This is a genomic window from Amycolatopsis sp. NPDC043885, assembly GCF_056435685.1.
Genome location: NZ_JBWKEA010000015.1, coordinates 116,014 through 218,463 on the forward strand (window position 1 = coordinate 116,014; position 102,450 = coordinate 218,463).

The window sequence follows — 102,450 nt, forward strand, 5'->3', positions numbered from 1 at the left end:
TCGGGTTTTTGGGTGGGTCCCAGGGGGGGGGGTTTTGGGGGGGGGGGGGGGGGGGTTTTGGGGGCGAAACCCAAAACCCCCCCCCACGACCCTCTCATTGAACCGTGCAAATCACCCAAGTCGGACTGAGGTGCCCCGCGCTTTCCGGACAGTCGGCCCACTAAGGTGGGAGAGACTGGATCGGAGAATTGAGTGTCTCAGCGTCGGCGGAAGTTTTCGCCTGAGTTCAAGGACGAGGCCGTGAAGATGGTTCTGGACGGGTCCAGGCCAATTGCCCAGGTCGCCCGGGATTTGGGCATTGTCGAGCAGACTCTCCGAAATTGGGTGAACTCCTATCGTGAGGCTCATCCTCAGGAGGAAGAGCCTCTGACGCTGAGTGAGCGGGCGCGACTGCGGGAGCTCGAACGCGAAAACCGGGACTTGCGGATGCAGACGGAATTCCTGAAAAAAGCGGCGGCGTACTTCGCCCAGGATCATCGATAGCCGATGTCTACGAGTTCATCGATGGGGAGAAGTGCGCCTACCCCGTGGTGCGCATGTGTGCCTGGCTGGGCGTGTCCAGGTCCGGCTTTTACGAGTGGCGATCCCGGCCGGCCTCGGCGACAGCCGAACGGCGCACAGAATTAAAGAGGCACATCGTGGAAATCTTCACCGATTCGGACGAGACCTACGGCTACCGGCGGGTCCACGCCGCCCTGGCCCGCCAGGGCGGCGCCGCAGCCTCGGAGTTGGTACGAGCCTTGATGCGGGAGCTAGGCCTCGTGCCGTGCCAGCCTCGACCGTGGCGAGTCACCACGGTCGCCGACCCCGCAGCGGCGGACACTCCTGATCTAGTCCGCCGGAACTTCACCGCCACCGCGCCGGGCGAGAAAATGGTTGGAGATATCACCTATATTCACACATGGGAAGGATGGCTTTATCTCGCAACAGTCATCGACTGCCATACCAAGAAAATCATCGGCTGGTCGATGGCCGATCACATGAAGGCCTCACTCGTCTGCAACGCCATGATGATGGCCACCGGGAACATCGCCATACCTGCCGACGCCATCTTCCACTCTGACCGCGGCGTCCAATATACTTCCAGCGAATACCGCGAGATTCTCCGCGAACTCGGCATTCAATCCTCAGTCGGGCGAACCGGCGTCTGCTGGGACAACGCCCTCGCCGAATCGGTAAACGCAAGCATCAAGAACGAACTCGTACACCGCACCATATTTCCCACCCGAGAACAGGCCCGTCAAGCTATTGTCAAATATATCGAAGGCTTCTACAATCAGCGACGTCTTCACTCAGGACTCGACTACAAGACACCCCACGAAGTCCACACCGAGTACCTGAAGCACGACGTCGCAGCATGAGAAACCACTAAGCGACTGTCCGGAAGACGCGGGGCAGCTCAGACACTGTCACCGCGGAAAAAGTCCGTTATGAACAGTTGGAAAGGTGCCTGGTCGGCGAGTCCCGCTCCTGTCGCCAACTCCGGAACGCCACGTTTGCCTTACCGCTCTATGGTAGTAGTTCGCGGCCGAAGCCGTGCCCGAGCCGGTGATCGAGAGGCCTGCCGCCGGCAATACCGCGGCCGCCATCGTGACCAGCCTGCGCGGTAATGTTTTTCCGGTTCCGCCCATGATGTCCTCGCTTTCCGAGCGATCAAGGCCCTGTCGTCGGCAGGGCGCCCCTGACTGAACAGGCGTGCCACGGCTCGGACAATGGTTCGTTCAGGGCTTGCGCGAAGGCGGCGAAAGGGTTGCTCCACGGGCGGCGACCACTCTATGTCCTCTGTGGATAGACGTGGTCCGTCGCTCGCGTCACCGGCGGCCGGCGGCCAGGATGACGAGGAACTGGCCTCCACCCGGCTCGACGCCCGCGGTCACCGGCAATCCGGGTACCAGGCGGGAAAACCGGTCTTCGAGCCATTCCGCCGCCTTTTTGGCGTCTTGCTCGGTCGGGCAGCGGGCCACCAGTTCGCGGCCTCCCTTGCGCTCCAGCCGTCCGGCGACCGTGATCAGCGGCGCGGGTTCGGCCACGTGCAGACGGTCCGGCCAGGCGATGGCAACCTTGACCGCGCCCTTGCGGGTGTTGCACCCGCGATGCGCGAGCCGCTCGGGGATCTTGGCCTTCCGGTCGGCGGTCCGGCTGTCGACACTGGGCCCGCGCGGGTCGTTCACCGACATGTCCGGGTCGACCGGCTCGTCGCACACCCAGCAGCGCCAGCCGTCGCGCTCGGCCACGTCATCGAGAAGACTCATCCGGTCAACCTAGCCTGCCGCTCCGCGCGTTCGTGCGACGAGTCGTGATCGCCCGGTGTCACGTAGCTTAAGTTGATCTTGGGTGAGGTTGACGGGTGGGGTGAAGGCTCCCTTCGCTGCGTCTGATGCGACGAAGGGGGCGCCTTCGGCCTGGTCGTGGGTCGGGTTGGTCGTGAGTGGCGTTTCGGGTTCTAACCCGAAACGCCACTCACGACCCCCATTCGGGCCTCAACCAGTCATTGAGTCGGCGAAAAGTGTCCTTTATGGACACTCAGGGGCGCGGTCGGCTCCTGTCGGCCAGGGCAACCGAGCGCGTGACCTGCGGCAATCCTCATCGCTTACGATCAAGACTCCCCATCCAAGATCAACTTAAGCTACGTGGCATTGCGCGATCGCCCGGTAAGTCGCGAAAGCCACTTTCGCGACGTCAGGTGTCCCGAAAGTGGCTTTCGCGGCATCGCCTACTTCGTGCAGTGGATCCCGGCTTCACCCCGGTACATCACGAAGCTGATCTTCACCGAGTACAGGTGGATGGTCACACACTGATCGGGCGTGTACCCGTAGGCGGAGGCCTGGTCGTAGGCCTGCTGCAACGCCGTCCGCTTCGCCGACGCCGCCGTCTTCTCCACGGTGGTCCCGAGGAACGCCCGGGTCTCTTGGGCGCTCGCCACCCCCGGTGCGAGCGTCATGAGTCCCGCGAGGACTACGGCGGCCCCTGTCGCGCGGGTGATCGTTCTGTTCATCGTTTCCCCTCCTGGTGTCAGCGCTGGCAGTAGAGCCAGACGGTGGCGCTGTAGTAGTGCGTCTGCGACCGGACGTCGGAGGCTCGGACGTAGCACTGCGAGTCCAGCCAGCCCGTATTGCGGGCGAAGGTGCGGGCGACCTTTTCCGCCGAGGTGATGGCGTCCGACGGACCCGGGCCGATGCCGCTGGCGTAGAAATCTCCGGTCTCCACGGCGAGAGCCGGGGTCGCCGACACGGTCATGGCGGCCACCGCCAGTGCCGCCGCGGTCAACAACTTCTTCATGGGAGCTCCCCCTCCAGGGTGTCAGCCAGAATTGACCGACTCCCTTCAGTCATTCATCTCAGCTAACGTGATGACCGTAAGGGGCCGCCGGATCGGCTGTCAACTCACATGAACGACAATCTCGCTGAGATTCATCTCAGCTTAAGGAGGTGAAGATGGCCGAACCACGGGCGACCACGCTCACCGACCGGATCGACCGCCTCTTCCAGGTGGTCCGGCGGCCCAACGGCGAGCAGTACAGCCACGAGGAAGTGGCGCGGGCCTGCCGGGAGAGCACCGGCGAGTCGTTTTCCGCCGCCTACCTCTGGCAACTGCGGACGGGCCGCCGGGACAACCCGACCAAACGGCATCTCGAAGCGCTCGCGGCGTTCTTCCAGGTGCCGCCCGCGTACTTCTTCGACGACGAACAGGGAAGGGCTCTTGCCGAAGAGGTCGAGTTACTGGGAGCGTTGCGCAACACCGCGGTGCGCAACCTGGCGTTGCGCGCGGTGACGCTGTCCGAGGAGGGGCTCGGCACCGTGACCGACATCGTCGAGGCGATCAGGCGGCGCGAGTCCAAGCGTGACCAGGGGGAGTAGCCATGTTCGGCAGGAAGAGCGCGCTCTGGCGCAGATGTGAGCGGATCGCGTCCGCCGTGCGGCTACCGGAACCGTTCGACGTCACCACGTTGTTCGGCGAGGTCGCGGCGATGCGCGGGCGCCCCATCGAACTGGTGGCGCTCGAGGCGCGGCCTGGGGCGCCGTGCGGGGTGCTCGCGGCCACCGACCGGGCGGACTACGTGTTCTACACGCGGGACACGTCTCCGTTGCACCAGCGGCACATCCTGCTGCATGAACTCGGCCATCTGCTGTGCGGGCACGTCGAAGGCGAGGTGCGGCCGGAGGCGATCGCCGCGATGGTCGCGCCCTCGCTTTCGGCGGATCTGGTCCGCCGGGTCCTCGGCCGCACGACGTACGCGCAGGAGCAGGAGAAGGAAGCCGAACTCTTCGCGTCGTTGCTCATGCGCCGAGCCGTGAACGCCGGGCCGGAATCCGATCGGCTGCGCCACGCCCTCGGTTCGTGATCAGCTATCTGTCCGCCACGATGCTGGCGTTGATCGGCGTCACCCGGCTGATGACGGTGCGTGCCGGGCCGAGGCATCTGGCCACGTTCTTCCTCAGCATGGCGGCAGGCCTCGCCGTCTCCGCCGACGCCACGGTCCGGCTCCTCGGCGACGACCTGCTCCCGCGGCTGGTCACCAACGCGCTGCAACTGCTCGCGATGCGCGCGCTGGTCCAGGTGGTCCGCAGTACCCGGTCACCGGAAAAGCCGACGCCGTTCTGGCCCATCGTGCTGTGCTGGGCGTTGATGGTCCTGTGCTACCTGGACATCGTTCCGCATCGGCTCGAAGTGGGCACGCCCGCGTTCCAGTGGCGCTGGAGCGTCGTCGCGTACCAAGTGGTCCTCACGGCGTACGGGGTCACCTGCCTGGTGCTGTTCACGCGCACGCTGGCCCGCAGTGCCGCGGGCCGTCCACAAGGGACGTTCCGGACCGGCCTGCGGATCCTGGTCTGCGCCGCCGTCACGACCATCGCGTGGGTGCTGTTCTCCGGGCTTCCCTCGCTGTGGCTGGAGATCACCGACCTCGCGGACCTCGATTTCCTGCCACGCGCCCGCCTGGTCGGCCTCGGCGCGATGGTGCTGTGGGTCCTCGGCGGACTGTTCACCACCTGGGACGGCGCGCTCCGGCTGGCGCGCGCGTGGCGAGGGATCCGGGCGGTGACACCGCTGTGGAAGGCACTCGTCGCCGCGCATCCGCAGATCGCGCTGCCCGTGCGCCACGACCTCGAATTCACGTTGTACCGCAGGGTGATCGAGATCCGTGACGGTCTACTCGCGTTGCGGGCACACGTTCCGCCGCAGCTCGGGGACTGGCTGCGCACCCCGGTCGACGAGCCCACGCGCGCCGCCGCCGAACTCGCGGCGGCGCTGGTGATGCGTGCGGCGGGGCGCAGCTGGCCGCACCCTCCGGCCGGGCCGGAGGGCGCGCATCCCGGCGTGCGGGAGGAAAGCGCCTGGCTGAGCGCCGTGTCGTCCGCCTTCACGAACTCCCGCGTCGTGCGGGAGGTACGGGAACGCGCGCTGGCCGAGGCCGGGCACCTTTCCTGACGGTCAAGGCCTGCCGAGTTCCAGTGTGGCGTTGTGCAGCGACGAGTACATCGGGTCGGAAGTGAAGTCCGGCCCGGTCTCCTCGCCGAGGTAGACGTCGATGTGCCGGTCGCCGCCGAGACCGGGCGTGAACTCGTCCATGATCCGCCAGGAGGCGACCACCGGACGCTGGTGGTCTACGACGCGGGTGAGCGGGACGCGCCGAATCCGCCCGCCGGCGCGGACGAGGCCGGAATGGCCGAGGCGCACGCGATGCAGACCGCGAACCTGGTCTCGCGGGCGGGCAGCTGGACGATGCGGGCCGCGGCCGATTACCGGGCCGGTGAGATCGGCGGATACCAGGCGCTGGTCTACGTCGGCGCGATCAGCGAGGCCGCACTCCCGGCCGCGTTTCTCGCGGACGTGGCGGCCGCGAAGGTGCCCGTCGTCTGGATGGGCGAGAACATCCACCGCCTGGCGGAACAAGACCCCGGTATCACCGCGCGGTGGGGATGGACGCCGGTCGGCCGCACCCCGACCTCGCCGACCGAGGTCCGCTACAAGAACGTGCCGCTCGAACGCAATCCCGAGGTTGGCTCAATTCCGTTGATACGGCGGGAAAACCCGGCGGTCAACGAAGTGCTCGCGGACGGGGTCGCCGTCGGGGAGCACACGCCGTGGGCGGTGCGCTCCGGGACCTTCACCTACCTCGCGGAGGCGCCGTTCTCCTACGTCAACGAGGGGGACCGGTACCTCGCCGCCGCCGACATCCTGCTCGGCACGCTCGCCCCGAAGACCGCGGAACGGCACCGCGCGCTCGTGCGGATCGAAGACATCGGGCCGCGTACCGATCCCGGCCAGATCCGCCGGATCGCCGATCTGCTCGGCGGGCAAGGGATCCCGTTCTCGCTGGCGGTCTATCCGTACTACGCGGACCCGCACGGCGTCGCCAACGGCGGCAGGCCGACCTTCGCCCGGCTCGTCGACAGCCCGGCCTTGGTCGACGCGCTGCACCACGCCATCCGGCGCGGCGCGACGATGATCATGCACGGCTACAGTCACCAATTCGAGGAGATGGCGAACCCTTACGGCGGGGCGAGCTCCGCGGACTACGAGTTCTACACGGCGATCGTGGACAAGAACAACCACGTCGTGGAGACCGGCCCGGTCCCCGGTGATTCCGCGGAATGGTTCCGCGGGCGGATCGCCACCGGGCTCGGCGAGTTCCGCCGGGTCGGGCTGCCGGAGCCGGAAGTGTTCGAGTTCCCGCATTACGGCGGTTCCGCGGTGGACTACAAAGAGGTCAGTTCGCATTTCGCGGCGCGCTACGACCAGGGCAGCTATTTCGCGGGATACTGCCCCCGCGGCGCCTGCGGCTCCACCGCGACCGTGTCCTATCAGACCAAATACGGTCAGTACTTTCCCTACCCGGTAAGGGATGTCTATGGCGCGGTGGTGATCCCGGAGAATCTTGACCATATCGCGCCGGAGCCGTTCAACCAGCACCCGGCCCGGCTGCCCGCGGATCTGCTCGCCGACGGCGCGAAGTCCAAAGTGGTCCGTGACAACGTGGCGAGCTTCTTCTTCCACCCGTTCCTGCCGCTGGAGCACCTGAGCACGGTCGTCCTCGGCCTGCGGGCGCAGGGATACGAGTTCACCACCGCCAGCGAGGTCGCCAGGGGCTGACCTCGGCGGCAAACGTATCGGTTGCGATGGCCGTTCGCGACACATGCCCGGCCCGTGGGGCTCACCGCCACCTGGGCCGGGCACTCGTCCTGCCTCCGCTGACGTTGCGAAAGCCACTCGGGGTGACCCCGCACTTCGGTCCCGGCCGTCGCCGTCGTGTGTGCGTGGTTTTCGCTCACCGCCGCTCAGATATCGGTGGTGGACACCAAGATCTGGGCGAGTCTCCCGTCCCCCCACACCAAGCCGAGCTGATGCCCGGCGAAGTCGTAGTTGACCCAGGTCTCGCCGGTGGCGCGGTTCTGCCAGCTGTCGTGCGCAACGGCCCCGTGCGCCAGCACGAAGGCGTCGACCGACCCACGATGCCCGCCGAGGTCGAGCCCGGAGATCACGCGGTCCGCGTTCGGGCAGCGCGCGACATCGACACTGACCCTCTTCACCAGCCCGTCGAGCACCGTGATGTCGACGCCGTCGACACTCGGTTCCTTGCGGCCCACCAAAAACCGCCGGACGGCCGAGTCCGGGAAGAGCCCGCGCAGGTCCGCGTACGCCGCGGAGTCCTCGGGCGCACCCAGCGCCGCGCATATCGTCACGATGACGCCGGTCAGCGGCGTCCCGGGGGCAGGGGGCGGATCGGCCGCGGGCTTCTCGGTCTTCCTGGGTGCCGGCCGCGGGTCCCGGCCGCCGAAGCCTGCCACGCGGTCCCAGATCCAGTCGGCCATCGAGTCGGCGACGGGCTCGTCGGGCTGTCCTGGCCGGCGCCGGACCAGCGCCCCGAACGCGACGACGACCAGGTACGCCCCGGCGTCGTCGGTCATCACCTGTTCCCAGAGTTCGTTCTCGGGCCAGTCGGGGTGCGCCGCCCGGTCGGCCTCGATCTCGGCGTCCATGGCGACGATCTCGGCCGCGGACATCAGGCGGAACGGCTCTGCCTGCCCCCAGGCGGCACCCGAGCCGGGCTGCTGGCCGTCGTGCCAGGCCACAAGCAGCTTCGCGACCATCGAGCCGACCTTCTTGTCCGCCAGATCGGCGGCCGTGGCGCCCGGCCGAAGGGTGGCACGCAGGTCGGCGGGCAGCACGGCGTCCAGCGCCGCCAGCGCGGAAGGCAGGTCGGTGCCGAGCCGCTGGTCGCGGATCTGCTGCCAAGCCATCTCGAGCGCGCCAGTGCCCTGGAGGTCCGACAGGGTGATGTCGTCGCCGCTCGCTTTCTCGAGGATCCGCAGCATCGCCCGAGCGGCACCCACCAGGCTCTGCAGCAGGTCGTCGGTCGGATCCTCACGCAGCAGCCGAAGACCGAGTTGTTCGGCGTCATCGAACCGGTACTGCGCCAGGTAGGCGTAGCCGAGCAGCATGGCGACCCAGGAGTCCGCCGCGTTGGCCCGGATGGCCTCCTCGGCCGCGGGAGCGAACCGTTCGGGGGGTGCGAAGCTCTCCAGCAGGTACTCCGCGCGTTTCGCCAGCGCCTTGGGGAGGTCATCCGGCGCCGTCCGCGCGCACAGTGCCACCGCCTCGTCGAGTTGCCGCCACCCTTCCTCGTGCGCCCCGGAGAGTGCCTGGGCGGAGCCCAGCTTCATCCAGTCGTCCCAGTCCTCGTGGCTCTCGCCCAGCACGGTGCGCGCCCATCGCAGCGCCTCGTCATGGTTGTGCTCCGCCGATTCCAGATGCCGAAGCGCACGAGCCGCCATCGTGAACCAAGTGTCGCGCCGGCCGGCCACCCGGAGGAACAGCCGCCGCGCCTCGTCGACTTCGCCGCACACCTGGCGGTGATCGCCGAGCAGCATCAACGCGCTGCTCCGCTCCGGCTGGGCCGCGAGCACCCGCAGCGCCAGCTCGGCGATCCGGGGATGCGTCGGCTGTGCCCCGATGAGTTCCCAGGCCAGGTCGAGGTCGCGCTCCACGTCGTCGCTCATCGCATGCCCCGCTTCACCCGGTATGCCCGCAGTTGGTCGAAAGTCCCGTCGTCGACGCCGTACTCCAGTACCGGCGCGACCTGGTCGAACCAGGACGTCGTCGACGGGGTGATGCCGCCGACCGCGGCCAGCAGCGCGTCGGTGGTGACGGGCACCAGCTCACCCCTGCTCATCGACTCGACCATCGCCTTTTGCAGCACGGTGGTCGTCAGGTGGCTGAGGTCGGCACCGGAGAACCCTTCGGTCGCCGCCGCGACGGCCACGACGTCGACATCGTCGGCGGGTTTGCCCGCCAGCGCGCCCTGGACGATCGCCGCCCTGGCGACCGCGTCCGGTGGCAGCACCAGCACCGTCTTGTCGATCCGGCCCGGACGGCGCAGGGCGGAGTCGATGTCCCACGGCCGGTTCGTCGCGGCAAGGAAGTAGACCCCGTCGTTCTTGCCCGCCATGCCGTCTAGCTCTTCGAGCAGCTGAGTGACGAGCATCCGCATCGCGTGCGATCCGCCGCCACCGGAGGTACGCCGTCCACCGAGCGCGTCGAACTCGTCGAAGAAGATCACGCACGGCGTCGCCGCGCGGGCGTGGCGGAACACGCTCTGGATCGCCTTCTCGCTCTCCCCGATCCACTTGCTGAGCAGGTCCGCGAGGGTCACGTGGAGGAAGGAGGCGCCGAGATCGCCGGCGATCGCCCTGGCGATGAAGGTCTTGCCGCACCCGGGCGGGCCGTACATCAGCAGCGACCCGCCGGGCGTCTGCCCGAACGCCGCCGCCAGCTCGGGATTGCGCAGCGGAGCGAGGAACGCGGTGTCCAGGTGCTGCTTGACCTCGGCGAGACCCGCGACGTCGGCCAGCGTCACCGCCGGGCGCTCGGCGTCCCACAGCGACGCCGACACGGCGGCGCCGCTTTCCTGACGGTCTTCGTCGGCCGGGGCCGGAACCGGGTTCGAGGTGCGCAACCGCGCCGCCATCAGCCGGGCGCGCAGCAGCCGGACCCGCGCCGGATCACCGCCGTGGGCCTCGAACGCCGCCAGCTCGATGGCGGCGCGGGCCGGCTCCCGCTCCAGCAGAAGCGTCACGAAGTCTTCGCGCAGCGCCAGATTGCCCGGGTCGGCCTCCACCTCGCGCGCGATCACCTCGACGAAGCCGTCGTCCGGATCTGCGTCGTTCACCGCGCGGCTCCTTCGCTCCTCGCCTCGCCGAGGCGGTCGAGTACGGCGACCAGCTCGGGGCTGTTGTCTCTGGTCATTCGGTTCTCTCTCGTCTGAGCCGCGTTCGTGTCGGTTTCGCGACCAGGAAAGCATCCCTTCGATCATCGGGGTGCCCAGGGTGGGGTCGTGGACGGCCCGGCGCCTTTCGACCCGCCCGATCATGATCCCTGTCAGGGGTGAATAGGGGACGGTCCCTGATGTGCGCCGGCCTCGCCGGATGGATCGTGGCGTGGTGACAGCATGGACAACCGGGTCATCCCGGCCCGCGACCACCGAAACTCTCGATCGAGCGATGTTCTTCGGCGGCAACGCGCCGATGGAAGGCGTGCTGAATTCGCTGGCGATGGAGCCTTTCATCACCGGGTCGCAGCCGCACTCGAGGGCCGCCGACATCACCGAGGTCTCGCCGGACGCGACATTGCTGCCGCCGGGGGTCGGCGCGGACCTGACGTATGAGCTCGACGGGCGGCATTCGCACCTCGCCTTCGGACCGGAATGGACACTCGTCGCGTTGCGGCGACGCGCCGGTGCCGCGACCGTATGCGTGTCCGCCACCTCCGGCGCCCTGGCGGACGAGGTGCTCGCGGCCGCGGTCCGAACGGCACGGACGGGGACGCCGGGGGAGTCGGCCGTACCCGTCGGTTTCTGGCACGTGCAAGGGTGTGGTGGCGCCGGGGTGCGTGCGCCCAGGACCATGGACTTGCCGCCGTGGCAGGAGATCCGCGGCAACTACCCGCGGTCGGCGGTGACCGCGCTCGACACGCTCATGACGGTGCGGCCGCAGGACATCACCGGCAGGCTGGTGCTCCTCCATGGCCCCGCGGGCACCGGCAAGACGACCGCCGTGCGCGCACTCGCGCACGAATGGCGGGACTGGTGCCAGGTCGACAACGTCCTCGATCCCGAGGTCCTGTTCGCCGATCCGGGCTACCTGACGTCGGTGGTGCTCGGTGAGGAGCGAGCGGACAAGCGGAAATGGCGGCTGCTCATCCTCGAGGACTGCGACGAACTGGTCGGCGCCGACGCGAAACGCGACTCCGGACAGGCCCTGTCCCGGCTGCTCAATCTGACGGATGGCCTGCTCGGTCAAGGCCTGGACATCCTCGTCTGCCTGACCACCAACGAGAACGTCGCGCGGTTGCACCCAGCGGTGGTCCGGCCGGGCCGTTGCCTCGCCGAGATCGAGATCCCTCGGCTGCCCCAAGAGGAGGCGGCCACCTGGCTGGGCACAGGCGCGGAGATCGGCGCGGAGGGCGCCACCCTGGCCGAGCTGTATCGCCTGCGAACCGCGACCTAGTCGCGTCGGATGACCTGACCGGCTTCGCCGTTCGCCGGATCCGCGGGGGCCGGACTGTTAGGGTCCGGCCATGCGGGTGTGGTGGTGTGGCCTGGTCATAGGCGCGGTCGCGCTGCTCGGCGCGTGTGCCGGGGGCGGGGCGGGCCGGGGTCAGGTGGTGCCTTCGACCACGGCGACGATCCCGACGACAGGCGTCGTGGAGACGACGACGCGGCCGCCGGCGACCACCACGACCCGGAGTACGACGACGGACACGACCCGCACGACGACGACCCATCGCACCACGACTCAGCGTAAGACGACGACCGCGAAGCGCCCGACGACCCCGCGCCGCACTCCACCCCGGACACGTTGACGGCTCACATGGCTGGTGCCAATGGGATCCTGGGCGGGTGATGGAGAGCGCGCGGCGTGAGCTGGAGCGGATGCGGGGATCGTCCGGTGCGTGGCGGGAGTTGCGTCATGAGCGTGCGACGGATGCCGATGGCGAAGCCCGCGACGGGAACGCGGTGCGGCGGGCGAAGGTGTTGTGGGCGCTGCAATACGACCGCCGTCCCGAAGACCTCCCGCTGGTGCGGTGGTTGGCCGGGCAGGAGGCGTCGTGCCGTCACGAGGCGCCGTTCCAGGGACTGAGCGAGGAGACCGAGCTCGCCGGTTTCCTGCTCGCCGAATACCGGCAGGTGGAGGACGTGTGGCTGCATTGGGAAATCAAGGTGGCGAATTTCGACACCTGGTGTGGTTACGACCTTGAACACCTGTTCGCCGCTGGAGTAGGGGCCACCACCGCCTTTGTCCGCGGCAGCGGCCATGCCGACCGTGACGCCGTGCTCGAGCGGCTGCTCGACGAGGCGGGCAGACCCTGCGTATCCGAGGAGGGCCTGGCGAAGTGGTCGCAGCGCAAGCGCTCTCACTTCCCCGCGGATCCAGCCGCGGAGGACCCGGTCACCTGGGTCGAGCGCGCCCACCTGACCGGCGACCGTGAACTGACCCGCCGGGAGCTCGACCGGTGGGCGGCCGGTCGCGATCGGGACAAGGAAACACTGGGACGGCTCCGTTACTACCTGGCCGGCTTGGGGGCGTTCGCCGAGGCGGCTCGAGCGCAGCGCGAGAGCCTGGCGTTCGCCGGCGACGACCGGGATTCGGCGTCGGCCTGGCAGACCCTTGCCGGGCTGGAACGCCAGGCCGGCGACCACCCCGCCGCCTGGGAAGCGCTGCGCGAGTGCCGCCGAGCCCTGGAAGGCGTGTCCGGATGGTCGGAGGTGGGGCTGGGCCGGATGTACGTGGAGGAACTGTTCCTGCTGGCCGGCTCCGCGGAGGGCGAGTTCGCCGAGGCTGTGTTCGCCGAGGCGGACCGTCAGGCTCGCGACGTGCCCGGCCTTCCCCTGCTGGTGTTGCAAAGCGCCGCCGAAGCGGCCGACAAAGTCGGCGACCGGACCAAAGCCGGGTACTACCGGAAGCTCCGCGATGCCGAGCGACAGCGCATCGACACCGCGATGGGCCGAGCCCACCATTGAGGCCGCCCAGGCTCGAGCCGGATCTTGTCGACGGAAGCCGATGTAGTAGTGGCCCCTTTGCTGGCCGCTTGTGCGACCGTGAAAGTGGGAACAGTCTGGTATTGGAAGTCGATTTTCGTGCAATGAGGTGGTGGCGATGGTCTCTGTGTGTCGACTATTCGCCGCAGTGTCGTCTGTGGGTCCCGATTAGTATCCAGGTGCCTATGGTTTGGGTGTCGCACCATGCTTCCTGGTGTCGTCTATTGCACTGGCCCAGCTAGTGAATGAATCTGACTGCGCTACATTTCGACAGGTCGACGCCATCGGTGGAGTGCAGTTGATCGCCTTTGCTGCGATAAGGAGAATCTGTGCGTTTCAGGAAGAGTCTGTCGATAGTCATTGCAACGCTTGCCTCGACGCTATCAGGTTTGAGCTTTTCGTCTCATTCGGCCCATGCTGATTCGCCTTCTGTTGTTGAGGTCGGAACACGCGCTGTGCAGAACGACTACGTCGTATGGAGGCCTGGCAACGGGGTTTGGTATGTGAGCAACTCTGCGACAGGATCGGTCACCACGAGGCAGTGGGGTATCTCCGGAGACATCCCGGTCGGGGGCGACTACACGGGGGACGGCCGAAGCGACTTCGTGGTTTGGCGGCCAAGCAATGGCGTTTGGCACGTCAATGATCGGATCACCGGAGCGGTCGTCATCAGGCAGTGGGGTACCGCGGGGGACGTCCCGGTTGGCGGTGACTACACCGGCGACAGCGCCTTCGACTTCGTGGTTTGGCGGCCGAGCAATGGATTCTGGTACGTCAATAACCGGATCAGTGGAGGGGTGACGACCCAGCAGTGGGGCACGGCAGGCGATGTCCCGGTGAGTGCCGATTTCACCGGGGACGGTCGTAAAGACTTCGTGGTCTGGCGGCCGAGCAACGGGGTCTGGTACGTCAACGACAGCGCAACCGGTGCGGTGACTACCAGGCAGTGGGGCACCGCCGGAGATGTCCCGGTCGGTGGTGACATGACCGGGGACGCCCGTGCTGACTACACCATCTGGCGGCCGAGCAATGGCGTTTGGTACGTCGTCGATTCCGCCACCGGAGCCGTGAGGAATCAGCAGTGGGGCACGGCAGGCGATGTCCCGGTGAGTGCCGATTTCACCGGGGACGGTCGTAATGATTTCGTGGTCTGGCGGCCAGGCAACGGGGTCTGGTATGTCATGGACAGCGCAACCGGTGCGGTGACGACCAGGCAGTGGGGCACCGCCGGAGATGTCCCGGTAGCATCCTTCCGCTGACGCTGTTGCTGCTCTCACCCGGTCACCAGCCGGCGGACGCGGTCGCGCGAAAGCCCGAGCCGGTCAGCCGTTTCCTGAAGCGTCTGCGGACGGTTGTCGTGCAGCCTGTATCGCACCGTGATGACCAGCATCCGCGTGCACGCTGAAGAACGTGCACGCTGAAGAACGGAAAGGGCCAAAGTCGTTTCCCGCGCACAAGCGTTGCCACCGAAGACTTTGTGCCCTAGCGGACGGCAGTTGTGCCTGGGTGCACTGGGGAAATGCTGGTCACAGGTACTTCCCTCGTCGGCGGCCGCTACCGTTTGCTGAACCGGCGTGGCGCCACCCGGGACGGGGCTGTGGAGTTCTGGCGGGGCCGCGACGAACGGGACGCGCGGGATGTCGCGATGACCGTGCTGACCGCCGATACCCGCGGGCGGCACCTCTTCGGAGGCAGTGCCCGCGTGCTCGAGCACGCGCGGCTGACCGCCACGGCCCCCGAAGCGGCCGTGGCACCGGTGCTCGACGCCGTGCGACAGACTTCGGTACCGCCCGAACGTGCCTGCCGGATGCTACGGCCCCTCGCCGCCGCTGTCGACCACGTCCACCATCGCGGCCTCCTCGCCGGGATCGACTGTCCACAACGGATCCGGCTCGGCCAGGACGACGCCCTCATCCTGGCGTTCCCAGGCCCGGCGCCGAATGGAACGCGGCGCGAGGACATCTATGGCCTCGGCGCCCTGCTGTATGCGCTGATCGTCGGGGAGTGGCCTGCCCCCGATGCGCCCCAGAGCCTGCCCGACGTCGTGCCGGAGCAGCTGCAGCTTGTGGTGCAGCTCAGCCTCGGGTGCCCCATGCTGGGGGAGATCCACACGGTCACCCCGCTGGCGGAGGCGATGACGCGCTTCGACACCGGTGCTGTCGTCGCCGAACCGCCGGTGCCCCGCCCCGCTTCGGAGCCGGTGGTGGAGCCGCCGTCCCGGTCCATGCGCCCTCGCGACCGGGACGCGCGCTCGGTGACCACCGCGATCCTGGCGATCGCGGTGGTGTTGCTCATCGCCGGCGGGGTGACGCAGGTGAGCGGGCAGTCCGGCCGCGCACCGGCCGAGGCCCCGAGGCCAGCGTCTTCGTCGGCGCCGACGGCGGTGTTGCCTCATCCCGCACCTCCGTCGCCGACCCCGTCTTCGACGACGCCTGCCGTTCCCGTTCCGGTCCGTCCCGACAGCGTGACCGTGTACAACGTGACCGGGAGCCCCGATCACCCGCGTGCGGCCGCGCTGGCCACCGACGGTGATCCGATGACCGCGTGGTCCACCGACCAGTACCGGCAGCAGTTCCCCGAGTTCGCACGGGGAGCCGGGCTTTTGGCCGCGTTCGGCCGTACGCTTCGGGTGCGCGAAGTGGACGTCACCTCGCCCAGCGCCGGGTCGGTGGTCGAGATCCGGACGGCGGCCTCGGCCCGTCCCACCTTCGTCGAGACGGTGCCGCTGGTGACCGCGACCTTGACGCCGGGCACGACCAGGATTTCCGTGCCGCCCGGTGCGGCGAGTGCGGTCGTGCTGGTCTGGCTCGTCCGTCTCACTCCCGGCCCGCGGGGCTACCAGAGCACGATCCAGGAGATCACCTTCCTGGGCGACGCCGACTGATTCATCGCTGACCCGTTCGACAGGGACCTTGGTCTCTTCTGATTGGTGACAGGACGGGAGCACGCTACGAGTTCCGGGAAGAACACGATCCGACAGGAGGTCATGATGACGACCGCACAGGACATCATGCATGCGGGCGTAACGTGTATCGGAGAGCATGACACCTTGGCATCCGCCGCACGGCGGATGCGGGAACTCGATGTCGGCGCGCTGCCGGTCTGTGGTGATGACGATCGGCTTCACGGCATCGTCACCGACCGCGACATCGTGATCAAATGTGTCGCCACGGGCGGTGACCCCGGCGTCATGACCGCCGGTGAACTGGCCGAAGGGGTGCCTCATCTCGTGCGTGCCGACGCCGAAGTGGAGGACGTGCTCGACGTGATGGAACGATATCGAGTCCGGCGGGTGCCGGTCCTCGAAGAGCACCGGCTGGTCGGGATGATCAGCGAGGCCGACCTGGCCCGTCATCTCCCCGAGGCCACGGTTGGCCGCTTCGTCGAGGCCATTTGCGCGGCTCGCTGAATACCGATCCGGGAACGGAGGCGAGAATCGTGGCGCTGTGCGAGGTGTGCGGTAACGACTACGACAAAGCGTTCGAAATCGTGGTGGACGATGAGTCCCACGTCTTCGACAGCTTCGAATGCGCGATACACCGGTTGGCGCCCACGTGTGGTCACTGCGGATGCCGGGTGGTCGGGCACGGTGTCGAAGGAGGTAATGCGGTCTACTGCTGTGCCCGATGCGCCACGACCGCGGGCGTGGCCGGGATGCGGGATCGCGTTTAGGTCGTGTTCGACGCGGCCGCGCTGTCCGGTGTGGATCCGAGGTGGTGGATGAACCAGTCCCGGGCCAGTGTGGCGGCCCAGTCGAGTGTGCCGGGTTCTTCGAACAAGTGGGTGGCGCCGGGCACGATCACGATCTCGCAGTCACATGGCATGGCCGCCTGCGCGACCTGGTTGAGGCCGAGCACGGCTTTGTCGTGCCCGCCCACGATGAGCAATGTCGGTACGTGGACGGAACTCAGCCGCTGTGCGGCGAGGTCGGGTCTGCCGCCGCGCGAGACGACGGCTCGGACGGTGTTTCCGGAGTCGGCCGCGGCCCACAGGGCCGCGCCGGCTCCGGTGCTGGCCCCGAAGTAGCCCACCGGCAGGTGTGCGGTGTCCGGCTGGGCCCTCAGCCAGTGCGTGACCTCGATCAGGCGATGCGCGAGCAGTTCGATGTCGAAGACGCGGGCGCGGTCGAGTTCTTCGAGCGGGGTCAGCAGGTCGAACAGCAAGGTGCCCAAGCCCGCGTCATTGAGGGTCGCGGCCACATGGCGGTTGCGCGGACTGTGCCGGCTGCTGCCGCTGCCATGGGCGAACACGACGACGCCGATGGGGTTTTCGGGAATGGTGAGGTGCCCGGCCAGCGTGACCTGTCCCGTACGCACTTCGACGTCCTCGTCGCGCACGGGCGGATCCGCCGGGCCCATCGCGTCGGCGGCGAGTTGCCGGGCCGGCAGGCCGGCGCGACTGAGGAAATCGGCGACTTCCTCGTCGGAGGTTTGCCGGAATTCGCGGTACCAGCGGCCCACGGCGACGAACCAGGTGGGCGTCTCGAGGCAGATCACATCGTCGGCGACTCGGCGCAGTGAAAGGATCGCGGCCGCGGCGCCCACCGGCACGGCCAACACGACCCTTGCCGCGCCTTGTGCACGCGCGACTTGGCACGCGGCGCGGGCCGTGGAGCCGGTCGCCACCCCATCATCGATGATCAGTGCGGTACGCCCGGCCAACGGGATTCGTTCTCGTCCGGCGCGGAACCTCGCGACCCGGCGCCGCAGCTCGGCCTGCTCGGCACGCTCGACCGCGGCGAGTTCTTCCTTGGTCACACGCGCACAGCGCGCGACCTCGTCGTCCACCACCCGCACGTTGTCTTCGCCGATGGCACCCACCGCGAGCTCTGGCTGGTAGGGCACGCCGAGCTTGCGCACCATGATCACGTCGAGTGGGGCGGAAAGCGCCCGCGCCACTTCGAACGCGACCGGTACACCCCCGCGCGGTAACCCGAGTACCACGATGTCTTCACCACTGAATGCCTCCAGGCGCCGAGCCAGGCGCCGTCCCGCATCTGTGCGATCGGCGAACATCATCGGCGAACCTCCGGTTTCCCTGTGCACGGACCTGTCGCGGGAAGGCCACGACCAAGGCTGGCGCTCACGGAGAGGTCAGCGGCAGAGCCCACTGTCGCTTCAAGGGAGGCCATTGGGCCTTCCGTTCCGGCAGCCTGCGCGGCAGGCCCGCTCACCCTGGGCGGACGGTCAGGTACCCGGTGCCGTCGGCCTCACCGACCCGGGTTCCGAAACGCCTGCTGGTGCGGTCGAGGGTGGACCGCAGCCATTCCGTGTCGTCACGTGTGACGTGACGCAGCCGCAGGTTCTTTGTTTCCAAGGGCACCATGTGCAGGATTGTGAGGGTGCCACTGGCCGGGTCGACGGACGGGAAATACAGCAGCCGAAGCCTCGCCCCCTACACGTCGATGGTCGCGGAGCACCACCACTGGTGACCATGATCTTCACACCGCAAGTCCTGTAACGACACGGCTTTGGGCACCGCGCCGACCGCGACGAGTCTGTCCTTCCTGACCGTGGAGAAGTGCAAGCGCAGACCGGTGGCGATCGCCCGTACCCTGGTCTCGACCGGGACCTGGCCCGCGGTTTCCAGGTGGTAGATGACTTCGTTCAGCGTGGCCGCGAGCAGGTCCGTGTCGTCGGCGCCGGTGACCTCGCAGTCCACCGAACCGGACGGTGCCGGCATGTCACGGCCGAGAAGGCTTTCGGTCACGGCGCTCACCGCGTGTGCGATGCATTGTTCACGGGTCGGCGCCCACGCCTCGATCCGCAGGTCGGCGGTGTGCGACACCGTCCGATGCCCTCCGATCACAATGCCTCGCCCGCGGGGGTGATGAGCCCGTAGTGGCCGTCGTAGCGGTGGTACAGCACGGATCCGCGACCACGTTCACCATCCAGGAAGAACAGGAACGGCGAGTTCAGAATCTCCAGCCGCGCCACAGCCTCGTCGGTGGTCAGGATCGGTGCCGGCTGAGTGCTGACGGTCAACGGAAGCCGGAACGCCGCCAGCTCGTGCGGCCCTGGCGGCGTCACCAGCGCCAGGCGATATCCGGTCGCCCCGGCACGGTAGAGCACCGCGTCGTCACCGGTACCGGCCTCGGTGAACAAGTGGAAGTCGTAGCCGAGCATCCCCATCTCTCGGGCAGCGTCGTCGATCGTGCAGCGGTGCAACGTGAACGTCTTGTGCCGGACGATCTCACGCTCCTCCGGTGGGCGCGGATACCAACGGTGACGACGAGCCCCTTCCGACTGATGCCGCCATTCATGCGGCCAGGCCGAGGGAATCCGGCCGCGCCGGGCCTCCCAGTGCTGGGCTATGCGTTCCAGCCGATGCCGAAGGCGAGCTTCCAGCCGGTCGATCGCCTCCCACGAGTTCTCGCCCTCCGCCTGAGCCCGCACCAGCCGGCCGTTGACGTCGAGGTTGGCCTGCGCCACCGCGGGGTGCGGCACCGCCGGATCACCGTGCCGCGTCACCCGTATTCGGGCGGACAACACCGGACGATGCGCCAGATGCAGCAAAGCGCCGATCTTCTCCCGGGCGTAGTCCGCCGTGCCTGGCAGCACATGCCCGTCCGTCGTAACGCGGATCTCAACAGTGGCAGAGCGCATGCTGCCGTTTTACGAGGGTTTAGAGGCGGCTACCAGGGCCGAACGGCACCTATTTCGTTCGCCCGGCGAAACGGGGACTTTCGTCCCGATGCGGAGAGGACGCGGACCCTGGCCACGAGATCGCGGATACGCCAGATTGGTAGGCCTGAATTCGCGAGAGGAAGGGACCGGTAATGGCATCCTTGCTGCCCAAGGCTTCGCGCTTGCCTGAAGTTTTTCATTGGCTCAAACCGCGTAGCGGCGACCGCCTTTCCATTCCGCTGGAGGACTTCGTCGCCGACGACCGGTACGTGCTTCGCGCCGAGCTGCCCGGACTGGATCCTCAACAGGACATCAAGGTCTCGGTGACCGGCCGGGAGATCAGCATCGCCGCCGACCGTCCCAAGGAGGAAAAGGCCGAAGGAGCCAGCGAGTTTCGTCATGGCGAGCTGGCCCGCACCGTCGAACTGCCGGCGGAGGCCGATCTCGCAGGGATCGAGGCCCGCTACCACGCCGGGATCCTGGAGATCAGGATGCCGATGGTCGGCGTCGGGGAGACGCACACCATCCCCGTGAAGGCCGGCTGATGTCGGTTCCGGCCACTTCGTCGAACAGGGTCCGGAGGTAGTGCTCCGGCATTCGATCCGGCGCGCCGATGTCCACTATGGACTTTTGGCGGGAAATCCCGTGAGCATGTGACATGCACATGTCAAACAGGTGCTTCCACCGGTACCGCGCTCACCACGTTCCGCAGCCGGACGAGAAGGGCACGATGGTCCTTACCGGAAAGACTTCCGCCCCTATCGAGAGCGCAACGCGTCCATGGAGACTGAACGTCCGACGTGACCCGGAAGATGGGAGACGTGTGATGCACGCGTTCGGAATGCTCGCCATGCTCGGTCTCGGGCTCGTGGCGGTATCGGCGGTCGCCGCCCGGTGGCTGGCCCTGGCCAAGGAGTTCTGGGCGATCACCAACCTGGTGATCGGGATCGCGGCGGCCTGGATCGTGGACTTCGACCTGTTCGCGGCCTGGGCATTGACCGTGCGCAGCCACTGGCTCGGTATCGTGTTCACCGGGATCGCCATCGTCGGCGCCGGTCATTTCTGGCGGGTGATCCTACTGTTCTTCGAGGCCCTTGCGCGTAAGTACAGTGATGAGGCGCAAGTGCTGGAGAAGGCTCAGAATCTCCACCGCGCGGAGTGACCGGGAGGATCGGTGAGCAACGCATACGTTTCCCCCGCTGATCGGCGTAAGCAGGCGGAACAGAATATCGCCGAACTCGGCGCGCACCGCGACAGTCGCCTGCTGTTGCGGGTGCGCTGCTCGGCCAACCACCACGTCGCCACGGTTTACGACACCGCGCACGGCCCGGTCCTCGTCGTCCTGACCGGGCCGCACGCACACGGCTCACGCGATTTCGCCGATGTTCCGCACGGCGCCCATCGCCGGGGCAAGGAGTACATCGACATGCTTGAGGGGAACGGCGGTGACCTGGTCCCAGCCTGGTGTGAATGCGGGACCAGGAGGATCTCCCGGTCCATTCTGCTCCAGACGATCGCTCGCCGGGAAAAGACCATGATCCTCGCTTGAAACACCCCTTGGTTGCCCTGCTCGACGAGGACCTGTCCGGAATCGAAACCGCGGGCGACCCCACGAACATTCGCCAGGCTCCGCGACCCAAGCCCCCTTCAGGTGCTGAGCGATGAGCATCGTGCACGACTTTCAGTTCCGGTACTCCAGGCCATAGCCGTAGGGAAAAAGGGCGGGCTTTCCGTCACCGACGTTGATCGGCTGCTGGCCGGCGCTGAGCATCCAGGTCATCGGCAGCGTGCCAGTCGGGTTGTAGTCGCCGAACAGGACATCGGCGACCCCGCCGCCTTCGGTGCCGGGTAGCCATGATGCGAGCAGAGAGTTCCAGCCGGGCAGTTCGGTGGCGATGTCCCATGGCCGGCCGGACACGAGCACGACGGAACCCCGGATGCTTTGAGCCGTTGCAAGGCCGCCAGGTCCTCGGCATCCAGTCTCATGCCGTCCGGCCGGTCACCCATGAACTCGGCATAGGGGGTTTCGCCGATCACCACTACCGCTGCGCGGTAGCTACCGTCGATTCCGGTGCCGTCCTTGTTGTAGGTGACCGTCGTCGAGGGCGCGACCTTCTGTCGGATTCCTTGCAGGATAGTGGTTCCCGGAGTGATGTCGCCGCTGCTGCCCTGCCAGGTGATGGTCCACCCGCCGCTCTGATTGCCGATGTCGTCCGCGTTCTCGCCGGCCACGAAGATCTTGCCGCCGCCCTTGGCCAGCGGCAGCGTGCCGTCATTCTTCAGAAGCACCTGGGATTCCCGAACGGCTTGGCGGGCGAGTTCGCGATGCTGTTCGCTGCCGATCGTGCCGGTGTAGCGGCGATCGGTGAACGGCCTCTCGAAGAGACCGAGCTCGAAATATTTGCCGACCTCGCACGGTGCGGCGGCCGTGGGCATCTCCAGGGGAGCAGGCCACAGCAAGGGCTGCGGCGCCGAGGACCGGCAGCGCTTTCGATGAAATTCCTCGATACACGAAACCTTCTCAGAAACGCCCATTGGTGTGTTCAAGACCGCGTCGGGCGTCCGGTCGAGCTGTTGATGGCCGGCGCCTGCGTAATTCTTTTCCGCAATGGTCAGCGTAGATTCAGTAGACGCCGGGAGTGCATCTCGCCACGACCCAGTCTCTCGCATTGTCGCCGGTGAAATGGACCCGCTTGAGGCAAAGCCCGTCATGAGGGCGAGGTGCGGGCGACCCGTTCGGAAGCACGGCTCGCGCTGTCGTAACGGTATCCACGGCGTTTCCCTGGCGAGTCACGAGTGTCATGGTGAACACTTCCGGAATGTCGTCCACGATACTGAAGATCTGGTCGGGCGCGGGACCTCCCGCGAACCGCGTACTCGCGAGCAGGTAGACCGCGCCCGGTCGCAACAGGACGCCGTCCGGGATGTGGGCGAGTTCCACGGCGTGGGAATGAAGTGCCACCAGCAACCGAGAGCCCCCGAGGGGCAGCGTACGGGATCCGCGGTTGGCGATCTCGACGAATTCAGCCCGAGAGTCCTGTGCACCGCGAGTGCCGATCTCGTGCATAGTGGCCTCGAGAGTCCGCTGATGTCCCTGGGCTTGTCCATCGGCTCCGGCCGCACCGCACGCGCCGACCGTCAGTACGGCCACCGTGGTAGCGGCGGCCACCGCGCACGCTCTTCTCATGACTGAACCTCCCTGGATCCTGGGGCCATCGCTTGCTCACCCCAGTGCAGTAGCCTGCGGACGGCACCGGCTGGCCAGTACCGCCGCAGTGGACGTGGGCATCGTGAATCCTCCTGCCAAAGCGAGGTTCCTGGGTCAATGTTCGCCCGTCTCGTGCGGTCTCGTTAGGGACGAACGTCCCACTCCGGGTCTGCCAAGGGCCCTCCGTGTCTGGTCACGAGACTCCGACTGGGACGGCCTGTCCCGGAGAGGCCGGACACCCCACGCGCCACACGGCCGTTTCGCGCTGGGAAGCGCGGGGCACGTCCGTCCGGTCAGTGAGCTGTCGCAACGTCCGGAGGACCGTCGCCGGGCGCGATCGTGGCCTCTTGGCAGGGCAGGCTCGCGGTGGAAGGCTGAGCACGTTGGAGGCGACAGAGGCTGTCATCGAGATTGTCGGGGAAAGGAACCCTCGATGTCGTCCGAACCGGAAGCGAGCGGGGTTGATCCGCAGCCGAGTGCGGCCGTTCTGACCGGGTTGCGGCTCGACGAGTTGCTGCGCGAGGTTCAGGAGCGGCTATCGGAGATCGTCAAGACCCGCGACAGGTTGCAAGGGCTGCTTGACGCGGTTGTCGCGGTGGCGACCGGCTTGGAGCTCGACGCCACCTTGCAACGCATCGTCCAGGCCGCGGCGAAGCTGGTCGACGCCCGATACGGCGCCCTCGGTGTCGTTGGTGACGAGGATGGCCTTTCCGAGTTCGTCTATGTGGGTATCGACCCGGAGACCCGCGCGATGATGGGGCACCTCCCTGAGGGACGTGGCCTGCTGGGTTTGCTGATCGAGGAGCCGTATCCGGTGCGGGTCCCGGATCTGTCGGCGCATCCGGCGTCGGTCGGCTTCCCCGCGAACCATCCGCCGATGCGCAGTTTCCTCGGTGTACCCGTCCGGGTCCGGGACGAGGTCTTCGGCAACCTGTATCTGACAGAGAAGCGGAACGCGGCCGAGTTCACCGCCGATGACGAGGTCGTGATCCAGGCGTTGGCCGCCGCGGCGGGGGTGGCGATCGACAACGCTCGCCTGTTCGAGCGGTCCCGGATGCGGGAGCGGTGGCTGGGGGCGGTCGCCGAGGTCACCGGTGGGCTGCTCGGCGGGGCTTCGGTGACCGACACGCTTGACCTGATCGGCGAGTGTGTCCGGGAGCTGGCCGAAGCCGACGGGGTGACGATTCTTCTGGCAAAGGCGGGCGAGGCGCGGTCACTGACGGTGAGTTCGACGGTGGGTGACCGGATCGGCCCGCTGCTGAACACCTCGACACCCCGCGCCCATCCGGTGCTCGACGAGGTCTTTTCCGAGGGGCGGGTGAGTCTCATCCCGGATCTTGGCGCCGTCTTCCCGGCGGAGGATGAGCCCTCTCTCACCGGCCCTGGCGTGGTCGTGCCATTGGCCAGCACGGCAGGGGACGGCGGGGTGCTGCTCGCCGGGCGTGGGAAAGGTGCCGCGCAGTTCGACTGGGAGCAGATCCCCCTGCTGTTCTCGTTCGCCGGCCAGGCGGCCGTCGCCCTTGAATTCGACGAGAAGCAGCGTAACCGGCGTTTGCTGGACGTTTTCGCCGATCGGGACCGGATCGCGCAGGATCTGCATGATCACGTCATCCAGCGGATGTTCGCCATCGGGATGAGCCTGCAGAGCATTTTATCGAGTGTGCCGGACGAGTTCGCCCGGGACCGGATCGCGAATGGGGTGGAGCAACTGGATCGGACGGCCCGGAAGATCAGGACGTCCATCTTCGATCTGCACACGTCCGGCTCGGGCGAGCCGCAAACCCTGCGGCGGCGTTTGCTGGACGTGGTCACCGAGTTGACCGGTGAAGACACGGTGACCACGTCGGTCCGTATCGACGGCGCCGTCGATACGCGCGTTTCGCCGGCGTTGTACGAACACGCGGAGGCGGTGGTGCGCGAAGCACTCAGCAACGCGGTCCGTCACTCCGGGGGCGACGAGATCGGCATCGGCGTCGAGGCGGATCGTGAACTGGTCATCGAGGTCACAGACAACGGGGTCGGTATTTCCGGAGCAGGGCGGCGCAGCGGACTGGCCAACCTCGTGCAGCGGGCGGAACGCTGCGGCGGCAGCGCGGGATTCGCGGCCCGGCCGGGTGGCGGGACCAGAGTGACCTGGCGTGTCCCGTTGCCCTGAATCGGGCTCTCCGCCGCCGAACATCGGGCCTGGGCTGCTTCGCGTGGTGGAAGTGCGGGGGACTCGCCACCCATGGCGATAAGAGCGTTCACCGCGTCGAGCGGTTGTCCTGCGGTCCCTGCGAACGAGCTTCAGCTTGATCATCTTGTTCTCTGCTCCAGGAAATTGGTGTGAGAGGGCCTGGTGGCGGCAGCCATGGGTGGTAGCTGTCGTGTGGACGTGTCATCTCTTCGCCGGCGTACTCCGTTCCAGAGCCGGCGAACCATCTTGCACCCTCGGAGTTGCCCCGGTGAACTCCTTGTCGGCGGTGTCCGCTCATACCGATGAACTTCGTCGTCGCATTTGCCTGACACTCGGCGGCAAGTGGGTCAGGTTGGCTGGACGGCGCGTGATTCTGTCCTACGCCGCCGTTGGCGACGTATCGGGATCGGTGTGATCGCCTGGCCGGATGACCCAGCGCGCGTGCCGCCCTGGTGAACGGGTTCCATTGTGGACAAGGTGGGGTTGACCCCACCCCGAAAGGGCAGCAGGTGCCATCGCCTCACACCGTCGGACGGCTTAAGGTTCAGCTATCCGGACTGGAGCCGGTACACGCGGCAGGAAATCGATCCACGCGTCAGAAAGTTCACCATTTCGGGGCGCCGTGAACGGCGCCCGAACAAGGAGGAAACGATGCGTTCGTCAGCTCGAACACGACGGCGTGGGATCGTGGCCGCATTGACAGGTGTCTGTCTTCTGCTGCCGGCGTCGGCGCACGCCGACGATCGCACGACCTCGCTCCAAGCCTCGGAGATGAGCACTGTTCTGGACCGGCTGACCATCCCGGATCTCCAGCGGGCCATGGACGGCCGGCTGCTGAGTTCCGAGCGGCTCACCCGCGGCTACCTCGATCGCATCAACGCTGTGAACCCACGATTGAAGGCGGTGGTGCAGACGAACCCGGACGCGCTCGCTCTCGCGCGCCAGAGCGACAGCCGCCGCCGAGCGCACCAGGCGCGGGGGCCGCTGGAAGGTATCCCGATCCTGCTGAAGGAGAACGTCGACACCGCGGACCGGCAGACCACCACGGCGGGTTCGACGGCGTTGCTTACGGCGAAGCCTGCCAAGGACGCGTTCCTGGTCCAGCGTCTGCGTGAGGCGGGCGCGGTCATTCTCGGCAAGGCGAACATGTCCGAGTGGGCCAACTTCTACGGCTCCAGGCAGATCCCGGGTTGGAGCGCCGTCGGTGGGCAGACCCGCAACCCCTACGTCCTCGACCGGAGCCCGTGCGGTTCGTCTAGTGGCTCCGCGGCCGCGGCGGCGGCCGGGCTGGCGACGGTGACGATCGGTACGGAGACCGACTCGTCGATCGTGTGCCCGGCCGCGGCGGCGTCGACGGTCGGTGTGAAGTCCACGCTGGGGGTGGTCAGCCGCAGTGGTGTCGTGCCGATCACGAACCAGCACGACACTCCTGGGCCCATCGCCCGGACGGTGACCGACGCTGCGCTGACCCTCGCGGTGATGGCGGGAGCCGACGCGGGGGATCCGGCCACGGCACCGGTCGCGGGCACCGTGCCGGCCGATTACCGCACCATGCTCGACCGCGATTCGTTGCGCGGCAAGCGGATCGGTGTGTGGCGTAAGGGACACGAGGGAATCGACCGCGACGTCGACCGGGTCTTCGAGTCCACTGTTCAGCGGCTCCGCGCCCTGGGCGCCATCGTCGTCGAAGGGGCGGATGTCCGCGACGTCTTCGGCATGGTCCAGCCGCATTTGCTGCCCGCCGTGCTGACCGAGTTCAAGCACGACCTCAACGGCTATCTCGCGGCGACCCCGGGCGGGCACCCCAAGAACCTCACCGACCTCGTCGCCTACAACAAGAAGCACGCCGCGATCGAATTGCCGGGCTTCGAGCAGGACATGCTCGAGATGGCCGACAAGACCGACGGAAATCTGAACGACCCGGCATATCGTGCTCACCGGGCCGCGGCGACAGGACAGGCCCGGGACTCCATCGACGCCGTGGTGAAGAAGTATCGCCTCGACGCGATCGTGACGGCCACCGACCTGCCCGCTGGGCCGATCTTCGAGGGTGGCGGTAGCCCCTTCGTCAGCAGCACCCGCAGCACCTCGGCAGCCGGGTACCCCCACATCACCGTCCCGGCGGGCTTCGCCCGGACTGGGCTGCCGATCGGCATCTCGTTCCTCGGCACCCGGCTGACCGACGCTTCCCTGCTCGGTTACGCCTACGCCTTCGAGCAGGCCACCCACGCCCGGAAGGCACCGCACTACCTGCCCACCGCACGCTGACATCTCAGGCCTTCGCGCGGGACTCCGGCACGGCGAGGGACCGCAAGGGTACCGAGGACCCTGATTCCCAGCTCGGGCATGATCTCCCAACCTGTTCACCTTTCCGGAAATAGCTCACGAAATGACCTTCCACCAGGTGCTGGAGCGTGCCGGCCGACCCCCGCCCGTGTCCTGGCGACGACTCCCCTCGGGGGTGAAGTCGCGGTGTAGCCGAGCTGAAGCCGGATGGACGCACGATCCCACCGTCGCGGGGCCTGCGGATCTGCGCTCCGTACCTGGTGGGAGGAACAATGCGGCTACGTCGCACAGTGATCGCCACGGCGGTCACCGCTCTGGTGGGTTCGATGGTGGTCGTCGTCGCGGGGAGCAGCCCGGTCATACCCGCACGACCGGCATCCGTCGCGGAAGCGCCCGACGCGGTTTCGGCGATGGCCGCCGCGCGGGCGCAGGGGACAAGGGTCGAGGTGGCGGGCGAGCGCACCGCGAACCGGGAGGTCTTCGCCAACCCACAGGGAACGCTGACCGCCGAACTGACCCCGGTCCCGGTCCGGACCAAGGTCGCGGGCAAGTGGGTGCCGATCGACACCGCGGTGGTGCGCCGCGCCGACGGTTCGTTCGGCCCCAAGGCGGCCGAGGGTGAACTGTCGCTGTCCGGCGGCGGGAAGACCGCGCCACTGGCCACGCTCCGCCGGGACGGCAAGTCGCTTTCGCTGTACTGGCCGGGCGATCTGCCCGCGCCGGTGGTCGCGGGCGACAAGGTGACCTATCCCGAAGTGTTCCCTGGCGCCGACCTGGTGATGTACGCCGACCGCGATGGTTTCCGGCAGCACCTCACGCTGAAGGACGAGCCGGCCGCGAAGAACCCGGCGCTCAAGTCGATCCGGATGACGATCCGGGCCGACGGCCTGAAGGTGACCGCCGGGAAGGACGGCGCGCTGCGGGTGCTCGACGAGGCGGGCGCCGAGCTGTTCAGCGCCCCGCCGTCGGTCATGTGGGACGCGGCGGGGAAGCGGGCGCCGATCGCGGTGTCCGTTGTGGACGGTGCGCTGGAACTGGTGCCGGACGCTAAATTCCTGGCTGACCCGGCGCGGACGTTCCCGGTCGTCGTCGACCCGACGCTTCGGACGCACGAGAAGACCGCTTGGGCCACTGTGCTTTCCGGCAAGCCTGAGGACGAGTACTGGGGCACCAGCGGCGATGGCACCTACGCGCAGGTGGGTCAATGCCCGCGTGACTACCCGGACAGCTACTGCAACAACATCGGCGAAGCATGGGCGTACTTCCAATACGACACAAGTTTCCTGTGGGACAAGGATGTTCTCGGTATCACGATGTCCGGGGTCGTGGTGTCCGGTCCCGAATGCAACGAGCCCTGGCACGACGTCTACCACATCGGCGACGACCGGCTCCTGTGGAGCGGGATGAACTGGAACAACCGCCTCGGCGGCAACCGGGCCGCTTCCAGCAAGGTGCCCGGCGTGCACACGAACTGCACGGGCTGGAAGAACGCCGGGTTCAGTGTGCCCACCGAGCACATCAAGAAGGCGCGTTCGTCGGTGTACTTCCTCAAGGCCTTCGACTCGGGTGCCCAGTCCGCGTGGCGGAAGTACAACCCGCCGGACATGAAACTGAAGGTGACCTGGAACCGCACGCCGCACGTGCCGGGCAACCTCACCACCGATCCGCCGCTGAAGGCCCCGTGCCACCACTGTGGCGGGATCCCCTACGTCGGCGACGACTGGATCACGCTGAAGGCCCAGGTGTCCGATCCGGACGGTGACGACGTCCGCGCGCAGTGGCGGATCCACGACGGGGTGGAGACCGCGTGGGACGCCAACATGCTGACCAGCGGTTCGATCCACAGTGCCGGTATCGATCTCAGCAAGCGGCACGGGAAGACCATGAACTGGTGGCTGCACGCCTCGGACGGTGCGGCGTCCAGTGGTGCGGCGAGCGGCACGCGGTTCGCCATCGACCGGGAGCCACCCACCGTAGAGCCGACGGTGGCCAGCGAACTGTACACAGAGGACAATCGCTGGCACGGCGGACCCGGCGTGTTCAGTGAGTTCGTCTTCGGTTCCCAGGGAGTCGACGACGTCGACCACTATCTGTACGACTGGTGGGATGAGCCGGGCACCCCGATCGTCGCCGAGACGCGCGGCGGCGCCGCGCGGGTCCGCCTGGCACCGCCCGGCGACGGGCCGCAGACCCTTTACGTCCGCAGTGTGGATCGTGCGGGACACAAGGGCCCGATCCGGAAGTACCGCACGTACGTCCGTGCCGGCAACGGGCCCTTGGCGCACTGGGCGCTGAACGGCAACCCGAACGACTCGGCCTTCCTCGGTGACCGGCACGGCTCGCTCAACGGCGGCGCGACCTTCACCGGACAGGGCGCGGTCGGTGCCGCGGTGCGGCTCGACGGCGTCGACGACCACGTGAGCGCGCCGAACGCGATCCGCAACAGCGCGGCGTTCACGGTCTCGGCCTGGGTGAACCTGAACCGCAAGGACCACGCCAGGGCGGTGGTCAGCCAGGACGGCGCGATGTTCCCCGGATTCGTGCTGTGGCACCGGGCCGAGGCCGACGGGAGCAATTCCCGCTGGGTCTTCGGTGTGCCCAACTCGACGTCCTCGGACAAGGGCGTGCCGATGGCCACCTCGGCGATCGGCATGCCGGAGCTGAACACCTGGACCCATCTCGCCGGTGTCTACGATCCCGAGGCCAAGCACATCAAGCTGTACGTCAACGGGACGCTCGCCGCGACGACACCGCACACGGCGAAACCCGACTGGGCCTCCGGTCAGGTGCGTATCGGCCGCACGGTCTGGGGCACCAACACCGGCGTCGACCATTGGGCGGGCGGGGTCGACGACGTGCAGATCCACGACCGGGCGCTGACCGCTGCCGAGGTCTCGGCGCTGGTCGGGGCGGGCGACGTCCAGGTGGCGCACTGGAGGTTCGACGAGACCTCGGGTACGACGGCGCGGAACTCCGTCGAGGGCGGCGCCGACGCGGTGCTGCAGAACGGCGCGGCCTTCACCACGACGGGCGCGGTGAAGGGCGGGGTCCGGCTGGACGGGATCGACGACGTCGTCTCGACCAACAGCCCGCTGCTGCGCACCGACCAGAGCTTCACGGTCGCCGCGCAGGTCAAACTCGACCGGGCCGACGACGGTACGTACACCGTGCTCAGCCAGGACGGCGACCGGATCTGCTCGTTCTGCCTGCAGTACCAGAACCGCAAGTGGACCTTCGTCTTTCCGCAGTCCGATTCGGACAGTCCGGCCGGGTACAACTGGGTCGGTACGTCGACCCAGCCGCCGGAGGGAGTGTGGACCCAGCTGACCGGTACCTACGACGCCGGTGAGAACAAGATCCGGCTGTATGTGGACGGCGAGCTGATCGGGGAGTCCACCCGTGTCACGCCGTGGCAGGCGAAGAACGCGTTCCGGATCGGGCAGGCGGTCCTCAAGGGGGTTCCGGAGCAGCGGTTCCCCGGCACGATCGACGAGGTCCGCGCCTACAACCGGGCGATCTCGCAGGACGAGGTCCGTGGGCTCGTGAGCCGCGACAACGTCACCGCCGGTACCTGGAAATTCGACGGCAATCCCGACGACGCCAACGGAAAGGTGAACGCCACGGTCAACGGCACCGGGGACTGGACCGCCGGGCAGACCAGCATGCCCGACCCGGCGGACCTCGCGCTGCGGCTCAACGGCGGTCACGCCGCCACCACACAGAGCGTGGTGGACACGGACAAGAGCTTCACCGTGACGGCGTGGGCCAAACTGGACAAGATCGACGGGCACCACACCGTGGTCTCCCAGCAGGGCCAGACGGCCAGCGGGTTCGACCTCGGCCTGCTGCCCGACGGCCGGTGGGACTTCACGGTTTCGAAGGTCGACGCGCCGGACGCCCTCATCGACCACGTGGCGGGCGGCGCCGCGCAGCCCGGGGTCTGGACTCATCTCGCGGGGGTGTACAGCAAGAGCAGGCAGCGGATCGAGCTCTACGTGAACGGTGTGCTGGCCGGTTCGGAGATCCATCTCGACGGCGCGGACTTCAACGGGCCCTTGCAGATCGGCCGGTCGAAGTGGGGCGGGAACGAGAATCTCGAGCTCTTCCCGGGCGCCATCGACGATGTCTCGGTCTACAGCCGGGCCTTGCCGGCGGGCGAGATCCTGACGATGGCCGGGCGGGATCTGAGCCTGGCGCACAACTGGACCCTCGACGACGGCTCCGGGGTCACCAGCGGTGACGCCGTGGGCGCACGGCAGGCGACGTTGTCGGGCGGGGCGACCTTCGCACCGGGGCGGGTCGGCAACGCCGTCCAGTTGGACGGCGTCGACGACGTCGCCTCGACGAGTGGCGTCGACGTCCGCACCGACACGAGCTTCAGTGTGTCGGCGTGGGTTCGCATGACCGGTAAGGAATGCGATCTCGACGTCACCTCGCGCTGCATGTTCAGCGCGGTCTCGCAGGATGGCGGCGTCGCCCCCGACGGCAGCACCAGGCCCGCCAGCAAGTTCCGGCTCGGTCACCTCGAAGACGACAACGGGCATCCCGGGAACTGGGTGTTCGAGATGCCGGAGGCGAACGGCACGATCACCAAGGCCTCGGTGGACGTCATTCCCAGCGACCTGACGGGGTGGGTACACCTGACGGGCACCTACAACGCCACGGCGAAGTCGATCCACCTGTATGTCGACGGAACCCGCAAGGGCGAGGGCACCTTGCTCACCGCCTGGCAGGCCACAGGTGGGCTGCAGATCGGCCGCGGCCGTGAGGGCGGTGAAGCGAAGGGGTTCTGGAAGGGGTCCGTCGACGACGTCCGGATGTACGGTGGCTCGTTGACCGCCGAGCGGGTTTCCGCGCTGTACCGCGGCTATCCGGCGGCGGAGGGTTCGACGACCCTGCCCGCCGCGGACAAAGGACACTGGAAGTTCAACGAGAGCACCGGAACCACGGCGGCCGATTCCGGCGGCCGCGGCCTGACCGCGACGCTGCGGGGCGGCGCGGGCTGGAACCCTGGGCGAGACGGCTACACCGGGTGGTTCGACGGTGGTGCCGGATACGCGGAGACCGCCGTGCCGGTGGTCGAAGACACCGGCCGGGACTTCTCAGTCGCCGCGTGGGCGTACCTGAAGGCGGGCACGCATTACGCGACCGTGTTCGGGCAGGACGCGGGCCAGGTGAGTGCGTTCCACGTGCAGTACGACCACGGCTCGAAGACGTGGGGCGTGGTGGTACCGAAGGCCGACCAGAACAACCCGGAGCTGCGAACCGTGCTTTCCAGCGAACCGGCGAACGTGGGCGGCTGGTCGCATCTGGTGATGACGTACGTCGCCGCGCAGAAGCAGGTACGGCTGTACGTCAACGGCGTGCTGTCGGGAATGCAGTCGGATATCACGATCCCGGCGGCACCCGGGAAGTTCTCCATCGGCAGGTGCCGGTGGAACGGCGGTGACGGCTGCTACTTCCCCGGCGGCATCGAGGAGGTCAGGGCGTACGGGAAGGCGTTGTCCGACGGCGAGGTCCGGCGGGTCCACGACGACATCCCGCCCGCGTCGCACGGCTACTGGAGGTTCGACGACGGCACCCCGCGCGACTACTCGTGGGCGCAGAACCACATGGCCGTGACCGGGACCGCCACCTACCCCGACGGCATCACCGGGAAGGCGCTGCAGCTCGACGGCAACTCCTACGCGCAGGGCACCAAGCCGGGCGTGAGCATGCGGGACAGCTTCACCGTCGCCGCGTGGGCACGCCTCACGAGGGGCGACAAGGTCGCCACGGTGCTCGGCCAGGACGGCGCCACCCACAGCGGTTTCGTCCTCCAGTACCGGCCGGAGGTGAACCGGTGGATCTTCGGCGCGGCGACGGAGGATTCGGAAGGGGCGAACCACACGCCGCTGGTCTACGCGAACTCGTTGCAGCCGCCCGCGTTGAACACGTGGACACATCTCGCCGGGGTGTACGACTACCCGGCGCGGCAGCTGCGGCTGTACGTCAACGGGGAACACGTCGGCACCAAGGAAAACGTCCTGCTGTGGACGGCGTGGGGCAGCTTCACCATCGGCAGGGGCAAGGCCAACCGGGTCGCGGACGGGTTCTTCCCCGGTGCGATCGACGAGGTGACCACGGACCTGGGCGTGGTCTCCCCGGACGAGCTCCGGAAGCGGGCGGGCTGGCCCGAGCCGGCGGGTGGCCAGCTCGGCCGGTTCATCCGGACCGGCGGTGACCACCGGACGGTGCTCCTCGGCGGTGACCTCTACGGCAAGGCGGGCGAACTGCCGCCGGGCTACCGGTTCGAGAAGTCGCTCGGCATGATGCTCACCGCCGAACGGCCCGGAACGCGCCGGGTGTACAGCTGCCTGCTCGGGGAGACCGACGCGTTCACCTCGACCGATCCGGCCTGCGAGGGCAAGACGAAACTCGCGGATCTCGGCTGGGTGTACTCGGCGAAACCCGCCGGGGCCGCGACGGTTCCGCTCTACCGGTGCCTGCACAACGGAGAACGGTTCGACGCCTACCTGGCCGACTGTGAAGGCCAGCAGGTGGACGTCCTGATCGGATATCTCCTGGCGTACGCGCCGCTGACCCGGTACTACCACCCGCGGATCGGCGAGCACGACGTCTCGACGCGGGGTACGCCACCAGGGTACCGCCACGAGGGCACGTACGGCCTGCTCGCGATGTCGAACGAGCCGGGCACCCAGCTGGTGAAGTCCTGTGTGGACGGTACGGACCGGTTCCTGTCTCTCGACGCCGCCTGTGAAGGGAAGACGGTCTACCGCGACGTGGGCTACATCTGGACACAGCCTCCCGCCGGGTTGCCGAGTATCCCGCTCTACCAGTGCGCGCTCAATTTCGGCGCGTCAGCGGGCGAGCTGTTCGTCTCCGGTGAGGCGAACTGTGAAGGACAGACCGTACGCGGACAGCTGGGCTACGTGGTCCGCGCGGCACCGGCCGCGGTCTGACAGGCGGGACCGATTCGGGGTCGTGAACCGCTCTTGCTCGCTTGAAGTACATGAAGGCCCCCTTCCTTGCGCCAGGCGCAAGGAAGGGGGCCTTCATGTACTTGGGAAGGTGTGAAGGTCGAGTTTCCTCGGCTGAGCCGCGTGAAAGGGTCCTTCACGCGCCGCGGCTGTGACTGCTGGGGCTGGTGGTGTTGCTGAGGCTGCGGATGGCGATCGCGTAGTCCGTGAAGGCCTCCTTCCCTACCTTCAAGGTCGGGGTCTCGGCAAAGTCGTATAACTGCGCTCTTGGTGATTCGAGCTGGATCTCCGAACGGGGTAGGTGGCGATGCCGCGCCCAATGTGGCATTGGGGACGCTGAGCGTCTCCGATGTCACATTGGGCGCACCGAATGAGTCGCCGGCGCATCCGAATCGGGCGCTTTCACCCCGAAGTGTCCCCTGTGGACAGTCGAGAAGGAGTCAGGCCACCGTGACGAGCCCTCCGTCTCCCGCTCGACCAGCGCGGAGTCTCATAACGGCTGGTCAGATGCGACATTGGGGACATCGCAATCGGGTCCCTCGCCACCAGCGCCCGAATCGCCGCACGTAACGCAGGAGGCCTTCACGGACCTGCGACCAACTGCTGCCACATTCAGTACGTACCTGAAACACCTTTGGTTCTATCGCCACTCACTCGGACTCCGGAACGCCCAGCTCCCGGAGTATCGCCAGCGCGGATGTCCGGTTCTCCCGCGCCGCGGCCGCTTCTCCGTTGATGTCGCGAATCTTTTCGGCAACCAGGAGCGCGCGGGCCTGGCTCAGGCGCTGGCCGTCTTCCTGCGCGATCTTCAGCGCGCGTTCGACCTGGCGGTTCGCCGCGTCGAGGTCGCCCAAGCCCAGCTGGGCGGCGGCCAGTTCGGTCAGCGCCGCGCATTCGAGGACCCGCATTCCGGTCTCGTTCATCTTCGTCAGCGCGAGTTCCGCGTGCGCGACGGCGCCGGTGGGATCGCCGGTGGCGCGATGCGCGGCGGCGAGGCCGATGAGAATCGACACCTCGCCGTACCGGAAATTGATCGCCCGGGACAGTCCCAGCGCCACCGTGTAGCCTTCGATGCTTTCCGCGAACCGCCCGCGGCGCCGGGCGGCGGTGGCGAGGATTTCCAGCGCACCGGCTTCAAGGCGGCGTTCGCCGACCTCCTGGCCCTGTACCAGTGCCTCCCTGGCCACGTCGTCGGCTTCGGCGTACCGGCCGAGATCGCAAAGGGTCTCGGCCAGGCACACCAGTGCCGCGTTGCCGTAGTGCCGCAGGCCCCATTGTTTACAGAGCCGGACGCTTTCCTCGTGGTATTCGGCGGCTTCGGGGAGCCGTCCGGCGGTCCAGTGAGCGAGGCCGAGCCCGTTCAGGGCGATCAGCGAGATGTGGTGGTTGTCGATTCGTGAGCTGAGTTCGACCGCTTTTGTGTGACAAGCGATCGCGGAGTCGATCCGCCCGAGAGACAGGAGGGCGACGCCGACGTAGTTGATCTCCCTGGCCTCGGTCCGCTCATCGCCGATCCGCCGTGCGACGGCGAGCGCGCGCTCGTGGTGGCGCTTCGCCTCATGCGGCTTCCCGAGCTGCGCGTACACCCGGCCGAGGAAATGCCGGCATTCCACCTCCGCCACCTGGTCCTGGCCGCAGAGCCTCAGCGCGCTGGTGACCTGGACCACGGCGTCGTCGTAGTCGCTGACGTTGTAGGCGATCATCCCACGCAAGGCGAGCGCCACGACCTTGGCTCGCGTGTCGGCGGCCGCGTCCGCCGCCTTGAGCGCGGCGTTCGCCAGCGCCAAGCCGTCCGCGGCGTATCCGCAGCCGGAGAAATAGCCGCGCAACGCGTCGGCCAGCTCCCGGCAGTAGCCGCGGAGCCCGCAAGAGATGGCCGCGCGCTCGGCGGCGGCGACCAGGTTCGGCCGCTCCTCATCGAGCCAGCGCATCGCCGCTTCGTCACCGTCGAACACGTCCCTGGCCACTGGATCCGTCGGCAGCAGCCTGCGGACCAGCGGAAACAGACGTTCGTGCGCGGCGGCCGCTGTGCCGGCGTAGTGGTCGTACAACCGGATATCGGCCGCGGCCAGCTCGCCCGATGGCTCGTCGTCCCGGGCACACGCGGCCGCGAACTCCCGGAGCAGATCGTGGAACTGGTAGCGGTCGGCGCTGCGCCGGGCCAGGAGATTGGCCGAGACCAGCCGGTCGAGCCACCGGCGTGTCCGTTCGGCCGGGCCGAGGAGCGCGACGGCCGCCGCGAACGTGAAGGACGGGCCGGGTATCCGCCCGAGCAGCCGGAACGCCCGCCGGGCGGGTTCGTCCAGCGCCTGGTAGGAGAGCTGGAACGTGGCCTGTACCGCGATGTCCGGGTCGCCTTCGATGGCCAGTTCGGCGAGGCGGTCGGCCCGCAACGTCGCCACATAGCTCCCGACGGACGCGTGTTTCCCGCCGACCAGGTTCGCCGCCGCGATCCGCAGCGCCAGCGGCAGATGCCCGCAGAGATCGGCGAACTGGTCGACGGCTCCGGGCTCGGCGCCGACGACGTCCTCGCCGAGCAGCTGGGTGAGCAGCGCTCGCGTGTCCGGGGGTGTCAGCACGTCGAGGCTCAGCACCTGGGCGTCGTTGAGGACGGTCAGGCCACGCAGGTCGCCACGGCTGGTCACCAGCGCGACGCAACCCGAGTTCGGCGGCAGCAGCGGGCGGACGTGATCGGCGTCGGCGGCGTTGTCGAGCACCACGAGTACCCGGCGTCCGGCCAGCAGCGACCGGTAGAGCACGACCTGTTCGTCGAGCGTCACCGGCACCTGCCCGCCCGACACACCGAGGCCGCGCAGGCAAAGCGTGAGGGCCTGGGTCTTCGACACCGGTGAGGTCGACGCGTAACCGCGCAGATCGACGAACAGCTGACCGTCGGGAAACCGGTCGCGGACGCGGTGAGCCCACTGGACGGCCAGCGCGGTCTTGCCGATGCCACCGGGACCGACGATCGCCATGGTCCGGTGCGCCGAAGCCAGGAACCCGTCCAACGTCTCCAGGTCCGACGTCCGCCCGGAGAAACTGGGCAGGTCGGCCGGTAGCTGGCAGCCCGCCTGGGGAGTGACGGGCAGGTCGTCCGGCTGGGTGAGGACCTCCTGATGGGCCGCGCGCAGCTGCGTGCCCGGCTCGACGCCCAGCTCGTCGGTGAGCATCCGGTGCACGGTCCGGTAGGTCTCCAGCGCGTCCGCTCTACGCCCTGATCGGTGCAGCGCGAGGATCAGCAGCGCCCACAACGATTCCCGCCAGGGATTCTCGCGGGTGAGGGCGCCGAGATCGGCGATGATCTCGACGTGTTTGCCCAGCTCGAGGCTGACTTCGAGATAACGCTCGCGAGCCCGCAGCCGTTCCTGGCCGAGCTGGACGGCCGCTTCGCGCTGAAACGACTCGGCCGGGACGTCCGACAGCGCGTCGCCACGCCAGCAGGCCAGCGCCTCGGCCAGGAGCTCCCGTTCCCTTTCGGGTTCCGCGGTCTTCGCCCGGCCGACGAGCTGCCGGAACCGGAGCAGGTCGAGCCGCGCCGGTTCGAGGCGCATCAGGTAGCCGTCGGGGCGGGTTTCGATCATGGCGTTGTCGCCGAGCACCCGGCGCAGGCGCAACGCGTGGAGCTGGGCGGCCTTGCGCGCGGTCGGAGGCTGGTGTTCGCCCCAGAGATCCTCGGCGAGCTCGTCCAAGGACACGGTCGCGTTCGCCCGGAGCAGCAGCGCCGCGAGGACGACGCGCAGCTTCGGTCCGCCGACCGCCACCGGCAGACCGTCGCGTGTCACCTCGAGCGGGCCGAGGATTCCGAAACCGAGACCGGATCCTTCCACTGCTTCTCCCCTTCCACGGGCACATCACTCACGGATCGAGCAACGTGCCCGTGGTCGGAAGAGTACGTCCGGATCGCCCGGGATGGGAGGTTCGCCGGTTGTCAGCCGGTACAGCGGTAGTCGGGCGCGGACCGCAGCCAGGAACATTCGAACCCGGCGGTGAGTGACCAACCGATCTTTTTGCCTTTCCAGTTCATATCCAACTGGGGCGCATTGCGGCGATTCCATTCGAGCGCGGCCGCGCCACCTCCGAATGTGTACTTGTCCGTCATCTTCGCCCAGGTCCGGTCGGCCCCTTGGGGACAGTCTTCAGTCATCCCGAAGCAGATCCATTGCTTGCGGTCGTCCCAGGTGTAGTCCTCGACGCTGCGCGACACGGACCCGTCCAAGGCGAAGAGGCTGCCTTCCACGAACAGCGCCGGTCCGGCCGCTTCGCCCATGGATTTCTGATCGACCGCGTACTTGAGCGAGTTCGAGATCGCGACACCGGTGGTGAAGCCGAAGCCGATCTTCCAGCCGTCCGTGATGTCGCCACTGGAGTCGATGCAGGTCTCGACACCGAGGACGATGCCCTGACCGGCGGATCCGGACACGCAAGAGAACAGCAGTCCTCCACCCGGGGTGTACGGCGGCGGCGCGATGCCCGTCTTCTCGGACGCCTCCTTGACTCGCTGCTTCCTGATGTCCTCCTTCACGATGGCCCTGGTGACGTTGTTCTCGCGCCACGCGTTGGCGGCCATGCATTCGAGGTTGCCCGCCGCGACCGCTTTGGGCGGACTTCCGCCACAGACCGTGTCGATCACGTACGACTCGATAGGGATCTGCCAGAACGTGACGTCCTCCTGGTCCTTGCGGGACACCACTCCCGACTTGTACGGCGTCGTCCGCCGAGCCGGTGCGGGCGCTCCCCAAGGAGTGACGGGCTGCGCCTGCGCGGGCGGCGCGGGCGTGGACTTCGCCGGTGCTCGCGACCCGCTCTTACCGTTCCGGCAGTCGCCGTCGGGGCAGGACAGCAGACCGGACGGGTCACTCCTCGTGATCGGGCTGTTGTTGCTGTAGGCGTACCCGTTGAGCTGCTGCGGATCCCCCGCGTCCAGCACGGGGTCGACCGAGATGAACCGGCCGGTGTCCGGGTCGTACTCCCGGGCGCCGAGGTGGGTCAGGCCGGTACTCGCGTCCTTGGTCCCGCCGACGAACCCGCGTTCCCCCGGGAAGGCCGACGCCTCGCCACGCGGGCCGCCGAACGGCAGCTGACGTCGGTTGGTGACCGCCAGCGTGCCGGAGTCCACAGCCGTCCGCGCGGTGCTCTGGTGATCCGATGCCAGCCACGTCAGTGCTCCGCGACCCTGGCGCATCGCGATCGCCTGGCCGCCGTGGCCGTAGTACCGGGTGACCGTGGGGTTGCCACCCGACGCCGAGAGCCGCAGTTCCTGATCGCCCAGGTACAAGGTCGTCCCGGTCGGGTCGCGTCGGATCAGCCTGTCGCCGGACGGGCCGTACACGAACGAGGTCGCCTTGTCTCCCTTCGCCACCGACGCGAGCTTGCCCGTCTCATTCCACTTGAACGTCTCCGCGACGTCACCTGACGTCCGCGAAGCGAGTTGCCCGGCGGCGTCGTAGGCGTACGAGGTGACACCGCCTGGCCCGGTCACCGAGCCGAGGGCGTGGGCGTGCCCGGGAACCTGACCGGTGTAGGTCCGGACGACGTCGCCCGCGGCGGCGTGCTGTGTCTCCGTTGCCCGGTTGCCGGCCTTGTCGTAGGTGAACGACTGCCAGTACGGCGCCGGGCCCCGCAGACCCGCCACGGACGGATCGGCGTCGCATGCCGAAGCGGGCGTCCACGCCTCCGTGAGCCGCTGCAGGCCGTCCATGCGGAAACACTGGACATCGCCGTTGAACTTGTCCGCGATCGACGTGATGGAACCGGCCGGGTCGTAGCGGTAGTGCAGGTCGGACAGCATCGGCGACGGCGTTTCGGCGTCCACGATGGACCGGGTCAGCCGCCGGTCGCTGTCGTCGTAGTACCGCGACAGCCAGACCCGCTTCGTCCCGCTCCCCAGGGTGACCCGCTGCACCTCGCTGTAGCGGGTGAAGTCGGTCGCCGACACCAGTTCGACGGTCGAGCCTTCGTAACCGCCCCAGCTGGTGGCCAACGGCCCGAGTTCGTGATATCCGAAGCTGACGGTCTCCGCGGGCAGCTCACCGGCCGCCGGGTACGACTGGCTGGACAGGCCCCCGTCCGGGTTGTACCCGGTGTAGGAGTTGTATGTTCCCGCGAGCAGGCCTTCCTCGGCCGGGATGATCACGGACGTCCCGGTGGGCCGGTAGGCGGGATCGTAGCTGAGCACCTTCGAGGTGTACGCCCTTCCGTCCACGAACGAGGTCGACGACGCGGGTTTTCCCTTGCCCTTCGTCACCGTGTCGTACGTCCATTCCGTCAGCTTCTTCCCGCCGACGGAGCCCGAGAACTTCGCCGTCGGGCGACCGAGGGCGTCGTAGCTGTAGGCCAGCACCTCACCCCGCGCGTCCCGCGCGGTGAGGATCTGCCCGGCGTCGTCGTAGGTCTTCGTGATCGTGCCGCTGTCCGGATCCTCACTGGTGGTCTGACGGCCGAGGAAGTCGTACCCGAATCGCCAGACCGCGCCCGAAGGGTCGGTCATCGTCGCGGTCCGGCCCGCCTTGTCGTAGGTGTACCGGGTCGAGTCGTACCCGCCTTGCCCGTCGTGCTGGCGCAGCTCGACCGCCTGGCCGCGCGCGTTCGTGTAGGTCGAGGTCGGCGTGCCCCCGGCGGGCGGGGTGACGTCCACGTGGTCGCCGAAGTACGCGGTGGTGGTCCGCCGCTTTTCGAACGCGCCCGCGAAGTAGATCGACGCGTCGGCACGTCCGGCTCCGTCGAAGTGCGACCGGGTGTGTCCCGGGACGTCCACATCGGACGCCACCCACAGGGCGTCGTCGACGGGTTTGTCGTTGTAGTACGGCTGGGTGGTCTTCCATGCGCGGCCCTGTGAGTCGTGCCGCGTGTCGGTGAGCAGCCGGCCGCCGCCGATCGCGGGCAGCTGCACCTGCCGCGCGCGCAGCAGCCCGTCGTAGATCGTGGTCCAGGAATGCTCGGCGCCGGTCGGGCCGATCCTGGTCGAGGTGACCACGGTCGGTTTGTCCCCGCGCACCAGGTACGCGGTACGGACGGCCGGTACCTCGGGGTGAGCCGCCCTGGTCCAGGTCGGCGTCCACACCGCGATCGGGCGGCCGAGCGGGTCGTACTGGGTCTCCTTCCTTCTCGAGTTCGGGTCACTGATCAGGGTCGCGACGCCCCAGGCCGGATCGAACGTCGTGGTCGTCACCAGCCCGCCCGGGACGGCGGTCGTGCCGGGACCGGTGACCACGGTCTTGGTGACCGGGCCGCCCAACGCCGGGGTGTAAGCCGTCGTCGTGGTGCGGCCGAGCGCGTCCGTGGTCGATTCGACGCGGCCGTGCACGTCGTAGGTCGTCGTCCCGATCGTGAAGTACACCGGATCGGCTGCCGGACGCTCCTTCGCGATCTCCGTCTTCACCGCGTTGCCGAACGGGTCGAACGTCGTCTTGGTGTCCGACAACGCGTCCCGCGGATACTCCACGTTCGCTCCACAGTGGACGGAGTCCGACCACGTGTGGCCTGCCAGGTTCATCAGCCAGGCGGCGTCCTTGCGCGTGTACTCGGTATGGGTGCACCGGTCGTCGTCGGCCGTGCCGACATCGCCGAGGTCGTTCACCTTGGTCGGGAGACCCAGTTCGTCGTAGGTGGTCTCGGTGCGCGTCTGCCGCCATCCGGAGCCCACCGCCGTGTACGCGCGCTCGACGCCGGTGCGCACGAGGTACGCCTTGTACGAACCGCGTGTCGCCGTCGGGCCCTGGACCGAAGGCTCGGTGATCGTTTTGCTCACCCTAGGCGGATCCGGCTGGTTCGAAGGACCTTCCCGCTCGAACGTCGCGGTCTCGAATTCGGAGCCCGCCAGCCAGTCGGAGTCGGCGCGCACGCCACCTTCGGTGTCGGACACCGAGACCTGCCGCTTGCCGGAAGGCAGGTGATCGCCGTCCATGCCGCGGTGGAACCGCTGTTCGGTCATGGTGATCGGACCCGCCGGATCGTCCGCCGTGCCCGCCCGCACGCGGACCCGGCCGAACCCGCGGAACTCGTTCCAGGTCCGCTTGTCGTCCTTGGTGAACTCCGAGGTGTCCCAATGCCAGGCCGCGCCGTCGAGGTACTCGTACCGTGTGGTCTCCTCGGGGAAGGTCGAGGTCGGCTGGCCGTCCACCTGCAGCCGGTCCGTCCGCGTCACCGAGGAGACCACGTACTTGTGGAAGTAGTCGGTCCGCTCGGCCATGTACTTCTTCGCCCAGCGCACTGGGAAGCACCGCTTGTCATTGGTTTCCGGATTCGCGGGAAGGTTGTCGGACCTGCACTCCGACTCGTACCTGATCGAGGTGACCCCGCCGGTCTCGGACACGATCCCGCTGACCCGGTAGCGGATCAGCTCCGACACGCCGTCCCCCGGCTTCTCGACCCGGTTGTACAGCGGGGTGCCGTGGAACGTCACCGACGGCATCTCCGCGGTTCCGCCCGCCAGGCCGATGTGCTTGATGCCCTTGAGCCACAGCGCGGCCTTCTCGCCGTCACCGGGGTCGGGGTACTGCTGGTCCAGTTCCCAGCGGTCGACGTCGCCGAAGTCGTTGCCACGCCACACCTTCGTGGTCACCGACGCCAGGCGCTGCGTGGTCCAGAACGTCGGCGAGTGCGCGTCCGGGCAGGTGGCCTTGTCGCATTTGGCTTCCCACGGCACATCCGGCCAGTTGCCGGGCGCTTCCGGACGGCAGTCGCTGCCCGGCACGCACCGGTTCGCCGTCGTGAAGACGACTCGACCGGACGGCTGGGTGACACCCTCGCGCAGGCCGTAGTCGATGTGGTCGAGGTGCCCGCCGCGGGTGTAGGAGACCGCGGCGTCCTTGCCGTTGAAGCCGTAGGAGTTCGACTCGGTGGTGTAATGGAACCGCATCTCGTTGCCGTTGCGGTCCACCACGCGGTCCAGGTTCCACCGCCATGGCTGCGCGCACGACGAGGCGTCGAAGGTCGCGCCGTGGCAGGGCTCGCCGGAGTCGTCGCCGAACACCGGCACCGTCCAGGTCGATTCCTTGCCGGTACCGAAGAAGTACTGCGTCCCGTCGACGGTCGTGATCTTCCAGTGCTCACCGTCGTTGTCGCCGTTGTCCGCACCGGTGAACCGCTCGATCCGCGAGCCGTCGTCGGAGCGCGGCCGCCACTTCCCGGTCGCGTCGTCGCGGATCAGCGTTCCGCCGGCGCCGCCGTAGGACGCGGTGGCGTTGTCACTGCGCCAGCACAGGTCCGCCGCCTGCGGCTTCGCGTCGCCCTCGGTGTCGGCCGAACAACCCCCGTACATGCGCTCGATGAATCCCGAGGACAACGACCAGCCGTCACCGACCCACGATGGCTGGTTGTTGGTCACCGTCGTCCGGCCGTCCACGGCGGACGATCGGTACGACAGCGCGAGACCCGGCGTCAGCCCGCCCGCCGCGGGCGGCACCCGCAGCGGGTATGACCAGGTGAAGTCGCCGGTCTGCGGCGAAACCGACCAGTTCGCCGACGGTGACAGTGGCGTCGCCGTCGCCGTGCCCGCGCCTTCCTGCGCGGGTTTGAGGGCCTGGTTGCCGGTCAGCGCGTTCGCCGAGGCGTGGTCGGTGCCGATGGTCCGCCACGACGGGCTCGTCACCGGTACGGAAGGGACGTTCGTGAGATTCGTCGATGGTCCGGCGGCCAGCGCCGCGGGCGCGGCCATGGCCAGCAACAGGGACGCGCCCAGTTGCGCGGCGACCGCGAGGGTCAGGCAACGTCTCGTTCTCGAGCGCATCCGTTCACGCATCGTCGTTCCTCCCGTGTCCCCCCAGTGGACAGATAGGCGGAATCGTGCGTAGCTCCGGCTTCAATCCGGTTTCAGCGGGGCTTCGCGGGAAACCAGGCGAACTTGACGAACCAGACGGTGAGCGATTCGCCGGTTTCGGGTTGCCGACGGCCGAAAATATCCGACGGTTCGCCGCGGGGGGCAGGATCGCCGAACCGGTCCCGAGCCCTGCCGATAGTCCTCTATGGACATACGTGCCGGGTGTCGTCATCCGGCAGTGCACCTGAGATCGCGTTACCGCCGTTCCTCGCCAGGTCGCTGTGCCGGCATCTGGAGACGCATCCGTACGAGTTCGTGTTCACAAACGCCTCCAGTATGGCCGTCGCGACGGCCACAGTGTGGAACCTGTCGCCGTGGCCGCCGCACGAGGTCCGAGCTTCCACCGGACGATCCTGTCGACCGATCGCGACGATCCCGACGTCGCAGCCATCCGTTTCCGCCCGGCTTCAGCCGTCTCCCGGCCGGAGACGCTCTGGACTCGGCCTCTCCGGCCGGGGTGTACAGCGTACGAAGGAAGAACACAGGGAATCCGTGCTCGACCCCTGCGGTCTCTGGTGGCGGCCGACGGCCTCGACAACGCCGGACCGCCGGAGAGGGGCAGCATGGGAACTGGTCTGAGCCTGCTGACCTGCGACTGAGGTCTCGACCGGATGCGGGGTGCACCGAATCCCCGCACACTCGTCGGTCGCCAAGGCAACCATAGCGACCAGTCGTGCGTGATCTCGTAGACAGCTTCCCGCGTTCCAAGGGGTATTCCATGCGTAAAGCCGTACTAAGCGCCGTACTCGGCGCGGCGCTCGCGTTCGCCGTCACCACCGCCCTCCCCGCCACCGCGGCTGCCACACCCTCGGTGGCGCCCTGCACCTGGGTCGCCTCCGACCTGCCGGTCCCCGTCGGAGCCAGCGGTGGCTCGGTGGCCGTCGCCGGACCGAACGGGTACATGGCCGGGTTGGTGTGGAAGGAGAACAAACGCGTGAACGTGCTGTGGCACAACCGCGAGGTCGTCGAAATGCCGCAGCCGCCGAACGGCGCCGCGCTCCAGTTCTCCGCCATCAGTGGCCGCGGCGAGGTTGTGGGGTATCAGTCCTCGAGCGACGTCAGCGCGGGATTCCGTTACCACGACGGCGTTTACGAGACCTTGCCGAGCCCGCCCGGGGTGCGGGCCACTGCCACCGCCATCAACGAGTCCGGTGACATCGTGGGGTACGTCGGCGATGGACGAGTGCCCTACCAGGTCATCCTCTGGCCGGCGAATGCTCCCGGAAGCTACCGGATCATCGCCGACGGCAGAGCGGTCGGCATCGACAACGCGGGCCGGGTGGTGACCGAGCCCGGGCTGGTGTGGTCGCCCGACGGTTCGACCCGGCAGCTGGCCGGGTACGGCGATCTCGTCATCCAGCGATACCAGGGCGAGCGGATCGTCGGCCTGTCATGGACCCAGGGTGAGCAGCTCATCGAGTGGGACGTGAACACCGGTGCCGTCCTGGGCAAGACACCGGGGAACGTCGCGATGGGCATCAACGCGAACGGCCTGCTCGCAGCGTGGTACTTCAACGACGACGGCTCGCACACGCTCGGCATCTGGCGGAATCGAACCTTCATCGGCGACTTCGCCCCAGCCAGCAGGATCTCCGCGGTCACCGACGACGACCAGCTCGCCGGTTCGCACGGCCCGGCGTCGCCCTGGGTGCCCGCTACGTGGAGCTGCGTTTCCGCGCCATGACCGGCGTTTCAGATCGAATCGGTTCGAGGTGCCCGACGCGCCGGTCATCGGTCGCCTCGGTGAGGGAGGAGTTCTCGTTGCCGAGAGGCGACGACGGCGACGGTACGGTCGTCGACGTCGAGTTCGGTGAAGATCCGCGGTAGGTGGTCCGCCCGCTGCTGGGTCTCCAGGGGCTACCCGTTCGGGGTCCCTTGCTGGAGCGGTCGATGTGACCCAGATGGCCGGGGAGCGACGAGCGACGAGTACCGCAACGGCATCTGCACGAGACCCGGGAACTTGTTACCGGGTCTCGTGCAGGATGGAGCACACTACTTCAGAAACGCCCCAGGGATGAGAGATCTGGATAGCCGAGGGCAGTACCGCCGAGGATCGCGACACGTCGCGGCTGGAGAGCATTGAGCTGTGAGGGCCTGGGCGCGGTGACGGCCTAGGACGGCGACAGTGTTGTGGTCGAATGCAAGCGCCGTGGCATGCGCCCCCGGTCCTCGCGGTCGGCGACGGCGCGCTCGGGTTCTGGGGTGCGCTGCGCGAGGTCTTCCCCGACATCCGCGAGCAGCGCTGCTGGTTCCACAAGATCGGCAACGTGCTCGCCACGCTGCCCAAGTCCGCGCATCCCGGCGCGAAGAAGGCTTTGGCCGAGATCTGGAACGCCGAGGACCGCCGCCACGTCCTGGACGCGGTGAAGACCTTCGACGCCGCCTACGGCGCCAAGTTCCCCAAGGCGGTCGCCAAGATCACCGACGATCTCGGCCGGCTGCTCGCGTTCTACGACTACCCCGCCGAGCACTTGGTGCACTTGCGCACCACCAACCCGATCGAGTTCACCTTCTCCACCATCCGGCACCGCACTAAGGTCACCCAAGGGGCCGGGCTCGCGCGCGGCCGGGCCATGGCGTTCAAGCTCATCGCGCTCGTCCGCGCCGGCGTCCGATTCGTGAACGGCGAACTCGTCGAATGACCCGACGAACACACCCCGGCATCAGCCGCCTAATGGAAGCTCTCCAGAAAGAGGAGAGCCACACGGGCCCGTCGTCAGTCGACCGGGGCCGGGCTCGCTCCAAGCTACATCTGATCAAGTACCGGGCGGGGTGGTGCAGGGTGGGTAGACACTGTGGGCATGGAGTTCTTCTGCTACCACCGCGATCGGCCCGGCTCCATGGCGCTGCGCAAAGAGCTGCTGGAAGAGCACTGGTCCTACATGGACCGGTACGCGACGGAGATGATCGCCCGCGGGCCGACCCTCGCCAGCGACGGCGACACGCCCACCGGCAGCGTGCACATCCTCGACCTGCCAGATCCCGCCGCCGCCCGCGCGTTCGCCTTCGACGAGCCCAACTACCAGACCGGCGTTTACCGAGACGTGCTGCTGCGCCGATGGCGCAACACGCTGGGGCGCACCATGTGGGATTTCCCCGGTGGCCGCACCGGTGGCAACCGGTACCTGGTGCTCGGCCTCGGCACGGGACGGGCAGCCGACCTCGCCATGCCGCCCGATCGGGACGAGCTGATCGCGTATGGGCCGCTGATGTCCGACAACGACACAAGGTGGTTGGGCACAGCCGCCCTGGTCCGGGCACCGGACCCGGACACGGCACGCGCCGTCCTGACCCCGGACCGGTACGCCGACATCGAGGTCCACAACTGGCAGTTCGGCGGACGGCCGTCATGAACCGAGATCACCGCGTGCCCTTTTAATCCGAGGGAATCTGCAGCTCGTCGGTGTGGATGGACTTGCGTCGGTACGGGGCCAAGGCCAGGACCATCTGGTCGGTTACATGGCTGAAGCAGGCGATGTGACCCCATTTGGCGGGGGTGAGACGGCGTGCTCAAGATAAGGTGTAATAAAAAACCGCCCTACCTCGGCAAACCTGCCAGGTGGGCGGTGTTTCGTATTGTGGACCTTGGGGGAACTTACCCTGCTCCGGAAGCTGCCCGACCCCGCCGAACCGGCAGCACCGCCCGTCGACCGACCCAAACCACGACGGGCACGGCAACTCGACGCCGACCAGGTCCAGGAACTCATCACCGGCTACCAAGCCGGAGCGACGGTGTACGAACTGGGCGACCGGTTCGGCATCGAAAGGCGGACGGTCAGCAACATCCTCAAACGACACGACGTGCCGATGCGCCGCCGCGGACTCTCCCCCGAGCAGGTCGACGACGCCATCCACCTCTACGACCTCGGCTGGTCCCTGGCACGGGTCGGCGAACATCTGGGCGTCGACCACACCACCGTGCTGGCCAAACTCCGCGAACGCGGCATCCCCACCCGCGACACACATGGTCGACCTCGGTCTTGATGTACTGGGGATTCTCCGGTGCACCGTCCAACGGCGGTACGTCGCATCGATCTCACCGAGTTCACTACGCTGACACCCCATGGCAAGGGCTCCGAAGTTCAGCGCCCGGATGTCCGGTCGATGGCGGATCGTGGCGATGAGTGGCTGGGACCGCGACGCGATCGACCTGGTCGAACCGGGTTATGTCGAGTTCACCCGGAACGGGACCGGCCAGTTCGGTTTCATCGCCGTCCACGGTTGGCTGGACTGCCGCCCTGTCGAGCGGGACGACCGACCAGGCGTGGAGTTCACCTGGGAAGGTTCCGACGAGGGCGATCAGGTCAGCGGACGCGGCTGGGCAGTCCTGGCCGACGACGACACGATCGAGGGCCATCTGTTCTTCCACCTGGGAGACGACTCGAGTTTCCGGGCGAAGCCGTTCACCGATGCCGACGAACTGGACGGACCATGAGCGAGTACCAGTACTACGAGTTCCTGGCGATCGACCGGCCGCTGGACGAGGACGAACAGGCCGCGGTCCGGTCGCTGTCCACTCGGGCGCGGATCTCTTCGACCAGCTTCGTGAACGAGTACCACTGGGGCGACTTCAAGGGTGACCCGCGCCGTCTGATGGAGCGCTATTACGACGCGCACCTGTACGTCGCCAACTGGGGCACCCACCGGGTGATGTTCCGCCTGCCGTGCGAGCTGCTCGATCCCGATGTCGTCGAGGACTACTGCGTCGGTGACGAGGCAAGTGCCCGCGTCACGGACGAGTTCATCGTGCTCGAACTCATCAGCGAGGACCACGCTGGTGAGTTTGACTTCGACTACGACCCCGAGAACCTGCTGTCGGCGATCGTCGGAGTTCGCGCCGAACTCGCCGCCGGTGATCTCCGGCCGCTCTATCTGGCCTGGCTGGCGGCCTATGGTGCCTGGGAGCGCGATGAAGATGTTTTCGATCGTGATGCTGACGACGATCTCGAACCACCGGTTCCGCCCGGGCTGGGCGCGCTCACTGCCGCGCAGCGGGCGCTGGCCGACTTTCTCCGCCTCGATGACGATCTGATCGCGATCGCGGCTCAGGCTTCTCCACCGCTGGGCGAGACGACCGACGACCCTGCTGACCTCGCCGTGTGGGTGGCTCGCCTGCAGGTCACCGAGAAGGACCGGCTCCTGGCGCGGGTTGCGCAGGGTGAGGCGGCGCGGGTGCAGATGGAGTTGCTGCGTCGCTTCCGAGACCGACACTGCCGCGGCGACACCGCTCCGATCATCCCCATCCCAGCCCGCCGGAACGTGGCCGACCTGCTCGACAACGCGGCGCGGCGACGTGCCGACCGTGCGCGTCGGCTGGCCGCCGAGCGCGCCGAAGACGAGGCACGCCGGGAACAGGCGCGCCTGCAGGCCCGCGAACGACGACTCGACACACTTGCCGACGAGGAAGACACCGCGTGGTCGCGCGTCGAGGCGATGATCGCCACCCGGAAACCGGCCGAGTATGACGCCGCCGTCACGCTTCTCACCGATCTCCAGGCGCTGGCCGAACGCGAGGACCGCTACGACACATTCACCACCCGCACCATCGCGTTGCGGCAAACGCATGCACGCAAACCCAGCCTCATCGAGCGCCTCGACCGGGCGCGCATCTGACCCATCTACGGCAGGCTCTGTGAAAGACGATCTCCAGTCGGCGAAGGCTGCGGGGCTCGCGGAGGAACTCGCGGAGCTCCGTGCGCTGACAACTCAGTTGCGAGCGGAGAACACGCGGTTGCTGCGGCTGTTGGAGCTGACATCGAAACAGGCGGCTCCGCCCGGACCGATTCAGACCGGCTTCTTCGAAGCGCACCCCGGCCCGGTCGACCGGCGATCGGCCCCGGAGGTGAAGGTCGATTTCTTCGCCGCCCTGTTCGCCGCCCGCATCGACATCTACGCCACGCGATGGGAGAACACGCGTACTGGCCAATCTGGTTGGCTGCCGGCGGTGCGTGGTGGGTGGCGCAAAGACGTCCGGCACGAGGACCGCGACTACCTGCCGCTGAGCAAGGACGTGCTGCGCACGCATCTGACCGGTGACATGCATGTCGGGCTGTATCCGCTGGTGGACGGCGACCTGTGCTGGTGGCTGGCGGCCGACTTCGACGGCCCGATGGCGATGCTGGACGCCCTGGCTTACCTGAAGGCCGCCAGGGTGTGGTCGGTGTCGGCCGCGTTGGAAGTGTCGCGCTCAGGTGTGGGCGCCCATGCGTGGGTGTTCTTCACCGCACCCGTGCCCGCGGAGACAGCTCGCCGACTTGGCACCGCCCTCTTGCGGGAGGCGATGGCGGTACGTGGCCGCATGGACCTGGCCAGCTACGACCGGCTCTTCCCGTCCCAGGACGTGCTGCCCTCGGGCGGCGTGGGGAACCTGATCGCCGCACCTTTGCAGGGCAAGGCCCGCCAGGACGGCGCGACGGTATTCCTCGATCTGGCGACCATGGAACCCTGCGATGACCAGTGGGCCTATCTGTCCTCGCTTGGCCGGATGAGCCCTGCTGAGGTCAATCGGGTCGCGCGCCGCGCCGGTGGAATCACTGTCGGCGTCGGCATCGACAAGATCGGTGCTGCGGTCTCGACTCGGATCCGTACTACCGCCTCCGCGATCGTGCGCGCGCGGCTCGACTCGGGAATCCGCCTGGAATCAGGGGAGTTGACCCCAGCGTTGCACGCGACGCTGAAGCACGCGGCATCGATGACAAATCCGGTGTTCTACGAGCGTCAGCGGCTCCGAATGTCCACCTGGGACACAACGCGGTTCCTGCGCAACTACGACGAAACTCTCGACGGCGGGCTCATCCTGCCCCGAGGTCTGCACGACACGGTCGTCTCGCTGGTCGAGCAGGCGGGCAGCCGCCTCGAGGTGATCGACGAGCGGCAGGCCGGCGAGACGCGGGAGTTCACATTTGCCGCTACATTGACCCGTCAGCAGCAAGCCGCCGTAGCCGATCTACGCGAGCATGACCTGGGTGTGCTGGTCGCGCCACCGGGTGCGGGCAAGACCGTGATGGCCTGCGCGGTCATCGCCACCCACGCGATCTCCACGCTCGTGCTGGTCGACCGCAAGACCCTGGCCGACCAATGGCGCACCCGGATCAGCGAACTGCTGGGCGTCAAAGCCGGCCAACTCGGCGGTGGCCGCCGCAAAACCCGCGGCGTGATCGATGTCGTCATGCTGCAAACCCTGGCCCGCATGAACGACATCGAGGAACTCGCCAGCGGCTACGGACTGGTCGTCGTCGACGAGTGCCACCACATCCCCGCCGCCGCGTTCGAGCACGCCGTCAAGCAGATCCCGGCCCGCCGCTGGCTCGGACTCACCGCCACCCCATACCGACGCGATAAGCTCGACGACCTGATCGCACTGCAACTCGGCCCGATCCGGCACACCATCACCCAACCCACCCGCCCTAGCGAGGACAGCGCACCCCAGCTCGAATTGGACACGACCGCGCAGCGTCCGACGCCCGTGCTCCACGTACACGACACCGCCTACCGCTATGCCGGTGACGCCGACCCGACGAAGCCCGGCGGGATGGCGGCCATCTACCGCGACCTCGTCGCCGACGACACCCGCCTCACCCAGATCGTCGACGACGTGATCGCCGCACTGAACCGAGGCCGGCACTGCCTACTGCTCACCCAATGGACCACCCACGTCGAACGGTTCACCGACGAACTCAGGCGACGTTCGCTTGACCCGATCGTGCTGCGCGGCGGCATGAGCGCGACCGCCCGCCGCGACGCCCTCGCCCGCCTCCAGCCTGCGAACGGAATACCGCTGCTGGTCGTCGCCACTGGACCATTCGTCGGCGAAGGATTCGACTGCCCCGCACTGGACACGCTCTTCCTCGCCGCACCGATCGCGTTCAAAGGACGCCTCGTCCAGTACGCGGGTCGGATCCTCCGCGCACACGCTGGCAAGGCCACCGCCGAAGTCCACGACTACCACGACATCAGCACCGGCGTCCTGGCCTCTTCCCTGGCCAAACGCGCGCCCGGCTATGTCAGCCTCGGCTTCCCCGACCCGCGCCGGGCAGCAACACGTTGAGCAGGAGTAGCCGTCGATGAGCAGGCACATTGGGCTGCTCTTGATCAGAATGACCAGGCGACAACGCACACCGTCCACGGGATATACACGATCGACTGTGCGTCCCGCGCGCGCAGTAGTTCAGTCGTAGCGCGTTGGCGTTGCGTGCCGCACTAAGCTACACTGAATCACATCAACCGATCATGATTCAGTCCATGAAGGGTGGCTGCGATGACAATGGGTTCCGGTGTGCCTATTGAGCGTGCCCGCGTTGCTGCGGGCCTCAGTCAGCGCGCCCTTGCGGACGCGACCGGCATCTCGCAGCCCACCTTGTCGCGGATCATCACCGGGGATAGAGCGGCGAAGATGCCGGAGGTGGTCGCGATCGCGTGGGCAACCGGACATACGGTCGCCCAACTCACCGAAGCTGGGACGGTGGCCGACCGCGTGCAGTGCGCCGCCCGCGCCACCAACGACTCCGACATGGACCGCATGCGTGAAGCGCTGCTGCACTTCCTGGAACTGGACAACTACCTGGACGACCAGGCCATCCCCGCCACGGTCTGATGTGGATAGATAATCTTGAGCGCTGAAACTGAAGGTCGTATCGTCGCCGCGCGGTTCCGCCAAGAGCACCACCTGGGTGTGCAGCCGTTGGGTGACCTTGTGGCAGTCATCGAGCAGGCAACCAGGATCGACGTGGCCGTACTCGATGTCGGCCCGGACGAACACGGCCTGACGATGCGGGACCCTGCGCGCGGCGCCGTGTTCATCGGCGTCGCGCGCACCCCGAACCCGATGCGACAACGCAGCACGCTTGCCCACGAACTTGGCCACGTGCTGTTCGAGGACTGGGCTGACAACGGTACGGGCAACTGGAGCGAACGCAGCTCCGCGGAGATTCGAGCCGACGCCTTCGCGCGACACCTGCTCGTACCGGTCGAGGGCTTGCGTGAGTTCCTCGGAGATCAAGAGTTCGTGACCCAAGCCGCCCTCTCTGCGGTCGTTCAGCGATTCTTGGTATCACCCCAGATTGCCGCCATCGCGCTGCACCAAGCCAATTACGTCGATGACGGCACCAAGCAGGAGTGGATGGCGCTGACCGCGCCCCAACTGGCGTCCCGGTTCGGGTGGAGCGATCAGTACCGCGCATTACAGGCCGACTCTAATCAGCGGAGGGCACCGCAACAGTTGCTCGCCCGCGCGATCAGGGGCTACGCGGAGGCGGTGCTGCCTGCGCAAGCCATCGCCACCTTGCGCGGCATCACACTGGAGGCCGCCGAGGCGGACCTGCGTGAGGCAGGTGTCGTGCCCACCGAACAGGAGATCGCGTGGGCCGCTCCGACCGAACTACCCGACGTGCACGTAGATCTGGCGGTTCTGGAAGAGGATCTCAACGCGCCAGATGACAACGGCCAGGTTGCGGCGGCAGAGAGAGATTCAGGATGAGCCACCGGCCGATCATCGACGCCGGCCCCGGCCTGAATTTTCTCTCGATCAACAAAGAGCGCCTCCTCATCGAGATCTTGGGTCCGCTCAGCACCCCGGAGACCGTGCAAGACGAAGTGCTCCGCAAGGCCCGGCAGGATGGGCGCTTCCGCTCCGCGGCAGTGGTCTGGCGAAAGCTGACGCCCAAGTGGGTGCAGATACTTTCCGATGACCAGACACCCGAGCTTGCAGCGGTCGTCCACCGGATCACCCAGCTACCCATGGAAGAGCGGCTGAAACACCCGAAAGATCTGGGCGAGACAATGGTCATCGCGCACGCGGTCGTCGCCGCCGAATCCGGCGAGACAGTGACCGTGCTCATCGACGACGGATCAGGAGCACGGATCGCCACTTCGGAGATCAACCGACTCAGACGGCTCCGGGCCAGCGGTCACGCTGTGGGGGCGATCATGCTTGTGAGCACGCGGGCAATCCTGGAGCGTGCGGCGGCGGACAGCACATTCCAGACAAGGCCACGATGCGCAGCATCTACGACCGGCTGCGCGGTCTCGATGACGGTCTACCGCCGATCGAGAACACCAACCTCCTGGCATCTGTCCACTGGTCCTAGACCTGCGCGCGCCCTCACCCGTGTCCGCTGAACCGGGAGCAGCGACCGGCGCGCCAGCTCCTGATCTTCGCGAGCGTGGTCACCGTGGCACTGAACGTCGCGGACCCGCTCGTTGCCGGCAAGTACGGCAAGGCGGCGTTCGATGCGGTGGCCTACTTCGTCGCGTTGCCTGTGCTGGCGGTCGCGGCGCGGCTGCCGGACACCCTGGTCACCAGCGTCGTGCACGTCGTGGTCGGCGGGTCGCTGGTGTGGCTGTCATGCGGTGTCTCGGATGCCGGCATTCTGCTCGCGCTGGCTTATCGGCTCAGGTCGAGGTCGGTGACGACCTGAGCGTTGCCTTGGGATGCCGGCCACCGCCCGCCGCGACGCCCGGGTCGTCAGGGCTGGGGCGCGACCGTGAACTCCAGTGCCCAGCGGCCGTTCGTCACCGGGGCCGCGTCGCGGAAGGCGAGTCCACAGCCGGTCGCCAGTTCGGTCAGCTCCTCGACGGTCCTTTCCTTGCTGCCGAAGCACATCAGCATGAACAGATCGATCGCGGTGTCGGCACCGTGCCCCCGCACCGGCTCGATCAGCACGACGGACGCGTCCGGTTCGGCGGCGCGACGGCAGCCGGCGAGGATCTCGCGGGCGTGCTCGTCGTCCCAGTCGTGCAGGATGTCGGACAGCAGGTAGGCGTCAGCCCCCGTGGGCAGCGGGTCGAAGAAACTGCCGGGCACGGCGCTCGCCCGGTCGTCGAGTCCGGCGGCCTTCAGCCGTTCGGCGGCGGCCGCGGCCGTCGGCGGCAGGTCGAGGATCCGGCCGCGGACACCCGGATGGGCCCGAAGGATCTCGACGAGCAAGGGGCCGTCGCCGCCACCCACGTCGACGATGTCGGGGAAGCGGCTCCAGTCGAAGTTCCGGGCGATCAGCGGTGCCTGCTCACGGAACCGCCAGTTCATCTGGGCGTCGAACGAGGTCCGCAATTTCGGTTCGGCGTCGAGGTCGGCCCAGAAATCGCGGCCGTACCGGTGCGGATAGGCGGGTGCGCCGCTGGTTATCACTTCGAGGAGATCGACGAATGCGAGTTCGGCGCGGCCCCCGGCGCAGGTGATGTCGAGCAGGGGTTTAAACCCTTCGGGCGCGTCTTCCCGCAGCTGGGCGCCGAGGTCCGTCGGTCGGTAGCGGCTGGATTCCGTGTCCAGGTCGAAAACACCCGCCGCGACCAGGTGATCGAGCAGCCTGCTCAGTGCCGCCGCCGACGTCCCAGTCAGGGACGCGAGCCGTTCCGCCGTCGCTCCGTCCGTTCCCGCGTGTTCCGCCAGGCCGAGCGTCGCGGCCACCCGGACGGCCATCGGGGTGGCCAAATCGGCCAAGGGCATGATCGACCGCTTCGCTGTGGGTTGGTTCATTCCGCAAGCCTATCCAGTCGTGGTTCAGTGGTATAGACCGGTGGTCGGCGCGATACCAGAACCGCGCGGACAAGGGCAAGCGTGCCCGCGGGATTGCCGTGCAACTGCGGAAGTGCCGCACTTGACAGTCGTCTTTCCCGGTCGATCGTGATGAGGTTTGCCGTTTCGGATCGGCTGCTCATATGGTGGCCGAGGCAATCCGCCGAAAAGCCGCCGGCTGTCCGTTCTCACCGGAAGCGGGCAGAGCAATGAATGGACGTGATATCCATTTCTCGTCGAAATCTTGAGTTGCCGAATTGGCCGCAGTACGACGATTCTGAAAAGACCGCTCTCCTGCGTGCTCTCGACCAGGACGGGTGGTGGCGTTTCGGTGGACAGGAGGTGTCGGAGTTCGAAAAGGAGTTCGCCGAGTACCACGGCGCGCGCAGCGCGCTGGCGGTGACGAGCGGAACCCACGCGCTGGAACTTGCCCTCCAGGTCATCGGCGTGGGTCCGGGGACCGAGGTCGTCGTCCCGGCGTTCACCTTCATCTCGTCGTCGCAGGCCGTGCAGCGGCTGGGCGCGGTGGCCGTGCCGGTCGACGTCGATCCGGACACCTACAACATCGACGTCCGAGCGGCCGAGGCCGCGGTGACCGAGAAGACCCGCGCGATCATGCCCGTCCACATGGCGGGTCTGCTCGCCGATCTCGACGCGCTGGGCAAACTGTCCGGCGACGCCGGGGTTCCCCTGGTGCACGACGCCGCGCACGCCCAGGGCGCCGAGTGGCGGGGTGTGCGGCTCGGTGAACTTTCGTCCATCGCTGCTTACAGCTTCCAGAACGGCAAGCTGATGACGGCGGGGGAGGGCGGTGCTCTCACCTTCTCCGATTCGCTGGAGTACGAGACCGCTTTCCTGCGGCACAGCTGCGGCCGTCCGCCGACCGATCGCGCCTACGAGCACAGGATGTCAGGCTCCAACTTCCGGATGAACGAGTTCTCGGCGAGCGTCCTGCGCGCCCAGCTCGCCCGCCTCGGCGGCCAGATCGACGTGCGCGAACAGCGCTGGCCGGTGCTTTCCGCGCTGCTCGCCCGCATTCCGGGTGTCGTCCCGCAGGGAACGGATGACCGGTGCACCCGCAATCCGCATTACATGGCGATGTTCCGGGTGCCGGGGATCACCGTCGAACAGCGACGGCGGCTGGTCGACGAACTCATCGCGCACGGGGTTCCGGCGTTCGCGGCGTTCCGTGCGATCTATCGCACCGACGCCTTCTGGGAAATGGCCGCTCCTGACGAAGACCTCGAAACCATCGCCGCCCGGTGCCCCAACGTCGAGGCGATTTCTGGTGATTGTGTCTGGCTGCACCATCGGACCTTGCTCGGCACCGAGGAACAGATGGCCACGGTCGCGGAAATCGTCGCGGACGTGGTGGCGAAGGTGGCTGTCTCCTGATGTCCGATGAGATCGTGGCCGGCTCCGTCGTGGAATACCGGGCCGCCGGGACCGCGCTGAACGCCGTGGTCTTCGACCTCGACGGCGTTCTCGTGAACTCGTTCGAGGTGATGCGCCTGGCGTTCACCCACGCGTTCCGGGAAGTGGTCGGCGACGGAGAGCCGCCGTTCGAGGTGTACCTGCGCCACCTCGGCGGGTATTTCCCCGAGATCATGCGGAAAATGGGGCTCCCGCTCGACATGGAAGGCCCCTTCGTCCGCGAGAGCTACCGGCTGGCGGATCGGATCGAGCTCTATCCCGGTGTGCGGGAACTGCTCGCCGGACTGCGCGAGCACGGCATTCCGTGTGCGGTCGCGACCGGCAAGGCGGGGGCGCGCGCACGGTCGCTGCTCGACGGGCTCGGTGTGCTGGACCGGTTCGAGCACGTGATCGGCTCGGACGAGGTCGACCGCCCCAAGCCCGCCCCCGACATCGTGCGCAGGGCTCTCGCGTTGATGGACGTCGAAGCGAGCGAAGCCGTGATGATCGGTGACGCCGCCTACGACCTGGAGGCCGCGCGGGCCGCCGGTGTCACCGCGGTGGCGGCCCTGTGGGGAGAGTGCGATCGCGACGTGCTCCTGGCCGCCGGACCGGACGCGAGCCTGGAGAGCGCCGACGAACTCCTCGCGTTCGTCCTCGGGACGAGAAAGTAGGCCCGGATGACGATGACCATCGAGCAGGTGCTCGCCGACGTCGGGACAGCCCGGCTCGTCGTGGACGACGTCGAGTGGTCGGGCGAAAGCCTGCTGCGCGCGGGAACCCTGCTGGCCGCCGAGATCTCCCGGCGGTTCGGGGGCGCGCGGATCCTGGCGACCTCCACCGCGAACCCGGCCCTGATCGTCACCGCGGTGTCCGCAGCCGGCCGGCTGCGCGTCCCCGTGCTGCTGCGTGACCCGGCGGCCAACGGCACGTTCGACGCGGCCGACGTGCTGATCAGCGACAAGCCGTCGTCCGGTCATCCGGTGACGCTCGGCGGAAACCTCGCTTGTCACCTGGAGCGTCGCGTCGAAGAACCCGCGACGGCACTGCCCGCCACCCTGCCGGGGGACTCGATCCTGTTCCAGACCTCGGGGTCGACCGCCGCGCCCAAGGCGGTGGTGAAACCGGTCGACGCCGTTCTCCGTGACGCCGTCCGGATCACGGGCTCGCTGCACGGCGACGGCTCTCCGGACGGAATCGTCTGTGCCGCACCGGTCTTCCACTCCTACGGGTTCACGCACGGGCTGCTCGCCGGACTGCTGGCCGGCGCGAAGACCACCTATCGTGCGCCTTCGTCGCTGCCCCAGTCGCTCGTGAAGGCCGTGGCGCGCACGGGCGCCGGAACACTCGTCGCGCTGCCGAACCACGTCCACATGATCGCTGCGGCCGGCTCGCTCGACTTCACCGGTTTGAGGCAGACGGTGTCGGCCGGTGCCCCGCTGCGGCCGGAAGCAGTGGCCCGAATCTGCCGCGACCACGGTTTCCGCCTCCTCAACGCCTATGGGGCGTCCGAGGTGGGAACGATGGCGATCGCGTCCTTGAAGGAGACGTCGGCGCCGGGGAGCATCGGCACGCCGCTGGACGGTGTCGACGTCCGGATCGGGCCGGGGGAGGGCGAACTGCTCGCCCGGAACGACTCGTTCGCCGCAGGCTATCTCACCGAAGGGGAGATGCGTCCGCTGCCCACCGAGGACGGCTGGTACCGCACCGGTGATCTCGCCGAACGCGATGCGGACGGCCTGCGCATCACCGGACGGCTCGGCGATCTGATCAACATCGCCGGCCGGAAGACCCGCCGCTCTCGGCTGGAGGCCGTCCTTTCGGCGCATCCGGACGTGGTCCAGGTTCAGGTGATCGTCGCCGAAGACAAGGTGCGAGGGGAGTTCCCGGTGGCGAGGGCCGTGGTCGAACCCGGGCACGAGCGCCCGGACCTCCTGGGCTGGAGCCGTGACCGGCTCGACGCCTTCGAGGTGCCGCGGCAGGTCGAGTGGGTGGACCGACTGCCGCAGACCTCGACCGGGAAATTGATCTACGCGCCCCGTACTGAAGACGTAGACCGTTGACGTTGGGAAGGACGAAGCATGTCGAGCATTGATGAGGCCGCGGCCAGAGGCGACGTCGTCGACCTCTGCGAGGCTAAGGAAGAGTTCTACCGCGACCCGCACGCCGTCATGAAATCCCTGCAGGAGGCCGGGCCTGTGCACAAGGTGCGGTTGCCGTTCGACCTGCCCGCCTGGCTGGTCGTCGAGGCCGAGGCGATCCGCGAACTCCTCTTCGAGACGACGCTGGCGGCCGGCCCGCGCTTTCTCGGGGTCGCGCATCCGGACGGCGGCGGCAATTCGACACTGGGGATGCTCACCTGCGACGAGCCGCGGCACGGTCAGCTGCGCCAGACGGTCGCCGGTGCGTTCAAGCCCAAGGTCATCGCGCAGATGGTGCCTCGGCTCGAAGAGATCGCCGACGAACTGCTCGGCAACCTCCACGAGGGCGAAGAAGTCGACATCGTCGAAGCGTTCGCATACCGGTTCGCGCTGGAGATGATCATCGAGATTGTCGGGGTGCCGCTGGTCGACCGCACCCTGTTCCGACACTGGACCAACGAAACCGTGACCGACGGCGACGACTCCGACGCCATCACGGCGGCGCGGGAACATCTGGAGGACGTGCTGCGTCGGACCTTGCGCGACGGTGACGGCAGCAGCCTCGCCGAACGCATGGCGAAGGCGGAGGGACCCGACGGCGCGCCCCCCATGTCCTTCGACGAACTGGTCTCGATGGTGTACCTGCTGCTGATCGCCGGTCACGAGAGTTCGACCAACCTGATCGCCAACACGCTCGTGACCGTGCTCGAATCGGAAGAACTGACCGGCAAGGTCCTGGCCGGGAGCGTGGACTACGAGACCCTCGTCGAGGAATCGCTGCGGTTCGACACGCCGCTGATGATCTCGACGAGCCGGATCACCACTTGCCCGGTGTCGGTCGGCGGGAAGACGATACCCGGCGACGGTGAGATGATCTTCTTCTCGTGGGCGGCGGCAGAGCGGGATTCCTCCACAATGGACAACCCGGACGAGTTCGATCCCCATCGCAAGCGCAGCCGGACGCTGGCCTTCGGTGCCGGTACGCACTACTGCCTCGGTGCGAACCTCGCCCGGCTGGAGGCCGTGGTGGCGTTGAGGGAACTCTTCACGCGGTTCCCCGGTATGCGGCTGTCCAGGCCGCCGAAGCGGTGGGCCAGCACGGTGACCCGCGGGGTCGAAAGCCTGTTCATCCGCCTTTAGGCACGGAGGAGGGAAAGCGATGGTGGACACCGAGAAACGGCCGCTCGGCCGGACCGGGCTGACCGTGTCCCCGGTGACGGTGGGCGCGGCGGGCTGGCGGCATTGGGCGGACGGCTCCGGGCCGACTCGCGCGCGGTCCGCGGAAGTGCTGCGCCGCGTGGTGAGCGACGGCCGGATCACCGTGGTGGACACCTCGAACAACTACGGCGAAGGGGAGAGCGAGCGGCGGATCGGTGGTGTGCTGGCCGAACTCGGCGGCATGCCACCGGGTTTCCTGGTGCAGACCAAGGCGGACCGGCATTTCACCGGCGACTTCTCCGGTGCGCGGATGCGCGAGTCGATCCGGGAAAGCCTGGACCGGCTGGGCCTGGACCGGCTGCCGGTGTGCTACCTCCACGACCCGGAATACGCCGCGCCCGGCGAGCTCCTCGGGCGCGGCGGGGCGGTCGAGGCCTTGCTCGCGGTCAGGGACGAAGGTCTCGTCGAGCATCTCGGTGTCGCCGGTGGCCCGACCCCGCTGCTGTGCGATCTGGTGGCCACCGGTCATTTCGAGGCCCTGATCACCCACAACCGCTGGACGCTGGTGGACCGGTCGGCGGACAAGCTGCTCGACCTGGCAGCCGAACGCGGTCTCGGGGTGTCCAACGCCGCGCCCTACGGCGGTGGGCTGCTGACGGCCTGGCCGCTGGAGCGCAGCCACTACGCCTACCGGGAGGCTCCGCCCGCTCTGCTGGCGGCGGCCGACGGGATCGGGCGGCTGTGCGCCGAAGCGGGCGTGCCGATCGCCGCGGCGGCGCTGCGGTGGTCGCTTCGCGATCCGAGGATCACGTCGACGATCGTCGGCGCGGCGAGTATCGCCAGCTATGAGCGAACACTGGCGTTGAGCGAAGTGGTGATCGAAGACGCGCTGATGGCGGAGATCGAAGCGGTCCCGCTCGATGAAAGCACCTGGCAGGACGGTCCCGCCGCGTGATTCCGAGGGAGGAATGGGATGAGCAACCGGCCACGCGCCCGGGTCACCACCGGGCTGGTCGAGGGTGAAGCACTGGACGGGATCTGCGCCTTCCGGGGTATCCCGTTCGCAGCTCCGCCGGTCGGCGCGAACCGGTTCACCGAGCCCCGGCCGGCGGCGCTTTGGGACGGGGTACGCGATGTCTCCGAGTTCGGCACCGCGCCGCCCGGCCCTCAGGCACCCACGGCCGGCGACGAATGGCTGACCCTGGCGGTCTGGACTCCGGATCCCGGTGCGGGCGGGCTGCCGGTGATCGTCTGGATCACCGGTGGGGCGTATCTGCAGTGCACCACCGCGAATCCGCATTTCGACGGGACGAGGCTCGCCCGTGGCGGCGCCGTGGTGGTCAGCGTCAACTACCGCGTCGGTGCCGAAGGGTGGGCCCATGTCGAGGGCCATCCGGACAATCGCGGGCTGCTCGACCAGGTCGCCGCGCTGCGCTGGGTGAAGGACAACATCGCCGCTTTCGGGGGCGATCCCGGCAACGTCACGGTGTACGGCCAGTCGGCCGGCGCCGGTTCGTGCGCCGCCCTGCTGGTGATGCCGAGGGCGGCAGGGCTGTTCGACCGCGCCGTTCTGCAGAGCCTGCCCGGTACGTATCTCACGCCGGAGCTGGCCGCCGACGTGACCGAGCACATCCGCGCCGAGACGGGCGTAGCGGAGCTCGCCGACGTCGATCCGTCGCGGCTGCTGGCGGCCGTGATGGCGGTCAGCGAACGCATGGACCCGCGGTGGGGTCCCGTCGTCCACACCCCGACCCCGTTCTCCCCGGTGGTCGACGGCGAGATCCTGCCCGTCGCCCCCTGGGAGGGGCTGGCCGCGGGGGCGGCGAACCTGGTCCCGCTGCTGCTCGGTCACACCCGTGACGACGCCAGGATGCTCGCCGCCAGGCTTGGTCCCGCTGAAGACGCCGCGGTGGAGGAGCTGGTCGCCACCCTCGCGCCGACCGTGGACGCGGACCGTTACCGCGCGGAGTTCCCCGGGCTCGACGCGGCCGGGTTGCGGGAAATCGCGCTGGGGGACTGGCTGCTGCGGATGCCGACGCTGCGCCTGGCCGAAGCTGCGCGAGCGGGTGGGGCACCGGTCTGGTTTTCCGAGCTGTGCTGGGGTTACGGGCCGGAGGGCGCCTGCCACATGCTGGACGCGTCACTCGTCTTCGGCACCACCGACGTGTCGGGCGATGTCACGAGCGCGGGTCCCGCCGCGGTCGAACAGCATCGCGTGCTTTCGGAGCTAATGCGCGCCGAGTACCTCGCGTTCGCCGCGACCGGCGATCCCGGCTGGCCCTCCTTCGAACCGCGTGGGCGCGCCACCCGGATCTACGACACCACGCCTTCGGTGCGGCCCTATCCCGAAGAACGGTCCGCCGCTGTCTGGCGTGACCATCGATTCGGTGTCGTGGACCTGGTCCGGACCGACGCCTGATCCCCGGCTCCGAAGTACGTGAAGGCCCCTTTTCTTGCGCTAGGCGTAAGAAAAGGGGCCTTGAACGGTTCGGAGGCCATCGGCAAGTTCTGTTCATGAAGGAATCGGGACACTCGACGTCCCGATTCCTTCATGAACAGAACAAAGGGAAGCTTCAGCCGCCCGATCTCGGAGCACCGGCCGATCGGTAGAGCCGTTCGATGACGTCGATCGTCCGGATCACTTCGGCGGTGGCCGCGCCCCGCTGTGCCGGATCGCTGAGCAGCGCCGGGAGATGGTCGAGCTGGCGGCGGTATTCCGTACCGCGGGCCTCTCGCACCGTCTCGATCGTCTTGGCCCGCCCGTCGCGGTGGAGCACCAGGGAACTGTCCACGCCGTTCGGGCTGAGACCGAAGGTGCAGGTCAGCTCGGCACGGGCGTCGGCCCCCTCGAGGACGACGCGGGTCACATCGCGCGCGGCGTGCGAGGCCCAGGCCGCGCTGACGCCGAACAGCGGCCCCCCGTCCAGCGCCAGGACGCCGCGAACGGTGTCCTCGACGTCCTTCGGCGCGATCTCGCGCAACGGACCATCGGGTGAGTCGCCCCGCCACGTCGCTTCGGCGCCGGCCCGCGCGAGGAAATCCGTCGACACGGCGCCGATCGTGTGCGTCACCCGCGGCCACGAAAGCATCCGCATGCCGAGGGTGATCAGGTGCCAGCCCAGGTCGACGAGCGCCCCGCCACCCGCCCGGCGGCGTTCGGTGAACCAGCTGCCGGGGGCGGGAACGCCGGCGGCCCGGATCCACGACAGGTCCACCGAACGGAGCGGGCCGAGGTCCGGTAGGAGCTCGCGCAGGGCCACGACGTCCGCGCGGTACCAGGCCGCGGTTCCCGAGAGCATGCGCGCCCCGCCCGTCCGCTCCGCGGCCGCCAGCGCCGCCGCCTCCTCCGGGCTCACGCAGACCGGCTTCTCGACGAAGGTGGGGATTCCCCGCTCCAGCAACGGGATCGCGGTGGAAGCGTGCAGGTGGTTGGGCGTCGCGACCACGGCCAAGTCCACCTCGTCCGCCCCGAGCTCGCCGGGATCGCGCAGCGACCGTGCAGCCGGGAACCGGTCCGCGGCCCAAGCGGTGGCGGCCGGGTCCAGGTCGTGCACGGCGACGACGGTGAACCCCGGATGGTCCAGGATTCTCGGTGCCCAGAGCTTGCGGACGGCCCAGCCGAGGCCGATGAGAGCGAGGCGAACCTCCATGGTGTCCCTTCCCTGAGAAGCGTTCTCGTCCGGCCTGGTCAGCGCGGCCTGCCGCCCAGCAGGACGATGCTTTCCGCCAGCGAGCCGATCGAGCCCGCGCTTTCGATCGCGTGGTCCTGATCGGCAAGGTCGACGCCGAATGCGTCCTCGGCCTTGGCAAGCAGCTGGACGATGGCGATCGAGTCGAACCCGGCGAAGTCCGTGAGCGAGGTGTCGTCGTCGAGCGCGGACTCATCGCAGCCGGGCACCAGCTCCACCACCCACGCGGTCAGCCGCCGCGCGACCGCGGCACGATCGGCGGGTTCCGTCTCGTTGATCATCTGAGGCCTCTCAGTCGGTTTCGGTGGCTTGGGAAAGGGCGAGCTTGAACGCTTCGACGGCGGGGACGTCCCGGTGCTCCGAGAGCTGCGCCAGCGCGAAGTGCTCCATAGCGAGGAGGACCTCCTTAGGCTCGGCGAACGGCAAGAAGCACCGGTCGAGCATCAGCTGGGGGGCGGGGCCGCCCTCGCCGTTGCGGATCTCGACGTGGAATTTGTCGTCGTAGTAGTGCAGAACCTGCGGCGGCCCGACGATGGTCCTCGGTCGGAGCGCGTGGATCTCGAGATCGGACAGCAGTTTCTGCGGCCTTCTGGTGACCGCGGTGTCACGGAAGTCGTTGTGCATGGCGTCGAATTTGCCCGGCGGAATGACCTCCGCCAGCTGTTCCATGCGGTACCGGCCCATCGAGTAACCGCGGATGCTCGCGGCCATGGTGCGCCGGACGACCTCGTCGAAGACCGCGTCGCCGATCTCCACATCGAAGGCGCCCGACTGTGCCATGTTGCCGATATAGCGCTTTTCGGCCTCGGTGAACCGGTTGGAGATCATGCAGCGGATCGCGCTGTCGGACCGGCCCGAAAGCATCGAGACTACCGTCGCCGACATCGCCGCGTAGACGGCGGGCGAAGTGACCTTGTTCTGGACGGCGATCCGGTCGAACGCGGCGCCGAGCGCGGGCGAGCACATGGCGACGCGCACCCAGCGCGGCTCGCGGTCGGCGGATGGCGCCGTCGGGAAGTTCGTCACGTCGACCCGTTCCCCGAACCGCCGCCACCGCTCGATCGTGCGTTCGTTCCGCAAGACCCCGCTCGGGCCGGTCTCCTCCAGCGCCTGCGCCACGGGGGTCAGTGGCGGTCGGTCTTCACCGTAGTGGCCGTCGCCCGCCAGCCGCGCGGTGAACTCCTCGTGGAGACGGTTGCGCGCCAGGCCGTCGATGGACAGATGCGACACGACGACCAGGAGCCAGGCCGGGCGCTGTCCGAAGTGGACGACGCCGAACCGGGCGGGGAGCCCGCGGTCGACGTCGAACGAGTGGTCGGCGAACCGGGCGAGCAGGTCGTCGAGGGGCTCCTCCGGGTCGTGGTCCAGCCGGACCTCGTACTCGCCGGAGCCGAGCACCTCCTGCCTGCCCGCCCCGTCGGCCGCGTCGAAGTACCGGGTCCGCAGCGATTCGTGCCGCACGACGACGTCGCGGATCACGGCGAGGACGTCGTCGAGCGCGAGGCCTTCCGGGATCTCGACCCGGCAACTGACGTTCAGGTAGGCGTCGTGCGGATGGAACATCTTGACCGCGCCCCAGATCCCGAACTGGGACCAGGTCATCGGCGCGACGGCGCCTGCCAGGCCGGAGAACCGGACCGTCGCCGGCGTGGGAGACGAGGTAGTCATTTGCGGGTCGACCTCCTGGTGGGATCTCAGATGGTGGTGAGGACGTCCGTGAACCGTGCGACGAGCGCGCTGGCCTGACCGGGATTGAGGCGGGGATCGCAGGCCGATCGGTACCGGGCGTGCGGCGGCCCGGTCGCCAGCTCCGCGCCGTCGTCCACGCATTCGCTCACGTCGTCGGGGGTGATCTCCAGGTGCAGCCCGCCCGGATACCGCCCGTGCCGGTGGAGCACGGCGCAGAACTGCTCGACCTCGTCGGCCAGCCTGCTCAACACCCTGGTTTTGAGCCCCTGGGCGGAGCGGACCGTGTTGCCGTGCATGGGATCGCTGAGCCAGACCACGTTCGCCGCGTGGTCGTCGAGCCCCCGCACGATCGGCGGCAGCCGCTCGCCGATCGTGTCGGCGCCCATCCGGACGATCAGGCTCAGCCGTCCCGGCGGGCGGTTCCACGTCAGCCGTTCGACCAGGGCCAGCACTTCGGCCGGGTCGGCGTCCGGTCCGACCTTGACCCCGATGGGATTGACGATCCCGTCGGCGAAGGCGATATGCGGCCCGTCCACCGCGCGGGTGCGTTCGCCGATCCAGACCATGTGCGCCGACGACGCGTAGACCTCGTCCCGGACGGGGTCCGTACGCCTCAAAGCGTGCTCGTAGTCCAGAAGCAGCGCTTCGTGGCTGGTGTACACCACCGGGCCGGACGCGAGGGTCTGCAGCCCCCGCGCGGCGTGCGCGTAGGCCAGCAGCAGCCTGCGCGGGTCGGGGCGCCTGCCCTCCGCGGTCGGGGCCAGGTCGTTGACCGCGTCACCGAGATAGACCGGGACCTCGACGTCACCGGCGCCGAGCTCCGCCTGGTGTGACCGCGGTTTGGCGTACTGGCCAGCCATCCGCCCGATCAGGACCGGCGTCCGGCCCGTGCGGTGCAGGTGCTCGCCGAGCCCGGCTAGCTGCGCGGTCTTGGCGCGGATCGTCTGCGGCGCCGAGTCGCTGAACAGTTCGGCGCAGTCACCCGCCTGCAGCACGACGCGTTCCCCGCGCGTGACGGCCGCGAGTTCGCCGGAGAGGCGGGCACACTCCTCCGCCTCCACCAGCGGCGGCAGCCTGCGCACCAGCTCGACCGTGTCGCGCAGAACCTCCGGTTCCGGCCAAGCGGGCTGGTGCGCCGCGCCGATGAAGTCCGATACCGCGGTCACGATCCTCCTCTCCGCACCTCGCCGGAGAACTTCATGGTGAGCACGCCTTCGACCTCCAGGAGCAGTTCGCCACGGCAGATGTCCACGTTGAACAGCTCGAGCGGCACCAGCGGCCCGACCTCCTCGCGGAGTCTTCGCCGGACGTGCGGTATATCGCTTTCGTGGCGCACGTAGGCCTTGAGCATGGAGAACGAATCGATTTCCACCTTGCCGTCGGTCTTCTCCGATACGTTCGCGAGGAGGATCCGAATGTTCTCGAGGGTCGTATCGCACTGTCCGTCGAGATCACCGACATGCGTCGACCGGTGCCCGATGATGCTCGCCGTGCCGGACAGGAACAGTTTCTCCGACGACGGCAGCAAGGTGGCGCGGGCGAAGCTCGGCGAGCGTGGGCCGTATTCCCGGGGATAGCGGTGAGCGGGTACCTGCCGTGGGTTTTCGAAATGGATGGGCGCGCCGGACCGCTCGGCGATGAAGTAGACAGCCACGCCGTCGCCGCGTGAGCCGATCCCGGTGGCGGCGGGCAGGCCGGCGGACATGTCCGTGCCCGCCTCTTCGAACCCTTCGGCTCGTCCTTGGCAGAAGCCTCGGTAGACCTCCATGCCGTCGGCATTGGTGTGGTTGATGTCGGCGATGTGGTTCCACATGCGGACGAGGTAGGGATATCCGAGGTCGTGGAGCAGCGCCATCATCCGGCGGTAGACCGACCTGGTCGCCTCACGGTAGGTCTCCGCGGCGGGTAGCCGGAACGCGCCGAACAGATGCACGCCGTCATGACCGTAGACGATCCCGTCACGAACGCCGCTCGTCACCTCGAAAGCGCTCGTCCACACTTCGCGAACAGGTTTTTCCCGCCGTTCGCGCATCGCTATTCCGACCGTCGGGTGGCCCGCGGACAAATCCGGATTCCGGGATTGTCCGCCGAATTCGACGACGCCCAGTATTCCGCCGTAGTCCCGCAGAGGCTCGTCCGTAGAAACGGCAACATCGATCATCGGCGTCACTTTCGTCACAAGCATCTCACAGTGGCTTGTCGGAGCATTGCGAATGGTTCCGCTCCGCGAGTGAGAAGACCATCTCGCAGAACATTGTGCAGTGCAAATTTCGCTCGTCGTCGAGAAAGACGCGGCACGAACCGCGGATTCGGCCGGTCCTCAGGGGACCCGGTCCAAAAGGGCTTGCGCGGCGAGACGATAGCCGAGCGCGCCGAGACCGGCGATCACGCCACTTGCCAGCGGGGCGATCACCGACTCGTGCCGGAACCGTTCGCGGGCCCACACGTTCGACAGGTGCACTTCTATCCACGGCCGGGGATAGGCGGCGAGTGCGTCCCGCAGACTCCATCCGGCGATCATCAGCGCGCCGGGGTTCACGATCGCCCCGACCGTCCCGTACGCCTCCTGCACGGACCGCACCATCGCGCCCTCGCAGTCGTGCTGGACCGGGACCACCCGCCAGCCTCGCTCGGCCACTTCCTTCTCGACGGCGGCCTGGATGTCCGCCAGCGTGTCGGTGCCGTAGATCTCGGGTTCCCGCCGACCCAGGATGCCGAGGTTCGGTCCGTTGAGCAGAAGCAGTTCTTCCACGGTCACCTCACCGTCTGCGGTTTCGCGCGGAGCCTGCCGATTTCCCCGCCGTCGGGCCGGGTGCCCTGCAGGTGCTCGTTGAACATGGTCCCGTCGTCGCGGGTGGCCGGTGGCCGGGAATGGTTCAGATGGGCCATGACGAGGTCGCCGCGCCCGGTCCGGCCGTGCGCCGCCGCGAGCTCGTGGAACGCGTTGTCCTCGCCGCCCCAGCCCGCGTAGCGCTCGTCGTGACCGCCGATCGCGAGATAGAAATCGCGTCGTACGGCGAAACAGCCGCCGAAAAGGCCGTCGATGCTCAGACCCCGGGCGGCCGACCCGTCGATCCGGTAGGCGTCATTCGCTCCGGTGATGGCCGCGATGGTGCGCGTCGTCGACACCTCGTCCATCCAGGTCACGCGGCGATAGGGAACGAACATGTCGACGTCGTCCAGCCCCCGGAGCATCGCGTCCAGGACGTACCGGTCGACGAGCAGGTCCGCGTCGAGTACGCAGATCCGCTCGTGCGCGGACCTGAGCACCCCGGCGTTGACGCTCCACGATTTGTTGTAAGGACCGCTGTCTGCCACGAGGATGTGCGAGTCGTAGAGGGTTCGCGGGACGTCGCGCAGTCGGGTGTCGGAGTCCTGCTCGACGAGGGTCACTTCGATGTCGGGCGCTTCGCGGGCGGCGTCTCGCAACGCACGCAGGGCGATCGCGAGGTTCCGTGTCCTGTCTTCGGTCGACGCGCGGAACGGCACGATCACCGTCATGGCGTCTCGGCCGGTCACCGGCGGGGTGGCGGGGTCCGCGACGAACGCCCCGGTCGCCGTCCCGTGTCCGGGGGAAAGCCTGGTGCGGAAGACCAGCTGGTCGATTTCCCGGAACGACGCGGTCAGGCTGGGGTGGGCGCCGACGCCCGCCAGCAGCAGCTCCAGCCGGTCGAGCGCGACGCGGTCTCCCTCCTCTGCGGCGGCCGCCATCGCCGCGGCCTCCACCTCGGTCCGCTCGCCGGGGGACAACGAAGCGAGCCCTGCGTCGACGGCGCTTTCGAGGAGTGCGCGTTCGGACAACCAGCTGCGGTCGTTGAGCCGCCGTCGTGGATAGGCGAGCAGGACGAGGGCTTCGGTGAGATCGCGTGCCGTGGCGGTACCGGCCGGCCTCGGCGCAGTTCTTCCTGTCATTTGATCCCATCTTCGATTCGAAGTTCCGGCCCTTACCGGCGTGCTGGACCTGCCGGGCAGGGAACCCCGAGGCGAGATTCGAATTACCTTCGCGTTTCGGGGAAAGTCGATCTGCGGGACGTTTCGCGCAATGCCGACGACCGGTGGTGGTGTTCTCCTTCTACCAGCAGTACAGGCCCGGCCCAACCGTGCGGCCGCCCGGGCAACTGCCGCGAGTCCGCAGTTGAAGACCGACGCTCCCTCATGCAGGGGGCGTGGAACAGGCCTTTTCGTGACTACCCTGCGTAAAGGACCGGGGCAGAGGGAGGTCCAGACCAAATTTCCGCAACTGCTTGATCATGGTGGATGGCGCACGGTAAGGTGCGAAATGCGACATCAACTGTTCTGACTGGGGGAACACTGATAGTGCATTCGTATGTTGATGAATGGGTGCAGTCGTCCGAATCGAAGGCTGCGGAAGAGAGACCAGAGACCGTACAGTCTGCCGTTGTCGATATAAAATCACTGCTTCCCGGGGAATCCCTCCGGCTTTCGGGTGAAGACCTCGACTACGTCAGTATGCTTGCCGAACTCGACCAGAAACTGCCGCCGATTCTCGTCCACCGGCAGACCGGAAAAGTGATCGATGGGATGCATCGCCTCCGCGCGGCAGAGCTGCGAGGCGATTCCACCATCGAGGTCACCTTCTACGACGGAGGATCCGAATCCGCGTTCGTCCACGCGGTGGAAGTGAATACCAAGCACGGCCTTCCGCTGACCAAGGCCGATCGTGAGTCGGCCGCGGAAAGAATCATCAGATTCTTCCCGCACTGGTCGGATCGCTCGATTTCGAAGATCGCCGGGTTGTCGGCGAAGAAGATCAGTTCCATCCGGGGCAAGGTGTCTCCGGATTCCGGAAACGCCAGGGCGGTGCGTATCGGGAAGGACGGCCGTGCGCGTCCGCTCGACAGTTCCGCGGGGCGGCTTCGTGCGGCCGAGTTGATCTCGGAGCGTCCGGACGCCTCGCTCAGCGAGGTCGCGAGGTCGTCGGGGATCGCCGTCGGCACCGTCCGCGACGTGCGGGACCGGCTCAGGCGCGGCGAGGATCCGATCCCGAAGGCGTACAGCAAGAATTCGCCCGAAGCGGATAAGACGGCCTCGGCCGAGGAACGCCGGATCGCTGGCGCGGTGGCCGCCGCGGCGGAGGCGTTGCAGGCAAAGCTCGGATCCGTCAGCGCGCTGCAGGCCCTGGAGCGCGATCCGTCGCTGCGGCTCAGCATCACCGGCAGGCGGATTCTCCGCTTGATCGGCGCGACGCATTCGATGTCGGCGCATCTGAACGGCCTGGTCGACTTCCTTCCCTCACATTGCACGAACGTCGTCGCCGACCTCGCCCGGAATTGCGCCGAGACCTGGGAACTGCTCGCCGGTGAGTTGGAGAAGCGCTGCGACACCCAGCTTGAGGCCAACGGATAGCCGAACGTCGCCTCGCGGCGGCCCGGGTGCCGGCTCCCGCCGATACCCGGGCCGACGGTGCCTTCCACCTGTCAAACCGTTGTCCGCCCATGCCTGAAACTGCGCGGCGGCGGGGCTTCGCACGTGAACTGGAGAACGCAATGAAAGACACCGGCGGAATCGGACGACGCAGGTTCCTGGCGGGCACGGTCGCCGCGGGGACCGCCGCCACCGTGCTAGGGCCCTCCGCCCTCGTACCCGCCCAGGCGGTTCCCGCGGCGGTCGCGGGCACGGAGGCCGCCGGTTTCGGCCCGGTCGCGATAACCGCGGCGGACGGGCGGTATCGCGACCTGATCCGCGGCCTCAACCCGAGGTACGTCGCCGATCCCGAGGCGATCTACGTCGCGGACTCGACGGCCTCGGTGATCGAGGTCGTGCGCAAGGCGGTCAGCGAGCGCAAGCGGCTCACCGTCCGGAGCGGCGGCCACTGCGTCGAGGACTTCGTGTTCAATCCGGAGGTCCAGGTGGTGCTGGACCTCTCCGAGATGAACCGGGTGTACTTCGACGCCGAGCGCGGCGCGGTCGCCGTCGAACCGGGCGCCATCCTGATGGACATGTACGACCGCCTCTACAAGGCTTGGGGCGTCACGATTCCCGCCGGCATCATCTACTCGATCGGCGCGGGCGGTCATTTCGCGGGTGGTGGACACGGGTTCCTGTCCCGGCTGCACGGGATGGCGGTCGACCACCTCTACGCGGTCGAGGTGGTCGTGGTCGACGCTCGGGGCGGCGTCCGCAAGGTGGTGGCGACGAGGGAGCCCGGTGACCCCCACCGCGACCTGTGGTGGGCCCACACCGGCGGTGGCGGCGGGAACTTCGGCGTGGTCACCCGCTATTGGTTCCGTTCGCCGGGGGCGAAGGGGAACGACCCGCGCAAGATCCTTCCGCAGCCGCCCGCCGAAGTGCTCTTCGCCGGCCTCGGGCTGCCGTGGGCGGACTTCACCAAGGAGAAGTTCGCCCGGCTGCTGAAGAACTACAGCGGGTTCCATGAGAAGCACAAACACCCCGACTCGCCCTACCTGGCGCTAACCGGGGGACTGGGGCTTCCCCTCCGGTCGGCGGGCCCGATCGGCATGGGCACCCAGGTGGACGCGACCCTCCCGGGCGCTGAGCGGATGCTCGAGCGCTACCACGCGGAGATCCTCGACGGTGTCGCGCCGAACGCGAAACACCACGTGACGCGGATGCCGTGGCTGCGATCGACCCTGCAGCGCGCGACGACGAACAGTCAGGCGAACGACCCGGCACTGCGCAGCGATTTCAAGTCGGCCATGATGCGCGGGACCATGCCGGATTCGCAGATCGACGCGCTCTACCGGTATCTCACCCGCACCGACATCGACAACCCCACGATCGGGGTATCGTTCCTGTCCTTCGGTGGCCGGATCAACGCGGTCGGCCGCAACGACACCGCCTTCCCGCACCGGGACTGCTCCTTGAACCTGCTGTGGACGGTGATCTGGAACGATCCGGCCGACGACGCCAAGTTCGTCGGCTGGAACAGGGAGTTCTACGGCGCGGTGTACGCGGAGACGGGTGGTGTCCCGGTGCCCAACGGCGTCACCGGCGGCAGCTACGTCAACGACGCCGACACCGATGTCGCCGATCCACGGTTCAACACCTCCACCGCCGCCTGGCACGACCTCTACTACCGGGACAACTACCCGCGCCTGCAGCAGGTCAAGGCGCGATGGGATCCCCGGAACTTCTTCCGGCACAAGCTGTCCGTCCGGCTTCCCTAACCGTGGCGAAAGGTCTCACACCCATGTCCCAGTCCCGCGCCGCTTCGTCCTGGCTGGCGGATTCCGTGTTGTACCACGTGTACCCGCCGTCGTTCGCCGATTCCGACGGCGACGGCATCGGTGACCTGGCCGGGCTCACCGGGCGCCTGGACTACCTGAGGTGGCTGGGGGTCGACGCCATCTGGCTGAGCCCCTGCTTCGCCTCGGAGTTCGCCGACGGCGGGTACGACGTGGTGGATTACCTGACGATCGCGCCGCGGTACGGCACCGACGAGGACGCCGTGGCGTTGATCGAGGCGGCCCGCCACCGCGGTATCCGCGTGCTCTTCGATCTCGTGGCCGGGCATACCTCCCATCGGCATCCCTGGTTCCGGGAGTCGGCCGAAACGCCGGGCGACGACCGGTACATCTGGTCCGACCGGATCTCCTCACCGGTCCGCGAATGGGTGCCCAACCTGGGCAACAGGGGCGGGTTCTACCGGGCCAACTTCTATCCGGCCCAGCCCGCGCTGAACTTCGGTTACGCCCGGCTCGATCCGGCCGAGCCCTGGCGGCAACCCGTGGACGCACCCGGCCCGCTCGCCAACCGGGCGGCGCTGCGGGAGATCATGAGCCACTGGTTCGACCGCGGGGTTTCGGGTTTCCGTATGGACATGGCCTACTCGCTGGTAAAAGACGACCCCGGCTGGGAGGAGACGGCCAAGCTGTGGGGCGAGCTGCGCGAGTGGATCGACCGCGAGTACCCACACTGCGCGTTGCTGTCGGAATGGGGGGTTCCGAAGACCGCCGTCCCCGCCGGTTTCCACGCCGACTTCTTTCTGCACTTCGTCGGGCCGGCGGTGCACTCGTTGTGGGACAACGACTCCGGTACCCAGGGCCCGTGGACCGACGGCAGGCCGTGCTACTTCGACGTGGACGGCCGGGGCTCGATGAAGCCGTTCCTGGAGGAATGGCAGGAGGTCGACGCCGCGACGGCCGGGCGCGGGCTGGCGGCGCTGCCGACTGCCAACCACGACTTCTCCCGGCTGGTCTGCGGCCCGCGCACCAGGGACATGGTCGCGCCGGCGTTCGCCTTCCAGCTCACCTGGCCGACGCTGCCGGTCATCTACTACGGCGACGAGATCGGGATGCGGTACGTCCCGGGACTGCCGGACAAGGAGGGCAGCCAGGCGGACATCACAGCCCGTCAAGGATCGCGCACGCCGATGCAGTGGGATGAGGGCCCGAACGCCGGGTTCTCCACCGCCCTCGCCGCGGATCTGTACCTCCCGGTCGACCCCGATCCGGACCGCCCCACGGTCGCGGGCGCCCAGGCGGACGAGGCCTCCCTGATCCACCACGTCCGGCGGCTGGTCGAGCTGCGCAAGCGGATCCCCGCGCTCGGCACCGGAGCGTCGGTGCGGGTCCTGTTCCAGGACTACCCCTTCGTCTACCTCCGGGGCGAGAGTCATCTGGTGGTCGTCAACGGACGCCGGGAGCCGGCGACCGCCCGGCTGGATCTCGACGTCGTCCGCCCGCTCGCCGTCCACGGAGTGGAGTGGGGCGACGGGGAAGTCCGGGCGGACGGTTTCTCCTACGGCGTTTTCGAAGTGCGCGCATGAGCGACGACGAGGCGGAAACCACTCCGGTGGGCTCGTCGGTCCACGCCGTCCGCACCGAGACGAAGAACGTCGTCCTCACCTACGACGACGGCCCCGAGCCGGATGGCACCGAGCGGGTGCTCGACGCGTTGCGCGAACACGGTGTCACCGCCACGTTCTTCGTCCTGATGGGCCGGGTCCGGCGGTTCCCGCGGCTTTTCGCCGAGATGGCGGACGCGGGGCACGAAGTCGGACTGCACGGCGTCGACCACCAGCGGCTGACGTCGATCGATCCGCGCGAGGTCCACCATCGCACCAGGGACGCGCGCAGCGAACTGGAGGACCGGCTCGGGAGTGAGGTGCGGTGGTTCCGGCCGCCTTACGGCCTGCATTCCCGTGACAGCTGGACCGCCGTGGACGCCACGGGGCTGACCACCGTGCTTTGGACGGATGCCCTGCGCGACTGGTGGGACAGGCCGACCGAGACGCATCTCGAACCGGTGATCAACGCGGCCCGGCCGGGAGCGATCATGCTCGCACACGACGGGTTCGCGTCCTTTCTGGACGGTGTCGACGACGGGCGCCCGCCGACGCTCGACCGCGGTCGCCTGACGGATCTGATGGTCGGCGTCTACCAGGAACAAGGCCTGTCCTGCTGTTCCCTCACCGAAGCACTCGACGTCGGCGAACCCGTCACAGACGTGCGGCTGACCCCGTGACAACCGGAGGAAACTGATGCACATCCGTCCCTTGGAGACAGCGGACCGGGCGGAGATCGCCGCACTGTGCGCCGCTGGGCTCCCGTTGGACCCGTACGCCGCGGACTATCCGGAGATGCTGTTGCGACGGCAGGGCATCGGCCTCGTCGCCATCGACGAGGGCAGGCTCGTGGGCACCGCGCTGGGATCGGCCAGAGGGGAGGACGAGGGATCGCTCGACCTCTTGGTCGTCGCCGAGGGCTTCCGGCGCCGGGGGATCGCCCGGCGGCTGGTGACGGCCTTGGAAAGCCGGCTGGCGGACCAGGGAGCGGCCGGGATCGCGGTCGAAGGCAACGCACCCTACTACGTGTGGCCCGGCGTCGACCTCCACTACACCTCGGCCATCTGCTTCTTCGAGGACAGCGGGTACGAACGAGGACGGTCTGTGGTCAACATGGACGTCGACCTGCGGGAGATTTCGCTGGACACCGCGGATGACGAGAAACGCCTGCTGGGCGAGGGAATCGAGATCCGCGAGGCGACCACGGCCGACCGGGACGCGCTGCACGCCTGGCTGTCTGCCGGATCCGGGTGGCCGCCCGCCGGCTGGCCGCCCGGCTGGGCGGAGGAGGCCGCCGCCTCCCTCGGCAGGGAGAACGCGGGGTGCCATATCGCGGTGTCCGAGGGGAAACCGGTCGCGTTCTGCGCGTACGGGGTGAACCAGCCGCACATCATCGGCCCGATGGCCACCGATCACGCGGTACGCAGCCGCGGCATCGGAATGACCCTGATGAAGCGGTGTTACGCCGATCAACGCGATCAGGGCATCACCGTCGCCGAGATCTCCTGGGTGGGACCGCTGTCCCTGTTCTCTGACCGGTTGAAGGCCAGTATCCGCCGGTGCTTCTGGCAGTACCGCAAGCCGCTGAAAGCCGAGGTCTCCGATGGGGGCGAATGAACCGCAGTCCACCTTGCCGACGATCGTCTGTGCGGTGGACGACAATTTCGAGCTCCCGGTGAGGGTCGCGCTACAGTCGCTCGCCGTCACGCACGAGGACTGCCTCGACGACCTCAGGATCGTGATCCTGTACGACGCCTTGAGCGCGGACGCGCGGACACGCATCCGGGCGCACGGCGACCGGCTGGGCCTGAAACTGGAACTGGTGGAGAGCCCGCCGGTCGATCCTCGCTTCCCCGTGCTGAGGCGGTACACCGCGGCCATCTACCTGCGCCTCAACGTGCATCACGTGCTCGCCGACGAGCCCCGTGTCCTGTACCTGGACTCGGATCTGGTCATCTTGGACGACCTCCGCGAGCTGCTGACGTTGCCCATGGACGGCCACGCCGTCGGCGCCGTCCGTGACTCGGCGCGGCCGACGATGAGCCGCGGCGGCGCGCTGCCCTCATGGGGACAGCGCGAGTTCCCCGGAGACCGCGAATACTTCAACTCGGGGGTGCTCCTGCTCGACCTGGACGAATGCCGGTCCACCGGTGTGCTCGACCGGGCGGGTGACATCCTCCTGCGACAGCCCGAAGTGGCGCGTTTCCCCGATCAGGACGCGCTGAACTGGTCGGTCGCGGACGACTGGCTCCGGCTGGACCGCAAGTGGAACACCTTCGCCATGTCGATCATGGCCAGCCGGGACGACTACGTCCACGTGGCGGAGGACATCGCGAGCCTGGACTCGCTCGTCCGCGCCGAGCGGACCGCGTCGATCCTGCACTTCAGCGGCCGGGACAAACCGTGGCAGGACACCTGCCCGCCGAGCTGGTCCCGCGACCGGTACCGGGAGTTCCTGCGGGCCATCGAGGACCCGCTCCCGTGACGGAGGCCCGCTATCTCGGGGTGGACATCGGCGGCACCAAGGTCTCCTTACGTCTGGTGCGCCGGGCGGAGGAAGCGGACGGCGAGGTGCTGTGGAGTTCACTCGACCGCTGGCCGGAATCGCCCTCGGACGTCGTGGACGACCTGGCCGTCCTGCGGTCGCGGGTCAGGGAACTGCGGGGCACCACCCAGCATTGGTTCGCCGGGGTGGGCGTCGCCGTCGCGGCGACCGTGGACGCCGCGGGCCGAGTGGTGACGTGGCCGAACCGGGAGACATGGGGCGGGCTCGACCTGTTCGGTGAACTCCGCTCGCTGTTCCCGGAATCGGAGATCGTCTGGGCTGACGACGGCGCGCTCGCCGCCGTCGCGGAAGCCTCGGCGGCGAAGGTCCCAAGCCTGGTCTACGCGGGCGTCGGCACCGGTGTCGGGGGAGGGGTGGTCCTCGGGGGCCGTCTGCTGTCCGCGATGTCCGGCGGTGCGTGCGAACTCGGGCACGTGATCGTGAACCGCGGCGGCTCGCCGTGCACCTGCGGCCGGAGGGGCTGCGTGCAGGCGGAGGCCTCAGGACCCGCGACACTGCGGCGGGCCTCCGCGGCGCGCGGTGCGACCGTGACTTTCGACCGGCTCTGCGCCGGCTACCTGGACGGCGAGCCGTGGGCGGTCGCCGCGATCGAGCACAGTTGCCAGGCGCTGGCGGCCGCGCTGGCCGGTATCGGCGAACTGGCGGCCCCGGTGGTCCACGTCGTGGGAGGCGGGTTCGCGGCGGGGATCCCCGGCTACGTGGACGAGGTCGGAAGGCAAGCCGCGGCACTGTCGCGGCCGGGACACCCGGTGGCTCCGGTCGTGCCCGCGCACTTCGGTGGTGAGTCGTCGTTGCGCGGCGCCGTCCTCGCCGCGATGGGCGCGTTGTCCTACCAGGCCCTACCGCCCCGCGGGGATCAGAAGGCGCGGGACAGGTAGACGGCGTCCGCGCCGTAGCCCGGTACCGGCACCTCGGGATACGGGTGGAAACCATTGGCGGACCAGAAGACCGTGGTGCCCGCGACGGCGATCAACGACATCCGGTCGTGCCGCCTCGACCGCGCCGTCGCGATGAGCCGGTTCAGCAAGACCTTCGCCAGTCCGCGGCCCCGCATATCCCGGGCGATGACGAGATCGTGCAGATGCAGGTTGCCCGACGTGAACGCTTGCCCTTCCGGCCGGTCGAATCCGGGAAAGCGGAACAACGGATAAGGCAACGCCAGCACGTAACCCGCGATGCGCCCGCCCGCCCGCAGGACGAAGCACGTCTCCGGTGAGGCTCGCACCCGTGACTTGAGCACGCATCGCCGCTCGGACAATCCCTTCTCCGCATAGGACTCGGTTTCCAGCCGGACGATGCTGGCCCAATCGCCGGACGAGATGGCCTTGATCCGCACGGCGCCGCCTTCGTCCCGGCCGGTCACGACCTCGTCACCGTGATCGGCAAGGGCGAGAACCCGTTGAAGCCCCGCGTCGTGTAGCTCATGGAGTACGCCCCGCACGAGAGCAGCCACACCGGATCTCCCGACTCCGCCGCTTCCGGCACCTGCGCGAAGGTGAGCCCGTCGCTGAACACGTCGTCGCTGTCACAGGTGGGTCCGGCGACGATCGCCGGGACGAGCTCGCCGCCGGGATGACCGGGGAACACCAGCCGGTAGCGCAGCATGTCGGTCTCGTAGAGCCCGTTGAACTTCCCGCAGCTCAGATACAGCCACCTTTCGCGAATCCCGTTCAGCTGCCGCCGAGACGACAGCCGGGATACATGGGCCCGGATCACGCCGTGATCGGCGACCAGGTGCCTGCCCGGCTCCACGACGAACGCCAGCGGTCGGCCCGCCAGCCGCCGGAGGCGGAGCATGCCGTCCCGGAGGGCGGCGAACATCTTTTCCACCGGGGGCCGCAGGGGGTTGCCCGCCTTGTCGAGATAGCCGGCCGCGGGCAGGCCGCCACCCAGGTTGACATGGTCGATGTGCACTCCCCGCAGGGAAAGCGCGACGAGTACGTCGGCGATGCGGTCGAAGGCGTCGTGCCAGGCTGCGACCGTCATCTGCTGGGAACCCACGTGAACCGACAGGCCCGAAGGGTGCAATCCGAGCCGCCGCGCGGTGAGCAGGACACGCACGGCGTCGGTTCCCGCGCAGCCGTACTTGCGCCCGAGGCCCCACAAAGCGCCGGCTCCGGTCGTCGCGAGCCGGCAGAACACCCGTGCGCCGGGTGCGTTGGCCGCGATGGCGACCACGTCCTCGACGCTGTCGGTGGCGAAATCACGTACGCCGAGCCGGTGCGCTTCGGCGATGTTCTCGTCGGACTTCACCGTATTGCCGTAGTGGATCAGCCGCGGCGGGCTGCAGGTGCCGAGGGCCTGGACGATCTCGTCGGGACTGGCGGCGTCGAAGCCCGCGCCCCGGCGCGCCAGACAGGTCAGGACCTCGTCCACCGGACAGGCCTTCATCGCGAACCGGACGGTCACACCGGGGAGTTCACGGGTGAGCGCGTCGTAGGCGCGCTCGATCCCGGCGAGATCGATGACGAGCTGATCGTGCTCCGCAGCGGTGAGCGCTTCCCGGATCCGGCCGCCGTCGAATGCGGTCCGGTCGGTTTCCGCTAGTGCCATATCTGATCGAGCCCCTGCGCCGCACTCGCGGTCATCAGCCGTTCCCACGTGTCGATCAGCACGGCGAAGTCGCCGATGTCGTGCCGTGCCGTGGCGATCAGTTCTTCCCGTCGCGGCGCGAGGAAGTCGGCGAAATCGGCGTACCGGCCGCCCAGCCCGCGGTAGGTCTTGTCGATGCGGTCGAGGCGCTCGACGTTCGCGTCGACGGCCGAACCGGTGCTCTCCCGGGCGAAATCCGCGATCATCGCGGGGCGTACGCGGTGGCGGTGATCGAGCAGTGCCTCACCGGCACCGGCCATCCGGCCGTAGATGTCGTGGAAGTACAGCATGGACAGGAAGAATTTGGTCAGCCTCAGCTGGTAGGACAGGAATCCCGCGTCGGTCTTCCGTTCACCGGTGTGGAAGTTCACGATGTGGCGGTTGTGCACGACCCCCGGCAACCGGGCGCTGTGCGCGAGATGGAACAGGAAGTAGTCGCTGCCGATGGTGTCGGTCGCGGGTGGCAACGGCACCTGTTCCTGGATGTGCTGGAAGGCGATGTTGCACATGTCGACGCGCATCGGGTCGACGAAACCGGCTTCCGACCGGTCTTCGGTGAACGGTTCGGTGCCCGCGCCGGTAAAGGATTCCTCGACCAGCTCCGCCTTTTGGGTGTCCGTCCAGCCATCGGGCGCCCACAGGCTCACGATGTCGTGGTACGCGGTCCGGTCCCGGGCGCGGAGGTCGCCGATGTCGACCGAAAGTTCGCCGACGAACGAACCGCCCACCAGCACCACGGGTTTGTGGCCGTGCTCCGGTGTGAGCGACGAGGTCGTCACGTGCTCCTTCACGTCCGCGGCCCGGCGGCCGAGCGAGGCGAGTTCGTGGTGTACCGGGAACACCTTCTCGCCGTTGGAGAGCTGGTAACCGCTGTCGGAATCCCTGCGGTGCACAGAACGGCAACCGAGCGCGCGGGCGATCAGGAAGGCGCGGTCGGTGCAGGCCCCGTACGAAACCCCTCGCGGAAGGAGAAGGCCGAGCATCGATTCGCCGGCGTCGGCGCCCTCGGTCACTCGGCGAAGGAACGCCCGTTGCTCGGTTTCACCGAGGTGCAGTACCACGACATTTTCGGTTCGGCGCCTGCCGCCGATGATTCCGGCATGTTCGGCGTACTCCTGTTCCGAGGACGAATCCAGGATCAATGAGAAGACCTCGACGTCGAAATTCCTGGCCGCGAACTCCCCTTCTTCGAGGAAGTCCGACAGCGTGCTGGCACAGGCCCGATCGGTGGGGAGGGCCAGGCAGATCCGGCGCATTTTCTCGTGCTCCGATCGCGGGTTATCGTGATGGAGTCGGCTGATTCGACGGCCGACGCCAGCGTACCGACGGAGTCGATCACGTCAAGAACGCCGGAGAACCGCCGTCAACCGACGAGAATCCGCAGTTGCCCGCGACTTGACGCGCGGAGCGAAAGACAGGCGTCGGAAGCGTTCACGGGTGGTCGTTTCACCGACGCGACAGCGGGGCCACGAACCGGCAAAGATGACGGTACCGACGCGAAGTCGCGGTCTTTTCATTGACGAATAACCGCTGGAAAAAGGAACGGGTAATGACCGATTCGGGGAAGAAGTCGGCCTCTTGGCTTGTTCGCGCCCAGAAGAGCGTCAACTACGAGGTGCGGTTCTGTGAGGATCTCTTCCGCTCCGACCGTACGGACCTGCTGGAGAAGGGGGAGGATCAGGGCAGACCGCGCCGGTTCGTCGTGATCGACGCCAATGTCGACCGCCACCACGGAGACCGGATCCGCGCCTACTTCGAGCATCATGGCTTGGAGTACGCGATGATGACGGTGACCGCGGACGAGACGGTCAAGAATTTCGAGACGACGGCGCGAATAGTCAAGGAACTCGACGGATTCGGTATCGCCCGGCGTCGCGAGCCCATCATCGTCATCGGCGGCGGTGTCCTGACGGACATCGTCGGCCTCGCCGCGAGCCTGTACCGGCGCGGTACCCCGTTCCTCCGGGTGCCGACCACGCTCATCGGTCTCGTCGACGCGGGTGTCGGCGTGAAGACGGGCGTGAACTTCAACGGGCACAAGAACCGGCTGGGTACCTACGCCCACGCCGAACTGACCCTGCTCGACCGGACCTTCCTGGCCACCCTGGACCGGCGTCAGATCAGCAACGGGCTCGCGGAAATCCTCAAGATCGCGCTGATCAAGGACTTCGCGCTGTTCGAACTGCTGGAAGAACACGGCGCGCGCCTGCTCGCGGAGAAGTTCCAGGGCCACAGCCCGGAAAGCGACCAGGCCGCGGTGGCCGTGCTGTACGCCGCCACCCACGGCATGCTCGAAGAGCTCGAACCGAATCTGTGGGAAGCCGAACTGGAACGGTGCGTCGATTACGGCCACACCTTCAGCCCGACGATCGAGATGCGTGGGCTGCCCGCGCTCCTGCACGGCGAGGCCGTTTGTGTCGACATGGCGCTCTCCACGATCCTCGCCTACCGTCGCGGGCTGCTCACCGAAGCCCAGCGCGATCGCGTCTTCGCCGTGATGACGATGCTCGAACTGCCCATCTGGGACGCGCTGCTCGAGCCGGGAATGCTCGCCCAGGCCTTGCGCGACGCCGTCCGGCACCGTGACGGCGAGCAGCGGTTGCCGTTGCCGGTCGGGATCGGGGGCGCCACTTTCGTCAACGACGTCACACCGGAGGAACTGAGCGCGGCCCTGGAGATCCACCGCGGGCTCGGTGGCCGCCGGCGGCTTCCGGTGGGGTGAACCACCGGGTGCGGCGGCGCGCCCAGGCGAGGTCGGTGGCGAGCCTGGTGGGATCACCGTCGCGATAGTCGTTCTCCAGTACCAGGGCGCTCACCGGTATCGTGTGTTCGCGCAGGGCTTCGAGGGTGTCTTCGACCCGTCCCGCACCGTCGCCGAGAGCGGGCGTGTTCCCGACGTCGGGCGGGCCGTCCTTGAGGTGGATCTGGTCGGCGAGCAGATCCCCGGCTTCGGCGACGAGCGACTCGGGCCGGAGCCCGGCCTTGACGGGATTGAAGGTGTCCAGCACCAGCCGGAACGCCGGGGAACCGACCCGTTCGGCGAGTTCGGCCGCTCGGTGGGGCGCGAGGACGTTCTCGCTCGCCAGCCACAGACTCCGTGCCTCGGCTTCGGCGGCGGCCCAGGCGAGGACCCGGGCCGTGCGATCGAAGGCGGCGGGTCCGTCGATGGCGCTGCGCCGGAAGCTCGGCAGGAAGACCAACGGCACTTCGAGCGCGTGCGCGGAGTCAAGCAGGCGCTCGATGAGTGGCTGCGCCGACGTGGTGGTCAGGCCGATGTCGTTGAGATGGTTGCCCGCCACCGCGAACAACCGGACACCGGATGCCGCGGCGGCGTCGCGCAACGCCCGGAGCCGCCCGGGCGCGTCCAGCCATTCGCCGCGGCCGGGGCCGCCGAAGTCGAGCTGGAGTCCATCGGCTCCGGCGGCCGCGGTCCTGCGGATGGCCTCGGGGCCTGCCTCGGCGAGCCGCCATTCGGTCAGGCCGAGCAGGCAGCGACTCACTTTCTCGCTCCCAAGTGGACGGACAGCTTGAGCAGTCTCCGGCCGTCGATCACACGCTCGCGCGAACCGGCCAGCGTGCGCATCACGCGGGCGGCGCCTTCGAGATCGGTCTCGTGGGTGATCAGGTCGCGGTACCGAGCGGGTTCGGCGGCGAGTTCGGACGCGGAGTCGAACAGGTGCCGGGCGGCCACCCCGCGGTGGCCGAACACGCGGACCCGGTTTCCGTCGGCCGATCCGGTCGTCACGATCCGCGCGGGATCCGGGAGACCGCCGCAGTTCGCGGCCCGGGCCGCGGTGAGGTCGACGCCGGGGAGCAGCGGTGTCGTGGCGGCCGGTGGCAGCCCGCCCACGATGTCGACGGCCAGTTCTTCGATGCCCAGGGAAAGCACCGCCTCCAACGCGAACACCGTCGCGTCGCGCGGGGTGGCGAGCAGCGCTCCGACGGGACCGGGTTCGAGATGCGCCCAGTCCAGCCGGGTGCACAGCACGTCCGCGCGGTACGGGGCCGCTCGGCTGAACGCGAGACCGGCTTCGGTGTGGTGCACCAGGATCACCCGGGTCGCCGAGCCGAGCCAAGAGCGGGCTGCGCGCACGGCGAGATGCCCGATCACGCCGTCGCCGTAGACGATCAAGGTCCGGGGCGTGAACGCGTCGAGTTCCCCCAGCGCGTACCGGGCCACGGCGAGCGGCTCAAGCAAGGGCCCGAGCGTCCGGTCCGTGTTCGCGGGCAGAGGGAGCACCAGGCCGCCTTCGACGGCCGAGGCGGGCAGTAGGGTCCGCTCCTGCAACAGGCCGTCGACGTTGTGTCCCAACAGGAAACTCGGATCCGTCGGATGGGTCGGGTTGATCGCGACGAGCGTGCCCGCGGCGAACTCCGGCCGGACTCCCGGACCCGTGGCCACCACCGTCGCGATCCCTTCATGGCCGATCACCGGCGCCGGATCATCCCGGAGACCACGCAACATCTGGATGTCCGTCCCGCACAGCCCCGCGTACTCGGTCGCCACGACGAGCTCGCCCGGCCCGGGTTCGCTCGTCAGCCGCGAGGCGACGGACAGCGATCCGCCCGCGCGGACGACCGCGCGGTGACTGCGCCGGCCCTGGGCGGCGAGCCCGGCGCCGACAAGGCCGTTCGCCTCGCCGGAATCGCAGATCAGGATCCTGTCGAGCACCCAACCGGCGTCGCGTTCGCTGGTGAGGTACAGGCCTTCCGCGGTCAAGTGGAAGGTCAGCGCGTCCCGGTAATGCTGGCCGAGCCCGGTCGCGACACCGCCGGTGAAGGCCACCAGATCGATCTCCGGATCGAGGCACAGCGCGGTGCGGACGACGTCGGCCACCGGTTTGGCGGCGGCCCGCAACAGTTCGATCGCCACCGGATCCGCCTCGTCGAGCGCCGACTTCAGCGTGGCTTCGAACGGCCCGTCCCCGGCCAACCGAGACCGGGCCCACCGCTGAGGTCGCCGGTCCCGGAACACCTTGCCCAGCCGGCGTAGTCCCGGGCCCGAAGCGAAGGCCGCGACATGACCAGGTTGTCCGCAGTCACACCGGAGGTCGACCGGTTCGCCGTCGATCGTGACTGTCGCGGGCAAATGTCCCATCTCGCCTTGCAAGCCCAGGCTATCGAGCGCGATCTCCCCGGTGCGCGAGTCGATGGTCCGGCAGGCGACGCCGGTGCTGATCGTCGCCAGCAAGATCTTCCGGCGGTTTTCCGCGTGCGGCGACGCGGCGAGGTGCAGAAGCGCGGCGGTGACGTCGTTGACCACGTGCCAGCGCACATCGGGACGCGCGGACCGCAGCGCGCCGAGAAGATCGAAGGGCTCGACGTGCGACCCCCACAAGGGCGCGGACGCGTACACGACCCCGGTACGGTGATCGAGCGCGGCGCCGAACGAGACCCCGGCAACCGCGTCCGGCAGAACGGGTTCGGTCATCGCCTTCACCAGTGACGCCCGCAACTCCTCGACTGTCGCGTGTGGACTGTTCCGCAGGCTGGGCGTCATCGCGCTGCGGACTTCGTCAAGCCCGTGTTCGGCAGACCAGCGAGCCCAGCGAAGATGCGTGCCGCCGACATCGAGAACGGTGATGGACACGGAAACCCTCCGGTCGGATCGTGGTCGTGAGCGCCAAGATGACCACTTCACCCGGCCATCCGTCCACCCCGTGGGTTGCAGGCTCTGCCACGGCACCCCAGGGACCTCGTGAGCTGCCGGCGCGGAGCAGGGGTGACGAGCCTCAACCGACGTGCGCGCGGTGATCACCCACGGTCACCGCGAACAGGATCGACTCATGGACCCCGCTGGCTCGCTCGTCCGCGCCGTGCACCTCACGGGCTGAGCCACCTCGATCGCATCGCCTTGAGTGCTTGTCGTTTTACCTGCGACGCAGTTCGCCGAGCTGCGCTCTATCTGTCCCGATTACTTGCATGTTCAGCGACCCGGCCGAGGGTCGCCAGTCGGTACCGGGAGGGCCAGCGCTGACTCTGCTCAGAGCTTCCTCAGGCCCAGCAGTGCTCGGCCGAGGAAGTGGAGGTCCGGATCGGGCCGGGGGCGCGCAGCTGTGGCTGCTCCGGCTTGCTCGTCTTCGACGCTGACTGCGGTGGTCGCTATGTCATCGGCGGGTAGGTCGAGCTGACCCACGCACGGCAAGTATTCGGTCGGCAGGCCGTGTTCGGCCGCGCGGTGGGCCGAATGGCAGTCGGCCGAGGTGCCGGTGCCGCGCAGCGGGCTGGACGGCAATCGCGGAACCGGCAGTGCACCGATGACGCTACCCCGATCGGGGGACATCTCGTCTGCAGCGCCGCCGGCACCAGATGTGTCACAGGAAGTCGCTGTTCATCAGCTTGCGGACCCGCCTGAACTGGAACTCGAACTCGTCGACTCGCTCGTTGCGCTGTTTCATTGGACGCTGAGCCAGCGGATCGTGACGGTGCGCCGCGCAGCAAGGAACCGGCGGCTCGTCGCGACGTCGACGATGCCGAGGTCCGGCAACAGCGAGATCCACAACTCGTCGTCGATGGCGTGGGCGCTGAGGTGTTCGACGAGCTCTGCGGCGTCGTACGGCGTGTCGCTGTAGCCGACGAACTCCCAGTCGACGAGGTGGATGTTCAGCTCGGCCCAGAGCCAGTTGGTGCTGGTGGGCCCGGACACTCGTGGAATCGACACTGACCACGAACTCGACGTTGTCCTCCAGCGTGCCGAGTGAGTCGTCCTTGACGATCACGTGCTCCAGGATGCGGTCCCACGTCCCGTCCGCGGTCCACTTCCGCAACCGCTCATGCGCGGTCTTCCACGGCCCATACCGTTCCGGCAGATCACGCCACGGCGCACCCGTCCGCTCATGCCACAAGATCGCGTTGATCACCTGCCGATGACTCCGCCACCGGCCACCCCGCTGCCCCGACTGCGCGGGCAGCAACGGCGCGATCGCCGCCCAGGCCCTATCCGTCAGCTCACCACGTCCGACCACACACCATCATCTGCACACGATCATGAAAAAGATCCGCAGGGCACGCCCTAGCCGCTCCACTGACCTTCAACTCGATGAACAAGTGGGCGTCGGGTTTCAGCGACACGTTCGCGTTGGGCGTGCTCAACGAGATGCTTGGCACCGAAGTCCCCATCGTTGCCGCTCCGTGTGTCAAACCCGTCCTTCGTCGGCACCCCGCGTACGCGGACAGCGTCGCTCGACTGACGAAGGCTGGTGTGACGCTGCTCGACCCGGACACGATCACCACCCGTGCCGAGGACAGCCTGGCGACCTTCGACTGGTCGTACGTCACCGCCGCCCTGCGCAACGCGGTCAAGTCCGATGTGGATAGATGACTGGGTATCTCGTAGCGAGATAGGACGCCCCTTTCGCCGTGCACAAGGTTGATCACTGCCCATCGTGTACCGATGGGCCATCATCGTCGTGGACCCGTTCGCCGACTGCGAGCGGCAATGGCACGTGTGCCAACGATGTGGCGCTGACTCGCTGACGTCCGCTCATGCCGAGAAGCGGACGTTGACGTGTTCTCAGCCTGGACTGGGTAGAGACCATCGTCGGCGTTCGGGGGTCACCCAGGATTGCGGCGGCGATGCCCAGCGTTGGCTCATGCCGAGGGAGAACCCGCCGACGCGCTTGGTTGCGGCCCCGGAGAGGCTGGGCATCTCGATGACCCGCTGACGTGGGAAGTCTTGATGTTGTTGGGTGGCGGCCATCGCACGCAGGTGCGGGCGGGCGCTGCGGCCGGGGTGCACGGCTTTGGTGTCGAGCAGGGCGCCGACCTCCCGCAGCGGGGAACGGTGCTGCCCGTAGGGCTTGCCGTTGACCGTGACGGTGCCCGAAGTCGGCCGGTCCAGTCCCATGATCAACCGCATGTCGTGGACTTGCCTGTGCAGCGTTGGGACCGGGGGAACCCGGTGACGGTGCCGGGCGCGATGGTGAAGCGGAGGGTGTGCACGGCGGTCTTGTCGCAGTAGCGCTTGGTGAGCTGGTGTGCCTGGATCATGACCGGGACCTCCTGGGTGTTCGGTGGGGACTGGCGGACGTGATATGTCGGCTCGTCGTGGCGGGTGCCAGTGACGCGAACGACGACGTTGCCGCGCTGGGGTCCGGTGCCGACGATGCGGTGGGCCTGTGTGCGAATCCGATGATCTGACCTGCCGGTAGGGGCCTTGGAAGGCCCCTACCGGCAGGTCAGTCGTAGTCGGTGTCCCACCGCCGGCAGGCCCACACCGCGGCACCGAGGCAGATGGCTCTGAACAGGATGGGGAATGGGCTTGGGTTCACGCTTACTGCTGGGCGCGAACGGTTTCACGGTCCGGGCTGGTGGCCATGGTCGTCGTGGTCGCCGACGGTGCGGTGCGGGGCCAGGTCCAGGCGTACCGGAGGATGAGGGCGAGAACGATCAGTTCCAGTGCGACGCCGAGGCCGTAGAAGTACGTCCAGGACTCGCCCACCGCGTTGAACGCCGCGAAGGGGACCTGTACCGAGGCCACGATGAGGTTCGTGGCGCGGTTCGCCCGGGCAGGCAGGATCATCGACAGCACGACCATGAGGATCGGGATCGCCATGAGCGTGAGGAAGACGGTGAACAACGTCTGGCTGATGTCGAACTCGAAGACGACGCCGGCCTCGATGTCTTTGATGACGCCGGGTTTGAAGAAGGCGAGAATGTCCACGTAGGCGTACAGGAGCACGAGGCTCGTCCACGCTGCGGCGAGCTTGGCTCTCACCGGGATCCGCTGCTCGTCCAATACGGTCGTGGGTTGACGTGTTCTCATCGTGGGCTCCGTTGTCGTGGTGAGGACTGGTGGGCCAACGATCGCCGAGCCCGGCGGCGGGCACATCGTCGTCGAGGCCGGATCCGCCCCGGCCGTGGGGAGGAGCGGCGTCTCGTTCTTTCGGTCGGTCCCCGGCGCCTCGGCGGTCCCTAGGCTGGGTGCGTGACCACCAACGCCCTGCGCTCGCTGTGGGCCGAGCCGCGCGCCACGGACGCTCCCGAACGGGTGTCGCGCGACTGGGCGCTGGTCGGGGCGTTGATGGTGACGGCGCTGCTCGAGGGAGTCCTCCGGGACGACGTCGCCTGGCGGCCGTTCGCGACGATCGTGGCGGTCGGACTCGCGCCGGTGCTGCTGTGGCGGCGTACCCACCCGTTGGCCTGTGTCGTGGCGGCCTTCGGCACCGCGATGGCGTCGGGACTGGCGAGCCTGCTGGGCGGAGCCCCGAGCGTGGGCCTCGACACGATGATCTACGTCCTGGTGCTCGTCTACGCGCTGGTCCGCTGGGGCTCAGGGCGCGAGATCGTGATCGGGCTGACGGTGGTGGCGGTCGCCGCGGGAATCGGTATGGTCCCCGACTACATCGGGCCGACCGAGATCTTCGGCGGGCTCGCCATCCTCGCGGCGGCCGCGGCGGGCGGAGCGGCGTTCCGCTACCGCGCCGAGAGCCGGCGCCGGGAGTTGGACCGGATCCGCGTCCAGGAGCGGGTCGGTCTCGCGCGCGAGTTGCACGACATCGTCGCCCACCACGTCTCGGCGATCGCTGTGCAGGCGCAGGCGGGCCGGGCGATGGCCGGGCAGCGACCTGAGGCGGCACTCGAGGTGCTGGCGGCGATCGAAGGGGAAGCGTCGCGGACGCTCGCGGAGATGCGGGTGATGGTCGGTGTGCTGCGCGACGGAGCGCCGGCGGGGTACGCCCCTCAGCCCGGCGTTGCCGACCTGATGTCCCTCGCCAGACACGCCCCGGTCCCGGTCGTCGACGTGGAGTTGCCGGATGACCTGGACGAACTTCCGCCCCAGATCGACGTGGCGGTCTACCGGCTGGCGCAGGAGGCGCTGACCAACGCCCTGCGGCACGCCCGCAACGCCTCACGTGTGGAGATCCGGGTCGTGGACGGCGCGGAAACGCTGCGACTACGCGTGACCGACGACGGACAGATCGACCCGGCACGGTCGGCGAACCACGGCTTCGGGCTGCTGGGGATGACCGAGCGTGTGCAGCTGCTCGGCGGCACACTGCGTGCCGGACCGGCGCCCGAGGGCGGGTGGACCGTCGACGCCGAACTGCCGACTAAGGTACGCCGATGACGGTGCGCGTGCTGGTGGCCGACGACCAAGACCTGGTGCGCACCGGCCTGTCGATGATCCTTGACGCGCAGCCCGACATCGAGGTCGTCGGCCAGGCCGCCGACGGCCACGCCGCCGTCGAGCTGGCGCATCGGCTCCGCCCCGACGTGTGCCTGGTCGACATCCAGATGCCTGGGCTCGACGGCATCGAGGTGACCAAGCTCCTCGCAGGGCGGGGCGTCCCGGACCCGATCGCAGTAGTTGTGATCACGACATTCGACCTCGACGAGTACGTCCAGGGCGCGCTCCGAGCCGGCGCCCGAGGCTTTCTGCTCAAGGACGCCGGGACGGAACTGCTCGTCCAGGCCGTCCATGCCGCCGCCGTCGGCGATGCCCTGATCGCGCCGAACATCACCCGGCGGCTGCTGGCCACGCTCGCCGCCAGGGAACCGTCGAGCCGACGAACCCAACCGATCGAGCCGCTCACCGAACGCGAGGAGGAGGTCCTGACGCTGGTCGCCCGCGGCCGCACGAACGCAGAGATCGCCGCCGAGCTATTCATCGGCTTGACGACCGCCAAGACCCACGTCGCCAGCCTGCTGACCAAAATCGGCGCCCGAAACAGGGTCGAGATCGCGATGTGGGCGTACGACACCGGCCGGGCGGGGGACTGAACCGAACCTGACATACACGCACGACGACTGGTCCCCGGCCGAGTGGCTGCAGGCGGCGGCCTGGGCTTGACAGTCGTCCTTGGTCTCGGCGGTGAGCTCAGGCGACGCACCTAGCGTCGACCAGCCAACGACTGGCGGCCGCATAGGCCAGTGGCGCTGCCCACTCGCCGATGACCCATGACCAGGGGGTGCGGAGGATGACGCTGACGGTGGTGCCGATGAGTTGGGCGGTAACGGCCAACACAGCGGTTACCACCAGCGCTGCTCCCACGGGGACGCACAACGGAATGAGCAGCCAGGTGGTGGCAGCCAGGCCTGACCGGCCGAACGAAACTACTGCCAGCAGCGCAGGCAGCCAGAGCCCGGTGACGGCGAGTGCCGCGGAGAGGTGCCTCATGATCGGGGAAGTCAGGGGCCAGAACAGGGAACGAGATCGAGCCGCGAACAACGGCGGCAACAGGGATGCCACGAAGCCGATCAACGGAATGGTGAGGGCCCCTTCGCATTACCGCCGACTCCACGACAACAGTAGCGAAGCGAACACTCTCGGCACTACCCATGGGCGACAAGGGCAACGAGCGCCGACACACGCCGACCCGGCACCTCCTCGCACAGACCGAGCAGTCCACCTGTTCGTCCTACTACGAACATCCGCTCATGCCGCGATGCGGGCGTGGTCCCGGCGCTGTCGAGCCCGCCTGTGCCGTTGAGCACGGGACTCTCACGGCTCAGGGCGCCTTGTGGTGGCGGCGAGTGGCAGGCGGTCGTGATCGGATATCGGCCAGCGCCCACGGCAGCTGGCCGTGTCGCAGGTGGCCGGCGAGGAGGTATCCGATTCCCTCGGGCGTGAAGTTGGCGTCGTGGATGGCGGCTGGGGTGAGCTCGATGCAGTTCCAGGAACACCCGCCCGGTGCTGGAGGGAACAGCTCAGTGAAGTCTCCCGAAACCGAGTTGTCCCCGTCGGCGTACGCGATGAACACGTATTCGTCGTCAACGCCAGTCTTGTCGATGTTGATGAGCGCCCCAATGGTCGTGTTGAGGTTCGCCTGCTCGCGGAGGACACGCCGCAATGCGTCCTCGAACGGCCGGTCGGTGTCCTCGACCCTGCGGCCAGGCAGGAGATGTCGATGGGTGCTGTCAGGCAAGTCTTGTCGTAGGGCGAGCAGGTATCCGTTCGGCGCCTTGACGACCGCGCTCAGGCGAACAGACATGGACGGCTCCTCCTGCCGGGTCGGGCCCCGTTGAACTCCGGTGGGCAATTCTCCGCTCATGCCGCTGATCGTTCGTTCGGGACCCTAGCGTTCAGCCAAATCGCCGGGCGATTTCCTGCTCTGCTTCTGCGCCGCCCGTCGGCGGCACCAAGAATGGCAACGAGGTGGTCCCACGACGGGCAAGCGGCACAGCCGGCGCGCCTGGACTGGCTACGGAGGTCTCGTCCGACACCACTTGTAGGCGAGTTCGAGCACCGACGAGGATCCATCGGGTCAGCATGTTGGCGAGAGTCGACACCACCGGGTGGCATCCCAGATGATTGGGCGCGCGAGCCGCCATCTACTCGGGGGGCCGCGGGTGATTCCCTACGGTCTGCACGATGTGGTCCAGATCAGCACGAAGGTGTGCCCAGTCGAGTTCGCCGACCGTGGCTTCCAGTTCCGCGACCCATTCGTGGTGAGCGCGCTGGATCGCCGCGAGTGCGGTCTTGCCGGCTGCTGTTGTGACGAGAAGTCGGGATCGTCGGTGGTGAGGGTTGTCTTCGTAATGGGCTAGGCCTGCCTGGACCAGTTCGTCGGCGACACGCTGGACGCTTTGTCGCTGGAGTCCGAGTTGGCGGGCGATGTCCGGCACGGTGGCGCGGTCGCCGGCGGTTTGGAGGACCATGCGACGGGAGTGCGTCTGGCCAGCGGTTGCGGATATTCGCTCTCCAGCGTCACGGAGGAGCCGGTTCACCTCGAAGATGGCATGTAGAGCCGCGTCGACATCGGCGTTCACCGCAACCCCCCTTTGACAGCACCCTGTCATATTTCCTAGAGTGACAATGTGACAGGATGCTACCAACTGCTTCTGGGTGCGCTCACGTCCCCGGGGCCGGACTTTGAGGCACTCCGTGGCCGTCTGAGTGAAACGCGATGGCCAGTCTTGCCGTCCTCAGAAAACTGGGTACACGGTGTCACGCCGTCGATCGTGGAGCAGTATGCGGCCGAGTGGGATCAGTGGCTTAAGCAACCAAAGCGTCGGGGAATCGGCGACCACGTCAATCTCGACATTGGCGGTCGTCGAGTCCACGCCGCAAGGTTCCCCGGATCAGGGCAAGTCCCGATTCTGCTCCTGCACGGCTGGCCCACCTCATTTCTCGCCTTCCACCGGGTAATCGAGCCGCTGCAGACCCTGGCGTCCGAGGTTGTGGTGGCAACTCTCCCCGGATTTGGCACCTCAGTGCTGCCACCCGGTGCTTGGTCGGTCACCGACTCGGCACGCCTCCTGGCTGATGCGATGTCGGCGATGGGGCATGACCGGTTCATCGTCCACGGACAGGACTGGGGATCCGTAGTCGCCCGAGCCATCGGGGCAGTCGAACCCGGGCGGGTCATCGGTGTCCACGTCAGCGCCGGCTTACGAGGCTTCATGGCCGAAAACGCGGACGACGAGCCAGCATGGAGCAGGCTGAGGAGCTTCGCCGTTGATGGCGGTGGATACCTCCAGTTGCAGAGTCGCCGCCCGGACTCGCTGGCGTTCGCGCTGTCCGACTCTCCGGTGGGACTGCTCGCCTGGCAGCTCGACAAGTACCAACTCTGGCAAGGCGAACTCGGAGACGACTTCGGTCTAGGAACGGACTTCATCTTGGCCAACGCGACTCTGTACTGGCTGACAGCGAGTGCTGGCAGCAGCATGCGGATCTACTCGATGGATGCAAGCGACCTCGATGCCGTTGCTGCGGGTGTGCCGACCGGGGTGAGCGTCTTCGGTAGCGGTGACTTCGCCGCGCGCTCCGTGTCAGCCCGCGAGAACAACCTCATTGCCTGGTACTCGCACGACACCGGCGGCCACGTCGCCTCGCTCGATTCCACCGTCGAGCTCATCACTGACCTGACCGACTTCATCAACCGCGTAGGAGTGGACACATGACCGCCAGCAACCCCATCGTGCTCGTCGGAGGCAGCGGACTCGGCCCTTGGGCCTGGGGACGCGTCACACCGATTCTGAACGACCATGGGTTCCAAGCCATAACGCCGCAGTTGCGCACCACGGGCGACGACTCGACCCCCGCGAGAACCGTCGGCCTGGGCGACTGGGTCGAGGACGTCACCACCGAACTCATCGGTCTTGCGGACGTGACCCTCGTTGCCCACTCGTTCGCCGGCTATGTAGCAGCAGCAGTACTCGAGCGACAACCACACAGCATCCGGCAACTGATCCTGATCGACGCCGCTCTGCCGCAACCCAACAAGTCGTGGTTCGACGTCATGGGACCCGACGTCGCCGCGTTCATGACGAGCCTGGCTCACGATGGGGCAATCCCCTGGTTCTCCCGGGAGCAGCTCGACCAGCTCTACCCGGGGCACGGCATCACCGACGCTGATTTCGTGTGGATGCAACAGCACCTGACTGCGCAGCCGATCGGCACCTACACCCAGCCGGCGATCAAGGAGCCCCTGAGCACAACGAACGCGAGTGTGGCCTTTGTGCGCTGCCTGCAGACCAGCCCCCCGGCCGCTGACGTGTCCGCGGAGCAGCTCGGCTGGGGCTACCGCACGCTCGACGCCGGCCATTGGCCGATGATCACCAACCCGGCGGAGACGGCACAAGTCATCAGGGATCTGGCCGAGTCATGAACTCCGTCGCCTTCTTCCGCAATCTCAACCTCGGCCACCCGGGCAGTCCGACAAGCGCCGAGCTGGTGGAGGCATTCGGCGGTCCGGCGGCTGCTCGCTGTTTCCAGAGCAACGGGACGGTCGTGTTCGAGGCGGCTGACCCTGAGAAGGCGGCAGCCCAGGCGATTGTTGAGTTGCGGGCTGCTGGGTACCGGCATCCGGTCACCGTCCGGACGCTGGAGCAGATCCGGCGTGCTGTCGGGGAGACGCTGCCGGTGGATCCTGGGGAGGGCATATATCGCTCGATGATCTCGTTCTACGACGTGCACGAGATCCCGGATGTCCAACTTCCATATCGCAGCCCGGACGGTCTGGTCGAGATCCGCATCCTAGGTCCTGCGTTCGCCCACAGCGTTTGCTGGAAGCCTCGCCAGACCGCAGGCAACGTCACGGGTTCCCTCGAACAACTCCTATCCGTCCCCGTCACCACGCGAACCGTTGCGACACTGCAGCGCCTTGTCGGGACTTATCCGGCCAGCACCCGCTGAAGCCGCCATCGCGGACGCCGGACAGTGAATCGAGTCGACTTGTACGCGGCGATCCGACGGGACGCGCGATCAGGGATGTCGAACCGCGCGATGCAGCGCAAGTATGGGTTGGGTACCGCACTGTCGCCGCGGCCCTGGAGTCGGCGTGGCCGAAGCCGCGCCATGCGCAGCCGAAGCGGGGCTCGCGCCTCGACGACTACAAGGCGGTCATCGACGACTGGCTTCGTGACGACCTGGATGCGCCCCGCAAGCAACGGCATACCGCGAAGCGGGTCTTCGACCGCCTCCTGGACGAGCACCACGCCGCTGACGTGTCGTACTGGATGGTGCGCGAGTACGTCGCCACGCGACGCCGTGAGATCCGGATCGAAGCGGGCCGGGAGCCCGCGAACACGTTCATTCCGCAGGAGCACCTGCCCGGCCGCGAGGCCGAGGTCGACTTCGGCGAAGTCGCGATCCGGCTACGCGGAGAGCTGGTCAGCTGCACGCTGTTCAGCCTGCGGCTGTCCTACTCCGGCAAGGCCGTGCACAGAATCAGTGCCTCGGCCGGTCAGGAAGCCTTCTTCGAGGGTCACGCACACGCGTTCCGGGTCCTCGGTGGCGTCCCGATCGGGAAGATCCGCTACGACAACCTCAAGGCTGCCCTCGCAAGCGTGATCGGGTTCTCCCGCCAACGCGTCGAGGCCGACCGGTGGACCGCCTTCCGGTCCCACTACGGCATTGACGCCTTCTACTGCCAGCCCGGCATCCAAGGGGCGCATGAGAAGGGCGGCGTCGAGGGGCAGATCGGCTGGTTCCGTCGCAACCACCTCGTCCCCATTCCAGAAGTCGACTCCCTCGCCGAGCTCAACACCATGGTCGACGCCTGGGACGAAGCCGACGACGCACGGCGGATCGGGTCCCGTGCCCGCACAATCGGAGAACACTTCGCCACCGAGCAGCCACGGCTCGCTCCACTGCCAAGCGAGCCGTTCGAGACCGGTCGCTGGTTCACCCCACGCGTGGACCGCTACGCCCAGGTCACTGTCAGGATGAACAAGTACTCCGTCCCCGCGCGCATGGTCGGTCGCCAGGCCTGAGGTTCCTGGGGGCAACCTCAAGGACAGGACAGGTCCATTCACAGTGACCTGTCCAGCAGAGCAGTGCGTCAACGTTGAGGTCTCCGCCAGGGGTGGGTGCGGTCCGTGACCGGTCACCTGACACTCCACGCGTTGACCGCGCGGACTGCGCTGCAGAACGCCGGACGACGTTCTTACTCGGTTAAGGAAATTGGGGCCTCGACGACGTCGCATTCGTCGACCCAACGGGCCAGAAGGCTCAGCGCGGACAGTCGCTCGAGGGCTGCTTGCTCGTCAAGTTCGCCGAGGCTGTGGGCAGCGCTGTTCCGGATTGTCATCTGCACACCGGGAGCGAAGGAGAGCAGACCGGAGTTCATGGTCTTGACGTCTTGGTCGTTCGGGTCGCCGGGCCAGCGCAGTCGCGGCTGCCCAGGGCGAGGGTCCTTGTCCGAAAAGGTTTGTCTCCACAGGTCCGTGGCGGAGACGTCGTTGCGTTTCGTACGGGCCTTTACCATCGCGACGACGGACTCGGATGCGGCCGCCACCGCTTCCCGGAAGTGCCCGTCACGCCATAGCCGAGCGATTGGCCCCCAGACCGCTGGATGCATGGCCTCTGCACCTACGGTCGGTGGGATCTCGGCCTCGGCTCGCAGGATCAACTCCTCGAGCTTGCCAAGGGCGTAGTCGCATGCACTCAAGACGTCGACACTCTCCAACATCGGCTTGGGACGCGTGATCGTCACCCAGTTCATGAACGGGTCGACCACACCACTGCCCATCGGGCCTTGAACGGAGATGGACGTCGCCGTGAGTTCCGCGGCAGCAGACGCGCGGCCGGCCAAGCGAGTCACCTTTTCCCGTCGCCGCGTGATCTCGCCTGGATCAGCCTCATCGAGCGGTATGACCGCAGGGGCGATTCCCGGTGCCAGCGAGCCGAAGCCTTCGTTGATCACGTGCAGCTCGAGGAACTCGACCAGCGCGGCGCGGAACTCCTCAACGGCCTTTGCCACCGCCTTCAGGTAGTTCGGGTTCTTACGAGCTTCCATCGCTTGATCGTCGCACGGCGTCCAGCGCTGGTGAGGAAGCTGACCCGTGTCGGTTGTGGACGGATGGGCAGTGACCGAGTCACCGGGCCGCCGCGACATCCATCATCGGAGTCACCAGACGGCACACCGCCCAGGAGAGCTGATGACTCGGCTGGTCAAGCCACCCAGCAGGGACCAAGTCCGCGCGGCCGCTCAGGATGTCATCGAGCCACGTTCGCCTGAACGGGCACCGCCCCAGCGTCATCGCCGGTCGCTCGTCGGTTGCAGGCCGCAGATCTAACCTGAGCGGCGTAGATGCCTCCAAAGGATCACCCGGCTGGGGTACTGGCCTGGGGCAGTTTTGGTGACCCCGTTTGAAACGGGGTCATGGGCGTGCCCCAGGTTTGCCCCAGTTACTGAACGGTAGCTGAAGTTCGGTGCATCGTTTCTCAAAGTGAGGTACAACGAAAAAACCGCCCTACCTCGGCGTATGTTCCAGGCGGGCTGTGTTTCGTCACTGTGGAGCTAAGGGGACTCGAACCCCTGACCCCTCACTGCCAGTGAGGTGCGCAGGGGCTTTCTACCTGTGGGACCGGAGAAACTGCAGGAAAAGCGCTGTGGTTCAGCGCTGCTGGATGCAGTTCAAGACCGTTTGAGACCCCCTCGTGCCCCAGTTTTGCCCCAGGGAAATTCGTGTGAATGATGACAGGCGATATCGGGAGCGCGCAGCAACTGCGAGGAAAGAGGTGGCTCCACGCCGAGGGGGGGCGCGGAGCCACCTGGATAATCTTGGCACGATTGGGCGGCGGGCACCGGGTTGATGGCCCTTCGAGACTGGCGACCCAGTCGGCATCTGAGAGACCATGGCTCGGCGAAGGGGCGCTACCTGTCGTCCTGGAACAGTGTCTCAGCTTAACGTTCAACCGAAGTGGGCGTTCGCCGTTGGAATCGCCAGCAAGATGATGATCAGTAGTGAGCCCGCTGTTGCCAGTACCAGGCGTAGTGCAATCACGGTGCGGTACCAGGCGGGAACGGTGGCCACCGCGGCGTTGACGAACGCTGCGACCTCCAGGTTTCGCAGTGTCGGATCATCGGACTTGGTGAAGGCCGACGTGATAAAGCGCGTGACGAACACTTCGCCCGGCATGATGACGCATCCGAGGATGAGAACGATCGGCTGGAAGATCCACGACAGGAGCTGACCCGCCCCGTTCCCGGCGAGGTTGAGCGAGGCCAGCGTCGCGAGGCACAGACCGATCGCGACCGCGACCACGATGCTGGCGCGGCTGGTCCCGAAGTTGATCCCGCGCTCGGCCAGGAGTGTGGCCGGGAAGCCTTGCCTCACCACCTCGGTCTCGGCGGCCCGCTGGGCGTGGGGACCGTGGAGAGCGCCGGCGACGGGAATGACCACGAAGGTCGCCGCCAGCAAGAACTGCAGTATCGAAGCGGCAACGACGACGAACGGGGCCACTGGAGTTCCCTTCCTAGGACTTGCACACTGTTCGAGTCCGAGCGTAGGGAGCACTCGAACACTGTGCAAGTGTGTCCTCGAACACCGTGCGAGTCGTGGCCTATCCTGAGCGGATGCCGCGCGAAACCTTGACCAGGGAACAGATCGTCCGAGCCGCAGTCGAACTGCTGGACGCGGGCGGAGTCGAGGGCCTGAGCATGCGGCAGCTGGGTAGCCGGCTCGGCTCGGCCGCGACCTCGGTCTACTGGCACGTCCAGAGCAAGGAAAATCTCGTCGTGCTCGCCGCCGACTCGGTATGGGGTGAGCTCGAGCTGCCCGACCTGGACGAGGCCGACTGGCGGACCGCGGCCACCGCGATGGCCGACAGCATGTACGCGATGATCCTGCGGCACCCCTGGCTGGTGCCTGCCATGAGCACTCACCTCGTTTACGGCCCAGGCAAAGCGCGTCACGACGACCACCTGCTCGCGATCTACGAAGCCGCCGGGTTCACCGGACGCGACGCGGAACAGGCGATGAAGGTCGTGTTCACCTTCGTGCTGGGCACCGCTCTCGGCGCGGCGTCCGAGATCGCGTGGAAAGCACGCGCCGCCGGTGACGGGGACGACCAGGCCAGGGCCGCACGGATGACCGAGATCGCGATGCAGTTCCCGCGGCTGCGCGCCCTCAGCGAGGGATGGAGTGAAGACGACCCGGCCACCACCTCCGGCCGGGAACTCGCATTCGGCCTCCAGGCGATCCTGGACGGCCTGCAAGCCCGACTCCCTGCCCGGTCATAGACACGCCGCCCAGCGCTCGCCCGATGATCGGTGCCGTACGCCCAGGGGCAGCGCAGCCACCGCCCCCCTGAAGCCGCCCCGATTCCGCCTTGCGGAGAGGTTTAGCTTGTCGTTTACCCCTGAACCGAAGTCACCGCGGCCGGCTAATCCCGGACTGCCGACGAAACGGACTTTCCCCGCCCCAAAACCCCGGAGTTCGACGGTTGGCGTGCGCTGTTCTTCACCGCTGCGGTGTGTCGTAGTCGTGCTGGGAGATCGACCTGGCCGACCGGATCCCGGAGATCATGGGCGTGGCGGCCGGGCTGGGTTATCTGGTGCTGGACGGGGAGATCGTCGCGCTGCGGGGTGGCCGGCTGTTACTGGTCCGACATGCAGATGATGAAGTCCTTGGTTTCCCTGTTGGGGCAGGTCACTCCGACAGCCACGTCGAGAACGGGCTTCGCTGCTGGGGCGATGTCGAAGACGGTGCAGTAGAAGCCGCCGTCGGTCGGGTCGGTGTGGCATCCGTTGTTCCCGAACGGGCCGGACTGGTGTTCACTGCCGGCCGCCGTGGCTGCGGCGGCTGATGGTGTCATCAGTCCCATGGCGCCCAGTGCGAGGCCTGTGGCGGCGAGTGCGGCGGGTTACTCGGGCGCGGGTCAGCATGCGTGTACGTTGCGACATTCTTGTCCTTTTCAGTCCCTGCTCCCGCAGGAGTTGAGGGAGGTCGTCGCCTTCCCGGGAATGCCGCGAAGATCGAATCAACCGGTCTGTAACTAAGGCAAGCCCTGGACCGACGTCTGGGCGAAGGTATAACGAGTGTCCGTTCAGAGCCGACGTGGTGATGGCTGAAACAACTGGGAAGAAGCGTTGGCTTTGGGCAGGCTCGGTGGTGGCGCTCGTAGCTGGATTGCTTACCATGTTGGCAAATAATCGATGGTGCATGGTCGTTGGGGGAGAGATTTTTGGCGCGGGCTCCGAGCCTGCGGCAGAGGCTCCTCGCTCGAGTCTCACGCCGCCGACAGGTGAGACCGGTATAGACGCTACCGCGACTGCAGGGGCAGAAACTGCTCAACCGGCGACCGAGTCGGCTCGTCAGTCTAGTGACACGGTGCTGCCGCCAAAGGTATCGCGAGCAACGCCGTCGAACCGGTCGCGAGGTCCCCTGTTGATCACTTTCGCGATCGCCGATGGTTTGGCAGTCGGCAAGGATAAGGCTGGAGCCTGCAATGCCGCACGGGTGTGGTGTGTCATCTTGAAAGACTCGGTCTCAGGGGATTCGGGACGGACTACCTCTGGGTGCACGCTGTCGTGGCGGCTCTACGCCGACGTCTCGGAAGTCCTTGTCGAAAAGGGATCTGTCGCCTGCAATGTCAACTCTGAAGGAATACGGCTTGGCGTCAAAAGGGCATGCCTGTTGGCGATTACCGTCTTGATGCCAATGAGTCTTTCCGCGTAAGCACTGGTGACTCTGGGGGGCGACCTTGGGTGTGGCCGGTACCGGCGACTGAAGGTGGCGGCACGTGGTGCCGACCGCGGCTATTCAAGCCGGTGCGGTCCGAATTGTTTCCGGACCGTGTGTGGACCATCGGTAGATGCTTGTTCGGAATCGCCAGAAAAATGGGCTGCAAACTGGGGTTTGGTGCACCCAGCAATACCCGTTGCAAACCCAAATCTACAGGTCAGCGGTGCAGAGGTGGTCGTAGAACCAGCACATACCAAGATTCGACGCCACGGCTACCGGTTGTCGAACAAGACAGTCAAGCGCTGTTGATCGTTGTCCGCTCATGCCGATGAGAGCGCGGTCTAGCGGCTAGAGCGGGCATGATCAGCATTCAACAGGGTCGCGTTCGAAGCGAATGTCGACATAGGTTGATCTTCAGAGGGTTTACCCCCAGCCAGGACATCGAGATTGGAAGCGCCAGAGGGGCGATGGCGGCACGGTTAAGCGCCGCGGGCAGCTCGGTCAGGAACCGAAGAGGGCGCGGATTCCGCCCAGTGTGGTGAACCTGGCCCATAGGTCATTGTCGGGCGAGCGCAGGATCTGTCCGGTGATCAGCAGTTCGAGGAAGGCGCTGTGCAGGTCTGGCCGGTCGTTGCGGCCAGCCTCCATCCAGGCCGTGGTGATTCGGTAGCCACCTTCGCAAGGGGCGAAGATGGCGTCGTAGGCGCACTGCCCGACTCCGGCGCGATAGATGGACAGCCGGTCGCCTTCGACCAGCGCCACCCATTTGTCGTCCATGTCCTTCTCCTGCAGTCCCAGCCTGATCCGCTCCCATTCCGAATTGGCCCACAACCGTTGCGGAGCGGGCAGCTCGCGGGGGTTGGCGATTGGCAGCAAGGCGTGCTTGAACGAGGTTCGGGTCACGGGGCGGGACATGCGGTGAGGGTACTTCGTTGACACCGGTTCGAGGGTAAAGCCACGACTTGCTTCCCGCTCAGGGTGATGAGCGGGCTGATCTCAGCGGCCAGAGCCGGGCTGCCGTCCGCAGCGACCGCCAGTTCTTCCTCAGGCTCAGCGCCGGAGTGCCCGGTAGCGCTTGAGAAGGGCGGTGATCCGAGCGGGGTCGCGTGCGCCGTTCAGCTCGGCGAGCAGGTCGTCGGGGCACAGTTCGTACTGGTCCCCCCACCACCGCGACGCCTTGTTGTCCCAGATCCGATAGCCGCCGGGCACGCCCCTCGCCACGTACCGTCGCTTCGCCAACCAGCCCTCCCTGTTCCGCCGTCCGCCACCATGATCGCACCGGATGGCGACCTGGTCTCCTGGGTTCAGGCTGGACGTACTCCTGGGACGCCAGCGCACGACAGCCGAAGCGACCACTCACGATCGGCGCTTGGGATGATGGCTCGGTGACTGCAACGACCCGAAGCCTGCGGTTTGAGCGGATATTGGCTCGGTCCTGAGGCACCCGGGTGGCCTGACGTTCGGTCGTTCGTCGATCAATCACTCGATGCCGCGCTGCGCGATCGAGCGGTGGAATACCGTCGTGGCGGGAGCGTGTTCGCCGCTGCCGCCGGCAGGTCGCTTTGTCGCATCTGCGGGCAGGCGAACGGTAGTGCGGAGCTGACCAACGGCGTTCGCTTCATCTGGCCGGAAGGGCTCGCGCACTACGTCGAAACGCACAACGTCAGACTGCCGACTGAAGTCACCGCTGCGATGGACGCCGCCCCACCGCGGGTGGACGTCACTGAGTTCGAGCGCCACCTGCTCGACACGGACGATTTGATCGTCGACGAACACTGGTGGCCTGACCTCAGGGGATACTGAAGGCCGGGCGCACCGGCTCGCCACACTGACATTCCGCTCATGCCGCGATGAGGAACTTCGGACAGGTGGCTGTACCAGAACCGAGAACGCCCAGGTCAACAAGATCGACACGCCATGGCCGGCGAGAACCTACAA

Annotated in this window: 90 protein-coding genes and 3 pseudogenes; 51 read left to right on the plus strand and 42 right to left on the minus strand. The window is 67.7% G+C overall.

Going from position 1 to position 102,450, the window contains the following annotated elements:
* Positions 1-192 precede the first annotated feature (192 nt).
* Positions 193-1,361, plus strand: a protein-coding gene (locus tag AC069I_RS32745; RefSeq protein WP_478267136.1) for an IS3 family transposase whose coding sequence is annotated in 2 segments (ribosomal slippage) — positions 193-451 and positions 451-1,361 — 1,170 coding nt in all. Because the reading frame shifts where the segments join, the coding sequence is not laid out codon by codon here.
* 450 nt (positions 1,362-1,811) lie between these two features.
* Here AC069I_RS32745 and AC069I_RS32750 read toward each other — a convergent pair.
* From AC069I_RS32750 to AC069I_RS32760, 3 genes are all read right to left on the minus strand, one after another.
* Entirely contained in the window at positions 1,812-2,252 is a 441-nt protein-coding gene (locus AC069I_RS32750; protein ID WP_478267137.1) for a hypothetical protein, read from the minus strand.
* A 461-nt stretch (positions 2,253-2,713) separates the two neighbouring features.
* Complete coding sequence (locus AC069I_RS32755) at positions 2,714-2,995, minus strand: hypothetical protein (protein WP_478267138.1); 282 nt, start codon at positions 2,993-2,995, stop codon at positions 2,714-2,716.
* A 17-nt stretch (positions 2,996-3,012) separates the two neighbouring features.
* Positions 3,013-3,279, minus strand: coding sequence for a hypothetical protein (locus AC069I_RS32760; RefSeq protein WP_478229071.1), 267 nt, complete (start codon positions 3,277-3,279; stop codon positions 3,013-3,015).
* Between the two features lie 155 nt (positions 3,280-3,434).
* Between AC069I_RS32760 and AC069I_RS32765 the strand changes: the two genes are divergently transcribed.
* From AC069I_RS32765 to AC069I_RS32775, 3 genes are read left to right on the plus strand one after another with little or no spacing between them, the layout of a single operon-like run.
* Positions 3,435-3,857, plus strand: a complete 423-nt coding sequence (locus AC069I_RS32765) for an XRE family transcriptional regulator (protein WP_478229072.1) — start codon at positions 3,435-3,437, stop codon at positions 3,855-3,857.
* Positions 3,858-3,859: 2 nt separating this feature from the next.
* Entirely contained in the window at positions 3,860-4,342 is a 483-nt protein-coding gene (locus AC069I_RS32770; RefSeq protein WP_478229073.1) for an ImmA/IrrE family metallo-endopeptidase, read from the plus strand.
* Positions 4,339-5,427 carry an MAB_1171c family putative transporter gene (locus AC069I_RS32775; RefSeq protein WP_478229074.1) on the plus strand — a complete coding sequence of 363 codons (1,089 nt, stop codon included), beginning with the start codon at positions 4,339-4,341 and terminating at the stop codon, positions 5,425-5,427. Before AC069I_RS32770 ends, AC069I_RS32775 begins: the two co-directional genes overlap by 4 nt.
* 3 nt (positions 5,428-5,430) lie before the next feature.
* Here AC069I_RS32775 and AC069I_RS32780 read toward each other — a convergent pair whose 3' ends face one another.
* On the minus strand, positions 5,431-5,589 hold the full coding sequence (locus AC069I_RS32780; protein ID WP_478229075.1) for a hypothetical protein: 159 nt from the start codon (positions 5,587-5,589) through the stop codon (positions 5,431-5,433).
* 9 nt (positions 5,590-5,598) lie between these two features.
* On the opposite strand from AC069I_RS32780, the gene AC069I_RS32785 reads away from it, so the two are divergent.
* Positions 5,599-7,092, plus strand: coding sequence for a DUF2334 domain-containing protein (locus AC069I_RS32785; RefSeq protein ID WP_478236042.1), 1,494 nt, complete (start codon positions 5,599-5,601; stop codon positions 7,090-7,092).
* A 185-nt stretch (positions 7,093-7,277) separates the two neighbouring features.
* Here AC069I_RS32785 and AC069I_RS32790 read toward each other — a convergent pair whose 3' ends face one another.
* Both AC069I_RS32790 and AC069I_RS32795 read right to left on the minus strand, forming a co-directional pair.
* A complete protein-coding gene (locus tag AC069I_RS32790) occupies positions 7,278-8,999 on the minus strand; it encodes a tetratricopeptide repeat protein (protein WP_478267139.1) in 1,722 nt (573 codons plus the stop codon).
* The gene (locus AC069I_RS32795; RefSeq protein ID WP_478267140.1) at positions 8,996-10,168 is read right to left on the minus strand and encodes an ATP-binding protein; all 1,173 of its coding nucleotides are present in this window, start codon (positions 10,166-10,168) and stop codon (positions 8,996-8,998) included. Before AC069I_RS32795 ends, AC069I_RS32790 begins: the two co-directional genes overlap by 4 nt.
* Before the next feature lie 271 nt (positions 10,169-10,439).
* Between AC069I_RS32795 and AC069I_RS32800 the strand changes: the two genes are divergently transcribed.
* A complete protein-coding gene (locus AC069I_RS32800) occupies positions 10,440-11,504 on the plus strand; it encodes a DUF5925 domain-containing protein (RefSeq protein ID WP_478229079.1) in 1,065 nt (354 codons plus the stop codon).
* Positions 11,505-11,654: 150 nt separating this feature from the next.
* Here the strand turns inward: AC069I_RS32800 and AC069I_RS32805 are convergent, their stop codons facing one another.
* A complete protein-coding gene (locus tag AC069I_RS32805; protein ID WP_478229080.1) occupies positions 11,655-11,786 on the minus strand; it encodes a hypothetical protein in 132 nt (43 codons plus the stop codon).
* Positions 11,787-11,896: 110 nt separating this feature from the next.
* On the opposite strand from AC069I_RS32805, the gene AC069I_RS32810 reads away from it, so the two are divergent.
* Both AC069I_RS32810 and AC069I_RS32815 read left to right on the plus strand, forming a co-directional pair.
* Positions 11,897-13,018 (plus strand): hypothetical protein, encoded by a 1,122-nt coding sequence (locus tag AC069I_RS32810; RefSeq protein ID WP_478267141.1) that lies wholly within the window; start codon positions 11,897-11,899, stop codon positions 13,016-13,018.
* A gap of 347 nt (positions 13,019-13,365) precedes the next feature.
* Complete coding sequence (locus AC069I_RS32815) at positions 13,366-14,295, plus strand: VCBS repeat-containing protein (protein WP_478267142.1); 930 nt, start codon at positions 13,366-13,368, stop codon at positions 14,293-14,295.
* 14 nt (positions 14,296-14,309) lie between these two features.
* Here AC069I_RS32815 and AC069I_RS32820 read toward each other — a convergent pair whose 3' ends face one another.
* Positions 14,310-14,426, minus strand: coding sequence for a sigma factor-like helix-turn-helix DNA-binding protein (locus tag AC069I_RS32820; RefSeq protein ID WP_478229083.1), 117 nt, complete (start codon positions 14,424-14,426; stop codon positions 14,310-14,312).
* 129 nt (positions 14,427-14,555) lie between these two features.
* Here AC069I_RS32820 and AC069I_RS32825 point away from each other — a divergent pair, with 129 nt between their 5' ends.
* The 3 genes from AC069I_RS32825 to AC069I_RS32835 all read left to right on the plus strand — a co-directional run bounded on the left by AC069I_RS32825 (position 14,556) and on the right by AC069I_RS32835 (position 16,708).
* Positions 14,556-15,920, plus strand: coding sequence for a hypothetical protein (locus tag AC069I_RS32825; RefSeq protein ID WP_478267143.1), 1,365 nt, complete (start codon positions 14,556-14,558; stop codon positions 15,918-15,920).
* A 105-nt stretch (positions 15,921-16,025) separates the two neighbouring features.
* Entirely contained in the window at positions 16,026-16,445 is a 420-nt protein-coding gene (locus tag AC069I_RS32830; RefSeq protein WP_478267144.1) for a CBS domain-containing protein, read from the plus strand.
* A 29-nt stretch (positions 16,446-16,474) separates the two neighbouring features.
* A complete protein-coding gene (locus AC069I_RS32835) occupies positions 16,475-16,708 on the plus strand; it encodes a hypothetical protein (RefSeq protein ID WP_478229161.1) in 234 nt (77 codons plus the stop codon).
* Here AC069I_RS32835 and AC069I_RS32840 read toward each other — a convergent pair.
* The 4 genes from AC069I_RS32840 to AC069I_RS32855 all read right to left on the minus strand — a co-directional run bounded on the left by AC069I_RS32840 (position 16,705) and on the right by AC069I_RS32855 (position 19,596).
* Positions 16,705-18,054, minus strand: a complete 1,350-nt coding sequence (locus tag AC069I_RS32840; RefSeq protein WP_478229086.1) for a phosphoribosyltransferase family protein — start codon at positions 18,052-18,054, stop codon at positions 16,705-16,707. The genes AC069I_RS32835 and AC069I_RS32840 overlap by 4 nt on opposite strands.
* A gap of 151 nt (positions 18,055-18,205) precedes the next feature.
* Positions 18,206-18,361, minus strand: coding sequence for a hypothetical protein (locus tag AC069I_RS32845; protein WP_478229087.1), 156 nt, complete (start codon positions 18,359-18,361; stop codon positions 18,206-18,208).
* Between the two features lie 69 nt (positions 18,362-18,430).
* Positions 18,431-18,844: an archease gene (locus tag AC069I_RS32850; RefSeq protein WP_478229088.1), complete on the minus strand. Its 414-nt coding sequence runs from the start codon at positions 18,842-18,844 to the stop codon at positions 18,431-18,433.
* On the minus strand, positions 18,841-19,596 hold the full coding sequence (locus AC069I_RS32855) for a ribosome hibernation promotion factor (RefSeq protein ID WP_478229089.1): 756 nt from the start codon (positions 19,594-19,596) through the stop codon (positions 18,841-18,843). Before AC069I_RS32855 ends, AC069I_RS32850 begins: the two co-directional genes overlap by 4 nt.
* A gap of 218 nt (positions 19,597-19,814) precedes the next feature.
* Between AC069I_RS32855 and AC069I_RS32860 the strand changes: the two genes are divergently transcribed.
* From AC069I_RS32860 to AC069I_RS32870, 3 genes are all read left to right on the plus strand, one after another.
* Positions 19,815-20,207 carry an Hsp20/alpha crystallin family protein gene (locus AC069I_RS32860; protein ID WP_478267145.1) on the plus strand — a complete coding sequence of 131 codons (393 nt, stop codon included), beginning with the start codon at positions 19,815-19,817 and terminating at the stop codon, positions 20,205-20,207.
* Between the two features lie 281 nt (positions 20,208-20,488).
* Positions 20,489-20,824, plus strand: a complete 336-nt coding sequence (locus tag AC069I_RS32865) for a hypothetical protein (protein ID WP_478267146.1) — start codon at positions 20,489-20,491, stop codon at positions 20,822-20,824.
* Positions 20,825-20,836: 12 nt separating this feature from the next.
* Positions 20,837-21,211, plus strand: a complete 375-nt coding sequence (locus tag AC069I_RS32870; RefSeq protein ID WP_478229092.1) for a hypothetical protein — start codon at positions 20,837-20,839, stop codon at positions 21,209-21,211.
* Positions 21,212-21,343: 132 nt separating this feature from the next.
* Here AC069I_RS32870 and AC069I_RS32875 read toward each other — a convergent pair.
* Positions 21,344-22,065: pseudogene (locus tag AC069I_RS32875) on the minus strand (glycoside hydrolase family 3 protein); the annotation flags it as partial.
* Positions 22,066-23,303: 1,238 nt separating this feature from the next.
* Here AC069I_RS32875 and AC069I_RS32880 point away from each other — a divergent pair.
* The 3 genes from AC069I_RS32880 to AC069I_RS32890 all read left to right on the plus strand — a co-directional run bounded on the left by AC069I_RS32880 (position 23,304) and on the right by AC069I_RS32890 (position 34,294).
* Positions 23,304-25,025, plus strand: coding sequence for a sensor histidine kinase (locus AC069I_RS32880; protein ID WP_478267147.1), 1,722 nt, complete (start codon positions 23,304-23,306; stop codon positions 25,023-25,025).
* 708 nt (positions 25,026-25,733) lie between these two features.
* Positions 25,734-27,314, plus strand: a complete 1,581-nt coding sequence (locus tag AC069I_RS32885; protein ID WP_478267148.1) for an amidase — start codon at positions 25,734-25,736, stop codon at positions 27,312-27,314.
* Positions 27,315-27,604: 290 nt separating this feature from the next.
* On the plus strand, positions 27,605-34,294 hold the full coding sequence (locus AC069I_RS32890; protein WP_478267149.1) for a LamG domain-containing protein: 6,690 nt from the start codon (positions 27,605-27,607) through the stop codon (positions 34,292-34,294).
* A gap of 668 nt (positions 34,295-34,962) precedes the next feature.
* Here the strand turns inward: AC069I_RS32890 and AC069I_RS32895 are convergent.
* Positions 34,963-38,139 carry an AfsR/SARP family transcriptional regulator gene (locus AC069I_RS32895; protein ID WP_478267150.1) on the minus strand — a complete coding sequence of 1,059 codons (3,177 nt, stop codon included), beginning with the start codon at positions 38,137-38,139 and terminating at the stop codon, positions 34,963-34,965.
* Positions 38,140-38,240: 101 nt separating this feature from the next.
* Positions 38,241-44,051, minus strand: coding sequence for an RHS repeat-associated core domain-containing protein (locus AC069I_RS32900; RefSeq protein WP_478267151.1), 5,811 nt, complete (start codon positions 44,049-44,051; stop codon positions 38,241-38,243).
* Positions 44,052-44,847: 796 nt separating this feature from the next.
* Between AC069I_RS32900 and AC069I_RS32905 the strand changes: the two genes are divergently transcribed.
* The 11 genes and pseudogenes from AC069I_RS32905 to AC069I_RS32955 all read left to right on the plus strand — a co-directional run bounded on the left by AC069I_RS32905 (position 44,848) and on the right by AC069I_RS32955 (position 54,544).
* On the plus strand, positions 44,848-45,813 hold the full coding sequence (locus AC069I_RS32905; protein WP_478267152.1) for a hypothetical protein: 966 nt from the start codon (positions 44,848-44,850) through the stop codon (positions 45,811-45,813).
* 455 nt (positions 45,814-46,268) lie between these two features.
* Positions 46,269-46,771 (plus strand): annotated as a pseudogene (locus AC069I_RS32910) (transposase); the annotation flags it as partial.
* Positions 46,772-46,930: 159 nt separating this feature from the next.
* Positions 46,931-47,482, plus strand: coding sequence for a YciI family protein (locus AC069I_RS32915; RefSeq protein ID WP_478229099.1), 552 nt, complete (start codon positions 46,931-46,933; stop codon positions 47,480-47,482).
* Positions 47,483-47,714: 232 nt separating this feature from the next.
* Positions 47,715-48,113 carry a hypothetical protein gene (locus tag AC069I_RS32920; protein WP_478229100.1) on the plus strand — a complete coding sequence of 133 codons (399 nt, stop codon included), beginning with the start codon at positions 47,715-47,717 and terminating at the stop codon, positions 48,111-48,113.
* A 79-nt stretch (positions 48,114-48,192) separates the two neighbouring features.
* Entirely contained in the window at positions 48,193-48,564 is a 372-nt protein-coding gene (locus tag AC069I_RS32925; RefSeq protein WP_478229101.1) for a hypothetical protein, read from the plus strand.
* Positions 48,561-49,742, plus strand: a complete 1,182-nt coding sequence (locus tag AC069I_RS32930) for a hypothetical protein (RefSeq protein ID WP_478229102.1) — start codon at positions 48,561-48,563, stop codon at positions 49,740-49,742. The genes AC069I_RS32925 and AC069I_RS32930 overlap by 4 nt, the downstream gene beginning before the upstream one ends.
* Positions 49,743-49,761: 19 nt before the next feature.
* Positions 49,762-52,176: a TOTE conflict system archaeo-eukaryotic primase domain-containing protein gene (locus AC069I_RS32935; RefSeq protein ID WP_478267153.1), complete on the plus strand. Its 2,415-nt coding sequence runs from the start codon at positions 49,762-49,764 to the stop codon at positions 52,174-52,176.
* A 210-nt stretch (positions 52,177-52,386) separates the two neighbouring features.
* A complete protein-coding gene (locus AC069I_RS32940; protein WP_478229104.1) occupies positions 52,387-52,722 on the plus strand; it encodes a helix-turn-helix domain-containing protein in 336 nt (111 codons plus the stop codon).
* Between the two features lie 15 nt (positions 52,723-52,737).
* On the plus strand, positions 52,738-53,604 hold the full coding sequence (locus AC069I_RS32945; protein WP_478267154.1) for an ImmA/IrrE family metallo-endopeptidase: 867 nt from the start codon (positions 52,738-52,740) through the stop codon (positions 53,602-53,604).
* On the plus strand, positions 53,601-54,245 hold the full coding sequence (locus tag AC069I_RS32950; RefSeq protein ID WP_478267155.1) for a PIN domain-containing protein: 645 nt from the start codon (positions 53,601-53,603) through the stop codon (positions 54,243-54,245). The genes AC069I_RS32945 and AC069I_RS32950 overlap by 4 nt, the downstream gene beginning before the upstream one ends.
* Positions 54,246-54,289: 44 nt before the next feature.
* Entirely contained in the window at positions 54,290-54,544 is a 255-nt protein-coding gene (locus AC069I_RS32955) for a hypothetical protein (protein WP_478267156.1), read from the plus strand.
* A 47-nt stretch (positions 54,545-54,591) separates the two neighbouring features.
* Here AC069I_RS32955 and AC069I_RS32960 read toward each other — a convergent pair whose 3' ends face one another.
* Entirely contained in the window at positions 54,592-55,602 is a 1,011-nt protein-coding gene (locus tag AC069I_RS32960) for a methyltransferase (protein ID WP_478267157.1), read from the minus strand.
* Positions 55,603-55,854: 252 nt separating this feature from the next.
* Here AC069I_RS32960 and AC069I_RS32965 point away from each other — a divergent pair, with 252 nt between their 5' ends.
* From AC069I_RS32965 to AC069I_RS32990, 6 genes are read left to right on the plus strand one after another with little or no spacing between them, the layout of a single operon-like run.
* Entirely contained in the window at positions 55,855-57,036 is a 1,182-nt protein-coding gene (locus AC069I_RS32965) for a DegT/DnrJ/EryC1/StrS family aminotransferase (protein WP_478229108.1), read from the plus strand.
* Positions 57,036-57,728 (plus strand): HAD-IA family hydrolase, encoded by a 693-nt coding sequence (locus tag AC069I_RS32970; RefSeq protein ID WP_478229109.1) that lies wholly within the window; start codon positions 57,036-57,038, stop codon positions 57,726-57,728. The genes AC069I_RS32965 and AC069I_RS32970 overlap by 1 nt, the downstream gene beginning before the upstream one ends.
* Before the next feature lie 6 nt (positions 57,729-57,734).
* Positions 57,735-59,117, plus strand: a complete 1,383-nt coding sequence (locus AC069I_RS32975) for a class I adenylate-forming enzyme family protein (RefSeq protein WP_478229110.1) — start codon at positions 57,735-57,737, stop codon at positions 59,115-59,117.
* An 18-nt stretch (positions 59,118-59,135) separates the two neighbouring features.
* Complete coding sequence (locus tag AC069I_RS32980) at positions 59,136-60,335, plus strand: cytochrome P450 (RefSeq protein ID WP_478267158.1); 1,200 nt, start codon at positions 59,136-59,138, stop codon at positions 60,333-60,335.
* Between the two features lie 19 nt (positions 60,336-60,354).
* Positions 60,355-61,308 (plus strand): aldo/keto reductase, encoded by a 954-nt coding sequence (locus tag AC069I_RS32985; protein ID WP_478229112.1) that lies wholly within the window; start codon positions 60,355-60,357, stop codon positions 61,306-61,308.
* Positions 61,309-61,326: 18 nt separating this feature from the next.
* Entirely contained in the window at positions 61,327-62,772 is a 1,446-nt protein-coding gene (locus AC069I_RS32990; protein ID WP_478267159.1) for a carboxylesterase/lipase family protein, read from the plus strand.
* A gap of 154 nt (positions 62,773-62,926) precedes the next feature.
* Here AC069I_RS32990 and AC069I_RS32995 read toward each other — a convergent pair whose 3' ends face one another.
* The 7 genes from AC069I_RS32995 to AC069I_RS33025 form a co-directional block, all read right to left on the minus strand.
* Complete coding sequence (locus AC069I_RS32995; protein WP_478229114.1) at positions 62,927-64,003, minus strand: Gfo/Idh/MocA family protein; 1,077 nt, start codon at positions 64,001-64,003, stop codon at positions 62,927-62,929.
* Between the two features lie 38 nt (positions 64,004-64,041).
* Positions 64,042-64,323: an acyl carrier protein gene (locus AC069I_RS33000; protein ID WP_478229115.1), complete on the minus strand. Its 282-nt coding sequence runs from the start codon at positions 64,321-64,323 to the stop codon at positions 64,042-64,044.
* A 10-nt stretch (positions 64,324-64,333) separates the two neighbouring features.
* Complete coding sequence (locus AC069I_RS33005) at positions 64,334-65,710, minus strand: condensation domain-containing protein (protein ID WP_478229116.1); 1,377 nt, start codon at positions 65,708-65,710, stop codon at positions 64,334-64,336.
* 26 nt (positions 65,711-65,736) lie between these two features.
* Positions 65,737-66,897 (minus strand): 3-deoxy-7-phosphoheptulonate synthase, encoded by a 1,161-nt coding sequence (locus AC069I_RS33010; protein WP_478229117.1) that lies wholly within the window; start codon positions 66,895-66,897, stop codon positions 65,737-65,739.
* On the minus strand, positions 66,894-67,892 hold the full coding sequence (locus AC069I_RS33015; protein ID WP_478229118.1) for an FkbO/Hyg5 family chorismatase: 999 nt from the start codon (positions 67,890-67,892) through the stop codon (positions 66,894-66,896). Before AC069I_RS33015 ends, AC069I_RS33010 begins: the two co-directional genes overlap by 4 nt.
* Positions 67,893-68,051: 159 nt before the next feature.
* Complete coding sequence (locus AC069I_RS33020) at positions 68,052-68,483, minus strand: type II 3-dehydroquinate dehydratase (RefSeq protein ID WP_478229119.1); 432 nt, start codon at positions 68,481-68,483, stop codon at positions 68,052-68,054.
* Positions 68,484-68,485: 2 nt separating this feature from the next.
* On the minus strand, positions 68,486-69,643 hold the full coding sequence (locus tag AC069I_RS33025; RefSeq protein WP_478229120.1) for a galactosyltransferase-related protein: 1,158 nt from the start codon (positions 69,641-69,643) through the stop codon (positions 68,486-68,488).
* Between the two features lie 345 nt (positions 69,644-69,988).
* On the opposite strand from AC069I_RS33025, the gene AC069I_RS33030 reads away from it, so the two are divergent.
* The 7 genes from AC069I_RS33030 (at position 69,989) to AC069I_RS33060 (ending at position 77,942) form a co-directional block, all read left to right on the plus strand.
* Entirely contained in the window at positions 69,989-71,098 is a 1,110-nt protein-coding gene (locus tag AC069I_RS33030; protein WP_478267160.1) for a ParB/RepB/Spo0J family partition protein, read from the plus strand.
* A gap of 140 nt (positions 71,099-71,238) precedes the next feature.
* The gene (locus AC069I_RS33035) at positions 71,239-72,879 is read left to right on the plus strand and encodes an FAD-binding oxidoreductase (RefSeq protein WP_478229122.1); all 1,641 of its coding nucleotides are present in this window, start codon (positions 71,239-71,241) and stop codon (positions 72,877-72,879) included.
* A gap of 23 nt (positions 72,880-72,902) precedes the next feature.
* Positions 72,903-74,480, plus strand: a complete 1,578-nt coding sequence (locus AC069I_RS33040; RefSeq protein WP_478229123.1) for an alpha-amylase family glycosyl hydrolase — start codon at positions 72,903-72,905, stop codon at positions 74,478-74,480.
* A complete protein-coding gene (locus AC069I_RS33045) occupies positions 74,477-75,178 on the plus strand; it encodes a polysaccharide deacetylase family protein (protein ID WP_478229124.1) in 702 nt (233 codons plus the stop codon). Before AC069I_RS33040 ends, AC069I_RS33045 begins: the two co-directional genes overlap by 4 nt.
* Before the next feature lie 16 nt (positions 75,179-75,194).
* The gene (locus AC069I_RS33050) at positions 75,195-76,115 is read left to right on the plus strand and encodes a GNAT family N-acetyltransferase (RefSeq protein ID WP_478229125.1); all 921 of its coding nucleotides are present in this window, start codon (positions 75,195-75,197) and stop codon (positions 76,113-76,115) included.
* A gap of 34 nt (positions 76,116-76,149) precedes the next feature.
* Entirely contained in the window at positions 76,150-76,983 is an 834-nt protein-coding gene (locus tag AC069I_RS33055; RefSeq protein WP_478229126.1) for a glycosyltransferase family 8 protein, read from the plus strand.
* Positions 76,980-77,942: an ROK family protein gene (locus AC069I_RS33060; protein WP_478229127.1), complete on the plus strand. Its 963-nt coding sequence runs from the start codon at positions 76,980-76,982 to the stop codon at positions 77,940-77,942. Before AC069I_RS33055 ends, AC069I_RS33060 begins: the two co-directional genes overlap by 4 nt.
* Here AC069I_RS33060 and AC069I_RS33065 read toward each other — a convergent pair.
* From AC069I_RS33065 to AC069I_RS33075, 3 genes are read right to left on the minus strand one after another with little or no spacing between them, the layout of a single operon-like run.
* On the minus strand, positions 77,921-78,427 hold the full coding sequence (locus AC069I_RS33065; RefSeq protein ID WP_478229128.1) for a GNAT family N-acetyltransferase: 507 nt from the start codon (positions 78,425-78,427) through the stop codon (positions 77,921-77,923). The two genes, AC069I_RS33060 and AC069I_RS33065, sit on opposite strands and share 22 nt — an antisense overlap.
* Positions 78,424-79,617 carry a type III PLP-dependent enzyme gene (locus tag AC069I_RS33070; protein ID WP_478229129.1) on the minus strand — a complete coding sequence of 398 codons (1,194 nt, stop codon included), beginning with the start codon at positions 79,615-79,617 and terminating at the stop codon, positions 78,424-78,426. Before AC069I_RS33070 ends, AC069I_RS33065 begins: the two co-directional genes overlap by 4 nt.
* Complete coding sequence (locus tag AC069I_RS33075; protein WP_478267161.1) at positions 79,608-80,912, minus strand: DUF6271 family protein; 1,305 nt, start codon at positions 80,910-80,912, stop codon at positions 79,608-79,610. Before AC069I_RS33075 ends, AC069I_RS33070 begins: the two co-directional genes overlap by 10 nt.
* 293 nt (positions 80,913-81,205) lie before the next feature.
* Here AC069I_RS33075 and AC069I_RS33080 point away from each other — a divergent pair, with 293 nt between their 5' ends.
* Positions 81,206-82,378, plus strand: coding sequence for a sedoheptulose 7-phosphate cyclase (locus tag AC069I_RS33080; protein ID WP_478267162.1), 1,173 nt, complete (start codon positions 81,206-81,208; stop codon positions 82,376-82,378).
* On the opposite strand, the gene AC069I_RS33085 is transcribed toward AC069I_RS33080, so the two are convergent.
* From AC069I_RS33085 to AC069I_RS33105, 5 genes and pseudogenes are all read right to left on the minus strand, one after another.
* Positions 82,302-83,156: a sugar phosphate isomerase/epimerase family protein gene (locus AC069I_RS33085; protein WP_478229132.1), complete on the minus strand. Its 855-nt coding sequence runs from the start codon at positions 83,154-83,156 to the stop codon at positions 82,302-82,304. The two genes, AC069I_RS33080 and AC069I_RS33085, sit on opposite strands and share 77 nt — an antisense overlap.
* Positions 83,153-85,246, minus strand: a complete 2,094-nt coding sequence (locus AC069I_RS33090; RefSeq protein WP_478229133.1) for an ROK family protein — start codon at positions 85,244-85,246, stop codon at positions 83,153-83,155. Before AC069I_RS33090 ends, AC069I_RS33085 begins: the two co-directional genes overlap by 4 nt.
* Positions 85,247-85,639: 393 nt before the next feature.
* The gene (locus AC069I_RS33095; protein WP_478229134.1) at positions 85,640-85,939 is read right to left on the minus strand and encodes a hypothetical protein; all 300 of its coding nucleotides are present in this window, start codon (positions 85,937-85,939) and stop codon (positions 85,640-85,642) included.
* 111 nt (positions 85,940-86,050) lie between these two features.
* Positions 86,051-86,302 (minus strand): hypothetical protein, encoded by a 252-nt coding sequence (locus AC069I_RS33100; protein ID WP_478267167.1) that lies wholly within the window; start codon positions 86,300-86,302, stop codon positions 86,051-86,053.
* 7 nt (positions 86,303-86,309) lie between these two features.
* Positions 86,310-86,621, minus strand: a pseudogene (locus AC069I_RS33105) (transposase); the annotation flags it as partial.
* A 74-nt stretch (positions 86,622-86,695) separates the two neighbouring features.
* On the opposite strand from AC069I_RS33105, the gene AC069I_RS33110 reads away from it, so the two are divergent.
* The gene (locus tag AC069I_RS33110; RefSeq protein ID WP_478229135.1) at positions 86,696-86,977 is read left to right on the plus strand and encodes a hypothetical protein; all 282 of its coding nucleotides are present in this window, start codon (positions 86,696-86,698) and stop codon (positions 86,975-86,977) included.
* Positions 86,978-87,169: 192 nt separating this feature from the next.
* On the opposite strand, the gene AC069I_RS33115 is transcribed toward AC069I_RS33110, so the two are convergent.
* From AC069I_RS33115 to AC069I_RS33125, 3 genes are all read right to left on the minus strand, one after another.
* Complete coding sequence (locus AC069I_RS33115; protein ID WP_478229136.1) at positions 87,170-87,514, minus strand: hypothetical protein; 345 nt, start codon at positions 87,512-87,514, stop codon at positions 87,170-87,172.
* Positions 87,505-87,645: a hypothetical protein gene (locus tag AC069I_RS33120; protein WP_478267163.1), complete on the minus strand. Its 141-nt coding sequence runs from the start codon at positions 87,643-87,645 to the stop codon at positions 87,505-87,507. The genes AC069I_RS33115 and AC069I_RS33120 overlap by 10 nt, the downstream gene beginning before the upstream one ends.
* 283 nt (positions 87,646-87,928) lie before the next feature.
* Positions 87,929-88,420, minus strand: a complete 492-nt coding sequence (locus tag AC069I_RS33125; RefSeq protein WP_478229137.1) for a DUF6326 family protein — start codon at positions 88,418-88,420, stop codon at positions 87,929-87,931.
* A 162-nt stretch (positions 88,421-88,582) separates the two neighbouring features.
* Between AC069I_RS33125 and AC069I_RS33130 the strand changes: the two genes are divergently transcribed.
* Both AC069I_RS33130 and AC069I_RS33135 read left to right on the plus strand, forming a co-directional pair.
* Positions 88,583-89,725: a sensor histidine kinase gene (locus AC069I_RS33130; protein WP_478267164.1), complete on the plus strand. Its 1,143-nt coding sequence runs from the start codon at positions 88,583-88,585 to the stop codon at positions 89,723-89,725.
* A complete protein-coding gene (locus AC069I_RS33135; RefSeq protein WP_478229139.1) occupies positions 89,722-90,378 on the plus strand; it encodes a response regulator in 657 nt (218 codons plus the stop codon). Before AC069I_RS33130 ends, AC069I_RS33135 begins: the two co-directional genes overlap by 4 nt.
* A 97-nt stretch (positions 90,379-90,475) precedes the next feature.
* Here AC069I_RS33135 and AC069I_RS33140 read toward each other — a convergent pair whose 3' ends face one another.
* The 3 genes from AC069I_RS33140 to AC069I_RS33150 all read right to left on the minus strand — a co-directional run bounded on the left by AC069I_RS33140 (position 90,476) and on the right by AC069I_RS33150 (position 92,367).
* Positions 90,476-90,859 (minus strand): hypothetical protein, encoded by a 384-nt coding sequence (locus tag AC069I_RS33140; protein WP_478229140.1) that lies wholly within the window; start codon positions 90,857-90,859, stop codon positions 90,476-90,478.
* Positions 90,860-91,106: 247 nt separating this feature from the next.
* Positions 91,107-91,589 carry an NUDIX hydrolase gene (locus tag AC069I_RS33145; protein ID WP_478229141.1) on the minus strand — a complete coding sequence of 161 codons (483 nt, stop codon included), beginning with the start codon at positions 91,587-91,589 and terminating at the stop codon, positions 91,107-91,109.
* A 340-nt stretch (positions 91,590-91,929) separates the two neighbouring features.
* Positions 91,930-92,367 carry a MarR family winged helix-turn-helix transcriptional regulator gene (locus AC069I_RS33150; RefSeq protein ID WP_478229142.1) on the minus strand — a complete coding sequence of 146 codons (438 nt, stop codon included), beginning with the start codon at positions 92,365-92,367 and terminating at the stop codon, positions 91,930-91,932.
* Between the two features lie 48 nt (positions 92,368-92,415).
* On the opposite strand from AC069I_RS33150, the gene AC069I_RS33155 reads away from it, so the two are divergent.
* The 4 genes from AC069I_RS33155 (at position 92,416) to istA (ending at position 95,814) form a co-directional block, all read left to right on the plus strand.
* Positions 92,416-93,501 (plus strand): alpha/beta fold hydrolase, encoded by a 1,086-nt coding sequence (locus AC069I_RS33155; protein ID WP_478229143.1) that lies wholly within the window; start codon positions 92,416-92,418, stop codon positions 93,499-93,501.
* A complete protein-coding gene (locus tag AC069I_RS33160) occupies positions 93,498-94,208 on the plus strand; it encodes an alpha/beta fold hydrolase (RefSeq protein WP_478229144.1) in 711 nt (236 codons plus the stop codon). Before AC069I_RS33155 ends, AC069I_RS33160 begins: the two co-directional genes overlap by 4 nt.
* Positions 94,205-94,735, plus strand: coding sequence for a DUF1697 domain-containing protein (locus tag AC069I_RS33165; protein ID WP_478229145.1), 531 nt, complete (start codon positions 94,205-94,207; stop codon positions 94,733-94,735). Before AC069I_RS33160 ends, AC069I_RS33165 begins: the two co-directional genes overlap by 4 nt.
* Positions 94,736-94,803: 68 nt before the next feature.
* Positions 94,804-95,814, plus strand: coding sequence for an IS21 family transposase (istA, locus tag AC069I_RS33170; protein ID WP_478229162.1), 1,011 nt, complete (start codon positions 94,804-94,806; stop codon positions 95,812-95,814).
* A 173-nt stretch (positions 95,815-95,987) separates the two neighbouring features.
* Here the strand turns inward: istA and AC069I_RS33175 are convergent, their stop codons facing one another.
* Both AC069I_RS33175 and AC069I_RS33180 read right to left on the minus strand, forming a co-directional pair.
* The gene (locus tag AC069I_RS33175; protein ID WP_478229146.1) at positions 95,988-96,839 is read right to left on the minus strand and encodes a TIGR02391 family protein; all 852 of its coding nucleotides are present in this window, start codon (positions 96,837-96,839) and stop codon (positions 95,988-95,990) included.
* 898 nt (positions 96,840-97,737) lie between these two features.
* Positions 97,738-98,289 (minus strand): hypothetical protein, encoded by a 552-nt coding sequence (locus AC069I_RS33180; protein WP_478267165.1) that lies wholly within the window; start codon positions 98,287-98,289, stop codon positions 97,738-97,740.
* A gap of 113 nt (positions 98,290-98,402) precedes the next feature.
* Here AC069I_RS33180 and AC069I_RS33185 point away from each other — a divergent pair, with 113 nt between their 5' ends.
* On the plus strand, positions 98,403-99,068 hold the full coding sequence (locus tag AC069I_RS33185) for a TetR/AcrR family transcriptional regulator (protein ID WP_478267166.1): 666 nt from the start codon (positions 98,403-98,405) through the stop codon (positions 99,066-99,068).
* A gap of 356 nt (positions 99,069-99,424) precedes the next feature.
* Here the strand turns inward: AC069I_RS33185 and AC069I_RS33190 are convergent, their stop codons facing one another.
* The 3 genes from AC069I_RS33190 to AC069I_RS33200 form a co-directional block, all read right to left on the minus strand.
* A complete protein-coding gene (locus AC069I_RS33190; protein ID WP_478235145.1) occupies positions 99,425-99,643 on the minus strand; it encodes a hypothetical protein in 219 nt (72 codons plus the stop codon).
* 1,370 nt (positions 99,644-101,013) lie between these two features.
* Positions 101,014-101,427, minus strand: a complete 414-nt coding sequence (locus AC069I_RS33195; RefSeq protein ID WP_478235144.1) for a hypothetical protein — start codon at positions 101,425-101,427, stop codon at positions 101,014-101,016.
* A gap of 135 nt (positions 101,428-101,562) precedes the next feature.
* On the minus strand, positions 101,563-101,751 hold the full coding sequence (locus AC069I_RS33200) for a hypothetical protein (protein ID WP_478235143.1): 189 nt from the start codon (positions 101,749-101,751) through the stop codon (positions 101,563-101,565).
* 294 nt (positions 101,752-102,045) lie between these two features.
* Between AC069I_RS33200 and AC069I_RS33205 the strand changes: the two genes are divergently transcribed.
* The gene (locus AC069I_RS33205; RefSeq protein WP_478229152.1) at positions 102,046-102,315 is read left to right on the plus strand and encodes a hypothetical protein; all 270 of its coding nucleotides are present in this window, start codon (positions 102,046-102,048) and stop codon (positions 102,313-102,315) included.
* Positions 102,316-102,450: the final 135 nt, after the last annotated feature.

Bases quoted from the DNA above. Each gene is read 5' to 3' on its own strand.
- AC069I_RS32750 (WP_478267137.1), bottom strand. From the start codon at position 2,252: ATGAGTCTTCTCGATGACGTGGCCGAGCGCGACGGCTGGCGCTGCTGG.
- AC069I_RS32755 (WP_478267138.1), bottom strand. From the start codon at position 2,995: ATGAACAGAACGATCACCCGCGCGACAGGGGCCGCCGTAGTCCTCGCG.
- AC069I_RS32760 (WP_478229071.1), bottom strand. From the start codon at position 3,279: ATGAAGAAGTTGTTGACCGCGGCGGCACTGGCGGTGGCCGCCATGACC.
- AC069I_RS32765 (WP_478229072.1), top strand. From the start codon at position 3,435: ATGGCCGAACCACGGGCGACCACGCTCACCGACCGGATCGACCGCCTC.
- AC069I_RS32770 (WP_478229073.1), top strand. From the start codon at position 3,860: ATGTTCGGCAGGAAGAGCGCGCTCTGGCGCAGATGTGAGCGGATCGCG.
- AC069I_RS32790 (WP_478267139.1), bottom strand. From the start codon at position 8,999: ATGAGCGACGACGTGGAGCGCGACCTCGACCTGGCCTGGGAACTCATC.
- AC069I_RS32820 (WP_478229083.1), bottom strand. From the start codon at position 14,426: ATGCTGGTCATCACGGTGCGATACAGGCTGCACGACAACCGTCCGCAG.
- AC069I_RS32825 (WP_478267143.1), top strand. From the start codon at position 14,556: ATGCTGGTCACAGGTACTTCCCTCGTCGGCGGCCGCTACCGTTTGCTG.
- AC069I_RS32830 (WP_478267144.1), top strand. From the start codon at position 16,026: ATGACGACCGCACAGGACATCATGCATGCGGGCGTAACGTGTATCGGA.
- AC069I_RS32840 (WP_478229086.1), bottom strand. From the start codon at position 18,054: ATGATGTTCGCCGATCGCACAGATGCGGGACGGCGCCTGGCTCGGCGC.
- AC069I_RS32845 (WP_478229087.1), bottom strand. From the start codon at position 18,361: ATGGTGCCCTTGGAAACAAAGAACCTGCGGCTGCGTCACGTCACACGT.
- AC069I_RS32860 (WP_478267145.1), top strand. From the start codon at position 19,815: ATGGCATCCTTGCTGCCCAAGGCTTCGCGCTTGCCTGAAGTTTTTCAT.
- AC069I_RS32865 (WP_478267146.1), top strand. From the start codon at position 20,489: ATGCACGCGTTCGGAATGCTCGCCATGCTCGGTCTCGGGCTCGTGGCG.
- AC069I_RS32880 (WP_478267147.1), top strand. From the start codon at position 23,304: ATGTCGTCCGAACCGGAAGCGAGCGGGGTTGATCCGCAGCCGAGTGCG.
- AC069I_RS32890 (WP_478267149.1), top strand. From the start codon at position 27,605: ATGCGGCTACGTCGCACAGTGATCGCCACGGCGGTCACCGCTCTGGTG.
- AC069I_RS32900 (WP_478267151.1), bottom strand. From the start codon at position 44,051: ATGCGTGAACGGATGCGCTCGAGAACGAGACGTTGCCTGACCCTCGCG.
- AC069I_RS32905 (WP_478267152.1), top strand. From the start codon at position 44,848: ATGCGTAAAGCCGTACTAAGCGCCGTACTCGGCGCGGCGCTCGCGTTC.
- AC069I_RS32915 (WP_478229099.1), top strand. From the start codon at position 46,931: ATGGAGTTCTTCTGCTACCACCGCGATCGGCCCGGCTCCATGGCGCTG.
- AC069I_RS32925 (WP_478229101.1), top strand. From the start codon at position 48,193: ATGGCAAGGGCTCCGAAGTTCAGCGCCCGGATGTCCGGTCGATGGCGG.
- AC069I_RS32930 (WP_478229102.1), top strand. From the start codon at position 48,561: ATGAGCGAGTACCAGTACTACGAGTTCCTGGCGATCGACCGGCCGCTG.
- AC069I_RS32940 (WP_478229104.1), top strand. From the start codon at position 52,387: ATGACAATGGGTTCCGGTGTGCCTATTGAGCGTGCCCGCGTTGCTGCG.
- AC069I_RS32950 (WP_478267155.1), top strand. From the start codon at position 53,601: ATGAGCCACCGGCCGATCATCGACGCCGGCCCCGGCCTGAATTTTCTC.
- AC069I_RS32960 (WP_478267157.1), bottom strand. From the start codon at position 55,602: ATGAACCAACCCACAGCGAAGCGGTCGATCATGCCCTTGGCCGATTTG.
- AC069I_RS32965 (WP_478229108.1), top strand. From the start codon at position 55,855: ATGGACGTGATATCCATTTCTCGTCGAAATCTTGAGTTGCCGAATTGG.
- AC069I_RS32970 (WP_478229109.1), top strand. From the start codon at position 57,036: ATGTCCGATGAGATCGTGGCCGGCTCCGTCGTGGAATACCGGGCCGCC.
- AC069I_RS32975 (WP_478229110.1), top strand. From the start codon at position 57,735: ATGACGATGACCATCGAGCAGGTGCTCGCCGACGTCGGGACAGCCCGG.
- AC069I_RS32980 (WP_478267158.1), top strand. From the start codon at position 59,136: ATGTCGAGCATTGATGAGGCCGCGGCCAGAGGCGACGTCGTCGACCTC.
- AC069I_RS32985 (WP_478229112.1), top strand. From the start codon at position 60,355: ATGGTGGACACCGAGAAACGGCCGCTCGGCCGGACCGGGCTGACCGTG.
- AC069I_RS32990 (WP_478267159.1), top strand. From the start codon at position 61,327: ATGAGCAACCGGCCACGCGCCCGGGTCACCACCGGGCTGGTCGAGGGT.
- AC069I_RS32995 (WP_478229114.1), bottom strand. From the start codon at position 64,003: ATGGAGGTTCGCCTCGCTCTCATCGGCCTCGGCTGGGCCGTCCGCAAG.
- AC069I_RS33000 (WP_478229115.1), bottom strand. From the start codon at position 64,323: ATGATCAACGAGACGGAACCCGCCGATCGTGCCGCGGTCGCGCGGCGG.
- AC069I_RS33005 (WP_478229116.1), bottom strand. From the start codon at position 65,710: ATGACTACCTCGTCTCCCACGCCGGCGACGGTCCGGTTCTCCGGCCTG.
- AC069I_RS33015 (WP_478229118.1), bottom strand. From the start codon at position 67,892: ATGATCGATGTTGCCGTTTCTACGGACGAGCCTCTGCGGGACTACGGC.
- AC069I_RS33025 (WP_478229120.1), bottom strand. From the start codon at position 69,643: ATGACAGGAAGAACTGCGCCGAGGCCGGCCGGTACCGCCACGGCACGC.
- AC069I_RS33030 (WP_478267160.1), top strand. From the start codon at position 69,989: ATGGCGCACGGTAAGGTGCGAAATGCGACATCAACTGTTCTGACTGGG.
- AC069I_RS33035 (WP_478229122.1), top strand. From the start codon at position 71,239: ATGAAAGACACCGGCGGAATCGGACGACGCAGGTTCCTGGCGGGCACG.
- AC069I_RS33040 (WP_478229123.1), top strand. From the start codon at position 72,903: ATGTCCCAGTCCCGCGCCGCTTCGTCCTGGCTGGCGGATTCCGTGTTG.
- AC069I_RS33045 (WP_478229124.1), top strand. From the start codon at position 74,477: ATGAGCGACGACGAGGCGGAAACCACTCCGGTGGGCTCGTCGGTCCAC.
- AC069I_RS33050 (WP_478229125.1), top strand. From the start codon at position 75,195: ATGCACATCCGTCCCTTGGAGACAGCGGACCGGGCGGAGATCGCCGCA.
- AC069I_RS33070 (WP_478229129.1), bottom strand. From the start codon at position 79,617: ATGGCACTAGCGGAAACCGACCGGACCGCATTCGACGGCGGCCGGATC.
- AC069I_RS33075 (WP_478267161.1), bottom strand. From the start codon at position 80,912: ATGCGCCGGATCTGCCTGGCCCTCCCCACCGATCGGGCCTGTGCCAGC.
- AC069I_RS33080 (WP_478267162.1), top strand. From the start codon at position 81,206: ATGACCGATTCGGGGAAGAAGTCGGCCTCTTGGCTTGTTCGCGCCCAG.
- AC069I_RS33095 (WP_478229134.1), bottom strand. From the start codon at position 85,939: ATGTCCCCCGATCGGGGTAGCGTCATCGGTGCACTGCCGGTTCCGCGA.
- AC069I_RS33110 (WP_478229135.1), top strand. From the start codon at position 86,696: ATGAACAAGTGGGCGTCGGGTTTCAGCGACACGTTCGCGTTGGGCGTG.
- AC069I_RS33115 (WP_478229136.1), bottom strand. From the start codon at position 87,514: ATGCGGTTGATCATGGGACTGGACCGGCCGACTTCGGGCACCGTCACG.
- AC069I_RS33120 (WP_478267163.1), bottom strand. From the start codon at position 87,645: ATGATCCAGGCACACCAGCTCACCAAGCGCTACTGCGACAAGACCGCC.
- AC069I_RS33125 (WP_478229137.1), bottom strand. From the start codon at position 88,420: ATGAGAACACGTCAACCCACGACCGTATTGGACGAGCAGCGGATCCCG.
- AC069I_RS33135 (WP_478229139.1), top strand. From the start codon at position 89,722: ATGACGGTGCGCGTGCTGGTGGCCGACGACCAAGACCTGGTGCGCACC.
- AC069I_RS33145 (WP_478229141.1), bottom strand. From the start codon at position 91,589: ATGTCTGTTCGCCTGAGCGCGGTCGTCAAGGCGCCGAACGGATACCTG.
- AC069I_RS33160 (WP_478229144.1), top strand. From the start codon at position 93,498: ATGACCGCCAGCAACCCCATCGTGCTCGTCGGAGGCAGCGGACTCGGC.
- AC069I_RS33165 (WP_478229145.1), top strand. From the start codon at position 94,205: ATGAACTCCGTCGCCTTCTTCCGCAATCTCAACCTCGGCCACCCGGGC.
- AC069I_RS33175 (WP_478229146.1), bottom strand. From the start codon at position 96,839: ATGGAAGCTCGTAAGAACCCGAACTACCTGAAGGCGGTGGCAAAGGCC.
- AC069I_RS33185 (WP_478267166.1), top strand. From the start codon at position 98,403: ATGCCGCGCGAAACCTTGACCAGGGAACAGATCGTCCGAGCCGCAGTC.
- AC069I_RS33190 (WP_478235145.1), bottom strand. From the start codon at position 99,643: ATGACACCATCAGCCGCCGCAGCCACGGCGGCCGGCAGTGAACACCAG.
- AC069I_RS33195 (WP_478235144.1), bottom strand. From the start codon at position 101,427: ATGTCCCGCCCCGTGACCCGAACCTCGTTCAAGCACGCCTTGCTGCCA.